Origin of the sequence: Rhizobium leguminosarum bv. viciae USDA 2370 (assembly GCF_002008365.1) — a bacterium.
In the GTDB taxonomy this organism is placed as follows: Bacteria; Pseudomonadota; Alphaproteobacteria; order Rhizobiales; family Rhizobiaceae; genus Rhizobium; species Rhizobium leguminosarum.
This window is the reverse complement of sequence record NZ_MRDL01000046.1, coordinates 1-115,343: the sequence shown is the minus strand read 5'-3', so window position 1 is coordinate 115,343 and position 115,343 is coordinate 1. Positions and strand designations below refer to the sequence as shown.

General features: G+C 59.8%; 99 protein-coding genes and 9 pseudogenes (1 of these 108 running past the window's edge). 51 read left to right on the top strand and 57 right to left on the bottom strand.

Annotated features, from left to right (window positions below; translation table 11 throughout):
• Together BS629_RS22550 and BS629_RS22545 are read left to right on the top strand one after the other, a co-directional pair.
• On the top strand, positions 1-2,080 hold the 3' portion of the coding sequence (locus BS629_RS22550; RefSeq protein ID WP_018246313.1) for an ATP-binding protein. 1,448 nt of this gene lie to the left of the window's left edge; only the last 2,080 of its 3,528 coding nucleotides appear in the window; its start codon lies off the left edge, out of view; the stop codon is at positions 2,078-2,080.
• Between the two features lie 41 nt (positions 2,081-2,121).
• Positions 2,122-2,382, top strand: a complete 261-nt coding sequence (locus BS629_RS22545) for a DUF4242 domain-containing protein (RefSeq protein ID WP_018246314.1) — start codon at positions 2,122-2,124, stop codon at positions 2,380-2,382.
• Positions 2,383-2,594: 212 nt separating this feature from the next.
• Here BS629_RS22545 and BS629_RS22540 read toward each other — a convergent pair whose 3' ends face one another.
• The 3 genes from BS629_RS22540 to BS629_RS22520 all read right to left on the bottom strand — a co-directional run bounded on the left by BS629_RS22540 (position 2,595) and on the right by BS629_RS22520 (position 6,633).
• Positions 2,595-2,900 (bottom strand): DUF982 domain-containing protein, encoded by a 306-nt coding sequence (locus tag BS629_RS22540; protein ID WP_018246315.1) that lies wholly within the window; start codon positions 2,898-2,900, stop codon positions 2,595-2,597.
• A 1,603-nt stretch (positions 2,901-4,503) separates the two neighbouring features.
• Positions 4,504-6,099, bottom strand: a complete 1,596-nt coding sequence (locus tag BS629_RS22525; RefSeq protein WP_018246318.1) for an EAL domain-containing protein — start codon at positions 6,097-6,099, stop codon at positions 4,504-4,506.
• A gap of 87 nt (positions 6,100-6,186) precedes the next feature.
• On the bottom strand, positions 6,187-6,633 hold the full coding sequence (locus BS629_RS22520) for a DUF2721 domain-containing protein (protein WP_018246319.1): 447 nt from the start codon (positions 6,631-6,633) through the stop codon (positions 6,187-6,189).
• Positions 6,634-6,990: 357 nt separating this feature from the next.
• Here BS629_RS22520 and BS629_RS22515 point away from each other — a divergent pair, with 357 nt between their 5' ends.
• The 3 genes and pseudogenes from BS629_RS22515 to BS629_RS22505 form a co-directional block, all read left to right on the top strand.
• A complete protein-coding gene (locus BS629_RS22515) occupies positions 6,991-7,935 on the top strand; it encodes a membrane protein (RefSeq protein ID WP_018246320.1) in 945 nt (314 codons plus the stop codon).
• Positions 7,936-8,182: 247 nt separating this feature from the next.
• Positions 8,183-8,851, top strand: a complete 669-nt coding sequence (locus BS629_RS22510; protein WP_018517805.1) for a helix-turn-helix domain-containing protein — start codon at positions 8,183-8,185, stop codon at positions 8,849-8,851.
• Positions 8,852-8,887: 36 nt separating this feature from the next.
• A pseudogene (locus BS629_RS22505) lies at positions 8,888-9,148 on the top strand (hypothetical protein); the annotation flags it as partial.
• 25 nt (positions 9,149-9,173) lie between these two features.
• Here the strand turns inward: BS629_RS22505 and BS629_RS39945 are convergent.
• Positions 9,174-9,410, bottom strand: a complete 237-nt coding sequence (locus tag BS629_RS39945) for an RT0821/Lpp0805 family surface protein (RefSeq protein WP_222312501.1) — start codon at positions 9,408-9,410, stop codon at positions 9,174-9,176.
• A gap of 658 nt (positions 9,411-10,068) precedes the next feature.
• On the opposite strand from BS629_RS39945, the gene BS629_RS22495 reads away from it, so the two are divergent.
• From BS629_RS22495 to BS629_RS22465, 6 genes are all read left to right on the top strand, one after another.
• Complete coding sequence (locus BS629_RS22495) at positions 10,069-10,728, top strand: ABC transporter ATP-binding protein (RefSeq protein ID WP_018246323.1); 660 nt, start codon at positions 10,069-10,071, stop codon at positions 10,726-10,728.
• Complete coding sequence (locus BS629_RS22490; protein WP_018246324.1) at positions 10,725-13,133, top strand: ABC transporter permease; 2,409 nt, start codon at positions 10,725-10,727, stop codon at positions 13,131-13,133. Before BS629_RS22495 ends, BS629_RS22490 begins: the two co-directional genes overlap by 4 nt.
• Positions 13,123-14,190, top strand: a complete 1,068-nt coding sequence (locus tag BS629_RS22485) for a lipocalin-like domain-containing protein (protein ID WP_018246325.1) — start codon at positions 13,123-13,125, stop codon at positions 14,188-14,190. The genes BS629_RS22490 and BS629_RS22485 overlap by 11 nt, the downstream gene beginning before the upstream one ends.
• A gap of 107 nt (positions 14,191-14,297) precedes the next feature.
• Complete coding sequence (locus tag BS629_RS22480) at positions 14,298-15,047, top strand: sulfite exporter TauE/SafE family protein (protein ID WP_018246326.1); 750 nt, start codon at positions 14,298-14,300, stop codon at positions 15,045-15,047.
• Between the two features lie 483 nt (positions 15,048-15,530).
• The gene (locus tag BS629_RS22470; RefSeq protein WP_026188748.1) at positions 15,531-15,815 is read left to right on the top strand and encodes a type II toxin-antitoxin system TacA family antitoxin; all 285 of its coding nucleotides are present in this window, start codon (positions 15,531-15,533) and stop codon (positions 15,813-15,815) included.
• Positions 15,815-16,303 carry a GNAT family N-acetyltransferase gene (locus BS629_RS22465; protein ID WP_018246328.1) on the top strand — a complete coding sequence of 163 codons (489 nt, stop codon included), beginning with the start codon at positions 15,815-15,817 and terminating at the stop codon, positions 16,301-16,303. Before BS629_RS22470 ends, BS629_RS22465 begins: the two co-directional genes overlap by 1 nt.
• A 295-nt stretch (positions 16,304-16,598) precedes the next feature.
• Here the strand turns inward: BS629_RS22465 and BS629_RS39940 are convergent, their stop codons facing one another.
• Positions 16,599-16,811 carry a hypothetical protein gene (locus BS629_RS39940; RefSeq protein ID WP_245268285.1) on the bottom strand — a complete coding sequence of 71 codons (213 nt, stop codon included), beginning with the start codon at positions 16,809-16,811 and terminating at the stop codon, positions 16,599-16,601.
• Between the two features lie 66 nt (positions 16,812-16,877).
• On the opposite strand from BS629_RS39940, the gene BS629_RS39935 reads away from it, so the two are divergent.
• Positions 16,878-17,117 carry a hypothetical protein gene (locus BS629_RS39935; protein WP_245268286.1) on the top strand — a complete coding sequence of 80 codons (240 nt, stop codon included), beginning with the start codon at positions 16,878-16,880 and terminating at the stop codon, positions 17,115-17,117.
• Between the two features lie 30 nt (positions 17,118-17,147).
• Here BS629_RS39935 and BS629_RS22455 read toward each other — a convergent pair whose 3' ends face one another.
• Positions 17,148-17,408, bottom strand: coding sequence for a DUF982 domain-containing protein (locus BS629_RS22455; RefSeq protein ID WP_018246330.1), 261 nt, complete (start codon positions 17,406-17,408; stop codon positions 17,148-17,150).
• A 653-nt stretch (positions 17,409-18,061) separates the two neighbouring features.
• Between BS629_RS22455 and BS629_RS22450 the strand changes: the two genes are divergently transcribed.
• From BS629_RS22450 to BS629_RS22430, 4 genes are all read left to right on the top strand, one after another.
• Positions 18,062-18,325 carry a DUF982 domain-containing protein gene (locus BS629_RS22450; protein WP_018246331.1) on the top strand — a complete coding sequence of 88 codons (264 nt, stop codon included), beginning with the start codon at positions 18,062-18,064 and terminating at the stop codon, positions 18,323-18,325.
• 293 nt (positions 18,326-18,618) lie between these two features.
• A complete protein-coding gene (locus BS629_RS38975; RefSeq protein ID WP_155256937.1) occupies positions 18,619-18,945 on the top strand; it encodes a hypothetical protein in 327 nt (108 codons plus the stop codon).
• Positions 18,946-19,618: 673 nt separating this feature from the next.
• The gene (locus tag BS629_RS38520) at positions 19,619-19,837 is read left to right on the top strand and encodes a hypothetical protein (protein ID WP_128409058.1); all 219 of its coding nucleotides are present in this window, start codon (positions 19,619-19,621) and stop codon (positions 19,835-19,837) included.
• Positions 19,830-20,531 (top strand): DUF899 family protein, encoded by a 702-nt coding sequence (locus tag BS629_RS22430; protein WP_018246336.1) that lies wholly within the window; start codon positions 19,830-19,832, stop codon positions 20,529-20,531. The genes BS629_RS38520 and BS629_RS22430 overlap by 8 nt, the downstream gene beginning before the upstream one ends.
• A 19-nt stretch (positions 20,532-20,550) precedes the next feature.
• Here BS629_RS22430 and BS629_RS22425 read toward each other — a convergent pair whose 3' ends face one another.
• The 6 genes from BS629_RS22425 to hutI form a co-directional block, all read right to left on the bottom strand.
• Positions 20,551-21,180 (bottom strand): J domain-containing protein, encoded by a 630-nt coding sequence (locus BS629_RS22425; RefSeq protein ID WP_026188749.1) that lies wholly within the window; start codon positions 21,178-21,180, stop codon positions 20,551-20,553.
• A gap of 175 nt (positions 21,181-21,355) precedes the next feature.
• On the bottom strand, positions 21,356-21,931 hold the full coding sequence (locus tag BS629_RS22420; protein WP_018246338.1) for a HutD/Ves family protein: 576 nt from the start codon (positions 21,929-21,931) through the stop codon (positions 21,356-21,358).
• Positions 21,932-21,936: 5 nt separating this feature from the next.
• Positions 21,937-23,610, bottom strand: a complete 1,674-nt coding sequence (hutU, locus tag BS629_RS22415) for a urocanate hydratase (protein ID WP_018246339.1) — start codon at positions 23,608-23,610, stop codon at positions 21,937-21,939.
• A gap of 24 nt (positions 23,611-23,634) precedes the next feature.
• Complete coding sequence (gene hutG, locus BS629_RS22410) at positions 23,635-24,456, bottom strand: N-formylglutamate deformylase (protein WP_018246340.1); 822 nt, start codon at positions 24,454-24,456, stop codon at positions 23,635-23,637.
• 1 nt (position 24,457) lies between these two features.
• Positions 24,458-25,993, bottom strand: a complete 1,536-nt coding sequence (gene hutH, locus BS629_RS22405; protein ID WP_018246341.1) for a histidine ammonia-lyase — start codon at positions 25,991-25,993, stop codon at positions 24,458-24,460.
• Entirely contained in the window at positions 25,990-27,252 is a 1,263-nt protein-coding gene (gene hutI, locus BS629_RS22400; protein ID WP_018246342.1) for an imidazolonepropionase, read from the bottom strand. Before hutI ends, hutH begins: the two co-directional genes overlap by 4 nt.
• A 122-nt stretch (positions 27,253-27,374) precedes the next feature.
• On the opposite strand from hutI, the gene BS629_RS22395 reads away from it, so the two are divergent.
• Positions 27,375-28,721 carry a formimidoylglutamate deiminase gene (locus BS629_RS22395; protein ID WP_018246343.1) on the top strand — a complete coding sequence of 449 codons (1,347 nt, stop codon included), beginning with the start codon at positions 27,375-27,377 and terminating at the stop codon, positions 28,719-28,721.
• Between the two features lie 119 nt (positions 28,722-28,840).
• The gene (gene hutC, locus BS629_RS22390; protein ID WP_077988509.1) at positions 28,841-29,560 is read left to right on the top strand and encodes a histidine utilization transcriptional repressor HutC; all 720 of its coding nucleotides are present in this window, start codon (positions 28,841-28,843) and stop codon (positions 29,558-29,560) included.
• A 132-nt stretch (positions 29,561-29,692) separates the two neighbouring features.
• Here hutC (BS629_RS22390) and BS629_RS22385 read toward each other — a convergent pair.
• Positions 29,693-30,059: pseudogene (locus tag BS629_RS22385) on the bottom strand (Tn3 family transposase); the annotation flags it as partial.
• A 137-nt stretch (positions 30,060-30,196) separates the two neighbouring features.
• On the opposite strand from BS629_RS22385, the gene BS629_RS22380 reads away from it, so the two are divergent.
• Together BS629_RS22380 and BS629_RS22375 are read left to right on the top strand one after the other, a co-directional pair.
• Entirely contained in the window at positions 30,197-30,499 is a 303-nt protein-coding gene (locus tag BS629_RS22380) for a UBP-type zinc finger domain-containing protein (RefSeq protein ID WP_018246345.1), read from the top strand.
• Positions 30,500-30,509: 10 nt separating this feature from the next.
• Positions 30,510-32,207, top strand: coding sequence for an FAD-dependent oxidoreductase (locus BS629_RS22375; RefSeq protein WP_018246346.1), 1,698 nt, complete (start codon positions 30,510-30,512; stop codon positions 32,205-32,207).
• Positions 32,208-32,323: 116 nt separating this feature from the next.
• Here BS629_RS22375 and BS629_RS22370 read toward each other — a convergent pair.
• The 3 genes and pseudogenes from BS629_RS22370 to hutC (BS629_RS22360) all read right to left on the bottom strand — a co-directional run.
• Positions 32,324-32,669, bottom strand: a pseudogene (locus tag BS629_RS22370) (NmrA family transcriptional regulator); the annotation flags it as partial.
• Between the two features lie 295 nt (positions 32,670-32,964).
• The gene (locus BS629_RS22365; protein WP_018246347.1) at positions 32,965-34,032 is read right to left on the bottom strand and encodes a cyclic nucleotide-binding domain-containing protein; all 1,068 of its coding nucleotides are present in this window, start codon (positions 34,030-34,032) and stop codon (positions 32,965-32,967) included.
• 450 nt (positions 34,033-34,482) lie between these two features.
• A complete protein-coding gene (gene hutC, locus BS629_RS22360) occupies positions 34,483-35,238 on the bottom strand; it encodes a histidine utilization transcriptional repressor HutC (RefSeq protein WP_018246348.1) in 756 nt (251 codons plus the stop codon).
• Positions 35,239-35,434: 196 nt separating this feature from the next.
• Between hutC (BS629_RS22360) and BS629_RS22355 the strand changes: the two genes are divergently transcribed.
• From BS629_RS22355 to BS629_RS22335, 5 genes are all read left to right on the top strand, one after another.
• Positions 35,435-36,274, top strand: coding sequence for a transporter substrate-binding domain-containing protein (locus tag BS629_RS22355; protein ID WP_018246349.1), 840 nt, complete (start codon positions 35,435-35,437; stop codon positions 36,272-36,274).
• A gap of 105 nt (positions 36,275-36,379) precedes the next feature.
• On the top strand, positions 36,380-37,105 hold the full coding sequence (locus tag BS629_RS22350) for an ABC transporter permease (protein ID WP_018246350.1): 726 nt from the start codon (positions 36,380-36,382) through the stop codon (positions 37,103-37,105).
• A gap of 10 nt (positions 37,106-37,115) precedes the next feature.
• The gene (locus BS629_RS22345; protein ID WP_018246351.1) at positions 37,116-37,820 is read left to right on the top strand and encodes an ABC transporter permease; all 705 of its coding nucleotides are present in this window, start codon (positions 37,116-37,118) and stop codon (positions 37,818-37,820) included.
• A gap of 139 nt (positions 37,821-37,959) precedes the next feature.
• The gene (locus BS629_RS22340; protein ID WP_018246352.1) at positions 37,960-38,736 is read left to right on the top strand and encodes an ABC transporter ATP-binding protein; all 777 of its coding nucleotides are present in this window, start codon (positions 37,960-37,962) and stop codon (positions 38,734-38,736) included.
• Complete coding sequence (locus tag BS629_RS22335; protein ID WP_018246353.1) at positions 38,733-40,220, top strand: HAL/PAL/TAL family ammonia-lyase; 1,488 nt, start codon at positions 38,733-38,735, stop codon at positions 40,218-40,220. The genes BS629_RS22340 and BS629_RS22335 overlap by 4 nt, the downstream gene beginning before the upstream one ends.
• A gap of 7 nt (positions 40,221-40,227) precedes the next feature.
• Here the strand turns inward: BS629_RS22335 and BS629_RS22330 are convergent, their stop codons facing one another.
• The 6 genes from BS629_RS22330 to BS629_RS22305 form a co-directional block, all read right to left on the bottom strand.
• A complete protein-coding gene (locus tag BS629_RS22330; RefSeq protein WP_018448842.1) occupies positions 40,228-40,773 on the bottom strand; it encodes a hypothetical protein in 546 nt (181 codons plus the stop codon).
• A gap of 96 nt (positions 40,774-40,869) precedes the next feature.
• Positions 40,870-41,673 carry a transporter gene (locus BS629_RS22325; RefSeq protein ID WP_370091298.1) on the bottom strand — a complete coding sequence of 268 codons (804 nt, stop codon included), beginning with the start codon at positions 41,671-41,673 and terminating at the stop codon, positions 40,870-40,872.
• 189 nt (positions 41,674-41,862) lie between these two features.
• Entirely contained in the window at positions 41,863-42,651 is a 789-nt protein-coding gene (locus BS629_RS22320) for a hypothetical protein (protein ID WP_018246356.1), read from the bottom strand.
• Positions 42,652-42,739: 88 nt separating this feature from the next.
• A complete protein-coding gene (locus tag BS629_RS22315; protein ID WP_050566359.1) occupies positions 42,740-45,013 on the bottom strand; it encodes a tetratricopeptide repeat protein in 2,274 nt (757 codons plus the stop codon).
• Between the two features lie 73 nt (positions 45,014-45,086).
• Positions 45,087-46,097 (bottom strand): HAD family hydrolase, encoded by a 1,011-nt coding sequence (locus BS629_RS22310; protein ID WP_018246358.1) that lies wholly within the window; start codon positions 46,095-46,097, stop codon positions 45,087-45,089.
• 85 nt (positions 46,098-46,182) lie between these two features.
• Entirely contained in the window at positions 46,183-47,853 is a 1,671-nt protein-coding gene (locus BS629_RS22305; protein WP_026242472.1) for an arylsulfatase, read from the bottom strand.
• A gap of 295 nt (positions 47,854-48,148) precedes the next feature.
• Between BS629_RS22305 and BS629_RS22300 the strand changes: the two genes are divergently transcribed.
• The 6 genes from BS629_RS22300 to BS629_RS22275 all read left to right on the top strand — a co-directional run bounded on the left by BS629_RS22300 (position 48,149) and on the right by BS629_RS22275 (position 53,162).
• Positions 48,149-50,044 (top strand): sensor histidine kinase, encoded by a 1,896-nt coding sequence (locus BS629_RS22300; RefSeq protein WP_018246359.1) that lies wholly within the window; start codon positions 48,149-48,151, stop codon positions 50,042-50,044.
• Positions 50,041-50,673, top strand: a complete 633-nt coding sequence (locus BS629_RS22295; protein ID WP_018246360.1) for a response regulator transcription factor — start codon at positions 50,041-50,043, stop codon at positions 50,671-50,673. The genes BS629_RS22300 and BS629_RS22295 overlap by 4 nt, the downstream gene beginning before the upstream one ends.
• A 79-nt stretch (positions 50,674-50,752) precedes the next feature.
• Positions 50,753-51,124 (top strand): response regulator transcription factor, encoded by a 372-nt coding sequence (locus BS629_RS22290; protein ID WP_026188755.1) that lies wholly within the window; start codon positions 50,753-50,755, stop codon positions 51,122-51,124.
• A gap of 278 nt (positions 51,125-51,402) precedes the next feature.
• Positions 51,403-52,131: a phosphatase PAP2 family protein gene (locus BS629_RS22285; RefSeq protein WP_018246362.1), complete on the top strand. Its 729-nt coding sequence runs from the start codon at positions 51,403-51,405 to the stop codon at positions 52,129-52,131.
• Positions 52,132-52,188: 57 nt separating this feature from the next.
• Positions 52,189-52,941 carry a COG4280 domain-containing protein gene (locus BS629_RS22280; RefSeq protein WP_018246363.1) on the top strand — a complete coding sequence of 251 codons (753 nt, stop codon included), beginning with the start codon at positions 52,189-52,191 and terminating at the stop codon, positions 52,939-52,941.
• Positions 52,938-53,162, top strand: a complete 225-nt coding sequence (locus BS629_RS22275; protein ID WP_018246364.1) for a hypothetical protein — start codon at positions 52,938-52,940, stop codon at positions 53,160-53,162. Before BS629_RS22280 ends, BS629_RS22275 begins: the two co-directional genes overlap by 4 nt.
• Before the next feature lie 364 nt (positions 53,163-53,526).
• Here the strand turns inward: BS629_RS22275 and BS629_RS22265 are convergent, their stop codons facing one another.
• The 6 genes from BS629_RS22265 to BS629_RS22240 all read right to left on the bottom strand — a co-directional run bounded on the left by BS629_RS22265 (position 53,527) and on the right by BS629_RS22240 (position 59,196).
• On the bottom strand, positions 53,527-55,047 hold the full coding sequence (locus tag BS629_RS22265; RefSeq protein WP_018246365.1) for a mechanosensitive ion channel family protein: 1,521 nt from the start codon (positions 55,045-55,047) through the stop codon (positions 53,527-53,529).
• Between the two features lie 382 nt (positions 55,048-55,429).
• Complete coding sequence (locus BS629_RS22260) at positions 55,430-57,991, bottom strand: GcvT family protein (protein ID WP_018246366.1); 2,562 nt, start codon at positions 57,989-57,991, stop codon at positions 55,430-55,432.
• 103 nt (positions 57,992-58,094) lie between these two features.
• Positions 58,095-58,262, bottom strand: a complete 168-nt coding sequence (locus BS629_RS38510) for a hypothetical protein (protein ID WP_342593564.1) — start codon at positions 58,260-58,262, stop codon at positions 58,095-58,097.
• Between the two features lie 100 nt (positions 58,263-58,362).
• Complete coding sequence (locus BS629_RS22250) at positions 58,363-58,602, bottom strand: hypothetical protein (protein ID WP_018246367.1); 240 nt, start codon at positions 58,600-58,602, stop codon at positions 58,363-58,365.
• A gap of 9 nt (positions 58,603-58,611) precedes the next feature.
• Positions 58,612-58,872, bottom strand: a complete 261-nt coding sequence (locus BS629_RS22245; protein WP_025397793.1) for a hypothetical protein — start codon at positions 58,870-58,872, stop codon at positions 58,612-58,614.
• 3 nt (positions 58,873-58,875) lie between these two features.
• Positions 58,876-59,196 (bottom strand): helix-turn-helix domain-containing protein, encoded by a 321-nt coding sequence (locus BS629_RS22240; protein ID WP_018246368.1) that lies wholly within the window; start codon positions 59,194-59,196, stop codon positions 58,876-58,878.
• 281 nt (positions 59,197-59,477) lie between these two features.
• Here BS629_RS22240 and BS629_RS22235 point away from each other — a divergent pair, with 281 nt between their 5' ends.
• On the top strand, positions 59,478-60,539 hold the full coding sequence (locus BS629_RS22235) for a class I SAM-dependent methyltransferase (protein ID WP_018246369.1): 1,062 nt from the start codon (positions 59,478-59,480) through the stop codon (positions 60,537-60,539).
• Between the two features lie 25 nt (positions 60,540-60,564).
• On the opposite strand, the gene BS629_RS22230 is transcribed toward BS629_RS22235, so the two are convergent.
• Complete coding sequence (locus BS629_RS22230) at positions 60,565-61,590, bottom strand: AraC family transcriptional regulator (RefSeq protein WP_018246370.1); 1,026 nt, start codon at positions 61,588-61,590, stop codon at positions 60,565-60,567.
• Between the two features lie 60 nt (positions 61,591-61,650).
• Here BS629_RS22230 and melA (BS629_RS22225) point away from each other — a divergent pair, with 60 nt between their 5' ends.
• The 6 genes from melA (BS629_RS22225) (at position 61,651) to melA (BS629_RS22200) (ending at position 70,717) form a co-directional block, all read left to right on the top strand.
• Complete coding sequence (melA, locus tag BS629_RS22225; RefSeq protein ID WP_026188756.1) at positions 61,651-63,117, top strand: alpha-glucosidase/alpha-galactosidase; 1,467 nt, start codon at positions 61,651-61,653, stop codon at positions 63,115-63,117.
• Between the two features lie 122 nt (positions 63,118-63,239).
• Positions 63,240-65,327, top strand: coding sequence for an ABC transporter substrate-binding protein (locus BS629_RS22220; protein ID WP_018246372.1), 2,088 nt, complete (start codon positions 63,240-63,242; stop codon positions 65,325-65,327).
• Between the two features lie 173 nt (positions 65,328-65,500).
• Entirely contained in the window at positions 65,501-66,508 is a 1,008-nt protein-coding gene (locus tag BS629_RS22215) for an ABC transporter permease (protein WP_026188757.1), read from the top strand.
• 1 nt (position 66,509) lies between these two features.
• Positions 66,510-67,646, top strand: a complete 1,137-nt coding sequence (locus tag BS629_RS22210; RefSeq protein ID WP_018246374.1) for an ABC transporter permease — start codon at positions 66,510-66,512, stop codon at positions 67,644-67,646.
• Positions 67,647-67,656: 10 nt separating this feature from the next.
• The gene (locus BS629_RS22205) at positions 67,657-69,324 is read left to right on the top strand and encodes an ABC transporter ATP-binding protein (RefSeq protein ID WP_018246375.1); all 1,668 of its coding nucleotides are present in this window, start codon (positions 67,657-67,659) and stop codon (positions 69,322-69,324) included.
• A gap of 22 nt (positions 69,325-69,346) precedes the next feature.
• Entirely contained in the window at positions 69,347-70,717 is a 1,371-nt protein-coding gene (melA, locus tag BS629_RS22200) for an alpha-glucosidase/alpha-galactosidase (protein WP_018246376.1), read from the top strand.
• Positions 70,718-70,856: 139 nt separating this feature from the next.
• On the opposite strand, the pseudogene BS629_RS40565 reads toward melA (BS629_RS22200), so the two are convergent.
• The 5 genes and pseudogenes from BS629_RS40565 to BS629_RS22175 all read right to left on the bottom strand — a co-directional run.
• Positions 70,857-71,377, bottom strand: a pseudogene (locus BS629_RS40565) (transposase family protein); the annotation flags it as partial.
• 124 nt (positions 71,378-71,501) lie between these two features.
• Complete coding sequence (locus tag BS629_RS22190; RefSeq protein WP_018246377.1) at positions 71,502-71,843, bottom strand: NIPSNAP family protein; 342 nt, start codon at positions 71,841-71,843, stop codon at positions 71,502-71,504.
• Between the two features lie 138 nt (positions 71,844-71,981).
• Positions 71,982-72,470, bottom strand: a complete 489-nt coding sequence (locus BS629_RS22185) for a cupin (RefSeq protein WP_026242473.1) — start codon at positions 72,468-72,470, stop codon at positions 71,982-71,984.
• Positions 72,471-73,606: 1,136 nt separating this feature from the next.
• Positions 73,607-74,218, bottom strand: coding sequence for a L,D-transpeptidase (locus BS629_RS22180; protein WP_018246381.1), 612 nt, complete (start codon positions 74,216-74,218; stop codon positions 73,607-73,609).
• A 338-nt stretch (positions 74,219-74,556) separates the two neighbouring features.
• Positions 74,557-74,835, bottom strand: coding sequence for a thioredoxin domain-containing protein (locus BS629_RS22175; protein ID WP_026188759.1), 279 nt, complete (start codon positions 74,833-74,835; stop codon positions 74,557-74,559).
• Positions 74,836-75,114: 279 nt separating this feature from the next.
• On the opposite strand from BS629_RS22175, the gene BS629_RS38970 reads away from it, so the two are divergent.
• Positions 75,115-75,282 carry a hypothetical protein gene (locus BS629_RS38970; RefSeq protein ID WP_157626510.1) on the top strand — a complete coding sequence of 56 codons (168 nt, stop codon included), beginning with the start codon at positions 75,115-75,117 and terminating at the stop codon, positions 75,280-75,282.
• 98 nt (positions 75,283-75,380) lie between these two features.
• On the opposite strand, the pseudogene BS629_RS39930 reads toward BS629_RS38970, so the two are convergent.
• Positions 75,381-75,562, bottom strand: a pseudogene (locus BS629_RS39930) (regulator); the annotation flags it as partial.
• 275 nt (positions 75,563-75,837) lie between these two features.
• Here BS629_RS39930 and BS629_RS22160 point away from each other — a divergent pair.
• The 3 genes and pseudogenes from BS629_RS22160 to BS629_RS22150 all read left to right on the top strand — a co-directional run.
• On the top strand, positions 75,838-76,836 hold the full coding sequence (locus tag BS629_RS22160) for an ABC transporter substrate-binding protein (protein ID WP_018246383.1): 999 nt from the start codon (positions 75,838-75,840) through the stop codon (positions 76,834-76,836).
• Entirely contained in the window at positions 76,820-78,631 is a 1,812-nt protein-coding gene (locus BS629_RS22155; protein ID WP_204339521.1) for an adenylate/guanylate cyclase domain-containing protein, read from the top strand. The genes BS629_RS22160 and BS629_RS22155 overlap by 17 nt, the downstream gene beginning before the upstream one ends.
• Before the next feature lie 128 nt (positions 78,632-78,759).
• Positions 78,760-78,906 (top strand): annotated as a pseudogene (locus BS629_RS22150) (alpha/beta hydrolase); the annotation flags it as partial.
• A gap of 57 nt (positions 78,907-78,963) precedes the next feature.
• On the opposite strand, the gene BS629_RS22145 reads toward BS629_RS22150, so the two are convergent.
• From BS629_RS22145 to BS629_RS22125, 5 genes and pseudogenes are all read right to left on the bottom strand, one after another.
• Entirely contained in the window at positions 78,964-79,758 is a 795-nt protein-coding gene (locus tag BS629_RS22145; RefSeq protein WP_018246385.1) for a potassium channel family protein, read from the bottom strand.
• A gap of 245 nt (positions 79,759-80,003) precedes the next feature.
• Positions 80,004-80,608, bottom strand: a pseudogene (locus tag BS629_RS22140) (hypothetical protein).
• A gap of 73 nt (positions 80,609-80,681) precedes the next feature.
• Positions 80,682-80,978, bottom strand: coding sequence for a PRC-barrel domain-containing protein (locus tag BS629_RS22135; protein ID WP_018246386.1), 297 nt, complete (start codon positions 80,976-80,978; stop codon positions 80,682-80,684).
• An 84-nt stretch (positions 80,979-81,062) separates the two neighbouring features.
• Positions 81,063-81,245, bottom strand: a complete 183-nt coding sequence (locus tag BS629_RS22130; RefSeq protein ID WP_018246387.1) for a hypothetical protein — start codon at positions 81,243-81,245, stop codon at positions 81,063-81,065.
• Between the two features lie 214 nt (positions 81,246-81,459).
• Entirely contained in the window at positions 81,460-83,487 is a 2,028-nt protein-coding gene (locus BS629_RS22125) for an AI-2E family transporter (RefSeq protein WP_184328251.1), read from the bottom strand.
• 300 nt (positions 83,488-83,787) lie between these two features.
• On the opposite strand from BS629_RS22125, the gene BS629_RS22120 reads away from it, so the two are divergent.
• Both BS629_RS22120 and BS629_RS22115 read left to right on the top strand, forming a co-directional pair.
• Positions 83,788-84,675, top strand: a complete 888-nt coding sequence (locus tag BS629_RS22120; RefSeq protein ID WP_018246389.1) for an alpha/beta fold hydrolase — start codon at positions 83,788-83,790, stop codon at positions 84,673-84,675.
• 457 nt (positions 84,676-85,132) lie between these two features.
• Complete coding sequence (locus tag BS629_RS22115) at positions 85,133-85,327, top strand: hypothetical protein (protein WP_018246390.1); 195 nt, start codon at positions 85,133-85,135, stop codon at positions 85,325-85,327.
• Positions 85,328-85,817: 490 nt separating this feature from the next.
• Here the strand turns inward: BS629_RS22115 and BS629_RS39925 are convergent, their stop codons facing one another.
• The 4 genes from BS629_RS39925 to BS629_RS22090 all read right to left on the bottom strand — a co-directional run bounded on the left by BS629_RS39925 (position 85,818) and on the right by BS629_RS22090 (position 94,294).
• Positions 85,818-86,075 carry a hypothetical protein gene (locus BS629_RS39925; protein WP_018246391.1) on the bottom strand — a complete coding sequence of 86 codons (258 nt, stop codon included), beginning with the start codon at positions 86,073-86,075 and terminating at the stop codon, positions 85,818-85,820.
• A gap of 171 nt (positions 86,076-86,246) precedes the next feature.
• On the bottom strand, positions 86,247-86,471 hold the full coding sequence (locus BS629_RS22105) for a hypothetical protein (protein ID WP_245268287.1): 225 nt from the start codon (positions 86,469-86,471) through the stop codon (positions 86,247-86,249).
• Positions 86,472-87,393: 922 nt separating this feature from the next.
• On the bottom strand, positions 87,394-92,925 hold the full coding sequence (locus BS629_RS22095; RefSeq protein WP_027690553.1) for an AAA family ATPase: 5,532 nt from the start codon (positions 92,923-92,925) through the stop codon (positions 87,394-87,396).
• 730 nt (positions 92,926-93,655) lie between these two features.
• Positions 93,656-94,294 carry a response regulator transcription factor gene (locus BS629_RS22090; protein ID WP_018246394.1) on the bottom strand — a complete coding sequence of 213 codons (639 nt, stop codon included), beginning with the start codon at positions 94,292-94,294 and terminating at the stop codon, positions 93,656-93,658.
• 582 nt (positions 94,295-94,876) lie between these two features.
• On the opposite strand from BS629_RS22090, the gene BS629_RS22085 reads away from it, so the two are divergent.
• Together BS629_RS22085 and BS629_RS22075 are read left to right on the top strand one after the other, a co-directional pair.
• Positions 94,877-95,272, top strand: coding sequence for a response regulator transcription factor (locus BS629_RS22085; protein WP_018246395.1), 396 nt, complete (start codon positions 94,877-94,879; stop codon positions 95,270-95,272).
• A 792-nt stretch (positions 95,273-96,064) separates the two neighbouring features.
• A complete protein-coding gene (locus BS629_RS22075; protein WP_018517540.1) occupies positions 96,065-96,544 on the top strand; it encodes a hypothetical protein in 480 nt (159 codons plus the stop codon).
• A 415-nt stretch (positions 96,545-96,959) separates the two neighbouring features.
• Here the strand turns inward: BS629_RS22075 and BS629_RS39920 are convergent, their stop codons facing one another.
• Positions 96,960-97,190, bottom strand: a complete 231-nt coding sequence (locus tag BS629_RS39920; RefSeq protein WP_168334643.1) for a hypothetical protein — start codon at positions 97,188-97,190, stop codon at positions 96,960-96,962.
• Positions 97,191-97,317: 127 nt separating this feature from the next.
• Between BS629_RS39920 and BS629_RS22070 the strand changes: the two genes are divergently transcribed.
• Positions 97,318-99,198, top strand: a complete 1,881-nt coding sequence (locus tag BS629_RS22070) for a PBP1A family penicillin-binding protein (protein ID WP_245315109.1) — start codon at positions 97,318-97,320, stop codon at positions 99,196-99,198.
• Between the two features lie 372 nt (positions 99,199-99,570).
• The gene (locus BS629_RS22065) at positions 99,571-99,792 is read left to right on the top strand and encodes a hypothetical protein (protein WP_018246399.1); all 222 of its coding nucleotides are present in this window, start codon (positions 99,571-99,573) and stop codon (positions 99,790-99,792) included.
• Positions 99,793-100,003: 211 nt separating this feature from the next.
• Here the strand turns inward: BS629_RS22065 and BS629_RS39915 are convergent.
• Positions 100,004-100,243 (bottom strand): annotated as a pseudogene (locus tag BS629_RS39915) (amino acid ABC transporter ATP-binding protein); the annotation flags it as partial.
• 613 nt (positions 100,244-100,856) lie between these two features.
• Positions 100,857-101,291, bottom strand: a complete 435-nt coding sequence (locus tag BS629_RS22055) for a hypothetical protein (RefSeq protein WP_018246401.1) — start codon at positions 101,289-101,291, stop codon at positions 100,857-100,859.
• Between the two features lie 205 nt (positions 101,292-101,496).
• Between BS629_RS22055 and BS629_RS22050 the strand changes: the two genes are divergently transcribed.
• Complete coding sequence (locus BS629_RS22050) at positions 101,497-102,393, top strand: GGDEF domain-containing protein (protein ID WP_018246402.1); 897 nt, start codon at positions 101,497-101,499, stop codon at positions 102,391-102,393.
• A gap of 134 nt (positions 102,394-102,527) precedes the next feature.
• Here the strand turns inward: BS629_RS22050 and BS629_RS22045 are convergent, their stop codons facing one another.
• The 9 genes and pseudogenes from BS629_RS22045 to BS629_RS38505 form a co-directional block, all read right to left on the bottom strand.
• Positions 102,528-102,833, bottom strand: coding sequence for a hypothetical protein (locus tag BS629_RS22045; protein WP_018246403.1), 306 nt, complete (start codon positions 102,831-102,833; stop codon positions 102,528-102,530).
• Between the two features lie 204 nt (positions 102,834-103,037).
• Entirely contained in the window at positions 103,038-103,343 is a 306-nt protein-coding gene (locus BS629_RS22040; RefSeq protein ID WP_018246404.1) for a DUF982 domain-containing protein, read from the bottom strand.
• 85 nt (positions 103,344-103,428) lie between these two features.
• Positions 103,429-103,632, bottom strand: a complete 204-nt coding sequence (locus tag BS629_RS22035) for a hypothetical protein (protein ID WP_370091309.1) — start codon at positions 103,630-103,632, stop codon at positions 103,429-103,431.
• Positions 103,623-104,582, bottom strand: coding sequence for a ThiF family adenylyltransferase (locus BS629_RS22030; RefSeq protein ID WP_018246406.1), 960 nt, complete (start codon positions 104,580-104,582; stop codon positions 103,623-103,625). The genes BS629_RS22035 and BS629_RS22030 overlap by 10 nt, the downstream gene beginning before the upstream one ends.
• Entirely contained in the window at positions 104,582-106,165 is a 1,584-nt protein-coding gene (locus BS629_RS22025) for an aKG-HExxH-type peptide beta-hydroxylase (protein WP_018246407.1), read from the bottom strand. Before BS629_RS22025 ends, BS629_RS22030 begins: the two co-directional genes overlap by 1 nt.
• A 103-nt stretch (positions 106,166-106,268) precedes the next feature.
• Positions 106,269-107,963 (bottom strand): S8/S53 family peptidase, encoded by a 1,695-nt coding sequence (locus BS629_RS22020; protein ID WP_026188760.1) that lies wholly within the window; start codon positions 107,961-107,963, stop codon positions 106,269-106,271.
• A gap of 31 nt (positions 107,964-107,994) precedes the next feature.
• Entirely contained in the window at positions 107,995-109,023 is a 1,029-nt protein-coding gene (locus BS629_RS22015) for a phosphatase PAP2 family protein (RefSeq protein ID WP_077988504.1), read from the bottom strand.
• Between the two features lie 41 nt (positions 109,024-109,064).
• Positions 109,065-111,020 (bottom strand): SARP family transcriptional regulator, encoded by a 1,956-nt coding sequence (locus BS629_RS22010; protein WP_018246410.1) that lies wholly within the window; start codon positions 111,018-111,020, stop codon positions 109,065-109,067.
• A gap of 164 nt (positions 111,021-111,184) precedes the next feature.
• A pseudogene (locus tag BS629_RS38505) lies at positions 111,185-111,310 on the bottom strand (ABC transporter ATP-binding protein); the annotation flags it as partial.
• A 210-nt stretch (positions 111,311-111,520) separates the two neighbouring features.
• Here BS629_RS38505 and BS629_RS22000 point away from each other — a divergent pair.
• Both BS629_RS22000 and BS629_RS21995 read left to right on the top strand, forming a co-directional pair.
• Positions 111,521-113,296 carry an adenylate/guanylate cyclase domain-containing protein gene (locus BS629_RS22000; RefSeq protein ID WP_018246411.1) on the top strand — a complete coding sequence of 592 codons (1,776 nt, stop codon included), beginning with the start codon at positions 111,521-111,523 and terminating at the stop codon, positions 113,294-113,296.
• A gap of 493 nt (positions 113,297-113,789) precedes the next feature.
• Positions 113,790-114,812: a class I SAM-dependent methyltransferase gene (locus BS629_RS21995; protein ID WP_018246412.1), complete on the top strand. Its 1,023-nt coding sequence runs from the start codon at positions 113,790-113,792 to the stop codon at positions 114,810-114,812.
• Between the two features lie 313 nt (positions 114,813-115,125).
• On the opposite strand, the gene BS629_RS39500 is transcribed toward BS629_RS21995, so the two are convergent.
• The coding region (locus tag BS629_RS39500; RefSeq protein ID WP_210190990.1) for a hypothetical protein at positions 115,126-115,343 on the bottom strand (218 nt) is incomplete at its 5' end.

The window sequence follows — 115,343 nt, the reverse complement described above, 5'->3', positions numbered from 1 at the left end:
GCAGGCGACGACGCTCTCCATCGGGCGCCTGACCAGGCAGCAAATGCACGAACTCATCGAATCAATGGTATCCGACATTCCCGAACAGCTTGCCGAAAGGATCGCGGAGCGAACCGACGGCGTGCCGCTGTTCATCGAGGAGCTCACACGCTCTGTCGTGGAGAGCGGAAAGGCGTCGTCGCTCAACGCTGAGATCCCGGACAGTCTGCAGGGCTCGCTGATGACACGTCTCGACCGTTTAGCGAAGACGACCAAGGAGATTGCGCAAATTGCCGCCGTGATAGGCAGGGAATTTGATCGGGGCCTTCTCTCAAAGGTCGCAGGCGTCGACGATCGAACGCTCGAGAAGGCGCTGAATCAGCTTGAGTCCAGCCAGATCGTCGTTGAAGACGGCGTCTTGCAGGATGCTCTGGTTTTTCGCCACGCGCTCATTCAGGATGCAGCCTATCAATCACTTCTAAACCGCCGCCGTCGACATTTCCACGAGGAGATCGCACGGGTTCTCGTCGACCAGTATGACGACGTCACTGCCACCCAACCCGAGCTCATCGCCCAGCACTACGAGAAAGCGCAGCGGACTGAGCTCGCGTTTCCCTTCTGGATGAGGGCTGGAGAACGTGCCCTTGCAAGGTCAGCCAACTATGAGGCGGTCGACCATTTCCAGAATGCCCTGGCGATCGCAGAGCGAATACCCAAGGGACCTGTCCGGCGAACGAATCTCCTCGCCGCGATCCTCAGGCTCGGGGACGCCCTTTTTGCTGCTGGCCGGATGACGGATTCGCTGGCGCAATACAGGCTGGCTGCGCAATTGGCACGCGAAGGGGCCGACACGCAGGCCTTTGTTCGCGCAGTCATCGGTCTCGACGGCTCCAAATTCCTCTCCTCGAACTCGCTTGCCGAAACCGTGCCGCTTCTCAAGGAAGCCCTGACGATGGTTCAACCAGCAGATGAGAGTTCCCGGTGCCAGCTTCTCAGCCGCCTTGCGCGGGGATACACCTACCTGAGCGACAGCAATAACGCCGCAAAATACGTTGTAGAGGGAATCGAACTAGCCCGACGGGTCGGAGATAAAACTGCGTTAGTGGAGCTCTCCGCTCTGCCATTCCTAACACCGGCACCGGTTAAGTCCGTCAGGGAGAGAAACGACCGGCTCGCTCGCGTAGATGAAATAAGACGCCTCGCGGATGAGATAGACGACGACGATGTGAAAAGCCGTGCGCTTTCAGTTGAGGCGTACGTCTCTACCGAGCTCGGCGATCGCGCCCGAGCCGATCGGGCGGTTGACGCACTAGACGAACTTGGGACCAAGCGGCAGCATCTCAACATCCAGTTCTACGCTCGTATCGCAAGAGCGATGATGGCTATCCTCGATGGACGATTCACCGCCGCAGAGGCGCTTGCTGACGAAGCTCTGATGCTGGGCATGCGTACTCTTGGCGAGGCGGCCGAGGGCGTCTATGGAATGCAGATGTTCGCGATCCGGCGGGAGCAGAGCCGCCTGTCGGAGGTCGCACCGATCATGAAATTGTTGATCGAGGAGAATCCGGAGGAAGTCACGTGGTTACCAGGCTTTGCGTTGGTCGCCTTTGATCTGGGCTATCGGGAAGCGGCCCAGCGGAGGCTGAGCGAGCTCGCCCGCACCCGCTTCGCTCTTCCGATTGACGGTAAACGAAGCGCGTCTCTCTCGTTCCTGACGGAAGTCGCCGCCGGTCTCGGCGACGCGGATGCTGCTCAGACCCTCTATGAGCTTATGCTCGACTACAAGGAGATGACCGTCACAATAGGTATGGCAACCGTCTGCTTCGGCGCGGCAAGCCGCTATTTGGGAGTGTTGGCCGCCGCGCTGGGTGAATTCGACAGAGCGCCGAAGCACTTTGAGCACGCGCTCGAGATGAACTCGGCCATCGGCTCGCGGCCGTGGCTCGCGCACACACAGGCAGATTATGCGGACTTCCTAATGAAAATTGGTAGCCGGGCCGCAATAAAGAGAGCAATGTCTCTATTCGAGCATGCCCGGTCAACCGCGGCCGAACTGGGAATGGTCCGGCTGCAACAGCGACTGAAGCCAACGATTCATTAGGACCAGCAGTTCGCTGCTTTTAGTGGGAAGAAGGTCTCGTCATGCCACGCTACATCATTGAAAGAAACTTCGCAGAGCAACTCGATTTATCGAAAGAAGGGGTCGAGCAAATCAACCTGATCAACGACCAGGAAGGAGTGAAGTGGATTTTTTCCTTTCTCAGCGCGGACCGGAAAAAGACTTACTGCCTTTACGAGGCGCCCAACACTGAAGCCATTCTCGCCGCCGCCGGGAGGAACCATGTTCCCGCAGATGTGATCATCGAGGTTAGCGGGGAGATCGGCCCCAACATGTTTGCATAGCTCTCCTCGGCCAAGCACAGCTCGGGGTGAGGCGGCTGGGATCGTCCGGGCTGCCTTCGGCCGGAGTGTGACTTTTTTATTCGCGAGGACTTTGAAGGGCCCTGCAAAGCTATGATTGCCAAAGCTCGTTTGCCTGGGGCAGGCCCGCGGCACGATTTCGCAAGGGCAACGATACGCTGACAGACGAGTATTAGTTTGAAATGAGGACCTGCCTAGGAACGCGCCGACGCGACTGGTCTCCGCACGGGCACTGGCTGCTGGACGACGGTTAGAGCTGTGATACCCGCCTCATCGGCCGCACGCAGGAATGCGACCCGAAATTGCTCTGGAGCGATCTTACCGCTGATCGCGTCGACGCAAGCCTTCACCGCAGTGACGTATTCTTCGCCGTCATCGGTGGGCCAGTCCTTGAGCAGCATATATGCCGCGTCGCCGAGGGTGCGGACTATCCTGTGAACTGACTGGCCGCGCAGAGCCAGCCCGACGGGTGCGAATGCAGAGGTTGCGTCCCAGTCCATGTTCTCGACCGCCCCAGGCAGGGATCGCAATCCCCAAAGAGCACCATACGCGTATATTCGGAATCCGTAATTGACGATTGGTTACCTGACGTGACCAGGCGTGAAGGTATACCGTAGGAAAGGAGCGGGCGCTCTACGATTTGACATCGGAGCGCCCTAAGCTGCATCGGCCTTTGTTGCGATGATGGCCGATGGCTGGATGCCCTAATGATGAGATTCTGATGAGATTTCAACCTCCAGTGCGGCAGTTTCTGGTTGGATCGGAACAGGGACTCGGCGAAACATTCACTTTCACCGCCCATTTACCAGCTTTCATGCTGAACGCAGGTTCGTCTTGGAGGCGTTGGTTGTTTTGTTTAGAATGAAAACACTAACAAGGGTTGTGCTCGGTGCTATTCATTTCGATTGGACTTCTCATAGCCCACGTTGCCATTGTCGCAGCGATTTTCGCTCTTGTCGGCCAGCATCGATGGATGATTGCGCTTTTGCTAAGCTGGTATGGCATCGTCATGATAGGGGTCATCGCGGCCATTTGGGTTCACTATAAGAGATCGACCCGACGCGCGGAGCCGTCTCACTAAAATGCGGGGCACCTCAAACTCGAAGCCGGGTGGCGCGGTACTCGTTCTGTTCGAGACGGAACATCTCAAAGGCAGCATTCGAACTGCGCTCGCCCAGGCAACACTCACTCCGTGGCAACGGAACTTCCTGTCGGACGTGCTCGCCAGGTTGGAGAGGTGTGGCAGCAAGACGCGCTTGAGCGACAGGCAGTTGTCCAAGTTACACCAAATTCTCGGCGGTGAAGGTGCGGGTATTCGAGGAGCGCCGCAGAAACAGCGAACGACCCTGGACAGCAGGCGCTTCCAACGTCACGCACGGTCGTTCCTGTCACGAGAGGCCGCATGGTGGCGCAGGAGAATTCTCCGCGACACGATGATCGTGGCTGTCGTTGCGTCAGCTGGGCTCCTCTATTCATTATTCGAGATGGGCGAATTCGCATTCGAAGGCGCGTCCCGGCCGTCACCCATTGCGTCGGTCTTGGCCAAGCAGGCATTCACGATCACTGATGGCGATACAGTCCACGTTTCGGGAGAGCGGGTAGGGACGCGCCTGGTTGGCTTCAACACACCGGAGAAGTTCTCGCCCCAATGCGAATACGAGCACCAACTGGGGGAGCGGGCATCGGCACGGCTTCGGGAGCTTGTCGCCCATGGCAGTGCTCGGCTTACCAAAGTCGCATGCGCCTGTGCGCCGGGCACCGAGGGTACGAAGATATGCAACCATGGGCGCTACTGCGGGACCTTGCTTGTCGATGGGAGGGACGTCGGGAGCATTCTGATCAGCGAGGGCCTTGCCGTGCCGTTCATTTGCGGAGAGACCAGCTGCCCGCCAACGCCTCGGCCGTGGTGCAAGGCGTAGCCCAGTTTGAAAACCGGGATTTAGAATGCCTTTATTCCATGGACATCGGGGTATACGATACAGCCGCGTCCCCTGGAAGTGGTAGCGGTACCTGCGATCGTCCGGTGGCGAGATTACCATCATCTGCCAACCTTGTTGCGGGCGTTCAGCCTCGGCTACCGAAGGCCGTGAAAGGGCATCGTCTCTACCATTTGTCGGCCCGTATGATCTCCGGAGCCTTTCCAAATTGGGCAACTGAGGCATCCCGAAATTCGATAAGGTCCTTCGCGGCGAGCGGCTTGGAAAAAAGCCAGCCTTGTCCGAACGAAACGCCGTGTTCGCGAAGATAGGCGGCTTGCGCTTCGGTCTCGACACCTTCCGCCACGGAGAACAGCCCAAGCTCTTTTGCCATCTCGATGATGTGCAAAGTTACCGAACTCGTCGCCGCGCCTCGTCCGATCGTATCGATAAACGATTTGTCGATCTTGAGCGCATCTACAGGCAAACCTTGAAGATACTGAAGACTTGAATACCCTGTGCCAAAGTCGTCAATGGCGATCGAATGGCCAGCCCTTCGCGCTCTGTCCAAATTCGCGCGGGCGGCATCGACGTCGATGAAGCCCCTTTCGGTCGCCTCCAACCAGATTTGCTCATTGCGAATGCCCGTGTGCTGAAGTTTTTCGGCTATCATATCGATGAAGCGGCCCGACTTGATGTCTGCCGCGGAGAGATTGATGGCAATGTGCAGCCCTCTGTCGCCAACCAGCACAGTCTTCAGTTCTCGAACGACCTCGTCGAGTACCTGGTCGGTGATCGCCACGATCAGTCCCGTTTCCTCCGCCAGAGGAATGAAGAGATCAGGCCTGACGAGGCTGCCATCTCGCCGCCTCCATCGCACCAACGCTTCGGCACCCACGCAGATGCCGGTCGCTAGTTCGACGATCGGCTGGTAGTGCACGATGAATTGCCGCTTTTGGATCGCAAACTCAAGCTCGGCACGTGGCGACAGCCTGCCTCTAGAAAACACCACGACCATCACCACGATGAAGGCGGCAATGAACAGGCCTACAGGAAGAAACAACGCCAACTCGCGACGGAGCTGACCGTAGACCATCTTTGACTGCTCTGATGCCACGGCGACAACGCCGTCTCCCACTACCGACGCGAACATCCTTTCGCCGTCAATCCCGCCGTCATCATTGTGCAGGTGATGGCGCGCAAACGAAACATCGGGATCATTAACCCCGTCGATCAGCAACCCTGTATTACTAAAGAGGACGAGTGATATCCCCGGACGCAGCTCGACATCGACAAACCTCGAAGGTACGACCAAGGCATTGTAACTGCCGAGGGAAAGCTCCGTCATGGATTTCCCACGGCTGATAAGCGGAAGAATTCGCAGATGCACCTGTACGCCGTTGGAAGTGGTATAATCTCCACCTTCCTTGCGGATGTCGGCTTCCGTTATACCCCATGAGGTGCATTTTAACTTGCCGTCCTCGAAGTAGCCGATCTCTTCGACAGATACGGTATTCATCGTCATCTTGCGCATCAGCGCGATGTGCTCTTGCGAGCATGGAGCAACGTTTGCCGCATTCATATCGACGAGCGCTTGGCGCGCGTCGGAAAACGTGAACTTTGCGCGCTCGGTGACGCTGACGGCATGTTCGCGAAGGATAGACAATTCCTTGGCTATTGCGATCTGCCAAGAGGCATAAGCCATGGCGGCGAGCGGCGCGACAGCCCCAACGACTGCAAGAACAATGCCTAGCGAGATAACGCGATACCGTCTTGCTTGCATGAGCCACCCGTAACTCAACCAAAACACCATAGATGGCAATCGTTAAAGAATAGGGATTGCTCGCAGGCGAACGGTGCAGTCTCGGACTTATCTGCCCCGATCGCGATCCATCTTGACCTGCAGAAGCATGCTGGAGCCGGCGACGATAAGTTCAAGCAGGAACGAAACCAGCGACAACATCAATGATACGATCGCGCCGCCGAAGAACCAGACGAGGTTTTCTGGTTGCAAACGTATCGCCAGGGCACCCGACAGAAGATTGAGGATTGCGCAACTCGTGCAGATGCCAGCCACCGCACCAAATATCACGGCTACTTCCAAGATCAGCGTACGACGTCGCAGATACATCAGTTGCCTTTGACGGTTCTGCCTTGGAAGAGGGGTGTCGGTGACCTCATTCAGTCTGTCTGACACCCTTCCGAGACGAGTGACGTAAATGCCGACAAAACCGCCGGTGCCTGCCAGGAGGAATACCGGGGCTAACGAGGTTTGGATTACTTGGGCGTAGTCCACTATGATTGCGGGGGTATCCATTCACGCTCCAAGGCGTTCAATGTCACTGCAAATGAAGCCAAGAGAAACGACGGAGTAGCCAGACTACATGCAAAACGTGGTGAATGACAGTCGTCCGGTCCATATCTCATCGCCGTGAAATTCCTATATTAGAAGAATATTGTAAACCGACGCGGATCATGCCGCCGTGGACCTCCGCCGATCGCGGGGCGATGGCCACCACCTCTGGTTGTCATTTACGGTCCTATTACCATTACGCGCTTCACAGCTGGTCAGGATCGTGTCATCTCTGTTATTAAGCATATGCTAAAGAACGAACCGTCTCCGGACTGCGCGTGAGAGTTTGCGATTCACTGCATTTCTTAATGGGGAGCGGCAATGACAGGTGCAAACGCGGATACCATGCGCTCCCTTAAACCTTCTCCAGATCAGGTCATGGAGCAACTCGATCGCATATTGAGCAGTCGTGACTTTGACCTACCGCAGCGGGCAAGAAGATTTCTGCAGTTTATCATCGAGGAAACCCTCGATGGGAGAGGAGGATACCTCAAGGCCTTCACAATCGCCCAAGTGGTATTTGGTCGGGATGCTTCCTTCGACGCCCAGAGCGACCCCTGTGTCCGAGTAGAGGCCAGCCGCATCCGGCGAGAGTTGGAGCGGTATTATCTGCTCGAAGGGTCGCAAGATGACGTTGTCATAACCATCCCCAAAGGGACATATGTGCCAAGCTTCCGGATGCGGGAGGTGTCGGACGGCCAGGCGACGGCTCCAGCCCAGAAGCCCCCGCCCATGCCTATGGACGCGACTTTTACGCGCAATGCCGCCGTCGCGCTTCCGGAGTCGTGGCAATGGCTGGTGACCGCAGCGACCATAGGGGCTTTCGTCCTGGCTCAGGCATGGGTTTGGCTGGACGCACCGAACCCGGCTACCACGACGACAATACCATCGATCCTCGTCGAACCATTTGAGCCGATATCCCAAGCCCCGGCAGCGTCGGCCATGTCTCAAGGTCTTTCCTACGACCTGGTGAACAAGCTGTTTTCGCTCAAGAACATAGTCGTAAAGGCCGACGGCGCGTCGAGTGCGAGAGATAGTCTCTATGTTCTCCAGGGCGCGGTGCTAATGGACGGAGAGACACTACGATCGTCGGCCCGGCTGGTGAGGCGGTCGGATGGCGCTGTCGTCTGGGCTGAAAACTACTACGACGATATAGGCAAAGAGACAGTGTTTAAAATCCAATCGGACGTTGCGGGGAGCATTGCCACGTCCGTGGCGCCACTTGCTGTCATCGGCGAGCGACAAAGCGCGTCACCTATATATTAGGCAATCCTATATAACTCACCCCGTCTACCGAACAATCCGCACAAAGCTAGCCATTTCGGCGAGGGCGTATGGGAACGCTGATCGGCACGAGTGCCAGCGGACTAGGGAGAGGCAGAGGGAGGGAGAACGCTGTGCGGCTCAAGGAGATATCACTGATATCAGGTAACACCTCGTAATAGTGCTTAGAGGACGTCCCCAATTCTCATCCGTTTGCTGACCGCTTAGTGCTCAGTGAGAGGGGCTAAATATGTCGATCGCGAACTTCAATCCCGAGCCGAGAATTGAAACCCGTTCAATGTACCAGTTCACAGCGGGTAGGCCTGAATGTCGTCCGGCTGACGAACTGATCTATCGGGAGGACGACCCTTCGTCGAGCCTCTACTACATCGAGGTAGGAGCGGTCAGGATATACCGCCTGCTGGCGGATGGACGTCGCTACATCCTATCTTTTCACTGCGCAGGCGAATGGTTCGGACTCGAGGGCGGTGAGCGGCGGGCTGCATTTACCGAGGCGATCTGCGATTTGCACCTAATCAGTTATTCCCTTTCCAATATGCGCACCGTGCCGATCGATCTAATGGACTTGGCAGTGAAGGAAGTTTCTGCCGCCAGGGATCGCCAACTCGCCATGGTATGCCAGAGTGCGATTGGCCGTGTGGCGGCCTTCATCATCGAGATGGCCGCGCGAACTGGAGCGCAGAATTTCGAACTGTTCATGTCACGTCGGGATATCGCGGACTACCTCGGATTGACTACCGAGTCGGTGGCGCGGTCCTTCACAGGACTGACGGCGAGACGTGCCATACGTATGGACGGCCTAACTCATCGTATCATTCACGTTCTTTCGCCTGAACGACTCAATGCCGTCACCACGGCCGCCCGCGGAAGTAAAACGCTAACCGGAAGACACTCCTGAACAAGCCGTCAATAATGGCCAGTGCAATATCTACTCGTTGGCGCGAGCTATGCGGCAGTCCGGGACATCCCAGAATTCAATCCGATGGATGAAGGCGAATTCGCGTTTCACGTTCCGGATCCCATCCTTTCGCCGCCGAAGGACGCCAGGCCCGGGTTCGATGGCTTCTTTGAGAAGCGCCAGGAAGGTTATGCGGGTCTTGCAGCCGAGGCCATGGACCTGATCGAGCGCATGCTCGAAAAGTTCGGCCTGACGCTGCCTACCAAGCCTGACTACTATCGCCAGCGTGAGGGAATCGCTGAACCCGATCCAACTTGGGTTCCTAGTGCAAGCCCGAGCCGTTTAGCTTCCAAGATCCATCTGCTGGACAAGCGACACCATTGAACCGACTCACGCCCTCAAGACTCTGCTTGCTTGTGACGAAGTCGCGGCATCCGTCTGGATTGTTTGTGCCTGGCCGGACTTGCTCGATAACCCCAGCGCTGCCAGTGGACGGGTTAGCCCACGCTAGCGGATCAGAACCGACCGTGGCCCGTCCCACGGTTTCGGCAATCACCATTTGGTCGGTGATCGGAACTGCCGTCGAAGCGACCGGAGCAATTGTGGACGTCTGAAGCGGCTCGGGGTGTGAGCAAGCGGTAACCACCAGCACAAGCGACACAAGGGTAGTCACGATCAGTTTTGAAAGCATAGAGTGACAAACCAGCCATTCGGATCTGCCTATTGACATCGCATTGTGACCAGATGCGGGCGCCATCCCTTATCTGTTGTGGATGATGACGCTTTGCGGTGCGGTACTCTCGGCAGGTTGTGCTGGTTTCGCAGCATATCTAATCTCGATGCTTCGAGGTGCTCACTCTGCACGAACTCCAGCGATGTGGCATGGATATTAACCGTGCGAGCTGGGTCATCATGCCCATCTTGCCGCGGCTCGCTTGGTCCAGCGGCCGAACGACTGTTCTCCGTCGCTCTTCAAGCTTGGAATTCTACTGTACCGCAAGTTGACATGGCGATTAGGTATCGACTCCTTGGTTCGTCGTGGGGCCACGCTGACTACGAGCTGAAGCGATCCCAGTTAGCGGTAGGTCGCGGCGAACGTGGTAGGCTTGGCCCTTCAAAGGTGAACGTTTCGGACCAAGGTCTTGTGATCCTCCGAATAAATTCTTAGGTCACCCATAGGTCGTTGCATTCTGCGAATCCCTGACTAAGAGACCGACATGATCCTTACCCTCTCAGGCGTCAGAAAATCCTACACCACGGCCGAGGGGCTAATCGAAATACTAAAGGGGGTCGACCTTCAGGTGGCCTCTGGCGAAAGCGTGGCCCTGACGGGAGAGTCCGGCAGTGGCAAGAGTACGCTGCTGCACCTGGCTGGCTGCCTGGATCGCGCGGATAGTGGATCCATCGTCATGAACGGACGGGACATCCGGCAGCTTAATGAGAATGAATGCGCTCATTACCGTAGAACCCAGGTGGGCTTGGTTTTTCAACAGTTTAATCTCATCCCTTCGCTGACAGTCGCCGCCAATATCTCATTCCACGCAAAGCTCGCCGATCGATTTGATCCTGCTTGGGAGATGGAGCTGATTGGCAAATTGGGGCTGCGTGATTACATCAGCCGCTACCCCGAGCAACTATCTGGAGGTCAGCAACAGCGCGTTGCGATTGGGCGGACCTTGGCCGCGCGGCCGCCACTCATTCTCGCGGATGAGCCAACGGGCAACCTGGATGAGCAGACCGGAGACAGGGTCCTAGATCTTATGGTCAGTCTGTCACGGACCGCGAGGTCCGCTCTTCTGCTTGTGACTCACTCCGCAAGGCTTGCAGGCGGTCTGGATCGAATAGTGGTTCTTCGCGGCGGGAAGATTGTCGAATGAACCTCGTCGCCTTCGCAGCGCTGCTGTCGCACTGGCGCCGAAAGCCGCTTCAGCTGCTCACCTTGGTCATGGGAATAACGCTCGCAACGGCGCTTTGGTCCGGCGTCCAAGCAATCAATGCAGAGGCTAGGGCAAGTTACGCACGGGCATCATCGGTTCTCGAGCAAGGAAGCCTTCGGCAGATCGTTGCCAAGGAGGATGATGGTATTGCGACCGCGGTATATGGACGCCTTCGCCGAGCAGGCCTGAACATTTCGCCTGTCATCGAGGGCAACTATCGCTTTGGGCCGGTGCGGATAAGAATGGTCGGCATCGAGCCGCTGACCATGCCCAGGGGTAGTTCGGGCGTGACCATCGCAAACGGTGCGGAGCTCTCCGGCTTCTTTTCCACCACTGGGCTTCTTTTGGTATCCGCCGCGACTGCCGAGCGGCTGCGTGGCAACACGGAAATGGCCGTCAAAGTCCACGGCAACGTCCCAGACGGCGCTGCCTTCGTGGACATCTCCGTAGCGGACAAATTGCTTGAAAAACATGGGAAGATCGACCGTCTGGTCATAGCTCCCGAGCAGCGGGTTACAGTTCAAGCTCTCGAACAAATAGCGCCGGGGCTGACCATTCGCGAACCGGCCGACCAGCCGGATGTCTCTCGCCTCACGGACAGCTTCCACCTTAACCTGACCGCTTTCGGGTTTCTGTCGTTCGTCGTCGGTCTGTTCATCGTTTACTCCACAACAGGCCTGACCTTCGAACAGCGTCGCGGTACCCTTCGAACACTGCGATCTCTTGGTGTTTCCCTTCGGACTCTGGCCGTCATGATCGTGGTTGAACTGTCGATACTGGCCCTGGTTTCCGGCGTTCTCGGGGTTATTCTCGGCTACATCATCGCCTGGCTCTTGATGCCGGGTGTCGCTGCCACCTTGCGGAACTTGTATGGGGCGAATGTGTCGGGCTCGCTGTCAATTCGGCCCGAATGGTGGCTAGCGGGACTGGCGATCGCTCTTGGAGGGACCGGCGTTTCCTCGGCACAGAGCCTTTGGCGCGTCTGGACACTGCCGATCCTCGCAGCGGCTCAACCAAGGGCGTGGGCGAGAGCATCAGCGCGCTCGCTGGTTTATCAGGCTGGAGCTGGCGGATCGTTGCTAATATTGGCAGCCCTCCTTGCAATAGCCGGGTCCGGCCTTGTCGCGGGCTTTGCAGTACTCGCTTGCCTGCTTCTCGGAGCGGCACTGATACTGCCAGGGCTTATTGCCGTTACCCTGATCACGGCTCAACAGTTCGCAAGAAGCGCTCTTATGGAATGGTTCTGGGCAGATACCCGTATACAGCTGCCGGGGCTGTCGCTGGCCCTAATGGCCCTTCTTCTAGCATTGTCGGCAAACATTGGTGTCGGCACGATGGTTTCCAGTTTCCGATTGACGTTTATCGGATGGCTTGATCAACGCTTGGCCGCAGAGCTATACGTGACCGCCAAGGATGACGACCAGTCCGAGCGACTGCGGACTTGGCTTCAGCGGCACGCCACAGCAGTCCTTCCGATCTGGAGCGTCGACGGTGAGGTCTCAGGTGAGCAGGTCCAGATTTTTGGCGTCGCAGATGATCCGACCTATCGGGAGCACTGGCCACTGATCGCTTCCGATAAGGACGTGTGGGGAACGGTTGCTAACGGGCAGGGCGCTCTCGTCAACGAGCAGATGTGGCGTCGTGGTCAAGCTAAGATCGGCCAGCCTTTGGTTATGCCGGGTGGGTGGACTGCTACCGTAGTTGGCGTTTATTCAGACTACGGAAACCCCATCGGGCAGGTAATTGTTGGGATCGATACCTTGGTTGATCATTACCCGAATGTGCCGAAGCTCCGATACGGCGTCCGCGTGCCTCCCGAGCAAGCCCAGGACCTGAAACTTCAGCTAGTCGCGGAATTGGGTCTGCCTGAGACAGCGATTGTCGACCAGGCTTCACTCAAACGACAGTCGCGAGCCATCTTCGACCAGACATTTAAGGTGACAGGTGCACTGAACGTCCTCACGCTGGCGGTGGCGGGATTTGCCATGTTCTCAAGCCTCTTGACCCTCTCTGGAATTCGGCTTCCGCAGCTTGCACCAGTCTGGGCGATCGGTGTGCGGCGTCGAGATCTGGCTCTATACGAAATTGCCCGGACACTGGCGCTGTGGCTCGTGACATTTCTGGCGGCGATTCCGGTCGGTCTTACTCTGGCATGGGTGCTGCTTTCGATTGTGAACGTGGAGGCTTTCGGGTGGCGCTTGCCGATGATGGTCTTTCCGATCGACTGGCTCTGGCTGGGAGCGATTGCGCTGCTGGCGGCGTTCTTGTCGGTGCTGGTGCCGGTCAGGCGCCTGGCCACGATCAATCCTGCAGACCTGCTTAGGATTTTCGCGAATGAACGTTAGAAAAGTTTCATCCGCCTTTGTCGCAGTGGCTATGGTCTCTCTGGCTGAACAGGCGTCGGGGCAGGGGTTCGCCGGACTGGGATCGGATGCACAGGGCTTTTCGATCCCGGAGCGTGGACGCGATCTCTCGTTTCCTGCCGATCATGGCGCTCATCCGGATTATCGGATTGAGTGGTGGTATGTCACCGCCAACCTCAAGGGTGAGGATGGCAAGCGGTATGGGGCGCAGTGGACATTGTTTCGATCCGCTCTGGCTCCGGAAGAAAGGCCAGGCTTCGCAGATCCCCAGCTATGGATCGGGCATGCGGCGATTACCACCCAGTCTCACCAGTTCGTCGCCGAGCGCTTGGGCCGGGGCGGCGTTGGACAGGCAGGCGTCGAGGCCACGCCGTTTCGAGCATGGATCGACGACTGGCAGATGACTGGTTCCACTGAGAGCGCCTTTGACCTTGGGGATCTTTCGGTGACTGCGAGCGGGACGGATTTCAGTTTTGGCTTGAACCTTGGCGCCGATGGCCCGCTCGTGCTGCAGGGTGATAACGGGTTTTCTGTGAAGTCATCAGGCGGGCAGGCGAGCTACTACTACTCGCAACCGTTCTACAAGGTCTCCGGCGCAATCACGATCTCCGGATCCCCGGTGAAGGTCACCGGGAGAGCGTGGCTGGATCGGGAGTGGTCGTCTCAGCCGCTCGCCTCAAACCAGACGGGCTGGGACTGGTTCTCATTACATTTCGACTCTGGCGAGAAGCTTATGGCCTTTCGCCTTCGCGATGATAAGGACGGGTTCATCTCCGCGAACTGGATATCCTCGGACGGGCGAACGACACCCTTGTCGAAAGAAGAGGTTCAACTGGAGCCTTTGCGGAAGGCAACAGTCAAGGGGCGAGAGATACCGGTGGAATGGCGAATACGTGTTCCAGGTAAGTCGCTCGATATAAGAACCAAACCGTTGAATGACCAGTCCTGGATGGCGATATCGACGCCATACTGGGAGGGGCCGATAGATCTCAGGGGTTCAATGTCAGGCGTCGGATATCTCGAAATGACAGGATACTAGTCGTGGGGCGGACTCTTATGGACGCACAACGTCGTACGGCAATGTGACCGCGGTATTGGACAAAAGGCTCGGCCGAAATCAGGCTTGGGTGCTAAGGCGACCTGAACATGTACGATATAATGCTTCTTTTCCTTGCTGGCTTGTTAGCTGGCAGCATGAATGCGTTGGCGGGCGGCGGTTCGTTCGTATCCCTGCCTGCGCTGATATCGGTCGGAGTGCCGTCGGTAGCCGCAAACGCGACAAGCACCTTAGCCTTGTTTCCCGGCGGTATGGCGAGCTCGTGGGTCTACCGTGATGGGGTTAGGAGTGTGTGCGGCGTCAATGTCGTGCCCATTGCTGTCGTGACGGTGATGGGTGGTGTGGCCGGAAGCATTCTATTGCTGCTAACCCCTTCGAGGATTTTCGATGGTATCCTGCCATGGCTTTTGCTGGTGGCGACATTGATGCTCGCTGCAGGTCCGAGGCTCAGCGCCCAGTTGCAGACGCAGGCACGTCCGAGTGTTCTGGCGTTCGCAACGGTTCAGTTCTTTCTCGGTCTTTATGGCGGCTATTTTGGCGGCGCGGTGGGTCTCATGATGCTTGCGGCGTGGAGCGCGCTCGGGGGCGGGGACATCAAGAGCCTGAATCCGACAAGAATGGTGATGGTAACCGCCGCCAACGCGGTCGCCGTCGTCGTCTTCGTACTTGCCGGGGCAATCGTATGGCAGGAGTGCATTCCCATGACGATTGGAGCCGTTATCGGCGGGTGGATCGGAGCGCATATCGGACGAAGGCTGCCATCATCGGTCGTTCGGCTGCTAACCCTCGTGGTCGCCTTTTTAACGACCGCGGTGTTCTTTTCGCGAGCTTACCTTTGAGCGGAGGTCCCGTGCCCCTCAGGCTCTCAGTCAATAACTTGCAATTGAAGGAGCCGAAGTCCTGCAAAATGCTCAAGGGGCACGACGAGTGGATCGCGGGAAAGCGTCGATCCAGCGGATTTGATTGAGAACGCACGAACGATCGTCATTGCCGCCGAATATTGGCGGCACGCAGATGAGCTTGTGCCCAGTGTTCGCCTTTCCAAATGCGCGGATTTGCTGGTTCGTGGGCGAGAGGCGCGATCCCGGGCTGCTGGATCACTCAACTAGCGCCCGCAATGCGGCGGGCGCGTTCTCGAAGGCGTAGGGATTGAGGAACTGGCGTCGCCAGTTTCTTGTCTAACGGTGAAAGCCGGGCTTCCGATCGAATGCGATCAGCGCCCATGTCCAGAAGGAACCGAAGGGGTATCAACCCGCAACATCGCAGGAAATAGATACACATTGTGTATGCGTTTGTGGTATAAGGCCTTGAAGGAAAAGGCCATGACCAGCAAAAATGCCACTGATACCCATACCCGCGCCGTTAACTTGAGGGTTCGTGAGGACGTTCGCGTCCTGATCGACCGCGCCGCCAAGGCCCACGGGAAAACCCGTTCGGATTTCATGATCGACGCATCGCGCCGTGCTGCAGAAGACGCGCTTCTCGATCAGACATTGGTGCGGGTCGATCCTGACAGCTACAAACACTATCTCGCCGTCCTCGACCAGCCGCCAAATAGCGAAGGCTTCGAACGGTTGATGAATGCTCCCAAACCCTGGCAGCCGTAATGTTGTCTGCACCGACGCTTCTCGGCGAAGCGCACGATCTCCAGCTATTCGACAGCGGGCACGACAGCCTTGATGAATGGCTGCGCCGCAGGGCGCGGGCCAATCAGGTCAGCGGCGCATCGCGAACCTATGTGGTCTGCGAGGGCGAGCGCGTTGTCGGTTATTACTGCCTCTCATCGGGAGCGCTGGCGGTCTCGGACGCTCCGGGAGCGATCCGGCGCAACATGCCCGACCCGGTTCCCATGGCAGTCCTTGGCCGTCTGGCCATCGATCGCAACTGGCAGGGAAAAGGAATCGGAGCCGCGCTGTTGCAAGACGCCGTGCTGCGTACCGGACAGGCAGCCCATATCATGGGTATTCGCGGCCTTCTGGTTCACGCGATCTCCGATGAGGCCAAGGCCTTCTATGAGCATTTTGGATTTGCAGCGTCGCCCGCGAATCCTATGGCCTTGGTGTTATCATTGAAAGCTCAAGTAGGCCTGAAGTGATCGGTGAAAACAGTCGCTCGTCTGACAACCCAACGACGGTCGGAGAATTTGACGGAGAGCTTTGAAAAGTTTGTCTAAAATCGGAATCCATGTCCTAATTGCCACATGATTTCGAATATTTGGAGCTTGCCGGCAGTAGAAGATGAAAGCCGGTTACAAGACGAGCCGAGGCTGAGAACAACGAACCTTCATCTGGGTGTGGTTACCGGAAAGCACAGAGCCAGTCGACGTCTTGGGCGTTCTCCAAATCGTCCTTGGGCGAGCTCACTCCCATCAGAAAGAACGTCGCATGATCTCAGTCAGCAGCATGCACCTGAACGCCGCGGCAGAGCAGTCCCCAAGTCGGGCTTCGTTGGGCCTCCTGGGCGTGAGCTTGCGTCATCGGATCGTCGCCGTCGTCTGGCTCCGGGCCATCAGGCGGCGGAGTCTCCCCAGGATCTCGCTCAGGTTCGGGATTGCCGATCGGCGGCGCTGCCGGCGGAACGATAGGCTCGTTGGGTACGGACATGATTTCCTCCTTGCTAACCGGAAAAACTCGCGTGTCCTTCCGTTTATTCAAGAGGTCTGCGGATCTTTGACCGTCGTCGACGGCGACACGGTAGATGAAGCGGGCAGAACATGCGGTTGCTGGGAAGGTGTTCCCTTCGTTTCTGGCATCGACACGCCGGAGACGCACGCGAAGTACGTGAAGGAACGGAAGTTGGCACTTGTCGCCGAAGAGAGGCCAAAAGAGCTGCTGGCCGCGCGCAGCCTGAAAGTGATGTTCAGCGGAGTGGACCTGCGCATGCAGCGCAACGAGAGACCCGTGTCATGAGGCGCCCATAACTCATTAGTCGGCGGACACTCAGTGAACGGTGATCACCGGAATGCCAGCTTCGTCGGCGGCACGGATAAGCGCTGCTCGGGCATCCTGAGCCGGAATTTCCCCATGAATTGCATTCCGGCACGCCCTAATCGCTATAAGATATTCTTCTCCATCGTCGACCGGCCAGCTAGCCGTCAGCATTTCGGCAGCCTGGAAAAGGGTCGCGACGAGCTTGTATTTTTCCGACCCGCTTACAACGAGCATCAGAGGGGTAAACTGTGCGGATGTGTGCCATTTCATGACTTTAGGTCTCCCACGGTAAATATATTAGTAACCGTGCAAGAACTGTTCCGTGATCTTCTGCCAAAGCTCGTTTCGCAGGCCGCATCATGAAAGGAGACCATGTCTTAAAGGCGCTTCAGTCGCCTCAGCATCGCCAGGCACATGTTGGCGGGGAAACGCGCCAGCCTCGTTACCCGTGCTGAAGCCACCATGGCCGCCGACATGTTCGCGAGGAAGTCGAACGCCCCGAATTATTCCGCAACGCAGACATCATCGATACCGCTTAATCCGAGGATGTCCGCAATTGCCCTGCCGGACCGGCTCCAGCGCTGCCACGTCGCCATGTTTCACCATCCAAAGCCGGCATGGATATCTCGATCGGCGAGCCAGGCATGGAGCGGCCGATGCCGTACTGATTGCACCACCGTCGGATCGCCTTGTCCGTCTTCTCCGCGAGGGCGCAGGCTTTTTTGACGTTTGCACCCTTGCCCTTCCTTATCAAAGAGTGGGCCATGGCCCGAGACCGCCGGCGGCGGTCGGTTCGCTGCTCGAGAAAAGCATCTCATCACGGCACCGCCCCGTTCCAATGCCATGCATGCTTATAACCTGCGCGTGCATTGGCACGCCTCTTGCACCGTTAACATTACATTATCCCATCTGGAGTTTGTGTAATGGAATGGGACAAATCGATCGAATTCGCCCCCGTGCTCCTTATGTTTAAAGACCCCGACAGAGTAATTTCGGTCACGACGGCTATGGGGGCCGCCAATGCGCTCATAAGGGAATTTCCCAGTGATGATGGAGAGGAGTTCCTTCTGGCGATCAAATTGTGCCTGGACGTCGTGAAGGGCAACGCCGAGCCGGAGGAACTTAGAGCGGCGATCATTCGCGCGGCAAACGAGGCCGGCGTCACGGCAATCGCGGTTCTGCACTGACGGCACTGCTCCTCAGCAGGTCCGAGGGTTATGCGCGCCTCTCTCCAATCTCGACGGCCGCGTTCGAAGCGTTGTGTATGGCAGCCATTTCGATCAAGGCCGCCGCCATGATGAAAGCGCTGGGTCCAGACAAAGCAAATACGGTCGCTGCAAGAGCGATTTTAGTGGGGATATGCAACGGAAGGTCAACGGTCGGCTGGAATCTGTCCGAGTAGGATGCGGGTGCCGGGGTGACATGGAGCATTTGGAAACACGCCTGGTTGGCAAAATTTGCCGTTCCATTCAGATAGAGGATGCGCGCCCTCTATCTGTTCTGCCTTGAGGCTGCCCAGCCGCACGCCGCGCCAACAGCTATTCCGATCGTAGTCCCAACAGCAACGCCAATCGAGGTAACACCCAATACAGTCGCGCCGAGAACTGCTCCCAAACCGACGCCTATTCCGATACCTGAAGCCATCTCGTTGCGGTTACTGGTCGCCCTCGATTCCGGTTGGCGATTTCGGACCTGGCTCGACTTGCCCAGGGGTGAAGAAAGCCAGGTACGCCACCGCGATAATCATAGCGATGGTGAAGATAGCCAGTACGAACGTGATCATGCCTTTGCTGGCTTTCTGTTCTGAGTCGCTCATAGTGTGTGTAACAAGCCAAGCTGCCCATTAGTTCCGCTCAGGATGCTCGCCGATGAGGAGCTTGACGGCTTGCGCAAGCGACTCCCTGATAGGATAGTAACTCGGGGAGCCATCTTTCCCCAGCACACTGACATAAATGTGGGTGCTGCTGGTGAAAGCCCTGACCGCGACCACATGCTCTGGGTTGATGTAGATTATCGGGTCGTTAGTGCCCGCGTAGTGGAATGGCACCAGCCTCATCTCATCCTCCCAAGGTTAGCTATCCCCCGTGAACTAGAAAAGTCGCCGTCGGTTGCAAGATACCTGAAGGTGGGTGTGCGTCCGCCTCTCAAAAGGAAAACTCGAATGGACCCTCTATTGCTCCGGCCTCTCGCGCGTCAATCGGCCCTTCAATTGCGGGACGTAGTCCCGGCCTGTTTTGATCGAGGTCATGTGACAGCGCAGGCCCGTGGCTCAGCTTTGCAGCTGCCGCCTGTATCTCGAGATGCTTTCCTCGAAAAATGCAGGCTCAATCCGGGCCGGGGCTTCGGCTGCCTGCCGATGTTGAATGCCGATATTCGCTGCCCAACAGCTCGCCATGAAGCGCAGCGCCCAACGAAGCTTCTGGAGATCCGCTCGAGAGATATCTGCGATCGGGTCGGCGGCGTCCTCTAGGAAGGGCGCGATGCTGATCACAAGCTGGTTCGATGATCCGCGTTTCGAAACGCGCGATCTTGATGTGCTGGGTTATTGCGATCTGGGCGCCGAGCCGGTCAAAGCGGGGGGCAAATATTTTCCGTCGGCTCTGTCGATTTTCGCATCAGCCGATCGTCCTTGTAATGATGTGCTGCGACCCCGTCGTGGTACGTGCTCAGGCAACAGAAGGAGGAATCGTCATGGATAATCAGCATCTGGTACCCGCCGCCGTGCTTGCGGCCAAGAACGGCGTCCGGTTTCCCAACGAGAGCGAGGCGTATCGCAGCGCCCGCGACGCGCTGCTGGCCGAAGAGATCGAGTTGCGCCGGCACATCGAGCGTGTGGCAAGACAGCGCAGGGCGCTGCCGCCGGGCGGCGAGGTGACGAAAGACTACCGCTTCGAGGGCAGCGATGGGCCAATATCCTTCAGCGAGCTCTTCGCCGACAAGGAGACGCTGATCGTCTACAGCTACATGTTCGGCCCGCAACGCGAGCGTCCATGCCCGATGTGCACCTCGCTTCTGTCGGCCTGGGATGGCGAAGTGCCTGACATCCAGCAGCGCGCAGCGCTTGCCGTCGTCGCCCGCTCGCCGATCGAAAAGCTGCTCGCCTTCAAGAAAGAACGCGGCTGGCATCACCTGCCGCTCTATTCCGATATGACGGACGACTATAGCCGCGACTATCACGCGATCGGCACGGATGGTGGCGATGGTGCCGCCTTCAACGTCTTCACGCGACGCGATGGCACCATCCGCCATTTCTGGAGCCAGGAGATGGGCGAGGTGACGGCTGATCCGGGCGAGGATCCGCGCGGCGCGCCGGACCTGATGCCGCTTTGGACCATTATCGATTCGACGCCCGAAGGCCGGCCGGCGGACTGGTATCCGAAGCTGTCCTATTAATAGCCGGCGTCGTCCGCCGTCAGCCGGTGGAGCGGTTTCTTGAGGCCTCGACCCATTCGATGTTGGTGACCGCGGCATCCGGCAGCGGCGACGGATCGATGTCGTAGACATAGCCGCTGAGCATGTCGGCGGCGCGTTCCGTCGCCTTTATCTTCGCCTCGGTTTCCGCGACCGCCTTGGAGATTGCTTCGATGCGGGCGCGGAACATGTGGGCGAGCACATCGCGGCCTGACTGCTTTTCGAGCCGTTCGAGATGCAGTCCGACGCGCGAGGCGTGGCGCTCCAGCTCGCTCTTGCTGAAACGCGCCTTGCGCAGTTCTTCGGAAAGGCTGTCCTGCATGACGGCGACAGGATCGAAACTTCCCGGTGCGCGCTCGTCGAGCACTGCATCGGTGACGAGTTTCTCGATCATCACGAGCGCCTGCAATTCGGCCGCATCGGCGAATTCAACGTCGTAGCCGGTATCGTCGTAGACCTTGCGCCGGACCGGATCGAGAAGCAGCCCATAGGCTTTCTGCAGATTGGCAAAGGCTTCCGAATCACCACCCGAATCGGGGTGGGCAACCTTCGCCAGGCGCCGATAGGCGGCCTTCAGCTGCGCCTCGTCCGCATCGCGTTCAACGCCGAGAATATCGTATGGATCCGTCACGCCTGCTCCCTTGCTCCCCGGCACGTTGCGGGCAGTCTAGGTCTTCTTCTGCATCAGAAGGGCGAAGTTTAGACCGAAACGAGGAATGACGTCCATGGCCCGAGATGGCGATGGTTTATGCACATGCCTCGCCAAATCCTCGATTGTTTAATGTTTTCAATTCGTTGTTCGGCAATCAGCTTGTGGTGATCGAAGCGAGATAACATTTGGCTTCGCCGTCGATTTCCAGCACGGTTGCGGTCGCGTCCTCGATCAGCAGCGCATCGCCGGCCGCAAGCGCGCCGGTCTCGCCGTCCTTTCGGAATGACAATGCGCCCTGATGACAGAGAAACAGGTATGTCGAGGGCGGTAGCGGCACGGTCTTGCCGCCATCGACGTCGATGCGGATCAACCTGTGGGCGAGCCCGACACGGCGTGTCATGACGTTGAGATCGGTGATTGATCCATCCTGGAGCCTGGCCGTGACGGGGACATCCGCGGGGAAGGCTAACGGATCGCTTGCCGTTGTCAGCAGCACCGGCGCGCTGCCTTCCACTTCGAGCACCATGCCGTTACCATCAAGGATCGCCAGCGTGCGGTCGATGCCTGGAAAGATCGAAAACGGGCCGTCCTCTGCGACCGTCGCCATGCTGATGCGCCAGTCGAAGTCGTCGATCGAAGCGTCAGCTGGAAAGACGGCGATCTCCACCGTCTCTCCCTTGCCGTTTTTCCAGGGCATGCGTTTATGATCGCCGGCGCGCAGGATCCTCACCGGGTTCAGTTCCCGAGAATGCCCGGCAGGCGCAGGCCCTTTTCCTTGGCGCAGTCGATGGCGATCTCGTAGCCGGCATCGGCGTGGCGCATGACGCCGGTCGCCGGATCGTTCCAGAGCACACGCTCGAGACGTCTTGCGGCATCGTCCGTGCCGTCCGCGCAAATGACCATGCCGGAGTGCTGCGAGAAGCCCATGCCGACGCCGCCGCCGTGATGCAGCGACACCCAGGTCGCACCCGATGCCGTGTTGAGCAGGGCATTGAGCAGCGGCCAGTCGGAAACGGCGTCAGAACCGTCCTTCATCGCTTCGGTCTCGCGGTTCGGCGAGGCGACGGAGCCGGAGTCCAGATGGTCGCGGCCAATGACGATCGGGGCGGAGAGTTCGCCTGTCCTCACCATCTCGTTGAAGGCGAGGCCGAGCTTGTGGCGGTCGCCTAGACCTACCCAGCAGATGCGGGCCGGCAGGCCCTGGAAGGCAATGCGCTCCCTGGCCATGTCGAGCCAGTTGTGCAGGTGCTTGTTGTCAGGCAGCAGCTCCTTCACCTTGGCATCGGTCTTGTAGATATCCTCCGGATCGCCGGAAAGGGCCGCCCAGCGGAAGGGGCCGATGCCGCGGCAAAACAGCGGACGGATATAGGCCGGCACGAAGCCCGGGAAGGCGAAGGCGTTTTCGAGGCCTTCGTCCTTGGCGACCTGGCGGATATTGTTGCCATAATCGAGTGTCGGCACGCCGGCATTCCAGAAGGCGATCATTGCTTCGACGTGCTCGCGCATCGAGGCGCGCGCTGCTTTTTCCACTGCCTTCGGATCGCTTTCGCGCTTTGCCTTCCACTCACCCATCGTCCAGCCCTTCGGCAGGTAGCCGTTGATCGGGTCGTGGGCCGAGGTCTGGTCGGTGACGATATCGGGGCGGATGCCGCGGCGGACCATCTCCGGCAGGATTTCAGCAGCATTGCCGAGCAGGCCGACGGATTTGGCCTCGCCGGCCTTGGTCCAGCGGTCGATCATCTCAAGCGCTTCATCGAGCGTCTCGGCCTTGGCGTCGACATAGCGGGTGCGCAGGCGGAAATCGATCGAATCGGGATTGCATTCGACGGCAAGGCAGCAGGCGCCGGCCATGACGGCGGCGAGCGGCTGGGCGCCACCCATGCCGCCGAGGCCGCCGGTCAGGATCCATTTTCCCTTGAGATTGCCGCCGTAGTGCTGTCGCCCGGCCTCGACGAAGGTCTCGTAGGTGCCCTGCACGATGCCCTGCGTGCCGATATAGATCCACGAGCCGGCCGTCATCTGGCCGTACATCGCAAGGCCCTTCTTATCCAGCTCGTTGAAATGATCCCAGGTCGCCCAATGCGGCACGAGGTTGGAATTGGCGATCAGCACACGTGGCGCATCCTTGTGGGTGCGGAAAACGGCCACCGGCTTGCCGGATTGGACGATCAGAGTTTCTTCTTCCGTCAGCGTCTTTAGCGTCGCGACGATGCGGTCGAAATCCTCCCAGGTGCGGGCGGCGCGGCCGATGCCGCCATAAACGACGAGCTCGTTCGGATTTTCGGCGACATCAGGGTCGAGATTGTTCATCAGCATGCGCAGCGGCGCTTCGGTCATCCAGCTCTTGGCATTGAGATCGTTGCCGCGGGGCGCGCGGATTTCGCGGATATTGTGGCGTGGATTGTTCATGGCGGTTCCCCTGTCGAGTGATCGTTATCGTTTCAGGTCTGGCGCAATCTGTTCGATGCGCACCAGAATGCTTTTGAGATGGACGCGAAGTCTGTCTGCCTTGGCGGCATCGTAGGCGAAGGGCGTTGCCTCGGTTTGGAGATGCGTCGATTGCGCGAGCTCCATCTGGATCGCGTGCACACCAGTTTCGGGCCGACCATAGTGGCGTGTCGTCCAGCCGCCCTTGAAGCGACCATTAAGCACACTGTCGTAACCTTCGGCTGCTTCGACGACGGTGAGCGTCGCCTGCTCGATCGCGCTGTCGCACGTCTTGCCCATGTCGGTGCCGATATTGAAATCCGGCAACTTGCCTTCGAAGAGGAAGGGGATGTGGGAGCGGATCGAGTGGCAGTCGTAGAGAATTGCGACGCCATGGATGGCTCTCACGCGCTCGATCTCGGCGGCGAGTGCGGCATGATAGGGAGCATGGAAGTCCCGCAGCCGCGCCACGATGTCGGCTTCGTCAGGCGCCTGCCCATCCTTCCAGATCGCCTTGCCGTCGAAATCCGTCTGCGGAATGAGGCCGGTGGTGTTCTGGCCGGGATAGAGGCTGACGCCCGCCGGATCGCGGTTGGCGTCGATCACATAGCGGTGGAAGGTGGCGCGCACCACCGTGACGTTGTCCAGCAGGCCGTCATAGAGCCTGTGGATATGCCAGTCGGTGTCGGCCAGCATCCTGCCATTGTCGTTGAGCCGGTCAGCAATCTCAGCCGGCACGTCGGTGCCGGTATGGGGGAAGCCGAGGATGACGGGGGAGGTGCCTTGGCGAATTTCGCATGGGGAGGAGACTTTTTCCGTCACCATCATCTCAGCCCTCCAATGCCGGCAATATGCCAGCTGAAACCGAGGCGTTCAGCGCGCCCGTTGCCACCAGCTCGGCGGCGGCGGCGAGGTCGTTTGCCATGTAGCGATCGGCGTCGAGGCTCGGAGCTTTGCTGCGAATAGCGGCGATCGCCTTGGCAAGCTCCGGGCTCGTCGATAGGGGCGCGCGCAGTTCAACGCCTTGGGCGGCGGTCAGCGCCTCGATGCCGATGATGCCGAACAGGTTCTCGGTCATGGCAAGCAGGCGGCGGGCGCCATGGCAGGCCATCGAGACATGGTCTTCCTGGTTGGCCGACGTCGGTGTCGAATCGACCGAGGCTGGGTGCGACATCTGCTTGTTTTCCGACATCAGCGCCGCCGACGTAACCTCCGCGATCATCAGGCCGGAATTCAAGCCCGGCTTCTTGGCGAGGAAGGCCGGCAGGCCGTAGGAGAGTGTCGGATCGACCAGCAGCGCGATGCGGCGCTGCGAAATCGCGCCGATCTCGCAGACGGCGAGCGCGATCTGGTCGGCGGCGAAGGCGACGGGTTCGGCGTGGAAATTACCGCCGGAGACGACGGAATTGTCCGAGAGAACCAGCGGATTGTCGGTGACCGCATTGGCCTCGATTTCAAGGGTGCGGGCAACCGAGCGCAACAGATCGAGGCAGGCGCCGTCAACCTGCGGCTGGCAGCGGATGCAATAGGGATCCTGCACGCGCTCGTCGCCCTCGATATGGCTCTGGCGAATGATGGAATTTTCCAGCAGCGCGCGAAGCGCGGCTGCCGTGTCGATCTGGCCCTTATGGCCACGCAATGTGTGAATATCCGGATGGAAGGGCGCCGAAGAGCCCATGGCGGCATCGGTGGACATGGCGCCGGTGATAAGGGCTGCCTGTGCGGCACGATGGGCGCGAAACAGGCCGGCCAGCGCCAGCGCCGTCGAGGTCTGGGTGCCGTTGATCAGCGCCAGGCCCTCCTTTGCGGCGAGCACCACTGGTCTGAGGCCAGCCCTTTCGAGGGCTTGCGCACCTGAGAGGCGTTCGCCGGCGAAGAAGGCTTCGGCCTCGCCCATCATCACCGCCGCCATATGGGCGAGCGGGGCGAGATCGCCGGAGGCGCCGACCGAGCCCTTTTCCGGGATCAGCGGGATGACGCCTTTTTCCAGCATGCCTTCTATCAGCCGCACCAGCTCCAGCCGCACGCCGGAGGCGCCGCGCCCCAGCGAGACCAGCTTCAGCGCCATGATCAGCCGCACGATATTCTCAGGCAGCGGCGCGCCGACGCCGCAGCAATGCGACAGGATGAGATTGCGTTGCAAGGTGGTCACATCGGCGCTGTCGATCTTGATCGAGGCGAGTTTGCCGAAGCCGGTATTGATGCCGTAGACCGGCGCATTGCCGGCGGCGATCTCGGCGATACGGGCAGCGGCCTTGGCGATCCCCGCATCGAAGGCGGGATCGAGCCTTGCCGGTGCGCCCGTCCAATAGATAATTTCCAAATCCTTGAGCGAGACGGAGCCCGGGTGGAGCGTGATGGTCATCGACCGTTCCTTTCGCCCTTGAAGACGCGTGTGTGAAGCGGATTGAAGCCGATGCGGTAGACGAGCTCGGCAAGGCTTTCGATATTCCAGATGGCGAGATCGGCGGATTTGCCGGGTTCGAGCGTTCCTGTCTTGTCGAGCAGACCGAGCGCGCGCGCGCCTTCGCGGGTGGCGCCGGCGATGCATTCCTCGACGGTCAGGCCGAAAAGTGTGGCCGACATGTTCATGGTGAGGAGCATCGAAGTGAGCGGCGAGGTGCCGGGATTGCAATCAGTGGCGATCGCGATCGGCACGCGTGCCCGCCGCAACGCTTCAACCGGCGGCTTCTGCTTTTCATGGATCGCGTAGAAGGCGCCGGGCAGCAGCACGGCGACGGTGCCGGCTGCGGCCATCGCCGCAACGCCATCTTCGTCGAGATATTCGAGGTGATCAGCTGACAGTGCGCCGTATGACGCGGCGAGCTTGGCGCCGCCAAGATTGGAGAGCTGCTCGGCATGCAGCTTGACCGGCAGGCCGAGCGCCTTGGCCTTGTCGAAGACGCGGGCGATCTCGGTCGTGGAAAAGGCGATTCCCTCGCAAAAGCCGTCGACGGCATCGGCGAGACCGAGATTATGCATGTCGTCGAGACCTGGCAGGACGACATCATCGAGATAATCGCCGTTGCGCCCCTTATATTCCACAGGCGTCGCATGGGCGCCGAGATAGCTGGTGGCGACGCGGACCGGTCTGATATGGCCGAGCAGGCGGGCGCTCTGCAGCATCTTCACTTCACCGGTTCGGTTCAGCCCGTAACCGGACTTGACCTCGATCGTCGTGACACCTTCGGCAAGGAGCGTGTCGAGCCGCGGCAGAGCCGCGGCGACGAGTTCCTCGACCGACAGCGCATTGGTCGCCTTCACCGAGGAGACGATGCCGCCACCGGCACGCGCGACCTCCTCATAGGTGGCGCCTGCAAGGCGCATTTCAAACTCGCGGGCGCGGTTGCCGCCATGAACGATATGGGTGTGGCAGTCGACGAGGCCGGGCGTTACCCAGCGGCCTTCCAGATCGACGATTTCGGAGTGTTCGATGGCCGATGCCGGCAGGTCGCTTTCGGCGCCGGCAAAGGCGATGCGGCCGTTTTCGATCAGCACGGCGCCCTTTTCGACGATGCCGAGCCCTTCTTTATCGGGCGCAAGCGTGGCCAACCGCGCATTGCGCCAAAGCGCCGGACGGGCGTCGGCGGACGAGGCTTCCTCTGAAAAATTGTTCCCGGTCATCAGCTTTGCGCCTTTCCTTATGCCAAAACATGTATATACATAATCGACAGGTGACAAGAGAAATTTTGTGCGCTTTTCTGGAAAAGAAAGATCGGCGGCACGGCAAAAGGAGAGGGAAGGCCATGGCCACACTTCACGCAGACACGGCGCTGACCCCGCAAGGCTGGCAGAAGGATGTGCGGCTGACGCTCGAAGCCGGGCGCATCGCACGGGTCGAAATCGGCACGTTTCCCGGGCCTGGCGACGAACGCCACGCTCTGCTTGTTCCCGCCATGGCGAACCTGCACAGCCATGCCTTCCAGCGGGCGATGGCCGGCCTTGCCGAAGTGCGCGGCCCGGCCAATGACAGCTTCTGGAGCTGGCGCACTGTCATGTACAAATTTGCCCTGGCGATGACGCCGGCGCATGTCGAGGCGGTGGCGGCCAAACTTTATGCGGAAATGCTTGAGGCCGGTTTTTCCCGCGTCGGCGAATTCCACTATCTCCACCATGATAGAGATGGCAGCGCCTATGCCAATATCGCCGAGCTTGCCGAGCGCATCGGGGCGGCAAGCGAAGAGGCCGGTATTGGCCTGACGCTGCTGCCGGTCTTTTATGCCCATTCCGGTTTCGGCGGTGCTGCCCCCATCGATGGCCAGCGGCGTTTCATCAATTCGCTCGAAAGCTTCGAAAGGCTCATGGAGGGGTGCCGCGCGGTGACCAATCGGCTCGACGGCGGCGAGCTCGGGCTGGCGCCGCACAGCCTGCGTGCCGCGACACCGGAGGAGCTCACAAGGCTCGTGCCGATGGCGGGCGAGGGTCCCATCCATATCCATGTCGCCGAGCAGGTGAAGGAGGTCGAGGACTGCATCGCCTGGTCCGGCGCGCGGCCTGTGGAATGGCTGCTCGATCATGCGCCTGTGGATCAGCGCTGGTGCCTGATCCATGCGACGCACATGACCGAGGACGAAACACGGCGGATGGCGAAAAGCGGCGCGATCGCCGGCCTCTGCCCGATCACCGAAGCCAATCTCGGCGACGGCGCCTTTGCCGCGCCGCTCTTCCTCGAAGAGGGCGGACGTTACGGCATCGGCTCGGATTCCAACGTACTGATCTCCGTGCCCGAGGAACTGCGCCAGCTCGAATATTCGCAGCGCCTGGCGCTTCGCGCCCGCAACGTCGTCGCGGCACCCGGCGGTTCGACGGCACTTTCGCTGTTTACACATGCGCTTGCCGGTGGCGGCGCCGCACTGAAGGCGCCGGCCGGGCTCGTTGAGGGCCATCACGCCGATATCGTTTCGCTCGATACGACGGCCATTCCCTATCTCACAGGCGACCAGATCTTCGACCATTGGCTGTTTGCCGGCGGCGTTTCCGTCGATTGCGTCTGGGCGCATGGGCGCAAGCAGGTGGAGGGCGGCCGCCATCTCAGGCGCGACGCCATCGACCGACGTTTCCTCGCTGTCATGGGCGAATTGCTGGCCGCCTGAAAAAGAGCTTTGCCTGTCCAAACATTCGAATTAGAGCAGTTCCAGCAAGTGTGTAGTGGTTTTGCGTTCGGGATTGCGGAAAAACAAAGAGATAGCGGGAGACCAATCGGAACGTGGCGATGAACCAAAGCAGGGATCCCACCTTGCATCAGCGCATCCTCAGCGACATCGAGGGTCGTATCGTCTCGGGCGATTGGCCGCCGGGGCACCGCATTCCCTTCGAGGTCGATCTTGCCACGCAGTATGACTGCTCGCGCATGACGGTGAACAAGGTGCTGACCCAGCTCGCCAAGGCCGGCCTCATCGAGCGGCGGAAGAAGTCCGGCAGCTTCGTCACCCAGCCGCAGGCGCAATCGGCTGTTCTCGAAATCCACGATATCAAGGCCGAGGTGCAGTCGCTGAACCTCCCCTATTCCTATGCGGTATCGAAGAAAACGAGCCGCAAGGCCAAGGCAGAAGACAGTCGAAGGCTGGAACTGCCTGTGGCGTCCTCGGTCGTCGAGGTCGTCTGCATCCACAATGCCGACATGCGGCCCTTTTGCCTGGAGGAGCGGCTGATCAGCCTTGCGACGGTGCCGGAGGCTGCCAATGCCGACTTCCAGACGATGGCGCCGGGTCCCTGGCTGCTCAACCAGGTGCCGTGGAGCACGGCCGAACACCGGATCCACGCCGTCTCGGCCAATGCCGAAGTGGCCGCCGTCTTAGACATAGCACGCAACACCGCTTGCCTCGTGGTCGAACGCCGGACGTGGAGCGGCGCCGGCCCGGTGACGCATGTGCGCTTCACCTATCCGGGCGATCGTCATGCATTGGTGGCGCGTTTCACGCCGGCATCCTAATTAACCCGATCTAACCGGCCGTTGCCGCTGCATCCGTCGAAACCCAGCCCATGCCGCGGGAACCGCCGGGCATGGTGGCCAGCATCATCACCGTCCGCCTTCCCCGGCGATCCGGTAGTGTTGGCCATCACGGAGTATCAGCTCCTCGGCGCTGTCGTCCGGAACGTCCGCCGTCAGCCGGTCGATCCGCAAGGTTCCATCCTCGATGCTGCCATGCGGGATCGTGCCGTTGCGCGCCGCTTGCGCCAGCCGCTTCAGTCCATCGGCGAGGCGCGTCTTGCGGTCAGACATGCTTCGGATCGAGCGGCACGGCCAGTTTTGCATTAGCCTGTGCCGTAATCATCGGCACCAACACCTGCTTCAGGTTACCGTAGCGGCGAGAGTGGTCGAGCCAGACGTCGCCGGAGCGGAAAGCATCGCGCAAGTGGAACAGAACCGCCACCTCCCAGAGGCGGTTGTCATCTTGGCCCTGGGCTTGCAAATGAAGGTGCCACTTCGAAGCTGAAGAACGTTGTGGGAACACGGCGGCAGTGGATGCGGAAGTGCATTTCTATCCTTGCGTATCGATGGAGAAAATCGCCTCGTGATCTATGTTCTTCCGGCAGGGGCAGCCTTCAATCACCACCGGAGAAGCAGATGTCGGGATGTAAGCATGTCGCAGGTGTGCGATCCGTGACGCCAAGGACGCTTGGTTGCGAAGAATGCCTGGAGATTGGCCAGGAATGGGTGCATCTTCGCCTGTGCCGGGAATGCGGCCATGTCGGATGCTGCGATCAATCCATAGGCAAGCATGCGACGGCGCATTTTCACGCCACGGGACATCCGATTATCGAGGGCTATGACCCGCCCGAAGGCTGGGGCTGGTGCTATCTCGACCAGATCATGGTGGAGCTTCCCGATCAGACGCCGCAGCGCGGCCCGATCCCAAGCTTTTATTGAGGGCTTCGACATGACCGCCGATAATCTGGAATCCCGCCGCTATCAGATGTTTCCGGTGCTGAGCGCCGCGCAGGTTCAGATGGCGAGGCGCTTTGCCAGCGGCGGGCCGCATACATTTGCTCCCGGTGAGGTTGTCTACCAGATCGGTGGCCGGAATGCGCCGGCATGGCTGGTCCTTTCCGGCCGCCTGGATGCTTTCCGGCATGACGGACTGTCGACGCCGGAAGTCTTGATCACCAGCCATGGCGAGGGGCAGTTTTCAGGAGAGGTCAGCCAGCTCTCCGGAAGGCCGCTGCTTGCCGGCGGGCGTGCGGGGCCGGAAGGATGTGTGGCGCTGGCCTTCGATGCTGCCCATCTGAAGGCGCTGATCATTGGTTCGGCCGAGATCGGCGAGATCATTATGCGCGCTTATATCCTTCGGCGCGTGGAACTGATTCAGTTCGGCGGCGCCGGCTCGATCCTGATCGGCCATCCCGGCGAGCGCGATCTCACGCGGCTGCAGGGCTTTCTGTCCCGGAGCGGCTATCCGCATGTCGTGCTCGATGCCGCCTCCGACCATGAGGGCCGGGCATTAGTAGAGAGGCTCGGCATCCTGCCTGTCGATCTGCCGCTGATGGTCTGCCCGAATGGCACCGTCCTCAAACACCCAACCGATGCGGAAGCCGCCTGCTGCCTCGGCATCATGCCGGAGCTCGATCCGGCCATCCTCTATGATGTGGCGATCGTAGGCGCCGGACCTTCGGGACTGGCGGCTGCCGTCTATGCCGCGTCCGAAGGGCTGCGCGTCATCGTCATCGATGCACGGGCGATCGGCGGGCAGGCCGGCAGTTCCTCGCGCATCGAAAACTATCTTGGCTTTCCAACCGGAATTTCGGGCCAAGCGCTCGCCGGCCGCGCCTTCAACCAGGCGCTCAAGTTCGGCGCGGAGATCGCCCTGCCGCTCGATGTCAGCGAGCTGGCCCCGGCGGCGGCAGGCCGGCGGGCAATCGACCCGATGATGTTGCGCCTCGATGGAGACAGGACGGTGAAGGCGCGAACCGTCGTCATCGCCTCGGGTGCCCGATACCGCAGGCCTACCATTCCCGACATCGCCCGTTTCGAAGGAGCGGGAATTTCCTATTGGGCCTCGGCAATCGAGGCAAAGCTCTGTGAAAACGACGATATTGCGCTTGTCGGCGGCGGCAATTCGGCCGGCCAGGCTGTCGCCTTTCTGGCGCCGCGGGTCCGGCGCCTGCATCTCCTGATCCGCCGAAGCCTGGTGGAGACCATGTCCACCTATCTGATCGAACGCATAGCTGCGCTGCCGAATGTGGAGATGCATGTGGGATGCGAACTGACGGCGCTCTCCGAAGAGCAGAATGGCCGCCTGACGGCCACCGTCACGAATTTTCAGCAGCGGAGCGAGACAAATTACGACCTTCGCAAGGTCTTCATGTTCATCGGCGCAGATCCCAATACCGACTGGATCAAGTGCCGCATCAAGACCGATGACAAGGGCTTCATCAGGACCGGCACGGGATTTACTCCCGATGTCGAGATGGAGCTTGGGCGGCCCTCGCTCGCGCTTGAAACCAGTCTGCCGAACGTCTTTGCGATCGGCGACGTGCGCGCCGGGTCGACGAAGCGGGTTGCGGCGGCGGTGGGCGAGGGTGCTGCCGTCGTCAGCGATATTCATGCCGCGCTGAGACAGTCCGCGCTCATGAAATAGGCTGTATTCCTTTAAGCGGGTGGGGCGACTTTTCATTGGTGCAGCGGCGCCAGCTTTTATGAGATCGTGCGCATGGGCGGGCTACGCCAATTCGCATATCTGGTTTCCGTCTTGCCTTATGCGCTCACCTGGCGGGCAAGCCAGTCTTCGTAGCTGACGGAGCCGAGGCGTGCGGATTTACCTGTCGTCAGTGACTGGTCGTTGAGGGCGATGCCGAAATAGCGAGCGTGGACGTCAGGAACGATCTTGCGCGGGTCCTTGGTGATGCGCACGAAGCGGCGGATTCAGTTCGTCGAGCGGCAGGGCTTCCGGACCGCCGACTTCGACAATGCCGTTGACGGGTGCCGCGACTGCCGCGTCAGCGACGGCTGCGGAGACATCGCCGGACCATATGGGCTGGATCAGGGCGGGAGAAACGCGGATTTCCTCGCCTTTCGTCGCCTCCTGCGCGATGCCGCCGACAGGGTTTTGCTGATCTATCGAATACCGCGCGTAGGTTACCATCATAGAAACCCAGCTTGATCTGGGGGCTTCGTATATCGCATCGCGTGGTTGGAAACTTTGCGGGACATTTGTCGGTAAGCGGCGCTAGTTTTGAAACACGGCCCCGGCCCCAGTCCACAGGAGAGCCGCCGATCAAAAAGCAAAGTTAAAAGTTCAGGGTTGAAATCAACGCCTCGGACGCTCTGCTTTTCGACCGTCTGGGAGCATGAGCCGGTCAAGGCGTAACCCCCAGGCCGCTGCCATCAGGCTTGGATTATTCCTTCGGCGGCCCGCCCCGCCGCTCCAGCGCCGTCTTGCGGATGGTCTCCGCGATCTCCGGACTGCTGCTCGACAACAGCTGGAAATCCACGGCGTAGAGCGACAGCAGCGATACCTCGGTTGCTGCGCTGACCGTCGCTGAGCGAGGTTCGCCACTGATTAGCGCCATCTCGCCAAAGAAGTTTCCGGCACCGAGTTCCACCGGATGGTCGGGTGTCGCCACGGTGACCCGCCCCTCGACAATGAAGAACATCTGATCGCCAACATCGCCCTTGCGGCAGATCACGGCACCCGAGGGGACAATGCGCGTTCGCAGCGCCCGAACGATCTCTATCAGTGCAGCGGAACCAAGCTTCTGGAACAGGGGTACGGCAGCGACCAACTGCCAATTGCGAACGAAGTCTTGGCGGCGAACCTCTTCGTAGAAGCCGGTGGCGAGGATGCCGGCCCAAAGTGCAAAAATACCGATCCCGCTCATCATCACCAATCCGGCCAGAACGCGACCTGCGAGGGTCTGCGGGATCTCGTCGCCGTAGCCGGTCGTCGACAGCGTCACGACCGCCCACCACATCGCCTGCGGAATGCTGCCGAACCTATCGGGCTGGACGTCTCGCTCGATGATATAACCGGCCAACGCAGCACCAAAAAGAACGATGCCGAACACCGATGTCACGCCAAGCAGATTGCGCGATTCATTCGCAACCACCTTTGCCAGCAGCCTGAAGAAGGTCGAGTCGCGCAACGGCTTGAGAAGCCAAATGGCGCAATAGAGGTTTCGATCACGGGACCCGACGAACAAGAATGCAGCAGCCGGAACTAGAACCGCGAGAAAATCGATCACGAGGGCCGGCATCCCGCCCGACAAGCGGTCTCGCCGTGAAAGCAATGTGCCGCTCAATTGGAGGACATAGGCCAGCCAAATTGCCGCAAGTAGCAGCTCAAAGACAAGCCTCTCCTGTCCAGTAAGGCCCTGCGTCGTCAGTGCGGCAACGACCAGGAGACCGATTGCAGCGAACAGCGCGTTGAGCGGCGTCGAAATCTTTGAGAACGGCACTGCCGACATTACCTACTCCCAACCACCCGGCATTCGTCGACAATAGATACCTTCCGGCCACACGCAAGGGAACCGGGGACTGATGCAGGTGCCGCCCGAGATCCCGCGACTCACGAGGGCAAGGGCGCCAGCCCTAGTCCGATCTCGAGCAAGACTATCCGTCGGGCTTCAACTAGGCATGCCCGGGGCCCGACGCAACAAGGAGAAGAAGATCCGACCTCCGTCGAAACGGACAATCATTGGCGTGCGGCGGTTGTCTCGGCACTGACTCGGCCCACGCCTTGTCCATGCGTTATTGCCTAGCTTGTAAAAAGTCTCCTCCGCTTATTTTCACACGCCGTGATAAGTCTCCGCCAAGGACGCTGTTTCCTCGGTCAAGCAGTGCGGCCGCTGCCGTTTACACCCGCTCCTGGCGACGGCGCGGCCTACACGGTCCCATATACAACATCACGGGTGTTTTCATTCCTCGAACATCTTGCCACTACGGGCTTCCAAGCGATAGCGGTGGCCTGGATAGACGAGACGTGCGGTCGAGACCACCTGCTTTGCCGACCATGTGCGGCGGCGGATTGTCAGGCACGGTTCGGTCTTCATGATGGTCAGCAGCTTGCATTCCCATGCCTGCGGCATCGCCGCCTCGACGACGTGTTCGGAGCCGCTGAGCGGGGCCGCAGCCGTCAGATAAGCGTTCGGCGTCAGCGTCGAAAAATCCTGGTCGAGATATTCAGGCGCGGCCTCCGGATGGACGAAGCGGTCCTCGATCTGCACGGGAACACCGTTTTCGCTGTGGACGATCAGCGAATGGAAAACCGCAGCACCAATCGGCAGTTCCAGCGCGTCGGCAACCTCTGGAGAGGCGGTTTCCTGGGCGAGAACAACGACCGAGGCCTCGTGGACATGACCGCGTTCGGCGATTTCCTCGGCAATGTTGCGGACCTCGAACAGTGCCGAATAACCCTTGCGCTCGGCAACGAAGGAGCCGACGCCCTGGATGCGGACGAGTTCGCCTTCGTTGGCAAGTTCGCGCAGCGCCCGATTGGCGGTCATCTTGCTGACGCCGAGCTCGACGACCAGCTCGTTTTCCGAGGGCACGCGATATTTCGGCGGCCATTCGCCGCTCTGGATGCGGTCGAGGATCACCTGCTTGACGCCGGCATAGAGCGGGGTGCTATCATTTTCCGCCAGTTCGCGCTTCATCTCGCCGGGACGCTTCATTGCCTATTCCTTTTGCACGAATGGAATTCGCCACATAATTCGACTTTCCTCTTGCATATCACAAAATATCTCATATGGTACCATATACAACCTCCCAATCGGTCCTTGAAACAGAAATAGGACAGGAAAGGGCAAGCCGGCGAAGATCGGCCGTGGTGCCGCAAGGTCTGTTTCAACTCCAGAGGAGAATTCACACATGAAATTCAGCGCAATCCTGCTTTGTGGCGTGGCGGCTTTTTCCGCCTTCGCCGCACCTGCCTTTTCCAAAGACTGGACGAAGGCGACCATTACCCTCGAAGGCGCCTATGCGCCCTGGAACCTCACCAATGCCGACGGCACGCTCGGGGGCTTCGAACCGGAACTCGCCAAAGTGCTGTGCGAGCGCGCCAAGATCGAATGCACGCTGGTCGCCTCCGACTGGGACGGCATGATCCCGGCGCTCAACGCCGGCAAGTTCGACGTTATCATGGATGCACTGTCGATCACCGATGAGCGCAAGCAGGTCATCGACTTTACGGTTCCCTATGCCGCCACGCCTGCCGCCTTTGCTACCGCCAAGGACAGCCCGCTGGCAAAGGCCGCCGGCACCGGCACCACGATCAAGATGACGCCCGGCCAGACCGGCGTGAAAGAGATCGACGCGCTGAAGGCCGTCTTCAAGGGCAAGACGATCGGCATCCAGGCGGCGACCGTCTACGCCAAGTTCGTCTATGACAATTTCGGCGATATTGCCGAGATCCGCGAATACAAGACCGGTGCCGACCGCGACCTCGACCTGCAGAACGGCCGCATCGACCTCGGCTTCGACGATGCCGTCTATTTCAACAATGCCTTTGCGTCCGCCAACGGCGCGCTCGACTTCACCGGCCCCGAGATCGCCGGTTCGATCTGGGGCGAGGGCGAAGGCCTTGGTGTCCGCAAGGCCGATACGGATCTGCGCGACAAGTTCAGCGAAGCGATCAAGTCCGCACTTGCCGACGGCACCATCAAGAACCTCTCGATGAAGTGGTTCAAGGTCGACGTCAGCCCGCAATAAGCGTTTCGGCCTTTCGGCCGCAAACACCGGTCTCCGGCTTTATCGCCGGAGACCGCATGCTATTGTCAATCCGCAAAACACTGCCACGGACGGGGAACGGACGATATGGCAAGCTTGGAACTTCTCGGCTTCGGCTCGACGGGATGGGGCGCGTTGCTTATTGCCGCCGCCTTGATGACGCTGGCTGTCACGGCGACGGCGCTGGCGATCGGCGCAGTGCTTGGCGCGATTGTCGCAGCCGCGAAACTCTCCGGCAATCTTATCCTCGTCACGCTCGGCAACGTCTATACGACCGTGTTTCGCGGCGTGCCGGAACTGCTGATCATCTATCTCATCTATTTCGGCGGCTCGTCGGCCGTCACCTCTATCGGCCAGGCAATGGGTTACGAGGGGTTCCTCGGCTTGCCCTCCTTTGTCGCCGGCGCTCTTGCCGTCGGCATCATCTCCGGCGCCTACCAGGCGGAGGTCTTCCGCGGCTCATTTCTCGCCATCTCCAAGGGCGAGCTTGAGGCCGCCTCGGCGATCGGCATGCATCGCGGCATGCGCCTTCGCCGCATCATCATGCCGCAGGTGTTTCGCCTCGCCATTCCCGGCCTCGGTAACGTCTGGCAGCTCAGTCTCAAGGATTCGGCGCTGGTCTCCGTCACCGGTCTTGCAGAACTGATGCGCACCAGCCAGGTGGCGGCGGGCTCGACCCGGCAATATTTCCTGTTCTTCATTGCCGGCGGCTGCCTCTATCTGCTCCTGACCAGCCTTTCGGACCGCATCTTCAACGGGGCGGAGCGCCGCGCCAATCGCAGCATGCCGGCATCCGCCATGGGCCAGGCGTAAGGAGGCGACAATGGATTTCACCTTCATCGCCTCGACCATGGTCACCCTGCTCAAGGCCGTACCGACGACGCTCATCCTGTTTTCCCTGTCGATCGTCTCCGGCGGCCTGCTGGCGCTTGTCATCGTCTGGATGCGGACCAGCGGCAACCCGGTGCTTTCGGGTTTCGCCAAAGGCTATATCTTCATCTTCCGCGGCTCGCCGCTTTTGATCCAGATGTTCCTGGTATTCTATGGCCTCGGCCAGTTCGGCGTCATCCGCTATTCCTTCCTCTGGCCGTTCCTGCGCGAGCCGATGGTCTGCGCCGTGCTGTCGCTGGCGCTCTGCACCGCCGGCTACACGGCGGAGATTTTCCGTGGCGGCATTCGCGCCGTCTCGCCGAAGGAGATCGAAGCGGCACGCTCGATCGGCATGTCCGGCTTCCTGCTGGTGCGCCGTATCCTGGCTCCGATTGCCTTCCGTCACGCGCTGCCGGCCTATTCCACCGAGATCGTGCTAATGATGAAGTCGACGGCGCTCGCAAGCCTTGTCACCGTCTGGGAAGTAACCGGGGTGGCGCAGCGGCTGATCTCGCAGACCTACCGCACGATGGAAGTCTTTCTCTGTGCGGCGATCATCTATCTCGTCCTCAACTTCATCATCCTGCAGGGCATGGCTCTGCTCGAATATTCGCTGTCCCGACATCGCCGCGCCATTCCGCAGGCGGTGAAGGCGTAAGCGGCCTAGAACAGGATGATTTTAGGCCGGGTCGGCCTAAAATCTGAATCCTGTTCTAAACTAAATAGTTAGAGCATGATGTTGTCCGAAAACCGCTCACACTTTTCGGCATCATGCTCGTGACCCGATTGGAGCACTCATGCCAGGCGTAACCCGACTATCGGTCCGCAATATCCGCAAGAGCTTCGGTACGCACGAAGTATTGCGCGGCATTTCCCTCGATGCGGAAGACGGCGATGTGATCTCGCTGCTCGGCGCCTCCGGCTCCGGCAAATCGACCTTTCTGCGCTGCATCAACATGCTCGAAACCGCCAGCGACGGCGAGATCTGGGTCGACGGTGAGGAGATCCGCATGGTGCATAAGGGCGGGCGAAGCAAGCCGGCCAGCCAGAAGCAGGTGGACCATATCCGCTCCGAACTCGGCATGGTGTTCCAGTCCTTCAATCTCTGGTCCCATATGACGATCCTGCAAAACGTTATCGAAGGACCGATCCATGTGCTGAAGCGACCGCGCGCCGACTGCATCGCCGAGGCCGAAGCGCTGCTCGAAAAGGTCGGCATCGCCGATAAGCGCCATGCCTATCCGGCCCATCTCTCCGGTGGCCAGCAGCAGCGCGCCGCAATCGCCCGTGCGCTGGCGATGAAACCGAAGGTGATGCTGTTCGATGAGCCGACTTCGGCGCTCGATCCGGAGCTTGTCGGCGAAGTGTTGCGCGTCATGCGCGCGCTTGCCGAGGAAGGCATGACCATGCTCGTCGTCACCCATGAGATGAGCTTTGCCCGTAACGTCTCGAACCGCGTCGTCTTCATGCGCGAAGGCCTGATCGAAAGCAGCGGCAAGCCGGACGACATGTTTACCGGCGGCGCCACACCCGCCTTCCGCCAGTTCATCGGCCATTTCGGAAGCGGTCAATGACAATCACGATCGAGTCCGTGCTGACCTGGCGCGATGTCGCGCGCGTCGGGACCGGAGAAGCGCTCGCACTGTCGCCCGCCGCCCTGGCGCGCATCGAGCAAGCAAGCCGCATCGTCGCGCGCATCGTCGAGACGGGCGTGCGTGCCTATGGCGTCAATACCGGCGTCGGGGCACTCGCCGATACGGTGGTCGATCGTGCCTCGCAGAGCCTGTTGTCGCGCAGCATCGTGCTCAGCCATGCCTGCGGCGTCGGTCCGTTGCTGGCCGCCCGCGAGGTGCGCGCCATCATCGCGGCTGAGATCGCCAATTTCGCCCATGGTCATTCCGGCGTGCGGCGCGAGATCGTCCAGCATCTTGCGGCCCTGCTGGAACATGATTGCATTCCCGACGTGCCGTCCAAGGGTTCTGCCGGTTACCTCGTCCATAACGCCCATATTGCGCTTGTTCTGATCGGCGAAGGCAGCGCTCACCGGGACGGCCGGCGCATGAGCGGTCGCGAGGCGCTTGCTGCGATCGGCCTCGAACCGCTGGTGCTCGGCGCCAAGGAAGGCTTGAGCCTGGTCAACGGCACGGCCTGCGCCACCGGTCTGACCGCCGTGGCGCTTGCGCGCGCCGAGCGGCTGCTCGACTGGGCCGATGCGATCGCCGCGCTGACGCTGGAAGCGGCAGGCTGCCAGATCGCCGCCTTCGACGGGGCGGTGCTGGCGCTGCGCCCATCGGCGGGAATAGAGAAAGTCGGAGCGAGCCTGCGCGCGCGGCTTCAGGGCAGCGGTCTTGTCGCCGCCGCCTTCGGCCGGCGCACGCAGGATGCGCTCAGCCTTCGTTCGGTGCCGCATGCCCATGGCGCTGCCCGCGATGTCTTCGACAATTCCGCCCGCGTCGTCGATCAGGAACTTGCTTCGGTGACGGACAATCCGGCTGTCTCAGGCACGCCGGAACACCCGATCGTCTCCTCCGAGGCCCATGCGGTTGCCCCGGCGCTCGGGCAGGCGGCCGATAGCCTGGCCATTGCGCTGGCGCAGATCGGCGCAATCAGCGAACGGCGCATGGATCGGCTCGTCAATCCGCTGGTGAGCGGCCTGCCGCCTTTCCTCGCCAGCGATGCCGGCAGCCATTCCGGCTTCATGATTGCCCAATATACTGCCGCGGCACTCAGCAACGAGAACCGCCGCCTTGCCGCACCCGCGGCCTTGGATGGCGGGCTGACCTCAGGCCTGCAGGAGGATTTCCTCGCGCATCCGACGGCTGCCGCCGGCAAGCTGCTCGCCGTCATCGACAACGCCGAATATATATTGGCGATCGAGCTGATGGCCGCTGCCCAGGCGCATGATTTCCTGGCGGCGACAGCGCCGCGGGCCGCAGGAACGGACCTGGTCTACAAGGCCGTGCGGGAGCATGTTTCCCACTATAGTGACGAACGGCCGCTCAACGGCGATATCGAAGCCGTCCGCAGCCTGATCCGCGATACTTCGCCGCCGCTATAATCGACTGTCAGAACGGTTTGCTTGTTTCGGAATTCTGCTTCGGCCTTTCGCCAGCCTCGAGCCGTTTGAGGCACTGGCGATAAGTCGGGTAGAGCTGATCCACCCGCGAGAGCGGAAGCGTCCAGTCGCCTTCGTCGCCGGCAAAGGTAAGCTGCACGTCAGGCGTTCCGGCAAAGGAATTCTTGATGATCTTCTTCAGTCCGCCGCTCCCCTTGCTGGCCGGACCCCAGAGGCGAAGCGTGTTCTTGTCGAAGAATTCGGCGGCGACCACTTTCGTCGTCGTACGGTTGGTCAGCGTCACCTCGGTCTTGGTATCGGCCGGGATGTCCCATGTGTTCTTTGATACCAGCCAGAACGTCTCGGTTGCGCTCTGGCGGAATTCCATGGTCTTGCCGATCTCGCTGTCCCACAGCAGGCGGCAATAGGGATGCGGGCTCTCATTCGCAAAGCCGACCGACCATTGTCTCGCGCCGCCCATCCAATCGGTCTCGCCGAAGGCTGAGACCGGCTGCAGGGCGGCTGCAATCAGAACCATCACTGTCGGAATTTTCATCGCCGAAATCTTCTCCAACGCAATCGGCTCCAGCAATAGCAAAAGAAGGTTGAGCTTTTGCTACTACAGCCGCCGCGCGCGTCGTCGACTGCGGATTCACTTCGGGAAGAGGAACGTGACCGCGACGCGGAAGCCCAGTCCTTCCGGGCCATTGTCTGGAGCCGCCGCCCAATATCGTATGCCCGCCGTCAGGCTGATTGGCTGCTTGTCGATGGTGATCAGCTTGGCGACTGCGAAGTTGATCGGCACCGACCAGTCGTTCGTTTCCCAGTTATATGTCGACTCCGTATTCAGCGAGAACGTCCAGGCGTCCTTGGTCGTGTAGGAGAGGAACGGCTGGAGGAACGTCGAACTCACATCCTCCCGGTCGCTTTGACCAGCGAACGACCAGATGTGGTTCCCGAGAAAGCCGTAAGTCCAGGGGCCGTCCTGCTTAAGGACGACCGCTGTCGGACCCGCACCCCACTTGCCGCTTCCGAGGAGCTCGTCCGTCGCCGTCGGCAGCAGGAACACCGGGCCGACGCCCCAGACGATGCCGCTCTCGGTCGGCTTGGACGGCGAGAAGAAGAAGCTTTGCGTGATGTCGCCCAGACCGAACTGCGTTCCCGACGGTCCGGCAATGTCGTTCTGCCATGTGACTGGCAGGATGGTGCGCGAGATGACGTTCCAGTCCTCGTTTATCTTGAAGGGAATGACCGGCTGAATGTTCAGCGTCGCCTTGTCGCCGTCGTCTGGACCATAGCCGTGATCGTAGTTGAACTGGAACGGGACGCTGATGAGCGAGGCTATCGGATTGGAAAGCTTCTTCGCCAGGTCTTCACTCGACTGGGCGGCTGCCGTCCCTGTCCAGACACCGAGCGGCGCGACAACCAGTACTACCCAAGAAGCGACTTTCTTCATCAATGCCTCCATGATCCGATTGAACCCAGCCCGCAGGGCAGCTTCCTCCGAAATGAAACGATATCCCCCGGATCGATCCTGTTGGATACCGAACTGTGAGCCGCTGTCACGGCGGCTCTCTGCTGCTGGGGGACGTCGTTTTTCCGGCTCCCGGAATCGCTAACAGTACGAAGTTCGCCAGTCCGGCCTTTAGAACCGAATGGCCACCCCGAAGATCGGCCCCTGCTGAACGACGTCGAAGACGAACCCGTCATTATCGTAATTGACGCCGAGTGCACGATATCCGGCGACCGCTGAGATGGTGTCGTTGAACTTGTAGCCGAGGCCCAACGCCACATCCCAGTCGATATCGGCGCCGCCGGCGCCCAGCAGGCCCCACCCCGTGACATAGATTTCCGGCGTGAAGAAGTAGTTCCCTCGGACGCCGGCGACGGCATCGACCCATGTGGCGCTGTCTTCGACATCCACTCCGGCCAGAATGCCGCCATTAAAGGAGATCTCGGTTTTGGCCGACCAGACCCTCATGCCGCCGACCACATCGAGATGGCCATTTTGGTCTTCGAGCACGGCGTAACCGGCGCCAAGAAATCCCGCGAAGGTCTTCGATGTCACATCGACGCTGTCGGCAAGGATGCCGGCAGGTGTGTCGGCGTCGGCACCGAGCTTGGTGTAGATCACGTCACCGACGATGCTGAAGCGATCGTATCTTGCTTCGCCTGCCGCCATGAAAGCGAAGTCGAGGTTATTGAGGATATCGCCGAAATCCGCGTCGATATGAACTTCCGGAAGTCCAAACTGCCCAATATCGCCGGATATGCCGGCAGCCCAGAAATATGGCGCGAAGGTGAATTCCCAGCCGCTCTGGCTCTCGACTGTTTTTGCTTCCGGCGTGAGCGGCGTGATATCGGCAGCGTTGCCGGCCGACGCCGCGCAAATGCCCGTCACCAATAGAATGGCACGCAAGTATATGGCTTTCATGAGAATCCCCCGATCTCGTTTCGCCTCGGCACTGCTGTCCCGAGTCGGCACTGTGCGGCGAGAGGTAGATTTCGACAAGCTCAAATACCTATTTTTCGTTGATCGCCTGCGTCAACTGCCCGATGAGGCCTGAAATCTGCTGGTCCTCAGGTCTCAGTCGCGCCAGATCCTCGGCGTATTTCAGCGCCTCCGGCAAGCGTCGAAGCTTGAGACTGTATCGGAGCGCCAGGCCGATGATATCAGCGTCTTCGCCCGCCGCCCAACCATCGAGCTTGTCCAGTGCTTCATCCGTCCGGCCAGCGGAATCGAGAGCGACGGCAAAGGTCGTCTTGTAGCGGGAGTTTTGTGGATCCAGCCGCACGGCTTCTTGGAGTTCTGTGATAGCCTCGGTCAATGCCTGTTTGCGTACCAGCGACAACGCGTGTCCGTACCGCAGATCCGCGCTTTCAGGCGCCATGCCGATCGCTTCGGCATAGGTCTGTTCCGATTGGTCGTTCCGGCCGGTGGCGCGGTAGAATTCCGCGAGATTGATGCGCATTGCCTCCAGTGTCGGGTCGAGCGAAATCGCTCGCCGGAAGGCGGCTTCGGCCTCGGCCGTACGCTGTCGGGCGAACAGGAAGAAGCCATAATTGCTTTGTGCTTCCGCGACGTCGCCATTGGTTTCGACATAGGCGCGCAGGTCCGCGACGGCGGCTTCGAAATTGCCTTGCTGATCGCCGAAGAGGTGGGGAGGAGTGCCGGCGAGTGCGTTGGCGGCAGCAACGCGCACCGCGCGCGTTGCATCGCCCAGCAGGTTGCCGATCGCCTCCAGCCTCTGTTCCGGCGGAATGTTGCCTGCCGCTTCCGCAGCACCGAGCCTGACGAGCGGATCTGCATCGGCTGCGGCCGTTTGAATGTCGGCGGTGATCTGCACGCCGCCAGTTCGGCTCATTGCTGCGATGGCGCTACCCCTGACAATTCCTGCCTGGTCATGGTCACTGACAAGCGCGCGCAGAGCCTCCACCGCGGCTTGATCGCCGTTTGCAGCTCCGGCGAAGGCATGGGCGATCGACGGGCGTTTGCGCCACTGCGTCCCGTACCATTTGTCCATTGTTTCGGCTGCCCAATCATTCGTTCTGCCGACATGACAGGTCGTGCACGCATTCGGCGTTCCGAGGGTTGCCGACAGGTCGGGTCGGGGGATGACGAAGGAGTGGTCGCGGCGCGGGTCGACCTTCATGTAGGTGCGTTCCGGCATGTGGCAGTTGGCGCATTGTGCTCCGGTGGAGCCGGCCTGGTGACGGGTGTGCTCGGGAGTGTCGAACAGCCCGCTCGGATCCTGGTTGACGAAGCGCTCCGGCTTCGTCTCTGTGTGGCATTGCGTGCACAGTGCATTGCCCTCGGCTTTGAGGCCGGCATCGTGCGGCCGATGGCAGTCGAGACAGGTCACGCCCGCCCTTGCCATCTTGCTTTGCTGAAACGAGCCATGTTCGAAGACCTCGTCAAGGATCTGCCCGTCGGGGAAATAGAGATCCTCCCGGAGCAGGGCAGGGGAGAAATAGTCGAGAAAGGGCTTTCCCGGCTGGTAGCCGTCCAGCAGCCTGGTGCGCCTGGCATGGCAGGCGAAGCAGGTGTTCGCCTCGACCTTCGGCAAGCCTGTATCCGTCATGGGAGATGAGACATCGGCCGATTGCGCGGAAGCGACGTGCTTGGCGCCCGGACCATGACAGGACTGACAGCCGATGCTGGTGGCGACGTAGGTCGACTCGTATTCGTTCGTCTGCGGTTGAAACTTCGCCTGGGGATCGGTCGAATGACAATCGATGCAGGTGCGGTTCCAGCGATAGAAGGGGCCCGTCCAATGATAGGTCGAGCCCGGTTTGGCCGGAGTGCCGTCGCCGAGCCAGAACCATTGCCGTCTAACCGTGTCCCAGGCGACATCGAGAGCCTGCAGCCGTCCGCCTCCGATCTCGACGAGATATTGCTGCAGCGGTTCGTAGGCGAAGGTATATTTGACTTCGAACTCGCCCTCGCTGCCGTCCGCACCCTCGGTGTTCACGAAGAAGCGGCCATCGCGGCGGTTGAAGGTCGTGACCACGCCGTCATGCTCGAACCTGCTATTGTCGAAATCGCCGCGCACCGTTTCGTCGTCGGCCAAGGCCATGGCCTTCGCATGGTGGGACTTCGAAAAAGCAGCCGCCTGATCTGCGTGGCAGGATGCACAAGTCTTTTGGTCCACGAAACCTTCATGGATCGATATTTGCGGGTCGGTAGCGGGTGTCGAGAGGGCGTCGCTTGCAAGGCTGCGCCCGGCAAAGGTGAGCAACAGGAAAAGCAGGAGGGTCACTCCTCTCACCGCTGCTGATCGAACACACGCTGCCACTCAATCGCTCCCTGTCGACGTTCCAGAAGGTCACGGCGCCGTCGCGCAACGCTCCGGCGCTCGGCGCATTCCCCTAGTCCTTGAACACCTGCTTCCAGTCGGACTTCATGTCGACGACGGTCCAGCCGGCGATGGAGGCGGCATCCAGCGCCTTGTCGAGGCGACCGAATTCGGTATCGCGGTCGTAGGCGTATTCACGGTCCGAATCGGTGTGATGGATCAGCACGCCGAGCCTGGCAGGTGCGCCCGCCATGGTCGTCCATTGCAGCATTTGGAGATCTCCGTCGGAATTGCCGAAGGCTGCAATTGGCCGCCGGCCGATCTGCTGGTTGATCCCGACGGGTTTGCCGGCCTTGTCGTCGATGAAATTGACTTCGGGGAGCCGAAACAGGGTCGGTGTGTCGTCCTGCATCCTGAACTCGGTCTTGATCGACGAGCCGATAACCTGCTCGGGCGGGACGCCATAGACTTTTTCCGCCCATGGCCGCATGAACTCGATGCCTCCGCCTGAAACGATGAAGGTCTTGAAACCGTTGGCGCGGAGATAGGCGAGAAGCTCGACCATCGGCTGATAGACGAGTTCTGTGTAAGGCCGCTTGAATTTCGGGTCACGGGCCGACGCGAGCCAATCGGTGACGATCTTCTGGAAATCGCTGCTGGTCATTCCGGCATGCGTGGTCATGATGAGCTCGACGAGGCCCTTTTCCCCCGACGCCGCGAGCGCCTTCAAGTCGCCTTCGAGCACGGCCTTAAACGGCTGCGTTTCCTTCCATTCCGGATGCTGCGGGGCAAGCGCCTTCACCCGGTCCAGGGCGAACGCGAGCTGCGTATATATCGGATGTTCGACCCACAGGGTTCCATCATTGTCGAATACGGCGATACGCTCCGCTTCCGGAACGAAGTCGGCTGAACCCGGTTTTGTCACCTTCTCAACGAAGGAGATGATCGCTTGCTTCGGTGCCGTGTCGTTCCACGAAGGCAGTGCGTCCGTTTGAGCGACTGCAGCCGCTGCGATAAAAAGGCATGCTGCGGCGGCGAGCGCGACGCCGCGGGAAAAATACAGGAAACTACGTGCCGAATTCATCGCAATGCCTCCATCGATTAACTTGCAGCAATCTTGAACTTGGAGATATGCGGCAGCCCCGGATCGCTCCGGGGCCGCCAAGGACCTAGTTTCCGGTCGGAGCCGTGATATTGACCCCCTCCTTGCCGAGTTGTTCACGCACGGACTCTAACATCTGATACTTGGAGAGTTCGATCGGGCCGTCGTAACCCATGCTCTGCAGCTTGCGCGGGGGGTACTCGACGTAGGTTTTCATGAGGTCCTTGATCGCTCCCGAGATGGAGACCAACGTCCAGGTATGTTCGGTGTAGTTGTTCATGAAGATGTCGTAGCGTTCTTGCGGATCCTGCAACAGATCGAACACCTGTGGCACGATGGCGACGTAGGACTGAGCACCCTTCCAACCCAGGTTGGTATCAACAGCCAGACCGCCCGTGGCCTGCCCATTGTCGCCGCGCAGGTTGAACACGGCCTTGTAATTGCCGACACGGGCAGCACCCGGCGTCAGTTCGTTTTCGGTGAAGTAGAACCAGTTCTTGCGGGCAGATTTTCCCGTACCCAGCAGAATCGGGGTCATATCGTAGCTATCGAAGATAATCGGTTTATCTTCGCGGTCTTTGGTGGGCAGCGGCACGCCGCCGGCTGCGGCAAAGGTCGCCATCAGATCTAGACCGCCGACGATGTCGTGACTTTTCACGTCCTGCTTGATCTTGCCGGGCCAGACAGCGATCGCGGGAACACGGTTGCCGCCTTCGCGCACGGTGCCTTTTGTACCGCGGAATGGTGTGTAGCCCGCGTCCGGATAGACGTCTTGCCAAGCGCCGTTATCGGTCGTGTAAAAAACCAGCGTATTTCTGTCCATGCCAGTCTCACGCAGCTTGTCCATAATCCTTCCGATGCGTGTATCCAGCTCCACAACGGAGTCCGCATACTTACTCTTCGAGATCGATTTGCCCTGGAAGTCCGGGGCCGGCATGTTCGGCTGGTGCACTTTCATGAAATTGACGTTGATGAAGAAAGGCTGATCCGGCGTCTTTGCAGCTTCATCAAGAAAGCCCAGTGCCGCTTTCTCTACGTAGCCGTCGAAGAACGGAATGCCGACAACGCCTTCCTTGCCGTCGATCACGGGCGTATCGACATATTGACCGTTGATCTTGAAGTCTTCCTTTACCTCACCTCCGGCCTTGCCGGACAGCGAGCCCGTTGTCACTTTCTGGAACAGAGCGCGGGTTTCCGCATCCATATCAGGGAACCAGGTCGGGTCGGCATAGGTGTAGGCATTGAGGTGATAGAGGCCGACATACTTCATTTCGTCGTAACCCTGCGCGATCGGAAGCGCATAGTCCGCCTCCCCGAGGTGCCATTTGCCGGTGAAATAGGTGTGATAGCCACCGCGCTTCAGAACGGAGGCGAGCGTCCATTCCGCTGCGGGCAATCCGCCGCCTTGGCCTTGAAATGCGACCGTCGTCATGCCGCTCCGGTTCGGAATGCGTCCCGTCTGCATGGCGGCGCGGCCGGGCGTGCAGCTCGGTTGGGCGTAGAAGGAAAAGAAGGTCATGCCTTCGTCGGCCAGCTTGTCGATGCTCGGGGTCGGCATCCCGCGGCCCTCACCTCCGCCGTAAGGCCCGAGATCGCCGTAGCCGGTATCATCCGAAACGATGAACAGGATGTTGGGTTTTCGTTGGGAGTCTTGCGCTTGCACGGGCGAGGCTGCGCACCAGAGAACGGTGGATGTAGCCAGTGCTCCGATGCAGCGGATAAGGATTCTGCTGTTCATTTCAAATCCCTCCGTTGACGTTCTTGAATGACGGAGCCACTCGCGGACAAGGCTGCGATTGCATGCGTCGATTCAACTGGACTGCTTAAAATGAAGATCCTGCCGGAGCTGCCTCCGGCAGGGATGCGAAGGCCGGCCGCATCTCTGCTCCGGCCCGCTGAATTTTAGCGAATGCTGCCTTCGCCCGATATTGTACTTTGGGGAATCTCTTCATGCAGTGGCAATCGATAATAGTGATGCGCAGATGACGCCGTAGCGGGAAGCTGTTATTCTCGGCCGGTTTGGGGGGAAGCTGATGGGCTTGGGCGAATGGTCAGGTCGATTATGCTGCGCTGCCTTTTTGTTGGCGGTGTTCGCCCCGAGTGTGTCCAGTCGTCAGGCCGCAGCCTCCGACACCTCGATTGCCGTCATCGACCGGGTTCCCCGCGTCCTCGTTCTCTACCCCTATGACGAGAGGATCGCGGCAACGACCGCTGCCGGAGAGGCGTTGCGGAGCCGTTTGCTGGAGGCGACCAACGGCAAGATCGATCTGTTTTCCGAGTTCCTGGATCTCTCGCGGTTTCCGGAAGGCGACCATGTCGCGCGCATGGCCCGATATCTGGGCGACAAATACGCAGTGCGCCGCCCCGACGTGGTCGTGGCCGTCGGCTGGGAATCGGCCAGCTTCATAGTCGCGAACCACGGCACGATCGCGCCCGGCGCAAAGATCGTCGCCGCTGGTTTCGGCACCGTCACCGCCGAGAAGATCGATTTGCCGGATGACGTGATCGGAGCCTTCACGACATTCGACATTCTGAAGACAGCCGAGATGGCCCGCAGCCTTCAGCCCGATGCCCGCCACCTCTACATTGTCGGAGGCTCGTCCGACTTCGACCGAGGATGGCTGGCGACGGCCCGCACGGATTTGAAACAGTTCTCGAAATCCTATGATACGACGACCTATCTGGAAGATCTGACGATCGATGAATTTGTCGAGCGCGTATCCCGCGTGCCGCCCGACAGCATCATCCTGGCATTGACGATCTTCAAGGATCGGACAGGGCGCAACTTCATTCCGCGCGACGCGATCAGACAGATTGCGGCGACCGCCAGCGCGCCTGTCTACGGGCCCTATCAGACCTACATCGATCATGGCGTCGTCGGCGGCAATACCGTCACATTCGAAGCACTGGGCCGGACCGTCGGCAACCTTGTCATCGATGCGATCGCTGGCAAGCCTGTGTCGGATCTCGAAGCGCCCCAGACATATATCGCCGATGCCCGGCAACTCCAGCGCTGGGGGCTCGCCGAAAAGGATCTGCCGCCGGGCACAATCCAGATGCACAAGAAGAGGAGCCTCTGGGAGGAACACTGGGCAATTCTGGTGGCGGGGAGCGGCCTCGTGCTGGCGCAGGCCAGCATCATCTCGGTGCTCTTGTTCGAGCGGAGGCGCCGCCGCGATGCCGAGAGCCGGTCGCGCCTTCACTTGCTCGAAGCCGTCCACCTTAACCAGTCGGCGACAGCCGGAGCATTGTCCTCGTCCATTGCTCACGAACTGAACCAGCCCCTTTCGGCCATCCGAAACAATGCCGAGGCAGCCGCGGTGCTGCTCCGAAGTGTAAACCCGGATCACCAACTGATTCAGCAGATTCTCCTCGACATCCAGGAGGACGATCAGCGCGCAGGCGATATCATCAGCCGGATGAGAGGGTTGCTCAAGAAGAGAAGCGAGATCGATTGGCAGGAGTTCGATCTGAACGATGTCACGTCGAGCGCAATCCATATCATTCACGGCGAGGCAGAGCGGCGCGGAATTACGCTGACCTCAACACAGCCGCCCGGCGAGTTGCCGGTACGTGCCGACAAAGTTCATGTGCAGCAGGTTATCCTCAATCTGGCAACCAATGCTATGGACGCCATGCTGGACGCCGTCCCGGCCGGGAGAACGCTTACGTTTACAACAGGACTGGCGAACGAGAAGGCGGAGCTGCTGGTCTCCGACACCGGAGACGGCATTCCCGAGGAGAGGCTGATCCGCATCTTCGAACCGTTCTATACCACCAAGCAGGCGGGCACGGGGCTGGGTCTGTCCATAGCCCGCGCCATTCTCGAGACCTATGGCGGCACCATCTGCGCCGACAACCGCCCCGAAGGAGGCGCGGTCTTTCGCGTGGCCCTGCCTCTCGCCCACAGGGAGGAGCGATCGAGATGAAACCGGTTGTCCATATCGTCGATGACGACAAATCCTACCGGACAGCGACCGCAAGGCTGCTTTCCGCACATGGTCTCAGGGTCGAAACCTATGAGTCCGGGGACCAATTTCTTGCCCTCCTTTCCACTTGCGAACCGGGATGCGTTCTCCTCGACCTCCAGATGCCCGGCCAGTCCGGGTTGCAAATCCAACGCCGATTGTGCGAGCAGGCACCGCTATTGCCGGTCGTGTTCCTCACGGGGGAGGGAGACATAAAGGCAAGCGTCGAGGCGATGAAGGCGGGTGCCAAGGATTTTCTGGAGAAGAATTCGACCGCGGCGGCATTGATGGAGGCGATCAATCGCGCCCTCATCCAATGCGAACGACAGCAGGCCCGTCACGATCGTCTTCAAGCCCAGCGGGCATTAGTCGCGAGTCTCAGCCCGCGCGAAGCGGAAGTGTTCCGGCTCGTTATACGTGGCCATCTCAACAAGCAGATCGCTTATGCGCTCGGCATCTCGGAGCGGACGGTGAAGGTGCATCGCCATCAGGTCATGGAAAAGCTCGACGTACGCTCGCTGGCCGAGGTGGTGTCGATCGCTGCATATATTGGTCTCATCGACCAGGATACAGCGGCGCCTTCCCCTTAGGACAATATCAATCGACGTCCCGCCGGCCTAATTTGATCGGGAACCATTATCTCTCATATCGTCAAAAGAGGTGTATGAGGTGGAGAACCCTCGCCGCACGGTCGCGGTCGTCGATGATGACGCAAGCCTAAGGCGCAGTCTCGGGCGGCTGCTTAATGCTTACGGTTTTCAGGCCAACGAGTATGCATCGGCCGAGGCCTTTCTCAGTCGCGATCCCAAAACGACGATCGACTGCCTCGTCCTTGATATCGACCTCGGTGGCATGTCCGGCATCGATTTGCAACGCAGGCTGAAAGCCGAGGGAACAACCCTTCCCGTGATTTTCATCACGGCACTGGAAACCGGCTCCGCCAAAGCGCAGGCGGAAAAGGCGGGATGTGTTGCTTATCTGCAGAAGCAATTTTCCGGAGCTACATTGATTGCGGCCATCAACAAGGCGTTGGGATTGTGAACCGATAAGGGCGGAGGCATGTGCTCTCGAAGCGCGCGACGCGCATTCGAGACCGCCCGGGGAGCATGGATTCGTCGTCATCACATTCCATCGTGGTACTGCGACCAGATCAAAGCGGTTCACTCACTGGTGCCGTTGATGAACACCTAGAAGGCGACCTCAGCGGCCATAAAACCTCTGTCGGGAACGCCCTTGAATGCCGCAAGGTCTTGAATCCTGGATCTGGATTGCCAATCTGGCGGGGACCGACATGATGTGAAGGGAGTTCGACGGCAGGCATGAGCGAGGTTCAACGACGGGGACTCTTGGCGAGGCTCAATGCATATGAGCCGCTGACATTGATCATGGTGGCATCGATCGCCGGTGGATTGTTCCTGCTCCAGCGACTGACGAGCGAAGTCCTGGAGGGTGAGACATTCCGCTTTGACGAGGCAATCCTGCTGGCGTTGCGACGGCCGGGAGAACTTGCCGTGCCGATCGGTCCCGGCTGGCTGACGCATGCCGTCGACGATATCACTGCCCTCGGCGGCATCACCGTTCTCTCGCTGATGACGGTTCTCGTCACCGTCCATCTTCTGCTCGACCGGCGCTGGCCGATCGCAATCTTCGTCTTTTCCTCTGTGCTGAGCGGCTGGCTGGCGAGCACGCTCTTGAAGATCCTCGTCGCGCGGCCGCGCCCCGACATCGTGCCGCATCTGGTCGAAGTGAGCGATCTCAGCTTTCCCTCCGGACACGCGATGGTCTCGGCGGTGACCTATCTGACGCTTGGGGCGCTGCTGGCCCGGACACAGCGTTACCGGTCAACGCGGATCTTCGTCATGGGCACCGGCGTCTTCCTCGCCGTCCTCATCGGCTTGAGCCGAATCTATCTCGGCGTCCATTATCCCACGGACGTCTTCGCCGGATGGTGCGCCGGTGCGCTCTGGGCGCTTGGCTGCTGGCTGATCTCGAAGCGGTTTATTCCGAGCCGCGCGCCAGATGATGTTGCGGATGCCGCAAAACGGTAAGAAAAGATAGCAGTTCAGCCCAGTACATGATCTCCGCCGGCATAACGGACAAGAACCATGACAACTCTGACAACGATCACCTCGACGGTCACGGCCGCATTTCTCGGCTCCTTCGTCGAGGTCGTTGAAGCCTTCACCATCATTCTCGCCGTCGGCGTTACGCAGAGCTGGCGTCCGGCCTTCATCGGCACCGGTCTTGCGCTCGGCCTTCTCGCTCTTCTCGTGCTGGCGCTTGGTCCACTGCTCGGGCTCATTCCGATCGAGCTGATGCAGTTCGTGATCGGAACACTGCTCGTTCTCTTCGGCCTGCGCTGGCTGCGCAAGGCGATCCTGCGGGCCTCGGGTTTCATCGCGCTGCACGACGAGGAGAAGGCTTTTGCGGCCGAGACCGACAGCCTGCGGCGTCAATCCGCCGAGCGCCGTGCCAATTTCCTGGCGGGCACCGCCGCCTTCAAGGCGGTGCTGCTCGAGGGGATCGAAGTGGTGTTCATCGTCATCGCTACCGGCGCCGGACACGGCATGATCGGCTATGCCAGCCTTGGAGCGGCCGCGGCCTGCCTGCTGGTGCTGATCATCGGCATCTTCGTGCACAAACCGCTCTCGGCGGTTCCGGAGAACAGCCTCAAATTCGTCGTCGGGCTGCTGCTCAGCGCCTTCGGCATATTCTGGGTTGGCGAGGGCGTCGGCGCCGACTGGCCGGGCGCCGATCTTTCGCTTCTGGCGATCCTTGCCGTGCTCGCCGTCTTTTCCTTCGCAGCAGTCCGGATGCTGCGTCAGTATTTCAACACCCATGCCGAGGTGGCCGCGTGATGAATATTCTTAAGGTCGCCTTGAAGGAATTCTTCGGCATGTTCATCGACGACGGCGCGCTGGCGCTGGCGGCACTGCTGCTGATTGCCATCGTCGGCGTTCTGGTGAAATTCGCCCATGTCGACGCGCTGCTCGCCGCTACTCTGCTTCTCCTCGGCTGTCTGCTGATTCTCGCCGAGAGCGTGGCGCGCGCGGCGCGGCAGAAGTTTCAGCGGAAATAGAGCCTTTCCTGGTCAGATTGAAGCATTCTCTTGGCTCAAACGGAGTCGGATGGTCGACCGGCCGGCGCGCGTCGTAGCCAAGCTCTACGGCCAAGCCGGCCGGTCGATCAGCCGGCCCGTTTCAGCCAACCCTCCCGCAGATTTGCCGGGCAAATCTGCAAGACTTTAGAATCGCCGGACGCAGCTATTGCTTCGCATGGCGAAGCAGTGCGGCCGGTGGGCCGGGCATCTTTCCGCCAGGATCAGAGGCGATCGGCTCGCACGTACCATGAGGTATGCCCTTCGCCCATCGCCTCTGCCCTGACGAAAACCTGCTCCGGCAGAATGATTCAAGCTGACCAGGAAAGGCTCCAGCCTCAGACCGCTATTGCGGCACCTTGAACAAGTGGCGGATGCGCGTCACCAGCGAGGTCATCGAGCCACCGTTCAGCGTGGCGCCTTCGGTCGCGAAGGAATGCTGGCCGGTCTCGATGCGGCGCGACAAAGTGGCGGCAAGCTCTTCGGCGATACCGGGCCGGTCGTGCAGCAGCGGCGTCAGGCTCGCCTGGGCAATCTCGTAGACGACGACGAAGGTCAGCGCGCGCAGGCTGGCGGCCTCGCCAACGCCGATCAGCAGCCCGCTTTCGCCGAAATAATCGCCGGGCGCCAGCCGGCCGAGTTCGATTTCCTTATGGCCTTCCTGGCGCGTGGCGACGAGGGCGCCGCTGCGCACGATCATCAGCGATGCGACCGTATCGCCCTGCTCGATGAGGATGGAATCCTTTTTGTAGGTTCGACGTGTCATCGAGGCTGCGAGCGTTTCCTTCTCGTCCTCGGTCAGCGAGGAAAACAGCGGGATGGCGTCGAGAAGCTTGAGCGGCGTCGGCCGGTGCGGCTTCACCATCTCCTCCGATTGCAACTGGTCGGGCGGTGGGCCGGCGGCGTCGAGCGGCCGCGCCAAGGTGAGCCCGGCGGCCTTGATATGGCGGTAGATGAGATCGAATATCTCGTTCTTCGCCGGCCCCGTCTGGCCGATATCCCTGACGCGGAAGGAGAGCTCCAGCTCCACTGCATCTGATGTCAGCGATTTGATCTGCACGCCTGGGTTCGGCTCGGTCAGGATCGAGCCGCTGCTCAAGAGCACGGCGCGCATGACCTCGATGATCGCCGACGGCCCGATCGTCGGCACGACCCGGACCGTCAGTGAGGCGCCGTGACTGCGGTCGGGGCTGCTGAGATTGGTCAGCCCGACCTTGGCCAGAAAGCTGTTGGGCAGGACGACGAGGTCGTTCGAGCCGTTCAGCAGATGGGTGGAGCGCCAGTTGGTTTCGACGACACGACCCTCGATGCCGTCATTCAGCACGATCCAGTCGCCGATCGCATAGGGTCTGCCGAGGTTGAGCGCGATGCCGGAAAAGACGTCACTCAAGGTGCTTTGCATCGCAAGGCCGAGGATGATGGCAAAGACACCCGAGGTGGCGATCAGCGTGCCGACGGGGAAGCTGAAGACATAGGCGACCACCGAGAGGATCGCGCCGAGATAGATCAGGCCGATGACCAGATCCTGAACGAGGCGACCTTCGCGCGGTTGGCGCTCGAAGATCAGGAAGACGCGGACGAAGGCGATCAGCGCCCAGGCGGCATTGATCCACCAGACCACTTTGGCAAGGGCGATGAAGACGCGTTCGAAGGTCGAAGTAGTCGCCGGCCCGACTTCGTAGGGCACGATGTCATGATAGAGCAGCAGGACGGTGAGCGCCGCGAAGAAAAACACCTGGCCCGCAAGCTTCCAGCTCGGGAAGGGCCGAAGCGCTATGCGCGTTATGATCGCGCCGACCACGGCCAACGTCCCGGCCTGGACGACAGGATCGGCGAGCACTCCGGACCATGTGGGATTATCAAGCATCGACTGTCCACTCGCCAGAGCATGATGCTGAAAAGTGTGAGCGGTTTTCGGACGACATCATGCCTCACTCTCGAATTCTAATGATCGCTTCGCCGCATCCTGACTTCCAATCCGACTGCGAGGCAACCGCAAAATAGCGCCAGCATCCAGAGCGTCAGAAGCGGACAGGTGACGGATCCGGGTCACCAGCGACCATCCGAGCCGCCGTTCCGCGTGGCGCTGACGATCAATCTCATGTTTGTGGCGCGCCATCCTTGCGGCGTCACAAGTTCTGGAGCGCTTACAGCGCCGCGCGTCTTCTAAGACACGCGGCGCTGCAACACTTTCAATCCTCGCACGTGCTTTCCGAAAATCGATTCCGATTTGCGGGGCGCCGCTGCGCTTAGGTGCGCGGCTTCAGATTTTCGGGGTCGTAGATCGGCTTGTACCCGACGCTGACTACCTCCACCGGATAACTTTCGGCGAAATACTCAACATTCAACCTGCGTCCAACCTGGCAATACGACCAGGGAAGGTAGGCCAGGGCGATGTTCTTTCCGACCGTCGGTCCGTAGGCCACCGAGGTCGTGTATGACCGACGGCCAAGCTCGTCGACCAGAACCTCTCCCGTCGCCGGATCGACAACCGGCAGGTTGCCGAGGGGATAACGCTTCACGCCCGATTTGTCGGTATTCTCCGTCATCACAAGTGTGCAAAGCATGGCCGGCTGGTGCTCGCGTGCCTTGTATTCCAGATGTTTCGCCTTGCCGCGGAAATCGGCCTCCTTGACCTTCGGACGGGCGAGATCGGCTTCGATCAGGTTGTACTGGGTCAGGAGGTCGGCGTTCTGCAGGCGGAGGCTCTTTTCCATGCGGCGCGAGTTTGCATAGGTCTCCACGCCGAAGGCCATCACACCGGTCGAGCGTAGCGCATCCCAGACGGCGAGGCCGTCTTCGTACTTCATGTGCAGTTCCCAGCCCTGCTCGCCGACATAGGAGATGCGGAAGGCGGTGACAGGCTTACCTGCAATTTCGATCGGTTTGATTGCCGCAAAAGCGAAGTTTTCCTGATCGAGCCCGGCCGGATCGGCGACACTCTTCTTCAGCGTCTCGCGCGCGTTCGGACCCCAGATGCCGATCGTCACGAATTTTTCCGAGACGTCTGTGATGATCACGTCAAGGCCGCGGTCTTCGGCGACGCGCTTCATATAGTGCAGGTCGCGCGGGCCGGCATCGGCGCCGTTGACGAGACGGCACCGGTCGGCCATGCGGAAGACGGTGAAGTCGGCGCGCACCATGCCTTCGTCGTCGAGGAAGTGGGTATAAATGCCCTTGCCGATGTTGGCATCGCCGCCGACCTTGGCGGCGCACAGCCATTCCATCAGTTCGACATGGTCGGGACCCTCGATGTCGACCATGTGGAAGTGGCTGAGATTGACGATGCCGCAATCCTCGCTCATCGCCAGATGCTCGGCATTCGACACGCGCCAGAAATGGCGGCTGTCCCATTCGTTCTCGCGAACCGGGACGCGGTCGGCGTATTTCTCCAGAAGGTGCTCGTTGGCGGCGTAGCCGTGCGCACGCTCCCAGCCGCCAAGTTCCATGAAGTAGCCGCCAAGCTCCTTTTCGCGCTCGTAGAAGGGCGAGCGCTTGGCGTTGCGGCCGGATGCATAGGGTTCGCGGGTGTGAACAGCCGGGAAATAAATCTTCTGGGCGGCTTCGTAGCAGCGGCCCTCGATGAACTCTTCCGTCAACTGATGCGGATAGAAGCGGGCGTAGTCGATGCTGTTGTGATCGATTTCAGTACGTCCGTCGGTCATCCAGTCGGCGATCAGCTTGCCATAGCCTGGGCCGTCCTTGACCCAGATGGCAACGCAATACCAGAGACCGCGCACTTTCTGGCTCTCGCCGCAGGAAGCGCCGCCGGCGGCGGAAACCTGCAGCAGGCCATTGAAGGAGTGACCTTCGTTGTAGCCGAGTTCGCCGAGGATCGGCGTCAATTCCATGGCGCGCTCGAGCGGCTCGATGATCTGTTCCATCTCGAGGTCGCGCTGCGAGGGCGACAGGCGCGCTTCGTGTTTTTCGAGAAGATCGCGCGGATGGCACATGCGTGGATTGGTGGCTTCGTAATAGCCCCACTCGATCTGGCCGCCCTCCGTCGTCGCCGGGTCGCCGGTATCGCGCATATAGGCGGAGTTGCCCTGGTCGCGCAGCAGCGGGAAGCCAATTTCCTTGCCGGTGCCTTCAAACTCGTTATACGGACCGAAGAAGGTGAGCGGATGGTCGACCGGCATGACCGGCAGGTCTTCGCCGACCATCTCCGCGATCAGGCGCCCCCAGAGGCCGGCACAAACGATGACGTGGTCGGCCATGATGGTGCCGCGATGGGTGACGACGCCCTTGATGCGGCCGCCTTCGACGATCAGCGACTTCGCCGGCGTGTTGCCGAACACCTGCAGCTTGCCTGCCTTTTCGGCGGCATCGACCAGCTTGCCGGCAACGGTCTGCGAGCGCGGAATGACCAGGCCGGCATCCGGATCGTAAAGGCCGCCCATCACCTGATCTTCCTCGATCAGCGGGAACTTCTCCTTGATCTCGGGAGGGCTGACATAATGAGCGCGCGTGCCGAAAGCGCGTGCCGAGGAAAGCTTGCGCTTGATTTCCTCCATCCAGGTATCGTCGCCGGTGCGCGCCACTTCGAGGCCGCCGATGCGGGCGTAATGGCCCATCTTCTCGTAGAAATCGATCGAATATTGCGTGGTCCAGACCGACAGATAGTCATGGCTCGTGGTGTAACAGAAGTCCGAGGCATGGGCTGTCGAACCGATATCGGTCGGTATGCCCGACTTATCGATGCCGACGATATCGTCCCATCCCCGCTCGACGAGATGATGCGCGATGGAGGCGCCGACGATGCCGCCGAGCCCGATGATGACGACCTTTGCCTTTTCCGGAAATGCTGCCACGTGCTGTTCCTTCTACTTATCGCACGAATAAAAATTACCTAGCCGCGCTTGACGTACGCTTCGCGCGCGCGATGCAGGAGCCATGTCAACAGCGTAAGGAGTGTCACATTTGCCGAAGCTGCGGAACCCCCAGACCGCTCCGCATGGAAGCTGCGATGGGGGTATTATGCATAAGGCTCCTGATCGTCATTGGTCCTACGCCGCCTAGTACCGGCGTAATTGCGCCAGTCCGGATCGAGGCGGCGAGGCAACCGCAAAACAGCGCCGGCACTGCTGCGATCCATCCCGCATCGAACGGTCAGGCAATGCGTGGCTTAGATCGGATATGGGCGAGCCCTTGCAGCCGGCCTGTCCGCTCGCACGCCCGGGGATCACGGCGCTGAAATCGCCGCAAGCCGATCGATGTCCACCAGCACGATGTCTTCGGAAACAGGCTCGCGATTGTGCAAGCGGAACCATTCTGCCGCTTCCCGCACGCGGTCACCATGGGGTGGCGGATAGGCGCCGAGCCCGAGGACCCATTCCCGCACGGTTTCGCGCTCCATCCGCCCGGCCCGGTATCGATCGCAGACGGTTTTCGCAGACGCGACTAGATCATTGATGCTTTTCACAAATATCCCTCAATGCACGGATGGCTCTTCATCTTCGAGAAACGATCGAATGCCGTCGCGGGCAACGACGGCCAGGAATTCGTCGAAGGCATCGCGGTCCGTCGCAAATGGCTCGTCCCAGCGGATCAGATCCTCCGCCTGCGTGACCACCTCCATCGTCCAGTCTTCATTGCTGCCGGATGTGCGGAAGATATCGACGAGCACGGTGATCCCGTCGTCGGTGAATTCTCCCGCCAGTTCGGAGTGTTCGAGCTTCTCTTTCTTTGCCATCATTCAGCCACCTGCACCGGGCGGTGCGTCGTTTTTGAGATATTCTTCATATTGAACCGTCTCGGTTTCATTCGTGTCGATCGACGCATCCGCGCGTTTTGCCAGGCGAACACCCGCACCTCCACCATTTTCAGGGATGAACACAACCCCGCCGCCTTCCAGGGCGTGCTTCACATCCTGAAGGGTTCGTTCGTAGGGAGAGCGCTTTCCGGCCTCGAAATTCGCAATCGTCGCTTTGGCAACTTTTGAAGCTGACGAGAGATCGTCCTGAGACCACGCCAAAAGGGCGCGAGCAGCACGGCATTGAGCGGAAGATAGGCACAAAACAATAACCTTGCATCAAAAGTGTGATTCTGCCTCGGATAGGTTATATAAAAAATGTAATCTCGAGACAAGAGATGACGAGAAAGCGCATGACGGAATAGGGCGTTTTGAACCATTTTACATTCGCCTTTCCGAGAATTCCGATCTCCCTGGAATAATCTGCCTATTCCATTCTTAGACCACTAATACTCGACGCTCATCTGGCGAAGCGGAAGATTGATTGACTGAATATTATTACAGTCTAATTTAGATCTTCCTTATCACGCACCCGGGAGGTAACAATGCGTGAGCCAGATATGCAAAAACTCGATGCACTCGTCGGTCGTCTTGTTGGTGACGTCGGCGCTGCCATGTCAGGTGCCTTGGTCGTGCTTGGCGACCAGGTCGGAATCTTTAAGGCGATGGCCGACGGAACGCCGATGAGCGTCCAGAATCTAGCCACGAAAACCGGAATAAAGGAGCGCTATCTCAGGGAATGGCTGAGCGCCCAGGCGGCCGCCGACTATGTCGCTTACGATGAAAAGACGGATCGTTTCAGCCTGACACCGGAGCAGGCGATGGTATTCGCCGAGGAAAACAGCCCCGCCTTTTTCGTCGGCGCCTTCGAGGTCGTCCAATCCATGTGGATGGACGAACCCAAGATCGCCGATGCCTTCCGCACCGGCAAGGGTCTCGGCTGGCATGAGCACAGCACCTGCCTCTTTCGGGGCACCGAGCGGTTCTTTCGCCCGGGCTATAACAGCCATCTCGTCAACGAATGGATACCGGCTCTTGCCGGGGTCGAGGCAAAGCTCAAGGCCGGCGCCAGTGTCGCCGACGTTGGCTGCGGTCATGGGGCCTCGACCATTCTGATGGCGCAGGCCTATCCCGCTTCCCATTTTACCGGCTTCGACTATCACGGCCCGTCGATCGAAAGAGCAAAGGCTGCTGCCCAAGATGCCGGCGTCGCCGACCGCGTGACCTTCCAGCAGGGGTCGGCTGCGGAATTTCCGGGGCGCGGCTATGACATGGTTGCCATGTTCGACTGCCTCCACGACATGGGCGATCCGGTCGGCGCCGGCCGGCATGTCAAGGAAACGCTTGGGCCGAACGGGACGTGGCTGATCGTCGAGCCCTTTGCCAATGACCATCTCAAGGACAATCTCAACCCGGTCGGCCGCGTCTATTATGGAGCATCGACGATGATCTGCACGCCGGCATCGCTCTCCCAGGAGGTGGGGCTCGGGCTCGGCGCGCAGGCGGGAGAAATGAAACTTCGAAAGGTCGCGCTCGACGCCGGATTCACGCATTTCCGTCGCGCCACGGAAACCCCGTTCAACATGGTGTTCGAGGTGCGGGCCTGACGCAACTGGGTTACCAGGCGGCAAGCTATCTCAGCTTGCCGATGCTGGCATACATGCCCGTCGTGCGGAATTCGGTGGGATTGGTGCCATAGACGCGGCGGAAGACCTTGGAGAAATAGTTGGGGTCCTCGAAGCCGCACATGATGGCGACTTCCTTGACCGGCAGGAAGTCTGCCTTGGTCAGAAGCTTGACGGCGCGCTGCAGACGTTGCTGCAGGACGAATTCGGCCGGCGGCATGCCCTCGCTCTCGGCAAAGCTGCGCGAGAAATGCGCGCGGCTGAGGCCGACGATACCGGCGAGTTCGCTCACCGGCAGCGATTTTTCGAGATTGGCATTGATATGGTCGATCACCGGCTGCATGACACTGAGCTCGGCGGCAAAGGCCGGCGAGCCGAAGACGTCGTCGTATAGCGCCATCGCCGCTTCATAGGCAATCGCCGAGGCAGCACCCGGCGATGTTGCGCCCTTGACGAGGCGCAGGCTGCAATCGGCGAGATGATCGATGGTCGAGGGCTGCAGCTTCAGCACCGGGCCGGCGGTCGAAAGCACCATCTGGTGGATGCGCAGCGTTTCCTCGCCATTCATCGAAATCCAGAAATATTCCCAGCGGTCGCCTTTCTCCAGCCAGTAGCGATGATTGTGCGGCACCAGAACGAGCAGCGTGTCGCCGCCCTGAAGGCGATAGTTGCGGTTTTGATAGCGCAGCTTGCCGCTGCCACTGATCGTGTGCTGCAGCACGGTGAAGGGGGTCTGGCCGCGCCGGCGGCCGTCCCAGTCATAGGTCTCGTTCTCGCGCACTTCGTATCCGGCGCTGGTCGGCATGGCGTGCAGCCGCTGGCGGCCCCGGGGCAGCGAAACCGTCCTCATCGACTGTCCGTTGGCGATCAAATCCTGCAGCACAAAATTACCCCTGAAAGCATAATCCTTCTCTGGTCGCCCTGCCGATTTCGGGCATAATCCCGCTCGACAAGAGGAAGAGACCACGGCCGACAGAGCGGCCGGGAGGAAAAAGGCAGATTTTACGGCGTTTTCAGCCACATGCGTCAGCATGCGGCCCGATCCTCCATGGCCTTCTTTTCCTTAGCATTCGATTGGGTCGAGGTGAAGATCATGAGTTTCAAAATCGCTATCATCGGTGCGGGCAGCGTCGGGTTCACCAAGAAGCTGTTCACCGATATATTGTGCGTTCCGGAGTTTCGCGACATCGAATTCGCGCTGACGGATCTCAGCGAACATAATCTCGAGATGATCAAGGCGATCCTCGACCGCGTCGTCGAGGCGAACGGGCTGCCGACGAAAGTGACGGCGACGACCGACCGGCGCAAGGCACTGGAAGGCGCGCGCTACATCATCAGCTGTGTCCGGGTCGGCGGTCTCGAGGCCTATGCCGATGATATCCGTATTCCGCTGAAATACGGCATCGACCAGTGCGTCGGCGATACGATCTGCGCCGGCGGCATCCTCTATGGCCAGCGCAACATCCCGGTCATCCTCGACTTCTGCAAGGATATCCGCGAGGTCGCCGAGCCCGGTGCGAAATTCCTGAACTATGCCAACCCGATGGCGATGAACACCTGGGCGGCGATCGAATACGGCAAGGTCGATACCGTCGGCCTCTGCCACGGTGTCCAGCATGGCGCCGAACAGATCGCCGAAGTGCTCGGCGCGAAGTCAGTGAGCGAGCTCGACTACATCTGCTCCGGCATCAATCACCAGACCTGGTTCATCGACCTGCGCCTCAACGGCCGCAGGATCGGCAAGGACGAGCTGATCGCCGCCTTCGAGGCGCATCCAGTCTTTTCGCAGCAGGAGAAACTGCGCATCGACGTGCTGAAGCGTTTCGGCGTCTACTCCACCGAAAGCAACGGCCATCTCTCGGAATACCTGCCCTGGTATCGCAAGCGGCCGGATGAGATCACCCGCTGGATCGACATGTCCGACTGGATCCACGGCGAGACCGGCGGCTACCTTCGTCATTCGACGGAAACGCGCAACTGGTTCGAGACCGAATATCCGCAGTTCCTCGAATCCGCCTCGCAACCGATCGATCCTGCCAAGCGCTCGAACGAGCATGCCAGCCATATCCTGGAGGCGCTGGAGACGAACCGGGTCTATCGCGGCCATTTCAACGTCAAGAATAACGGCGTCATTACCAATCTGCCGTCCGACGCGATCATCGAATCGCCAGGCTTCGTCGAACGTTTCGGCATCAACATGGTCTCGGGCGTTACCCTGCCGGAAGCCTGCGCTGCCACCTGCATTTCCTCGATCAACGTCCAGCGTATGTCGGTACATGCGGCCATATCGGGCGACATCGACCTTCTGAAGCTTGCCGTGTTGCACGATCCGCTGGTCGGCGCCGTCTCGACGCCGGAAGAGGTCTGGCAGATGGTCGACGAGATGGTCGTTGCCCAGGCCTCCTGGCTGCCGCAATATGCCCATGCCGTGCCGGCCGCCAAGGAGCGGCTGTCGAAATCGAAGGTGCAGACCCGCGACTGGGCGGGGGCCGCACGCCGCAACGTTCGCTCGATCGAGGAGCTGCGCGCGGAAAAGGCGGCGCTGAAAAAGGCCGTCTGATTTTCGTGAAGCTTGGGTTGCCGGGGGTTTCCGGGAGGGAAATCCGCGGCGTCCGGCCCGGTTTCACGTGTTCGAGGAGAAGGGAGCCGCGTGATCGCGCTCCGGAACAAGAGGGAGAAACGATGATGAATTTTCGTAACGCAGGCATTCTGGCCGGACTGGCGCTCAGCGTCTCAGCCGCGGCGCTGAATGCATATGCCTCCGAGCCAACCGTTCCACCGGCGCCGGCGGACTTTCCGGCCGAAGGCAAGATCAACTATGTCGCGCGCGACTCCATCCTGGAGTTCAAGGCGCTGCCCGAATATCATGAGCCCGACTGGGTCACGAAGAATTTCGTCGCCACCGGCAAGCTGCCGCCGGTCAAGGATCGGCTGCCGAAGGAGCCGCTGGTCTTCAAGACAGGCAATATGCCCGACGGCATCGGCGTCTACGGCGATACGATGCGCCACGTCATCGGCGGCCGGCCGGAAGGCTGGAACTACGGCGCCGGCCAGACGCAGGGCTGGGGCGGCATCGATATCGGCCTCTCCGAATGCCTGACGCGCACCGCGCCGCTGTTCCAGGTGCAGGCCTCAGACACCGAGCCGCTGCCGAACCTCGCCAAGAGCTGGGACTGGTCCGAAGATGGCCATAAGCTGACCATGCACCTGATCGAAGGCGCCAAATGGTCAGACGGCGCGCCGTTCAATGCCGACGACATCATGTTCTACTGGGACGACGAAGTCATCGACCCGAACGTCTCGCCGCTCGGCGGCGGCGCATCGCCGGAAGCCTTCGGTGCCGGGACGACGCTGAAGAAGGTCGACGATTACACCGTCGAATGGACCTTCAAGGAGGCCTTCCCGAAGCAATATCTCTACACGATGTCCTACCCGAATTTCTGCCCGGGTCCCTCGCACATCCTGAAGTCGAAGCATCCGAAATATTCGAAGAACACCTACGACCAGTTCAAGAACGCCTTCCCGCCCGAGTTCATGAACATGCCGGTCATGGGCGCCTGGGTACCGGTTGAATATCGCCCGGACGACATCATCGTCATGCGCCGCAACCCCTATTACTGGAAGGTCGACGAGAAGGGCGATCAGCTGCCTTATCTGAATGAGCTGCACTACAAGCTCTCGACCTGGGCCGACCGTGACGTCCAGGCCGTGGCAGGATCCGCCGACTTCTCGAACCTCGAGCAGCCGGAGAACTTCGTCGCCTCGCTGAAGCGTGCCGCAGAGAAGACGGCGCCCGCCCGCCTTGCCTTCGGCCCGCGCCTGATCGGCTACAATCTCCGCATGAACTTCTCCGCCAACGGCTGGGGCAACCCGGACGAGCGCGGTGAGGCGATCCGCGAGCTGAACCGTAACGAGGACTTCCGCAAGGCCGTCACCATGGCGCTCGACCGCAAGGCAATCGGCGACTCGCTGGTCAAGGGACCGTTCACCGCGATCTATCCCGGTGGGCTCTCCTCCGGCACCAGCTTCTACGACCGCAACTCGACCGTTTACTACCCCTATGATCTTGAGGGCGCCAAGGCGGAGCTCGCCAAAGCCGGTCTCAAGGACACCGACGGCAACGGCATCGTGAACTTTCCGGCCGGGACGCTCGGTGGCAAGGATGTCGAAATCGTCATGCTGATCAACAATCAGTACACGACCGACAAGAGCCTTGCCGAAGGTGTCGTCGGCCAGATGGAGAAACTCGGGCTGAAGATCGTCATCAACGCGCTCGATGGGGCCAAGCGTGACGACGCCCATTATGCCGGCCGCTTCGACTGGCTGATTCAGCGTAACACGACGGAACTGTCGTCGGTGGTGCAGAACACCGAACAGCTTGCCCCGGTCGGCCCGCGCACTAGCTGGCACCATCGCGCCGGCAAGGATGACCAGCTCGATCTGATGCCCTTCGAAAAGGAGCTTGTCGACGTCGTCAACAAGTTCAGGACGAGCCAGAACAACGACGAGCGCGTCGATCTGATGAAGCAGTATCAGAAGATCTCGACGGAGCACGTCAACACCGTCGGCCTGACGGAATATCCCGGCGCGCTGATCGTCAACAAGCGGTTCTCCAACGTGCCCCAGGGTACGCCGATCATGATGTTCAACTGGGCTGAAGATTCGGTGATCCGCGAACGCCTGTGGGTGGCTGCGGACAAGCAGGGCAAATACGAGCTGTTCCCCGAACAGCTGCCCGGCAAGCCCGGCGAAAAGGGCCCGATTAACTGATGCCTGTCATCAGGACACAAAGAGCTAAAGCGCGTCGCATGTGATGCGACGCTGGAGAGTTCCCTCCCAGCTGAAGTGAGATTCAGGCCGCGCGTGGCGCGCGGCCTGATATGACCAACAAGCCGGCCGCGCTGACAAGGAGCGACTGGCGGCAAGGAGAAGCGAACCGTTCGATGTTACGATTCCTGCTCGTGCGCATAGCCTCTGCGATCCCCATTCTCTTCATCCTGAGTGTGGTGACCTTCGCGATCATCCAGGCACCACCCGGCGACTACGCCGATTATATAAGATCCCAGTTGATCAACCAGGGCGGCGCATCCTATGCCCAGGCCGAAGCGCAGGCGCAGCTCTACCGGGTCGAACACGGCCTCGATAAGCCGCTGGTCGTCCAATACGTCAACTGGATCGGCGGGATCGTGACGCGCGGCGACTTCGGTTACAGCATGTTTTACAACAAGCCGGTCGCCGATGTCGTCGGTGAACGCCTGCCGCGGACATTGCTTCTGGCGCTCGTCTGCCACCTCTTCGCCTCGGTTCTCGGCATCGGCTTCGGCATCTGGGCGGCGACGCGCCAATACAGCTGGATCGACAGCCTGCTTTCGGGGATTTCCTTCCTCGGCATGACGGTGCCGCGCTTCCTGATGGCGCTCATCATCGTCTATCTCCTGGTTTTCCAGCTGAACGTCTCCGAAATCGGCAGCTTCTTCTCGCCGCAATATGGCGGGGCGCCCTGGTCGTGGGCGAAATTTGTCGATTTGGTTCACCATGTCTGGCCGGTCGTGGCGATCGCCACCTTCGGTGGGCTCGCCTACAATATGCGCGTCATGCGCGGCAATCTGCTCGATACGCTGAATGCCCAATATGTCGAGACGGCCAAGGCCAAGGGGCTTTCCGGCGCAGCCGTGGTGATGCGCCATGCGGTGCCGAACGCGCTGCACCCGCTGGTGATGTATCAGGGCGTCGTGTTGCCCTACATGCTGACCGGCGAGATCGAAACCGCGATCATCTTCGCTTTGCCGACCGTCGGCCCGGCGATCGTCGGCTCGATGGCGGTCGGCGACGTCTATGTCACCGCCACCTTCATGATGGTGCTGTCGGCGACGCTGATCGTCGGCAACATCATCGCCGACATGCTGCTCGCCCTGCTCGATCCCCGTGTCCGCCAATATGGAGGAGCCTGAGATGCTGGCTTTCGACTCCGCGCCGCCTCCGCCGACGACAGAACTTTCCATCAACAAGCCATCACGTGGCCATGAAAGCTATATCGCCCTTGTCTGGCGCCGGCTGAGGCGCTCCTGGACCGGCATGGCAGGGCTCGTGCTCGTTGTGCTCCTGATCGTCATGGCGATCTTTGCCGATTTCTTTGCGCCGATGGACCCGAAGGCGACCGATGTCGGCTTCGCGCCGCCGCAGGTAATGAGCTTCCACGACAAGGACGGCAATTTCGTCTTCCAGCCGCGTGTCTATGCGCTCTCCGATTCCGAAGAGCTCGACCCCGTCACCTTCCAGCCGATCGTTGGCATCGACTACGACAATCCGCGGCTGCTCGGCTTCTTCGTCAAGGGCGCTGAATACCGGCTTTTCGGCCTGATCCCGGCCAGCCGGCACTTCTTCGGCTCGACCGATGGCCAGCCGGTGCATTTCCTCGGCACCGACAAGTTCGGCCGCGATGTGCTGTCACGTGCCATCATCGGCTCGCGCATTTCGCTGACGATTGCCCTGACGGTGGTCTTCATCGTCACCATCATCGGCACGACCGTCGGAATGGTGTCCGGTTATTTCGGCGGCACATTCGATATCTGGTTGCAGCGTTTCGTCGAACTGGTGCTCGCCTTCCCACAACTGCCGCTCTATCTGGCGCTGACCTCGCTGATCCCGGTGACGGCGCCGACCAACGTCTTCCTTGCCTTTGTCATCGCCGTGATGTCGGCGCTCGGCTGGGCGCAGATGTCGCGCGAGGTGCGCGGCAAGACCTTAGCGCTCGCCCGCATCGATTATGTCCGGGCGGCAATGGCTGTCGGCGCCACCGACACGCGCATCATCATGCAGCACATCTTCCCGAACGTGATGAGCCACGTCATCGTCGCGGTGACGCTGCATATACCGAGCGTCGTGCTGCTGGAATCCTTCCTCGGTTTTCTCGGCTTTGCGGTCAAGCCGCCGCTGATCTCCTGGGGGCTGATGCTGCAGGACACGGCGACCTATTCGGTGATCGGCTCCTATCCCTGGATTCTCTCCCCCGTCGGCTTCGTGCTCGTCACCGTCTTCGCATTCAATGCGCTCGGCGACGGATTGCGCGACGCGGTCGATCCTTATTGAGGTGATTGATATGGCTTTTGCACTGGTCAATTCCTTCGCCCCGCCCGTCCGCCACGACCATGATGGCCGTTCGGACACGCCCATTATCGACGCCCGCAATGTGGCGGTAAATTTCAAGGTCGAAGACGGCATGGTCGAAGCCGTCAAGGACGTCTCGTTTCAGCTCTATCGCGGCGAGACGATCGCGATCGTCGGCGAATCCGGTTCGGGCAAATCGGTAACGGCGCGAACGGTCATGGGGCTTTTGTCGAAGCGCGCCGTCGTCTCCGAGAAATCAACGGTCGCCTATGACGGCAGCAATATCCTGAAATTCTCCGAGCGGGCGCGCCGCAAGCTGCGCGGCGACCGCATCTCGATGATCTTCCAGGAGCCGATGAGCTCGCTGAACCCGATCTATACGATCGGCAGCCAGATCGTCGAAGCGATCCGCGTGCATCGCCGGATCAGCAAGAGGGATGCGCAAAAGCGCGCGCTCGAACTGCTCGAACATGTGCAGATCCCCGATCCCGCCGCGCGGCTCATGCAATATCCGCACCAGCTTTCCGGCGGCCAGCGCCAGCGCGTGATGATCGCAATGGCGCTTGCCAACGATCCTGATGTGCTGATTGCGGACGAGCCGACGACGGCGCTCGACGTGACCGTGCAGGCGCAGATCCTGAACCTGATCCGCAACCTGCAGAAGGAACTGGGGATGGCCGTCATCCTCATCACCCACGACCTGACCGTGGTGCGGCAGTTCTCGGATTACGTCTATGTGATGCAGTACGGTGAAGTGCGCGAGCACAACACCACCGAAGCGCTGTTTGCCAATCCGCAGGACACCTATACCAAGCATCTGCTTGCCTCCGAGCCGCGTGGCCAGGCCAATCCGCTGCCGGAGGGATCGGATGTCATCCTCGATGCCAAGGGCGTGCGTGTCTCCTTCATGATGCGTCACGGAACCTTTCTCAAGCCGGCGATGCGTGAGCTTGTCGCCGTCGACAGCCTCGATCTGACGCTGCGCCGTCACGAGACGCTCGGCCTCGTCGGCGAATCCGGCTCCGGCAAGACGACATTCGGCCAAGCGATCCTACGCCTGAACACGCCCGATAGCGGCGAGATCCATTTCGACCATCAGCCGATCCACGGCCTCTCCCGGGCCGAGATGCGGCCACTGCGCGCCCGCATGCAGGTGGTGTTCCAGGACCCGTTCTCATCGCTCAACCCGCGGATGACGATCGGCCAGATCATCGAGGAAGGGCTCGTCGTCAACAGGCTGGGCGCGACCAAGGCTGAACGGCAGGACCGGGTGCGCGAAGCGCTTGTCGCCGCCGGCATGCCGGGCAATATCCTGTCGCGCTTCCCGCATGAATTTTCCGGCGGCCAGCGCCAGCGCATCGCGATCGCCCGCGCCATCGCGCTGGAGCCGGAATTCATTCTGCTCGACGAGCCGACATCGGCCCTCGACCTTTCCGTCCAGGCGCAGATCATCGAACTCCTGCGCAAGCTGCAGGACGAGCGCGGCCTGAGTTACCTGTTCATTTCCCACGATCTCAAGGTCGTCAGGGCGCTTTGCCATCGTGTCATCGTCATGCAGCATGGCAAGATCGTCGAAGAAGGCCCTGTCAACGAAGTTCTATCCCATCCCAAGACCGCCTACACCGAACGGCTCGTCAAAGCCGCTTTCGAGGTAGCATGATTGCCGAATGCCGGAGGTTATAATGGCAAGAAATCCCAAAATCACTTTCATCGGAGCTGGCTCCACCGTCTTCATGAAGAACATCGTTGGCGATGTGCTGCAGCGTCCGGCTCTGTCGGGCGCGACGATCGCCTTGATGGATCTCAATCCGCAGCGGCTGGAGGAAAGCGCCGTCGTCGTCAACAAGCTGATCTCGACGCTCGGCGTGAAGGCGAAGGCCGAGACCTATTCCGACCAGCGCAAGGCGCTTGCCGGCGCCGATTTCGTCGTCGTCGCTTTCCAGATCGGCGGTTACGAACCCTGCACGGTCACCGATTTCGAAGTGCCGAAGAAATACGGGCTGCGCCAGACGATCGCCGATACGCTCGGCGTCGGCGGCATCATGCGCGGCTTGCGCACCGTGCCGCATCTCTGGAAGGTCTGCGAAGATATGCTCGCCGTCTGCCCCGAGGCGATCATGCTGCAGTATGTCAACCCGATGGCGATCAACACCTGGGCGATATCAGAGAAATATCCGACCATTCGCCAGGTCGGCCTCTGCCACTCGGTGCAGGGCACGGCGATGGAACTGGCCCATGACCTCGACATTCCCTACGAGGAAATCCGCTACCGCGCGGCCGGCATCAACCACATGGCCTTCTATCTCAAGTTCGAGCATCGCCAGCCGGACGGCTCCTACCGCAATCTCTATCCCGACCTGCTGCGCGCCTATCGCGAGGGCAGGGCGCCGAAGCCCGGCTGGAACCCGCGCTGCCCGAACAAGGTGCGCTACGAGATGCTGACGCGGCTCGGCTATTTCGTTACCGAAAGCTCGGAGCATTTCGCCGAATACACGCCCTATTTCATCAAGGAGGGCCGCGACGACCTGATCGAGAAATTCGGCATTCCGCTCGATGAATATCCGAAGCGTTGCATCGAGCAGATCGAGCGCTGGAAGGGGCAGGCGGAGGCCTATCGTTCAGCCGACAAGATTGAGGTCGCGCCGTCGAAGGAATATGCCTCCTCGATCATCAATTCGGTCTGGACGGGCGAGCCCTCGGTGATCTACGGCAATGTCCGCAACAATGGCTGCATCACATCGCTGCCGACCAATTGCGCCGCCGAGGTGCCCTGCCTCGTCGATGCCTCCGGCATCCAGCCGACCTTCATCGGCGACCTGCCGCCGCAGCTGACGGCGCTGATCCGCACCAATATCAACGTGCAGGAACTGACGGTGCAGGCACTGATGACGGAAAATCGCGAGCACATCTATCATGCCGCAATGATGGACCCGCATACGGCAGCCGAACTAGACCTCGACCAGATCTGGTCGCTGGTCGACGATCTGCTCGCCACCCACGGCGACTGGCTGCCCGAATGGGCACGCACGACCCGCAAAGTACAGGCCGCCTGACACCCCCTCTCCCGGGTGAGGCGTCAAGAAGCCCCGCGGTCGCAACAACCGCGGGGCTTTTTTGCGACAGGAACGACGGCTCTTGCAATCGGCATAGTGACCCGGACGGTCGCGGCGACAGCTTATCGCCATTTCATTAAACGCAACTGCCATAGCGATGATTGCGCCGCGAGGCCCAGTCGTCGATGCCAATCACCGAGGGCGGAATCGACAGCGGCAATCCTTGCCTGCGTATGACGCGGAGCAAGGTGTCGTTGCTGACCAGAAGGATGGGCCGCTGAGCAAAAACGCGCCGCCGGGCGTCCTCCAAGCGCGAGGGCCAGATGGTGGACGAGATGCTCGAGACGCCCGGTTCGTCTGGCGTAGGGAGGTAGCACATCGCCGAACCGCCCGGCGAATATCTGCCTGCCGCCGAGCACCGCATCACAGGTGAACCTCCGCGTGCGCACGAGAAGCCTGACCGCGCCTTCCCGACAGGGAGAGGTCCGCGACCTGGCGGCAATAGCAGCTTCGAACCGTTCGCGACATTTGTCCGCATGCCGAACATGACGCGGTAGCGCCGGAGGAAAGCAAGATGCAGGTCTCGTCGTCAATGTGGGTAATGCGTTCGGCGATGAATCCAGCCGGTACCAAATCAGAAAGGCGAAACTTAGTGCTCATCAGGCTGACTCCTTGGTGGAAACCAGCAAAGCGGCATCGTTACAACTGCATCAAAACCCCAATATTCGGCGCTGAAACACGCCAAAAAGACTTCCCAATCAATTGCGTGCTGCGTTTCCGCCCGTTATTCCGACGGCTCGGGGAAGCCGCGGTAAAAGCTCGTCGGCTGCAGCAGCGAACTGGCGATGTTGGCGATGATCGGCCCATCCGCCTCGCTCTTTGCCCTCGCTTCCTGCCACTCGCGATCGGCCACGAACTCGGCCCACTTCTGCTCGCGCTCCGCCAGCGACCGCCATTCAAGGAGGTAGGTCAGATCGTTGCTGGAAGAACCGATCATCGTCGTCCAGAAGCCGAGTGAGCGGATGCCGAGTCGCTCCCAGATCGCCAGCGTCGCGGTCTCGAAACGCTGCTGCAGTGCCGGCAGCCTCCCCGGCAGACATGTATAGATGCGCAATTCGTGGATCATCGGATGCTCCTCATGTTGGTCAGGCTAGATCGTGGATATCGTTCAGCGCTGGAAAAAGCGAGGGGCCGCTTCTCCGCTTGTCGGACGCTTGTCCTTAATCCTGCGGCAGACTGCGAAATCGGTCACTGTGCCCGATGACTACCGCCATTTCTCCGTGAGAAATCCTGACGATCCTTGGACGGGGTCGGTGTGGGGCAGGGGGACTGACGAGATTTTCGCCAGCATTTGGCTTGAGGGAGCGGACGTCTGAATGTCGGCATGCTGTCCCTTAGGATAAGCGCCTACCACCTGGAAGTCCGACGTGCAGCCGAGATTTCGGTGCCCTGTTCCGGCTGGAAGTACCAGGCAGTCTCCCGCTACCACATCAAGCTCTTGACCGTCGGGACCGCCGATCAACAGCTTGGCGCTGCCAAGTGCAATTCCCAGGACTTCATGGGCACCGGAATGGTAGTGCTGATAATCGAAGACACCGTTTATCCAGACGCCTGTCCAACCGTTTGCAGCGAAACGACGGTCGAAATCAGTAGGTTCAGCATCAGCAAAGAGCCCTCTGTAAAGCAATACAGGAAGATGCGGATTGTTCGGGACCCAGTCGCTCGGCTTGAAAAATATCGTCTCGATGTTCATGTTGAAAATTCCCAAGCGAGTTGTCAATTGCCGCGAGCCGACGGCCATCGAGCCGTCGACGTTTTCCCCCAACTCTTACGCAGCGTTTTCAATTGAACTCATCTGCGATGATGTTCTCAAAAGCTAAACTTTGGCAATCACCAGCGGTTCCTTGGCATGCCGCAGGTTCGAAGAGGGCGCATTCCGACTGATGCGCAAGGGGCCCCCTATGCCGGGCCCTCATTGGTCTCTGATTGTCAATCTGATAAGTCACAACAAGATGCATTTGTCATGGGGCGGGAACGTGATCTGGTGAAATGCCTTCGTCTTGGTGTTAGCGCCGTCTATTGCACTTTCACCATACAGCCATGCTGCGGCAGGCAGTTTAGACATGCAGCTTCGACCACCAAGTCGTCATCACCAAAGGGAGCGATGGCCAGGATAGACTGAAAATCGACGACCGAGAGGTCCTGAAGAATTACTATGTCGACATCGATGAGACGCATGTTGTCAATGGGGTCGGGGTAGCTGTCGGAACCTCGTCGGTAGCTGATATGCGTGTGAGGGATCGCCGTTAGTGGTTTCCTTCTCTAAAGGACAAAATCCACGAATCGATGGTCCGCTCGATATTGCTTTATCGTGACGGTCAGCCCTTTCGGACGACAAGCTCATACCTTGCACTCCGGCAACACCAAACCAAGTGGGACAGAAATGGGAGTGGACAGCCAGCGCCGGATTCAAAGGAATCCAGGGCGAAGCCTTCGTTGCTGACACCCTAAAGGCTGGGACCAACTGCGGGAGCGTTCGGTGACCCACCCTGCAGGATTGCTGGATTGTGCGGAGGTGGCAGCAGAGATCAACCGTTTGGTCGAGCAGATAAAGCGCTTCTCAACGACATCCTGCTTGGCGTGAGTTCTGGCGAATTTAAGGGTGACCTTTTTGTCGGCACATCCTGCTCGCGACACATGTGCACGGATCAAGAAGCCGTTGTCGTTGCAAACCTTGCTTCGCGAACTGTCTTTCTCGCTTGGAAGCCGTCCGGGCAGAAGATCAAGGTTAATCCCGACGTGAAAGCATGGCCTGAAAAGGCGAAGGCGGACTTCGTCAGTGGTCAGCGAAGTGGAAATGACGGGACAGTTCGGTCAAGCGATATTCGATCACTGCTGGACGATCACCCGGGTCCCCGGCTGAACCATATCGTAAAGCTCCTCGACGTCCTCGCGGTACATCCGAAAGCATCCGCTCGATGCATTGGTGCCGATGGAGGAGGGGTCGTTGGTGCCGTGGATGCGCAGCAGTCCGTCGGCAAGGTAGATCGCGCGAGTTCCGAGCGGGTTTGCCGGGCCGGGTTTCACGACGGCCGGAAGCCGTGGGTTCTTCTGCCGCATGCTGGCCGTGGGTCGCCATTCGGGATGCAATCGCTTCGACACCACCCGCGTTGTTCCGTACCATTGCTTGCCTTCGCGGCCGACTGCGATGGGGTAGGCGAACTGCTCGCCCTGTGCGGTCGTGTAAATCAGAGTGTGCTCACGCGTGGCGATGACGACGGTTCCCCTTCTAATTCGCGTCGATGGCTCCCCACGTTCTTGCAAAGGTTCCCGATAGCCAGGTTCTGGCTCGTAGTAGGGAGGAGGGGGATACGGGCTGTAGGGATCATCATAGTCGTAGCCCCCATAATCGTCGTATCCATCATGCGGGTCATAAACTTGGGCCTGGGCATGAATGGGCGTCAGCAAAAGGGCCGCAACAAGGAGAGCCATCAATCTCATTTTACGCAATCCGTCTGTTATACAGCCTGATTGGGCGGAATTGTGTGGCGGTACTATGGCGGGTTCAGTCTGGATTCCACGGTGATCTCTCGTCGCTCCCATCAACCGCTGAGTTCCTGTCTGCTTCAAGAAAGCGGAATGATGACGAAGCGATCTAGGGGAGGCGATTCGCGGGCTAGACCGGGAGGTAGACCTTTACCAAATTTCAAAATGCATCGCGGCCTAAGTTCACCGGTGGAACCCAATGGTCACATGCAGCGCGTCGTCAGCCTCCTCCCGATGGCGCGCTACCATTCGTCCTCTGATCAAAACCGGACTTCCATTACCAACGACTGTCATTAGAAAGATGACGACGGAACCACACCGATAGTTGGGACAGGTGGTTCCTGTTGCCGCATTTTGTTTTCTTGCTCGTCACCGGGGCTAAGTGCGTCGCGCACTTCATCGTCTTCCCAACCCGCCTCGATGGCGGATGCCACAAGCGTCTCGATTTTCTCGGTTTCCGACGCATGCGAAGTCTCAGCCAGGCGGCGTCTGGCGGTCTCGAGGCACTGACGGAGGTTCGAAGCGCGACTGGGGTCGTTACGGTCGTAGCTTGGTGATGCGATGTAGGTCATAGGAAGCTCCCTGCTGATCGAGAGGAACACCTGAACAGAACTCCGGTTCCACACTACGCATCTGCGGTAAGCGCCGCCGTTTGCCGCCGGCGCTTACGTCACGCATTGGCGCTGATCCGCCTGCATCCCCTTCGCCTTAGGCGTTCATCAAGCGTCATCCTGGCGAATGGCCGGTGGCTGTGCTGCAGATGGACCATATGCTCTGACCACGGCAGTCTGGCTGTCTCGGAACTTTCGATCTCGCAAGTCTGTTCGTACTGTTGAATGGAGGAACTGGCCATGTCCAAAAAGAATAATGACAAAGGGGGCAATCCTAAAGACCAGCCGGTCAATCACCCTGACCGTAAAGAACTGCCACCGGAGCCTGACGATCAGAAACACCCGGCTCGAGATACAAGGGAGGCACCGGTGCCCAACCCAAACGGCGAGCCTGTCGACAAACCTTAGCAACTGCCAGACCGTCGTGAACCGACTNAACGTCTCGCGATGACATCATCGATGTCTTTGATTTCTCGAGCGCCGGCCATCCTAGCGTCGCAATCAAACTATTCCTCGGCGTCGGAACAGTTCTTATATTGCAGCTTCTGAAGTGGCGCATCCAGCCTCAGGATGAGCCCGGTCGGGGCGCAATCAAGAGAGACCTCCCCGAAAGCGGACAGGCTGGAGCTGACGAGCCGAGTGCCGAACCTTTCTTGCTCGGAGTTTCCACGGCGGGACCTCCAACCTCTTACCAAGGAGCACGTCGCCGCATGATCAGCGCCGCCGGCGCTCTGTCCGACGGGTAGGGGGGCGCCTTGTTCTGGCTTCGCAGCAACTGCCAACTAGGTTGCCCGCGCTACCAATGGGCGCCAATATCGACTATACTTTCGTCCACTGAATATCTTGGCTTGTTCGTCGGTCGCTCCTTCAGGAGAAGGGGCGCGTCGAAATGTGAGTTTGCAGCAATTAGCCGGATCTCATCATCCCACCGTTATGTGCCGTGGGTCAGCGAGGGGTGTTCGGATGAAACCGAAACGACGTCCCTTCCTCAAACTTGCAGTCGCGCTGGCGATGAGCCTTCCTGCCATCGCCGCTGCGCAGCAGACGTCGGCCAAGACGCCACGAATCGGCCTTCTCGCCTGGTGGCCTTGCGGTATGCCCTATGCGAGCGAAACCAGCGAGTTCGGAATGTTCATGCAAGGGCTTCACGACCTGGGCTACACGCTGCACGAACTCAGCTTCGAGTGCCGGAGCGCGAGTAAGCAAGACAGTCGCCTTGCAGCCGCAGCGGGGGACCTGGCGCAGCTCCCCGTGGATGTGATCGTGACTTCGTCTCAGCCGGCTGCGCATGCTGCCCAAGCAGCGACCGATGCGATTCCAATCGTGACCATCATCAGCGGTGACCCAGTTGCGGCAGGCTTAGCGAGCAGCCTCGCAAAACCTGGGGGCAATCTCACGGGTGTCACTTATTACGCCACTGAACTAGCCGCCAAACGGCTGCAGCTTTTGATGGAGGCCATACCGGGGCTTGCCACTGTCGGCGTGCTGGCAAACCCGGTGGTGTCATATCTCCCCTTCGAAACGGACACCAAGCAAGCTGCCCGCCACCTCGGAGTGGCTTTGAGCCTCCAGCAAGTCAGCGAGCCGGGCGAACTCGATGTTGCGTTCTCGCGCATGAAGGCCGACGGCGCTCAAGCCGCCTTGGTGCTTCCCGACCTCATGCTGGCCGACCAGTCGTCGCGAATCGCCGCCTTGGCGATCGAGCATCACCTGCCGGTCATGGCTTGGGGCTCGTGGTACGTCGCAGACGGCTGCCTGATGGCCTATTCGGCGGACTATGGTGTAATGCAACATCGGCTCGCCTATTATGTCGATCGCATTTTGAAAGGAACCAAGCCTGGGGAGTTGCCGATCGAGCAGCCGACGAAGTTCGACTTGTCGGTCAATCTGAAGACGGCAAAGGCACTCGGGATCGTGCTGCCGCAGACCGTTTTGCTGATGGCTGATGAAGTCATCGAGTGAGGATGGTGTGCGGCGTTCGATCCAGCTTCAAGCCGCCCCGATGCGCCGACCGTTGTTCCGGAAGTACTTCCTCGCCTTCTTCGCTGCGGTCATTGTTCCGCTGGCTATTAGCGGCATCGGCGACGCTTGGTTCGGCTATCGCGACCAGCGTGCAATGCTCAGCGCTCTATTGCGGGTGGAGGCCACATCGGCGGCCGGCAAAATTCAGAGCTTTCTCGACGGCATCAAGGATCAACTGGGTTGGACGGTCCAGCAAGCCTGGACCGCTGATGCCGAGGCATACCATCGGCTCGATGCACTGCGGGTGATGCGCCTAGCCCCGGCGATCGCCAGCATCACCCTTGTTGACGATGTCGGCGTCGAACGGCTGCATGTCTCCCGTATCGACTTGAACAGGATGGAAGGCGGATCGGATCGCTCTGGCGATCCTGCTGTCTTGGGAGTTCGTTCGAACGGCACATGGTTTGGGCCGGTCACTTTTCGCGACGGTTCCGAACCGTTCATGACCATGGCCATGGCCGGAAACCGTAAGGCAGGTGGCATCGTCGTCGCCGAAATCAACCTGAAGCTTGTCTGGACGGTTGTTTCGGAAATTCGCGTCGGGAATCGTGGCCGGGCGTTTGTTCTCGATCGGACCGGCCGGCTCATCGCCCACCCCGACATTAGCAAGGTGTTGCAGGGCACGGACGAGAAGACAGCGGCGGCCCTCACCAGATTGCGGGACGAGATCGCCGCCGCAGGGGGAGAGGCGACCACGGCCCGCAACGCCGAGAACGAACCGGTTGTGACCGCCATGGCGGCGATCCCCAATCTCGGTTGGACCGTGTTCGTGGAGCAGGCGCAGGCCGAGGCTTTCGCACCGCTGTATGCGTCATTGTGGCGGACGGGTGGCCTGCTGCTCGCCGCCGCCATCTTCGCATCGGCGCTTGCCTACTGGCTTGCCAGGCGGATGACCGGACCAATCCGCCTGCTGCAGGAAGGCACCGAAAAAATCGGTGCTGGACAGTTCGAGCACCGTATCGACATCGCCACAGGAGACGAATTCGAACGACTGGCGGACCGGTTCAATGAAATGGCGCAAGAACTCGCCGTATCGCGGGATCGTTCAGAGCGAATTGCACGGCTGAAGCGTTTTCTCGCGCCGCAGGTCGCGGAACTCGTCGAAAAGTCCGGCGACGAGAGCGTGCTCGCCGGACAGCGCGCAGAAGTCGTCGCTGTATTCTGCGACTTACGTGGCTTCACCGCTTTTTCGGCGCACGCCGAACCCGAGGAGATCATGCAGGTCTTGCGCGAGTACTATGAGGCGCTCGGCACGATCATCACACGCTACGAGGCCACGCTGACCAACTTCGCGGCAGACGGTTTGATGGTGCTCGTCAACGCGCCGGTACCGTGCGCAGACCCGGCACTTCGTGCTGTTGAGATGGCGATCGACATGCAGGACGCCATCCAGCGCCTGATCGCCGAATGGCGTCTGCTCGGTCATGCGATTGGCTTCGGCATCGGACTGGCGATGGGATGGGCGACAGTCGGCCGAATTGGTTACGAAGCCCGTGTTGACTACACTGCGATCGGACATGTCGTGAACCTGGCATCGCGACTCTGTTCGTCCGCCGCCGATCAGCAAATCCTCGTCGATCACGCTGTAGCGCAATCCGTGCGTGGAGAAATTTTATTGGTCGCTCTCGGCCCGCGACAGCTCAAAGGTTTCGACGAGCAAATACCTGCTTGGAAGGTCGGAACGAGAAGCGGAAGATCAAATGGCGTGCAAGAACCGAAGGGGTTGAACGGGTAGGTGGACCTCACACAGTTGAGAAGAGATCAGCCTCCTGAAATCTTGCTCGGTTCGCCAACTGCACCTGTCGGGGAACCAGTCTTCATCGACCAGCGCGTGAATTTCGCTCTTCCGGCGCAGTCACGCATATCGACATCGACGTGTTCCGCCGCCAGTTCACTGAGATGGGGCCGAAGCGGCCGCACTTTGTGATCCTGACATCAACACGCGACAATGCGCTGGAGATGTCGAGCTGGCTATCGGGTGGCGTCAACCGCGTCACGTTCTTGAGGCCCCCCCTTAGACAACGGCTGCGTGCAAATCCTACCGTATCGTCTAGCCAGGATCGACGGTCACGATCCCTCGTCCGGGATGTTCAAGACGTCTCCGCACGCCTTGCAATGAACGGCGTCGGCGTCATGGCGCTGAAGGCCGCATCGGTGACAGGGATAGGTCACTTTGTGAGGGCGGACGACTGCCTGAGCAAGCCTGACGAATAACGAGATGCCGACGATCATCGTCACAACGGAAGTGAGCTTGCCCAGCGTTCCGGGAAGCGTGATGTCCCCGAATCCCGTCGTCGTTACCGTCGCGACCGTGAAGTATAGCGCATCGACGAATCCTTCGCCTCCCTCCCTGTTGTAGAAGAAGGACGTATAGACGAACCCGGTTGCCATGAAGAGGAACACAAGGAGATTGATCACCGCCCGGACGACGTCGAGAAGGTATAAGTAGCCGGCCTTGCGCAGCAAGTCCTTGAGCAGCGGACTCGTGCCGATCGCCCAGAACCGCATGATCCGTAGGAAAGCGAAATTGAAGAGCAGGTCCGGCAGCAACAGCGTGGCCAGCACCACGAAGTCGATCCAGGTCATCGGCCGCCGAATCCACTCACGCACAGAGAATGCGGCGACCGCCCGGCCGACCATCTCGGCGGCGATCCACACTGCTATCGCATAGTCGATAATTAGATAGGACGGACCGGATCGCAGGTACGGGCCGAGCAGGAAGAAGGCGAGAATGGCAACGTCAATGGCAGCAAATACCAGCCGAAAGGCGATCGCCTGTCTGCCGTCGGCCCTGTCGAGGCTTCGCAGCACCTCACGAAGCGAATTCCGCTGAGACCCGTCGCCGGATTCGAAGATTTTCATCCGGGGAATGTAGATCCCTCGTCGGCGTCCGCAAGTCGCCGAAGACACGGAACTCCCTCGGTGACAGTCTTAACTGTCACGTCCTCCTCGCGAAGGAGATATTCCGCAAGGCTGTATTGCAGCATGCCGATGGAGGGGTGGAGGCCTCCATGTCTGTAATGCCGACCCGATCTTCAAGTTCGCCGAAATGCCTTCGGCGACTATTGGGAAGGGATCGAAAACTGCGTTGCAGAGGTTCCGCCGCCTTAGCGGAGCAACCCATCGCGACTGAACTCTTCGCAGCCGAGAGGTTTCGAACGTGACGCATCGTCGGGGTCGGCATCAGGTTTCGAAGCGGTCTTGGCCTTGGTCTTCAGCGAACGCGTCGTTTCTCGACCGTAGCTTCAGCATCCTATTCGCGCCAGACTGTCACCAGGTCTCGGTCGAGGATGTCCTCCACCACGCGCGGGTCGAATACGTGGAAGGTTATTTTCCTCGCCCGCCCACGTAGCTTCACCGTGCGGGTTCCAGCGCTGCGCAAGCGTCCGTCGCTGAGCCAGCGATGTCTCTCGGTAGTAGAGCTCGTCAGGATATCCTGGATTCAGGAGGGATCACAGCAAGGTTTCGATGTCTTCGAGCACGTCGGAAACAACTGAGAAGCAGCACGGAACGCACTCTTAGCCGTTTCAGCCATCGCCAATGTCAGAGCACCCGCCTCGATTTCGAGCGACTTTCTCACCGCCAAAGGCAGACGTGCGCGAATTTCCATCAGAATCCGCTTCGCGCGAACGGATGATCCGAGCGTGGCTGCGGTCGATAGGGGCCACTCCTTGATCAGCTCCGCATCGTCGGTGGTCTTGGGTTTTGCCATGTGCGAATAGATGGGCCTTCCGCCCGGCAGCGTCAACGACTATCCCAGGACGGAAGGCATCATGTGATTACGCTCAGTTGCGGTGCGCGGGCATCTGCTTGAGCTCGTCCTTGGTCCAGCTCGTAACGGCGTGAACGTCGCCGTCTTCATCGCGCATGAACTCAAGATCCGAGATCGGAACTGCAACAGGCTTCGCGCCGATACCCAGAAAGCCTCCGACGTCGATGACCGCGGAGCCGCCGGCGCCCGCCCCGTGGATATGATCGACCTTGCCGACCTTGTGATCGTCGGCTCCATAGATGGTGGCACCTTCGAGGACGGCAGGGGTAAGTTCCGAAGTCGTGAGGCGGACGTGGTTGGTGTGGTCCATGATTGCTTCCTCCTATGTGGAGGTAGATTAATCGAGTTAAAGGCCGAATGTTCCGGCCGGTGAGAACCCTCGTCGGCCCAAAGATCAGGTCATGCGCTTCAACAATTCAATGAGGGCGTTCATCTCCTCGTTCGCCGACATCGAGAGCATATGATTGTCCGCGAGATCGATAACCGCAACGAAGACCTCGCGCTCCGACCGTCCCGCTGCGGTAGCTCTTTCGAGCAGATCACGGAACGCGGCGTCGATTGCATCCTGGCAACGCATGTGGCGATCAGGTTGATCCTGCCCGATGGAAGGTCTCGCTATCTCCATGGAAGGGAAAAGTGAGCTGATTTGCGAAGTTTAGCAACCGGTGGGCTTGTCGCACGGTCGTAGGCTTTACTGCTTCGGGAACTGCCCACGATTTGCTCACTATTGTTAGCTTGGTCTTGCCGACTGACTGGGCGCATCTTATGGCGCCTGACCGCCCCTTGGACACCTAAATCCCGGAGTGCGCGGCGGCTATGCCTGTCTTATTCGAGGACCGCCTGGTACGGATCTTGCGCGCGGGCGTCACCAATGATGGTGGTGCATCGGCGAGTGCCTCGCGGGCAGCCGAGGTCAAGGTTGTGGCAACGAAATCCGCCTCCCCAAGCGCGGGCGGCTGCCTTTCCTCCTGGTTTTCCACCCAAAGGACCGCGCCGACGCGAATGGTTGGGTATATGCGCTTGAACCGACGAACAAGTATGGTGGCATGCCTTGCCGAGTCCTCGTTGAGGAAGCAAACTACGATGGCGTTCGATTGTTTCGGAACGAGGCTCATGGCACGGCGATTGGGGATGTCAGAATGCCTCGCTGCGACCACCTCGGCGCCCTGTACCTGAAGAATCTGGGCAAGCATCGCAGCCGACGCGTCGTCGAGGGGGCCTCTGCCTCCGACGCAAAAGACTGTCTTGCCCCGTCCGTCAGGTAGTTCGCTTTCATCCCGAATCCCTTCCTTGGGAGGGGTGCTGGGCCGACCTGCCGCTTCCTTCTCCTTCTCCTTCTCCTTCTCCTTCTCCTTCTCCTTCTGTTCCTCTTCTTCTTCCTCTTCCTGCTCTTCTTCCTCCGCGATTTCCGCAAGGTTCGAGACCAGTGTGATGGCGGTCCCAAACACCTGTTCCATCTGCTCCGGGGTCAAGACGCCTCGACGCCTATCCTTCTCCGCGAGTAGAAGGGCGGGAATGGCGACCTTGCCATAGTAGTCCTCCAGATAATCCTCCTCGAGGAATTCCTCGGCGTAGTCGGTCGCCTCATCGGGATCGCCAGCAAGGAGCCGCTGGTACAGCCGCTCCTTGGGATCGAGCACCGGGTCACTACCAAAAACGACCTCAAGGAACTCGAATTGCGGGACATACCGGCCCAACACTGCAAGACACACGGTCAGCGGCGTGGACAGCACAAGACCGACTGGTCCCCACAGCCATGCCCAAAAAATCGCCGCGACGATGATTGCCAGCGGAGAGAGGCCGGTACGAGAACCATAGAGCCAGGGCTCGATGACGTTGTTGCTGGTCAATTCCAGCACGAGGAAGATGGCCCCAACCCAGAGAACAAGGCTCCAGCCAGGGTCAACTGCAAAAGCCAGGAACAGCGGCAGAACCGTCGCGATTACAGGCCCGATATAAGGGACAAATCGAAGGACGATGGCTAGCATCCCCCAGAGCGCTGGATTTGGAATGCCAACCGCCCATAGTCCGAGCGCCAATGGGACGCCGTAGGCGCAGTTCACCACCAGCTGCATAAGAAGATACCGCGCGACGCGGCTACCTGCCTCCTGGATGGCTTCTGTTGTGCGATGCAGATCGCCATAGCCAACGAGCCGGATAAAGCGGTCGCGAAGCTCTTCCCGCTCTAAAAGCATGAATATTACGACGACGATGATCAAGCCCAATGAGGCGATGGGGCCGAGCAGCGGACCAATCAGGCTAGTAAGCGTTTCAATTGGTCTACTCGGCGCGAATATCTCAACGAGCACAGGCTCCCTTACTCTTGATGCGGTACCGGGAGCAACTGGGCGCTCCTCGGCGTTGCTGAGCTCACGACCGACGCTCTCAACGACTGATGTCAGGCGCCGTACAATACCGCTATCCGTTCCACTTTCCTGGAGAGACCGAATTTTTGCTATGATGTTGCCTTGGTAGGCCGGAAGGTTCTGGGCGACTTCGGCTACGTGTCCCGCTACGACAAGCCCGAACAGGACGAGGACAAGAAAAGCGATCACGACAGTGACTATGACTGCCGCAATACGCGGCATGCCAAGCTTTCGAAGACGAGAGGAGATGGGAGCCAACGCGAACGTCAACAGCACTGCGATTGCTAGAGGAAGAAGCACTTCCTTGCCGAAATACAGAATGGCAATAACAGCGAGTACACTCGCGAAGGCAGGCATGCGTGAAGGGGAGGATGGCGAGGTCGAATAGACGCGGCGGGGGCCGAGGTCATTTTCCAATTCCGCCTCCGTGATCTTGGCGTCGCTCGAAGACATCGAGGTGTCGGTCGTTCTCACCAAGTCTTTTGAAATTAGGGCGCAGATTGGCCTCGGCAATGGTTGTGACGTACCTCCCTCGACGGGCTTTAGGGCATACGGTCCGAAAAACAGCGGCGCCGAGCCGGGGCGGGTCACGGTAGTTCGGGATCGCACAGGAGAATGCAAAACGGAGGAGATTTCCCCTTTGCAGAGCTACTCGTGCGATCGTGCCTTCCTAAATCCGGTCAACCGCAAAAAAGGCGTGGATCCCACCGCCTACCAGTCGGAACAATCGACTGAAAAGTACGTTCGGCGCGTATGAAGCATCCTTGTGCAAACGTCCCCCGCGTCGGCGAACTTCTGCAAGTCCACGATCATAAAATCCATATGTTGAGAAGAAGTCGGGCGAACCGCCCAGAGGTCGTTTTCTTACACGGCTGCGGAAGCCTTGCCGAGGAGGTCGTCACTCCTTTCGAAGTCCACGAGAACATCGGGATCATTGCACCTGATCGCCCAGGCTACGGCTTCAGTTCTCCACTACCTTCCGGAAGTCAGGGACCTCTCGGGCAGTCCTTCTGGCTCGAAACCTTCCTTGAGCATATAGGGGGCGGGCCGCGCGTGCTGGTCGGCCATTCTATCGGTTGCGCACCGCCACTTCTTCTCGCGCAGCGCAGGCCGGACCTCGTTAGGGCTATGTTGCTGATCGCACCTTGCTGCAGGCCAGTTCCTTTCAAGCCTTTCGTGCTGTTGCGTACGGCGATGATGCCGCTGATCGGATCCGCCGTCCGCCGCCAGATGACCACTCGCTGGCCGGAGGTGATTTTCCGCTCCGCGCTGCGAACCTCGGCCGCCCCAAATCCCGTACCGGAATACTTGGCAGCCTTGCCCGCGCGCCACATCGTGTCGTCGCCCACAATCGAGACCATGGCCGCGGAACTGTCCGCCTTCAACGCCGACATGGCCGCATTCGGGCGCCTCTCGTCCGACCTGCCTATAACCGTTGTCTTCGGCGACCGGGACGGGGTCATCGACTGTCGGTGGCACTCGGCGTGGATCCAACGGAACCACGACCAGGCGGTCTTCAAAACGCTCAGGGGCGTGGGCCATTTGCCGCATCATGTCCGGACTGAGGTGTGTGTGGAACTGCTGGAGCTGCTCGTCGACACCGTGTCCATCGTGGAGAATAAGAGGACACTGGTGGCATGAGGATGATCTTCTTCAAGCTGCTTTCTCCAAGTCCCACAGGCGCATCGATCTATCTGCGCCGCATCGATCATCTGACAGATGGAAAGCCGCTTCGATGTGGTCATCCAGACCTACGAGCGGAACTATGTGCCCCCCGCGACATCAGGTGCTGCTCGTTGTCAATGGTGGATGATGCGAGCTTTTGGAAGGCTATACGAACAGATAGCATGCCTGATTCCAACGCATCTCTTCATTAGCGCGTACAAAAATGCTCTACTGTGAGCGCCTTCTTAAAGGCAACGAGCGGCCTGACTCTCTGTGGTGCAAGAGTTCCCTTACCACCCGCTGAATGCGAGCCCTCTGCCGAGCTGCCGCCTGACGTCACGAGCCTCGCGGATGTCCAAGAGCCGCCAGGCAGTCATGTCTGATAGATCGCTCACAATTGACCAAAGTCGTTACCATATGGAGGCCGTTCACGATGGCATCGCAAAGATATAGCCGTTGCAAGAACCTCAATATTTACTGGACGGTGTTCGATAAAGTCAGCGGACAGGCGGCCATCATCGATGGGTTTGTCATGGACATGCTCACCGCCGAGGAGGCCGACAACTTGGTCAATCTACTAAATCGTGGCAACCAAGTGAGCCTCTGGTGTTTTGTCGAACAGCTTTAAAAGCAACCGGCCATCCGCGCAGGCTCGCGGCTGTTTCGAGGCTATTGGCTCTGGGCCGTTTCGGAATAAGCTCTTGTCTTACACGCCCCTGGGAACGCGAACAGGTGGTCGTCGTCGGGAAACGGATTGGATTGCCAGATTGACCAGACTGAGGCTTGTTGTACCACTTCCTTGAGGTCAAATTGGACGTGCTGGCGGGCCTGCGTTGTTTCGATCACCCTGTGACCGAGCCGCCGCGGAAGCTAGAAGCTCCGCTTGAACGCCTGTGTCGCACAGCCCGTTGAATTCCACGAATTCCTTGATCTCAGGAACTAGACATCGTCTCGGCGATCGTCAGAGAGCGCGCCGGGCAGCGTTGGGCAGCCATGGCGACATCTTCTTCCAAAATTCAATTGCTTGAGGGCGTTTCCATTGACGCAGACTTCGTTGATCGTGCTGCTGGATATCCCCGTTGGATCAATTCCCTTGGAACTTCGCGTAGACTGCCATTTCATTCAGCCGTTTGGCCGTGCATCGATATGCTTGGACTTGAATTCGCTCGGCAAAGAATATTGAGCGCGTCTTGCAATCTAAGGGCAGCCAGCGCCCTCATTGCTTCCTCGGCTGGCCATCCGGCGGCCATTGCCGCCGAAAGCAAGGTGGATTCGGTGTGAAGCTCCAGTCTTTCGTAGAGGGGCTCAAGCGCCTCGCGGGCTGTCACAACGTGCTCGTCTGGGGGCGTGATCGGAGTCGGAGATACCGTCGGCATTCTGCGTCCTTCCCTAACGGTTTTGGAACCTGAAAACTCCCCATGGCTCCAACGTACAGTGAATGGCCAGCGAAGCCGGTGCGAGGATGAGCAGCTTGGCGAAGCCGGCACTTATGAGCAAACGTTAAAACAAAGTGTACAGGTCCACCATCATACTTGTGTATGCGGAAATTATACGACCGCAGCAAACAGGCGGGCGCTAGGGAGCCATGCCAGGCTCGGCCACTCGTTTTCAAGCATGAAGCCCTCGGAAAACGAGCGCGATATCGGCGTCATGGTCGTCCATTCCAGCCGAGGGCACCTCATCGCGACGCGGGTGATGGTCGACTTTCCACCGGAGACATCACGCGGCTTGCCGACTTCGATCAAGGACTCGTAAACCTCCGTATAAGTCATCCCCTCCTGTTCGCTACCCCGATCCTTCCTCCAGATCAATGGCGGGTCGGGCAGCGTCCTGCTACGGTCAGGGTACATTTCTTCCGCGCGGCTATGTGATCAGACTCACACGGGAGTTCATCACGCAGCGGGGGTAGTACCTGCATCAAGATCAGTCGGGACGACGGTTTCACCACACAAGGTGGCCGGGGAGCCTACGGGTCGCACCGTTTGCCTCTTCGTTCTTTCGCGTTCCTTCCAAGGATTGACGCCATGACACATGAACTCAACCGAATCGAAATCGATCTGGTCCCGTTGACCTTGTTTCCCAGCGCATATGGGAAAGCTTGGCCCTGGGCTCCGGGCTCTCCGCTCCACATGCCGCCAGATGGTTCATCATGGCCGAATACGGCCTTTGGGGCTCATTTGATGATGTTTTCCGTCATGCCACGCGAAACAATCACGCCTCCCTGGGGACAAGCTTTGCGCGCCGGGAGATCTGCTTTTACCCTGTTTGTGACCGGGACGCGGTTCGGTCTCTTGTGCTACTCCTTCGGGCTTTTCCGTCTTGTGGAGGACTTCGAGGATCTTTGCCCTTCAGTGAGTTCCGTGACTATGCATTAAGCCAAACGATCTGTGTCTTCGATAGGGTTTCTTGGTCCGCACCTGGATCATCGAACTTGGGGCGAAGCACCGTTTAGCTGGTGCGGACATGGTAGTGCTGCTCATCGCGTCCAGCTTCCCGTGGCACGATTTCGCCCCTTGCGATGCGCTTGTTGCTTTCTCCACTGCTGCCTCCATTCGCCCGCTGACCGCGTCATGAAGGTGAATTCAGTTTCAGCGGCACCTCGGTCGTCTCGCGATGGAGAAGAGAGGCCCGCCGACGCCTTCACACTTCGCCGAGAGCAGCACTGGCTGCGAAAGCTTCAGCCAGTTGTTGGTCCTATTTTCCCGGCATTGTGATTTGGTCGGCATGCGTTGTGTGGATTTCGTCTCGTTCTAGAGGCAGGGTGAACAGAAACACTGCCCCACGAGGGTCATTAGCGGTGGCCCACATCTGGCCCCCGTGAGCCTCGATGATCGAACGGGAGATCGCCAGGCCCATACCCATGCCGCTGGATTTGGTCGTGTAGAAAGCCTCGAAAATGCGGTCCATGCTTTGCGGGTCCAGGCCTGGACCCGAGTCGCGCACCCTGACGACCACGCCTCCCGAGCCTGTCCCGGTGCTGATCAGCAACTCGCGCTCTTCCTCATTAACGCCGTTCATCGCCTCGATGGCGTTCATGATGAGGTTTAGGATCACCTGTTGCAACTGGACACGATCCCCTTCCACCGACGGGAGGCTCCTCGCGAATTGGGTCCGCAGCGTGACGCCTTGCCGGAGCACTTCACCGCTGGTCAAGGCAATCACGTGACGAATGGCCTCGTCGAGGTCGAATTGCCCCTTGTGAGGGGGTTCCTTCTTGATCAAGGCACGGATCCGGCCAATGACATCGCCGGCTCGATTGGCGTTCTCGACAATCCGGCCGAGCGCCTGAGTCACCTCCTCGAGATTCGGCGGACGGTTACCGAGCCAGCGCAAGGCCGCCTGGGCGTTGGTGAGCGACGCGGCGAGCGGCTGATTGACTTCATGGGCGATGGAGGCTGTGAGCTGCCCCATCGTGGCGACGCGGTTTGCGTGGGCAAGTTGCCCCAGCGCTTCGCGCAAGGCCTCCTCGCTCTCCCGTAACGCCTCTTCGGCCTGACGGCGCTCCGTCAAATCGAGGACAAAAGAAACACCTTCGTTCCTGCTTTCTTCTAGGAGAGCACCGCCCATCAGCACCGGCAGACGGCTGCCATCTTTCCGAAAGTACTCCTTCTCGAAGGGTTGGACTGACCCGATCATCTTCAACTCCGCGACGGTCCGTTCATCGCGGTCGCGCCATTCGGCCGGTGTTAGGTCCGTCCAGCAAAGCCGACCCGAGGCAAGATCCTCTCGGTCGTATCCCACCATGCGGAGGAACGCGTCGTTGGCCTCCAGAATGCGACCTTCGATATTCCAGATGACGATCCCGATGATGTTGGCCTTGACGAGGCGACGGATCTTGGCTTCGCGTTCAGCGAGATCGCGGTACAATCGGGTATTCTCCAGTGAGATCGCTGCCTGAGACGCGAGCAGCTTCAGCACCACGATCCGGGCCGGCGCGAAGACCCTGTGGGCGAGGTTGTTCTCAAGATAGAGTACCCCGGCAGGTTGGCCCTGATTGAGCAACGGAACACAGAGAATGGAACGCGCCCGGTGCCGACAAATGTAGGGGTCCATGGAAAATGGATTCTGAGCCATGGCGTCGTCGAGAACAACGCTTTCGTTTGTGCGCAAGACATAATGAAGGAGCGATTGCGGCAGGGTTGTCCCTGTCACGATCTCGTCACGCATCCGCACCACGACCGTTTCGCCGCCCGTCGTGGCCTCCGCCGTGATCCGTGACTCACCCCCACGCGGCAGGATCAACAGGCCGCGCTCGGCGCCCGCCTGCTCAACGGCGGTCCGCAAGACCGTGTCGATCAGCTTTTGAAGAACAATCTCTCCCGACACGGCTTGCGAGATTTTGATAACGGTAGCGAGATCGAGTTGTTCGACCGGTGCGCCAATGGTGCTCGTTGGAGCGGGAGCACGTTCTTCCCCTCTCAGGTCGGGATAGAGTTGGTCGAGTTGTCGCACCTTGCCGTCGGCACCCCAGCGCAGATAGCAGCCACGCGCGTTGCGGAGATAAAGACGAGCGAAGTCCTCGAAACCTCCCCGCGCATAAAAGCGGGCGGCGAGTTCATATGCGAGGGCTTCATGATGAACGAAGCCGTTTGCGCGCGCCGAGCGGATCGCTTGTTCGTAAAGGCGCGCCGCGTCGATTTCGCGGCCTTCAAGGCGCGCTATCTCGGCGCCGACGAGCGCTGCTCGGTTCTCGAAGTTCTCCGGGCAATTCTTCGCATAGATTTCAAGCTGTCGGTGGTGGGCGACCAGAGCCTCCGTATGCCGCGCACGCTGGTCGGCCGCGGCGGAGTCGCAGCATGCGGCGCGGGCCAAGGCGCCGTAGAAATGATGCTCCGGCGTTTCCTCAAAATGCGCCACCGATGTCCACGGCAGTCTCTGCGCCCGCAATGACGCATCCACGGCCGCCTCGTGGTCGCCCGCAAAGAACCGCGCCTGCAGTTTTCTGACAAAGTAGCAGATTTCCGCGAGATTCGGATTTTCGGAAAACCGGCGCTCGATCTCAACTTCGTCAAATCCGTCGTCATCAAAGGAGCCGAATTTCCGGGTCAACCCCCGCAGTGTCCGGACGAGTCCGAGCTGCGCGCTGGCGAGGTCCACAACGAACTGGAACCGCACCTCCCGCGCGAACGCGAGGCCAACCTCCGCTTGGCGTTGCACTTCGATAAGCGGATCGCCAGCCGCCAGCAGATTCGAGTTCAAGCTGACATGGCTGTATCCGGCAAACGTGAGGTCGCCGCTCTGGTTGGCGATGTCAAGCGCTCGCAGCAAGATGTCGCGGCCGATTCGGACATGTCTCGTCCACGGTATGACGTGGGCCCCGAAGTCTTTGTAAGTCCTGGCCTGAAAGCGATTCAGGTCGTGCGTTTCGACCAGATGGCAGCCTAGCTGTCCAAACCGGAATCCGGCCTCATAGTCGCCGAAGCGCGGCCCGGCAATATAGCCAAGCGACACATAATGGTAGCAGGAGCCGTCACTGTTGCCTCGCTCGAGGCTCACGTTCACAGCTAGGCAGATTGCCATGCATGCCAGATTCGCATCCGTGTGCCATACCGCCCCAACGAGCCGCGTGAGAATATCCAGTGTCGCGGAGGACGCTGGGTCGCTCATCAGCGGCAGGTCAATGAGCTCCTCGATCGCGTGGCTCCCGAGCCCCGACCATATCCGGTCGTATTCTCGTTGCACCTCCTCGTCGGCCGGATGCGGCGACCAGTCAACGCCGAGATGCTGCCTCAGGTAGTCGAGACCGACCGCGGCGGAACGACTGGTCTGACCGAGCGCGGCATAGAGATCGATGCGCAGGCAGGCGACAGCAGCCTGGTCGTCGGAGCAGACAGCACGATTGGAAAGCCGAGCCAACCGCTCCTCCGCGTCCGGCAGCGCGCCCAGGTGGAACTCGCATTCGGCTCGGTTCAGCTCAAGCGCGAAGGTCAGCTGGCGCTGGCGCTCCCACGCGTCTTCCGGCAGCAGCGCCGTACCGGCGACAAAGTAGTTGAGCGCCGAGGCGTATGCCGTCGACGCCTCGGCGCGCTTGCCAGCCAGCAGATTGAACTCGGCCAGTTGCTCGCGCTCCTCGGTCGACGTGATCAGCGCGGCTCCCCGATTGAGCTGGCTGACAATCTCGAAGACATAATCGTCAATCAACTCCGGCGCGGTGTTCGCCGCAAGCAGTCTCCCTATGCGAAGGTGCAACTCGCCGCGTCGCTCCTCCGGGATCAGCGAATAGGCCGCTTCCTGAACGCGATCGTGGACGAACCGGTAGGCGTCTGGCAGCCGCTCGAGCAGCTCATGAGCGACGGCGGGCCATAAGGCCCCGGCGACTTGCTCCTCCGGGATCCCGAGGATGAGTGAAAGCATCGTGGTATCAGCGATGTTTCCAAGACAGGCGAACTGCTGCAACGCTTCCCGCGTTTCGAGCGGCTGGCGCGCGAGCTTGCCGACCATGAGGTGCACGACGTTGTCGGTGTATCCCTTGGCGTGAATGCGACCGAGATCCCAGGACCAGCATGCCGCGTCATGATCGAAGGTGAGCATTCCCTCCTCGGCGAGCGAAAATAGAAACTGACGGACGAAGAACGGATTGCCGCCAGTCTTGTCGTGCATCATTTGTGCGAGCGGGGCCGCACGATCGGGCTGACAGTGGAGCGCATCCGCGATCAACTGCCGGAGATGGCCTTTTGTAGGCGGCGCAAGCGTGATCTCCGCGACATTGCCGCCGGCGCTTTGGATCGCGCGAAGTGTCCGCATCAGCGGATGGGTGGCGCTTACTTCGTTGTCGCGATAGGCACCAACCAGCATCAGGTGTCGCAGATCCGACCGCGTCAGGAGGTCTTCCAGCAGATCGAGTGTCGCCGTGTCAAGCCACTGCAGGTCATCCAGGAACAGTGCCAGCGGATGCTCGGGCTGGGCGAAGACACCAATGAAACGGCGGAATACCAGCTCGAACCGCCGTTGCGCGTCCGGTGCCGGAAGTTCAGCCACCGGCGGCTGGTCGCCGATGATGAGCTTCAGTTCGGGGACGAGATCGACCATCAGCCGTCCGTTCGGCCCCAGCGTCTCTCTCAGGGTCTCGCGCCAGAGTGCCAAATCAGCGTCGCTCTTCGCGAGAAGCCCCCGGATAAGACTCTGAAAAGCCTGTGCCAGGGTCGCATACGGAATGTCGCGCTTGTACTGATCGAACTTGCCGGACGCAAACAGGCCGCGCGGCGGCACCAGAACTTTGTGGAGTTCATTGACCACCGCCGACTTGCCGATGCCGGAATAGCCAGAGATCAAGACCAACTCCGGCGCCCCGCTCAACACCACGCGGTCGAAGGCAGTGAGCAAGGTCTCGACCTCGTGGTCCCGCCCGTACAGCTTCTCGGGAATCCGCAGGCGGTCCGGGATATCGCGTTCGCCGAGCGGGAATGCGTCGGTCGGGCACCGCATTTCCCATTGGCTGAGACAGCGCCTCAGATCGTGCTCGACGCCGGCTGCCGTCTGGTATCGTTCCTCGGCCGTCTTGGCGAGCAGCTTCATGACGATGGCCGATACCGCCGGTGAAACATCCACCGCCCGCTCGTTGGGCGGCGTCGGTTGCCGTGCGATGTGGCAATGCACCCATTCCATTGGGTCGGAGGCGGAAAAGGGCAGGCTCCCGGTAAGCATTTCGTAAAGGGTCACGCCGAGCGCATAAAGGTCGCTGCGGGAATCGATCGAGCGGTTCATGCGCCCGGTCTGTTCGGGGGCCATGTAGGCAAGCGTTCCGGCGACCACTTCGGGCGGCTCGAGGGCCTGGCGCTCGCGGGAGAGGCGCGAGGCGATCCCGAAGCCGGTTAGCCGCACCTCGGCGCCCGTGCCCATTACCAGGATATTGGCCGGTTTGATGTCCTTGTGGACGAGACCGCGCTGGTGGACCTTGCCCAGCGCGGCGGCGATGCCGATCGCGAGGCGCAAGAAAAGCTCCGGTTCCATCGCCGTTCCGAGCCGCCGGGCGAGCGGCTCGCCGCCCGGATCTTCAAGCACCAGCATCGTCTGGCCGCCTTCGCGCACCAACTCAAGCGGTCGCACCGCCCATGCAGAATCAAGCTCGTCCTTCAAGCCATATTCATGGTCGAGGCGGCCGAGGCTCGAAGGTGTCGGGTACTCGAGGGCCGAAAGCACGACCAGTACCGGGTTCCACTTGCCGTCGGCACCTAGGCGCCGTTCCCGCCGGAACACGCGATCACCGTCCTCCCAACGAACCTCCAAACTCATCTCCACCAACGCCGAAGCAAGAGGATGTGCCTGCTTGCCGACTTCGGCATCTCGCCTGTCGGATCCGGCACTGCCATTTTCGTTTCGGAGATCCGTCCCGTCAAATTGGCCAAAGCGAGCACATATGACGACCGCGACCACTTCGCCATCTTCTTACCACATCTCGCCTGTTCGTCCCAACAACGAGCGGCCACCCGCCCGTTCGATGCGTGGTCCGCCTCTACGAAAGACCGCCCAGCGGCTGCTGGGCGGTCGGGCGGGTCATGGACCCGCAGAGCTTCGGATGAAGGAGCGCCGAAGCTTGGTGGGTAGCAACGGGGGGATTCGCTACCTGTCTCCGGAGGCAACGGATAGAGTCTAGCGACGGAAGGGACGACGGGAAATTATACTGTGGTTTCGCCTTCGCGATACTTTGGAATACCGGCACCGATACCCATCAGCGAACTTCTGCTCAGCGAGTCATGTCGGCGAAGTCGTCCTGGGCCTCAGTCGTGCCGTCGGTTGCGATTCGGTGGAGTCGAAAGTGTCTTGCCGGGCTGAGGCCAAAAAGAAGCCTCCCGCGGGGGTGGGAGGCCAAGGCGGGCCGATCGGTGGCGATCCGGCCTGGGAGGATGGGAGGAAAGGAACGCGCACCATAGAGCAGGGCTCCCGCCTGGGCTATTGGCCATCAGGAAGGATCGATAACCAATGAGGTGGGGGTGACCTATACGCGCGGCCAGGACCTTTATGAGTGCGTTTGCGGCTTTCCCGGAGCGAGCATCAGCTTATCAGCCATACGCGCGAGTTCGGGCAGGGATCTGGTGCCCATCTTCTGCATGACCTGGCTGCGGTGAACCTTCACTGTAATCTCGCTCACGCCTAGATCGCCGGCAATCTGCTTGTTTGGCCTTCCGGTCACGACCAAAGCCATCACCTCGCGCTCCCGCGGGGTCAGGCTATCGAAACGCGCGCGCACCGTCGCCAATGCCTTTTCATTTTCAAGCCACACGCGGTCGCGCGCCAAGCCGACGTTAACGGCGTCGAGCAAGTCCTGGTCTCGGAACGGTTTCGTCAGGAACTCGACCGCGCCCCCTTTCATCGCCTGGACGGACATGGGAATGTCGCCGTGCCCGGTGATGAAGACGATCGGCAGCTGAATATTTTCTCGCGACAGCTCGAGCTGAAAATCAAGACCGCTTTGCCCCGGAAGCCGGACATCGAGCACGAGACAGGTCGGTCCGTCGGGTCGCTCAGACCTGAGGAAGTCGCCCACCGAAGCAAGGAGATTGACGGCAAAGCCGACGGAACGCAGCAGACTGCCAAGCGCCTCGCGGATTTCCGGGTCATCATCGATGACAATGATGGTTGCTGGCGCCTCGGTCAATCGTCAGGGCCCTCAAAGTGAATCGACGTCTTGGGATTTATTCTGTCCACCCCCACCGCAGCAGCATCGGGCAAAGCCCAACCAGCGCAGCGCCAGTCACGCGATGAGAACACTCCTCCTCTCTCCTTCGCTAGTGCCGAAGCGGCTTTTCTTCGCACACCAGAATGCGCGATAATTACCTCGGCCACAAGGCTAGATGCGGGCGGTCTCCAAAAGCGCTTGCACGTCCTGGAGTCTGCCATGGCGTGCCGATGCCACAAGGTCGGCGCCTACCGTCACAAGGGACGCGTGCCGCAAGTATCGGGCGGCACGAGGCAAGAAAACCTCAAGCACTTTCGATGCTGTGTCGAGTGATCGAGCATGCATTGCGTAAAATCGAAAAGAAATCCTTCGCCGGAATATTCCAATCGGAGCACGGGCGCTTTTTGGGCAGATACCCAGCTCGCTCCACAAGTCTTAGATAATATATACGATCGTATAGCTTGCGCTGCCTTTGTCGCCGTTCAATACTAAAATCTTCCAGTCGAGCGCGCCACAACGCTAATTCGGCATGATGCTGATCGGCGAAGTTGGGAGGCGGCAGTGCCAACCAAGAGACCTCTGATTGCGATCGTCGACGACGACGAGTCGATGCGGGAGGCTATCAAGGGGCTCTTGAGGTCGATGGGATTTGATGCCGAAGCCTTTTCATCCGCGGATGATTTCTTGAGATTCCCTCATATCCGCCGCACGGCCTGCCTCGTGACGGACATCAATATGCCCGGAATGAGCGGGCTCGATCTGCATCGCCGGCTCGTCGCGCTGGGCAAGAGCATTCCGACTGTTCTGATCACCGCCTTTCCGGAAAAGAACGTACGCGCGTCTGCGTTGGGCGCGGGCATCGTCGGCTGCCTGACAAAACCGTTTGGCGAACAGGTTTTGCTTGATTGCATCAGTTCCGCGCTGGCTCTCAATAGCGGGGAGGAAAGCGGTTCATGAGGTCGCACACCGGGTCCTGGACAGCCTCACATGCGTCGTGCCGTGATGTATAAGGGGCTCGCGGCCGGTCCGTCAAAGCCTCAATGCCGCCCTCAACGGATTGTCGCAATTGACGGCTTCGACGATACCACGACCTCTGGGCTTCGATCCGCCGCAGCAGTTGAAGGGAACTCAGGTGAGGGGACGGTACCCACTAGGCGGGCGCGGGCACGCTAGGGGTCGGGGCGCATCGAATCTAGAGCCACTCTCCTGAAAATCGGACGCGACGTAATCCCATCACCAGGGGCTTGCGTCGACGCATGATATTCCAGGGCAAACCGGTCCGATAGTTTTCGATCATCAGCATCGATGACCTGTTGTCTTGTGCGGCCTTCCGCGTGCATGTTTACCGCCCGCGTGACAAGGCCAGCATATCATCTGTAGTAACTGGCGCTCACCTTTAGAACGTCGATGCGCATTACTTTCGGGATGCCCGACCCTAGACGACTTCGAGCAGGACCAACAGTTGAACGGGAATGCCGTCGCCGGGAACGACCATGTCACCCTTGAGCACGATCGTCGTAACGCCAGTCTTCCGGATGACCTGGCCTTTCGGCCTTTTGCCAAAAAGTTGCCACTTGGCGCCAGCAATCGGACGGAAGCAGCAATCAGATGGCGCCATGGGAGGTAGCGCTGAAACTCCCGTTGCTCATCCACGCATTGTCGATCACAGGTCACGGCGACGAGAACAACGTGGGAGCGGGATACGGTTACGATGCATCCATGGAAAACGCGGTGAGATCGGAGAAAGCGATGTGGAACTGTTTGGGCCTGCTGGCGGCAGGAGCCTTTCTCCTCCAGCCATGCTCCTTCGCCAACGCCCAGTCGCCGAATGCCTTGGAGAGGGCCATCGGAGACGCGCAGCCATGCAGGTCTTTGAAGGCCAAGGTGTCAAAATTCGGCATCAGTGTGGAGGTCGGCATCGACAAGCTCGATGCAGTGAAGATCGAGAACCTTGAATTGTCGGTGAATGGCGACACCGCGGAGGCGAGCGCCCGGGGCACTCTTGCTTGCAAGACCTCGGCCGAAGCGCTGGTCGAAGGAGGGTTTTCAGCGACCGCCGCAGTTCGTCTGAAGGTCGATCTGGCGACCTGCAAAATGACTGATACCTCCATCGAGATCGTGAAGACCGGTGGCCGGTTCGGCGACATCGTCAAAGGACTGGAGACTGAAATCTCTGGCGCCCTGCGGCGAGGTTTGGAGAAGAACTTGGCCAAACTTTGCGAGAAGTGATCAGCGGATCGGCGAAAATCGTCCCAGTTGTCTCACAAGTGTTCGATCTCGCACAGACGGCGACAGAACGGGAACTGGAGCGCAAGAGGCAGGTTCGTTTAGCACTCGTATGTTGGATCGGGCGGGGTTGATGGTCGTCCTTGGCGCTGCCGAGGAAATCAAACACATTCAGACAGGCCGGACTTCTCAGTGACCACAGTCTTCACCGGAGCACGCGTTACGTCGGCAGTGGCGATGATCGCGCGAATGAGAGCCGGCTTGGTTTCATACAGAAGCCTATGGGACCTTTTACGGTAGAACACTCGGCATCGCCCGGCTATAAAGTTCATGCCACGTTGGCCTTTTAGCGGTAACCGATGCCTAATCCTCCCGAATCCTCAGGCGAAAGCGTTGGCAACTCGAGCACGGGTCGCAATCAGCCAGCAGATTCAGCGACGCAAGCGGCCGCCTCGGATTCGCCAGGAATCACCCAAGGCGACAACCCGCAACTCCCCCACGGAACCTTCGTGCAAACTCGAAAGGCTGCGAGCAATCTATTACGTGCGCTGCGCCACGATTTGAAGGCAAGTTCTGCTTTGGCGAAGACCAAGACGATGGCTTCGTTTTTGAGAACGAAGCTAAGGAGGTCGATGCGGCTGGTAACCATATCAGCTCCCGCCAAATGGATGACGACTGCTCTGGCCAAAGCCGGGCGCGGCATTCGTGATCGGGGTTCCAAGCCGCGCGAAAGTCGCCGACGCCGATGGCTTCCGGCGAACTGGTGGAAATTCGCTATGGGGTCGGCCTTGCTAGTCTGCCTCCTCGTATGCAGCGTGCTGGTGTGGGCACTAAAGGACGTACCCTGGAGCGAGATCCGTGACGGGACGTTAAAGCCTATCGTTGTGCTGGAAACCGCCGACGGTGCGCCGCTCGTAAGGCAGGGACCGTATCAAGGGCCATATGCGCAATACCACCAATTCCCACCGCGTCTAATCGATGCCGTCCTTTCAATTGAGGACCGCCGGTTCATGGATCATTTCGGCGTCGATCCAAGAGGGATCGGGAGGGCGTTTCTCCGGAATTTGGAGGCTGGCTCGGTGGTGGAGGGCGGCAGCACGATCACCCAGCAACTCATCAAGCTCCAATACCTCGACAGCGATCGAACGATAAAGCGAAAGATACAGGAGGTTGTGATCGCAGTCTGGCTGGAGTGGAAGCTCGGCAAGCGGGAAATCCTGACGCGCTATCTTAACAGCGTCTATCTTGGCGCGGGCGCTACCGGCATGCCTGCCGCCGCGCGGATTTATTTCAACAAGGATATCGACGCCCTTAACCTGCCCGAGTCGGCGATGCTGGCGGGATTGCTGCGGGCGCCAAGTCAATGGAATCCCATCGACAATTTCGAAGGTGCCCGGCAGCGCACCATGGTCGTTCTCGACGCGATGGCGACGAACGACAAGATCACCATGCCAGAGGCAGCGGAGGCGAAGGCGAGCTTTGCCAAGCTGCATCCAACGACGCCGACGCCGCGCTCGGGAAGCTGGTTTGCCGACTGGATTTCGCCGCAAGCGAGCGAAGTCGCCGGCTCCTCGCCGGGTTCGACGACGGTGCGAACCACGCTGGTGCCGCAGTTGCAGCAAATCGCCGAAAGGGTCGTGAAAAGAGCCTTGGACGGTGAAGGAACAACTGTCGGAGCATCGCAGGCCGCGTTGGTTGCTATGACACCGGACGGCGCGGTCGTCGCCATGGTTGGCGGGCGCGACTACAAGGCGAGCCAGTTCAATCGCGCTGTCACTGCGATGCGCCAGCCGGGTTCCACCTTCAAGCTATTCGTCTATTACGCAGCATTGAAAGCTGGACTGACTTTGTCCGACCAGGTTCTGGACGCGCCAATTGACATAGACGGTTGGTCGCCAGAAAACTCCGGTGGCAACTATCGCGGTTGGGTTACGCTTGCCGAGGCGTTCGCGCGATCACTCAATGCCGCTTCGGTGGCGCTTGCCGAAGAGGTTGGCTTGGACAATGTGATTGCCGCAGCGCGTGAACTCGGCATCGATGCACCCCTCGCCAGCACGCCGTCGTTGGCGCTCGGGACGTCCGAAGTAAATCTGCTTAACCTCACCAGCGCCTATGCGTCTGTCCAACTCGGCAGGGCACCTGTTAAACCCTGGGGCATCATCGAGTTTCAAGCGGCAAGGCAGCCCAACCTGTTTCGAGTTGGCTCACAATCAAAGCCGAATGTCGATCTTTCGCCTTACCAGTCCGATCTCGTCGGGCTCCTGCAGTTGGTTGTCGAGCGCGGCACTGGGCGTGGAGCAGACCCCGGCTCGTTTGCAGCCGGCAAGACCGGCACCAGCCAGAACAATCGCGATGCCTGGTTCGTCGGCTTCACGGAATCGCTGGTCGTCGGTGTCTGGGTTGGCAATGATGACGACACGCCGATGAAGGGGGTGACGGGCGGCGCGCTGCCAGCGCATATTTGGCGGGACTTCATGCGCCAAGCGACGGCCGAACCTACGCCGAATGGAGTGCTATCGACAGGAGCGGCAAGCGATGGTCAAGGCGCAACACAGTCCTGCAATATCACCGCCTGCTCGCGCAGTTACCGCTCCTTCCGGCCGTCCGATTGTACCTATCAGCCATATTCCGGCGGCCGACGGCTCTGCGAAAAGTGACGTGGCGCGGTCGGGTTCGGCACGATTCCGGGCGCCGAGGCGCCGTTCAGCGGATGAAGGTCAAATCCCCGCTCGTGGCCACGAGCGTAGTTGGTCGGCACCAGCACGGATTGCCGTGAGCGCCTTCGGATTCGTGACCGGATACCCCTGTATGAACGCTTCCCCATGCCGCTCACCTATCGGTGGTCCTCGTTCTTCATTTTTCCGGATGCCGAGGAAGCCCGACAGAAACTGGAACGCACCCGAATCTCGCATTGCTGGCGTACTTGGTGATGGTGCCGATATTTTTCGCCCGTCGGGTTCGCAAAATTATAGTACTTGAAAGTACCCAAAATGTCCTTATAGTTGAGTCCATTGGAGAAAAATCGGCCAATGGACTTCGCACTCCTTTTCAACCTGTTCCGGAAGCCCAAGCAGGCCAACGTCACTGACGTCACACTCTGGCACAAGCACGAGACACTCTTTCCGATGCCACTCGTCGACGGCGCCGCCCGAAACCCATCGGGACAAATCTGGCGCCGGCTGAACGGTGTGCAATGGGAATATAAGCAGGACCCCGAAACGATTGAAGAATTCGATGCTCGACAATATTGAGGCTTAAAGCCCTACTGTCGCACGGAACCTACGCCTCTCGACTTATCCCATTATCTTTAGTGGAGAATTCCATGTCTAGGATGGTGGTTATAGGCGTGAAGGCGAAAAAGGCCTGGAGCACTTCGAGACTAAAGACGAGGCCTTCTCCGGTCACGTCTGGAGGATCCGGCAATTGATCTCGAAGTTGGCTTCGACCCAAGGAAGCAGCCTGTCAGCGATAGTCGATGCCGCAGGAGCAACGACCCGACCGGTCCGTTTTCGGGTGGGCGAAGAATTCATCCGGCGCGCCGCTCTCGACGATGGCGCCGGCATCCATGAACACCACGCGTTGCGCGCCCTCGCGGGCAAAGCCCATTTCGTGGGTCACCACCATCACCGTCATGCGTTCTTCCGCGGACAGCGACCATGTCATCGGATCGAGCACCGAGGTTGGTTCGTCGTAAACAGCCAGGCTGTGTTTCTCAAGCGGTCGAAACACCTTGGATGGGCTAGTAACCGCCCATTTCCCCGCGAACCGGGCCTATCCCCTGCGGCTGTGCGTAGGTTGTGTTGTACGATCCACTAGTTGCGCATCCTGAGAGTGTCATGAAGACGATTGCTGCTGCGGCCAAAATGTTTTTCAGAGGCACGGCGTTCTCCGATCATGGCAGGCTGCCCAGGCCTCAAGGGCCACGCCGAGGATTTTCCGTTAAATCACCTACAATGGCAAGCGCGTGGTTAGCTGGCGGTAAGGAGCGATACGGCCTCTTCAAGCGTCTACCTGACTGGATAGTCGCGCGGCGAGGCATCTTTCCCCAGCACGCTGACATAGTGGGTGCTGCTGGTGAACGCCTTGAACCAAATCCCTCGGGGGCGTGGTGGTCGGCCAGCGCAAAAGACCTGGACCCGCCAGTTGACCAGCAGGAACCAACTGCTTCAGAAATCTGCCCCTCAAAATGTCCGCGGCAGTCGACGCCGCAGGAGCAACGACCCGACCGATCTGGCCTGGGGCGTCGCGCGTGCCACCTGCGACGGGGATCGATGCGTCCCCGACCAGCACGTCAGATGGTGACCTTTCGCCTCAATCAGGCAAACAACGCACGAAGCTGAGCGAAAAACCCACTTGGTTTGGAGCCTGACATCTTCCGCAAACGGCGAGCGACGACTGCTGCGCTGACGCGTTCACCGAAATGGCAGAAGCACACAAGATCATGCAATTGCTCATCGCCGAGGTCGAAGAACCGTTTTGCTTCTCCATAGCTGTCATTTTCCATTCCTGCCGCGCGCAGAATGGGATCAGCGAATGCAACGGAGATCGGCGTGCCGTCATCCCTGAGAGCAAGCCGATCGGCCATCGGCTGATATTCGGTTTCGTGAAGCGTCTTAAGAAACGGTCTGGGGCTGCATTCGAGACTTTCGGCCCACCGTTCAAGCCGTTCGCGCCGCGTCATTTCGAGGCGCTTGCAGGTCGTGCTGACCTTTGCAATGGTTTTCAACTGATCGAGTGCGTACTGTTCCATCTCGGCCTCCTATCTCCGGAAAAATAGATGGTCCGCCTCCCAAAAATAGCGTCGCTCAGGTCTCAGCAGATGTCCAATCACGATTGAAAACGGCATCTCGTTGACGCTTCCGTAATCACTAGAGGCGCCTTCTGCTTGCTGACGGGCTCTTTTCTCATAGGGTTTCTGCGCCATCTCATACCAAGGCAACCAGACAGGGTTCGGTATGGACGAGATATTCGAACAGCTTCTGCACCTTTCCGCACGCACCGAAACGCTGATTGCCGTCTACGATGGTCATGACCGGCTGCGATACGCCAACAGCGCCTTTCGTTCGGTTTATTTCATCGAGCCGGATGAAACTCCACTCTGGCCGGATCTCATGCGGCGCAATTTTGAGCTGCGGCGAGGCACGGTCATTCAAACGAGCAATTTCGACGAATGGCTGCGGTCGACACAGTCGCGCCGTGGCAAGATCGGCTATCGAGCTTTCGAGACGGACCTGTGTGATGGCCGATGGTTTTGGATGACCGAGGCGGTCCAGAAGAACGGTTGGATGTTGTGCATTGCGAGCGACATCACCAGTTTGCGAGCGCATGGCAGAACTGTCAGGCAAGATCGCGATCAGGCGATCAAGGCGTCTTACACTGACGAACTCACCGGTGTCGCCAACCGCCGCTTTGTGATGGCCCGCGTCGACGACATGCTGGCAACCGCCCAGCACGGAGACAACGGATGTCTTGCCGTCTTCGACATCGACAATTTCAAACACATCAATGATCGGCTTGGTCACCACGCCGGGGATGTCGTCCTGCGCGATTTTGCTCATCGCATTCATCAGAATGTTCGCCGCAACGATTGTTTTGGGCGGGTCGGCGGAGAAGAGTTCCTTCTCGTGATGCCGGCAACCGGGCCGGAAGATGCCATTGCCATGGTCGAGTGCATGCTGACGGTGATCCGCTTCTCCCGGCCTCTGCCTGAATCACCCGACTTCAGCTACACCTGTTCTGCTGGCATCGCCACTTGTGTCCCGTCTGAGAGCGCGTCGGACCTTTATCGACGCGCTGATCAAGCACTCTATGCTGCCAAGTTAAGCGGCCGGGACAGGGTGCGCGCAGCGTAGGCGCCTTGGCTAAGGTTGAACCTCAATTTGGCGTGCCGTTCCAGAGCAGGGGCTTCGTGGCGCGCCGCAGTCGTGGCGGACGGCAATCTGGACCTCTCGCGGCGGCAGGAACCATTTTTATTCGGCCGGGTTTCTTAAATCCCTGACCCGTAGAGCTCCTGGTCATCGTCGCCTTCCCAAGGGGAGGGCATCGAGGTGCGATTGAGGTTGGCCGAGGGCATCGGCATCCAACACTTCAATTCCGGCTCGGCATATTCGATGATGTGCCCGGGCGAGGAATCAGAGGCGCGCCAGCCTTCTGCACCGAACTGATCGCCATTCGACCAATAGGCGAGGTCAACTTCTGCCGGTCCCTGTTCGGACTGGCGAATCGTGACGAGGATCCGGCTGCCGTCTCTCGGTGCACTTGCCATGTCGCGCCAGCGGTCTAGGTCGTCCATCGTTTCTCCTCCTGCCTCGCTGCAGGCTGCGAGTGTCGCCTCGCCATCGGAAACGGTCAATTGAAACTTTACTGAACCGATCGCCTGTCGGATCCAAAGAGCTTCTTCGGCTCGCTCCGCAGTAAGAGCTTCGTAGAGCCGACGGCGATAGCCGCAGCGGCTCGATGGGAGCGGGATTGGGCTGAGCGCGTGAACGGCTGTCAACTATCTGACCTGGCTGACTGGATAGATCCTGAGAATACCAAGGCTGTTATCAGTCGTGATCGCAGCAACACCCGCTTCATATGCGGCGCGGACGATCGCCTCATGCAATTTCTCGGGGTCGGTATCTCCGGTAAGGACCTCCAAACAGGTTCTCACCGCCGTGAAGAATTCTTCACCATCGTCAATGGGCCATTCCTTCAGCAACAGCTGGGCAGCCTCGCGAGCGGTGCCGATCACCTTGCGATCTTTCCCTTCGTCAAAAACAAGAATTATCGTTGGGAAGTTTCTCGACATATCGAACCTCATTGTGCCTGAAAACTCCTCCTGGCGACCAGTACCAATGCCGGGCGATGGTATCGCACCGAGATTGGCCACACGTGCTCGTCAACCATCAGCTAGCCAGATTGGCTTTTAGCGCACGGGCCGCCGCCTCAAGGAGTCGCTTGAATTCTTCGATGGTCACGCCATCGGCGCGCATCACCATGGCGATCAGTGGATCGCAAAGAGCTTCGGATATCGTCAGCTCATCGTTCTTTCCGGTAGTTGCGCCAACGGAGCAACAATATCCCGACGAAAATAGCGTGTTCATGGACATACCTTGCATTCGGGGTGTTCGCAGAGAGAACGCAGCTCGGCCTGATTGCCTTTGAGGTCCAATATCCATCGGCGTCCCCGTGCGGCCGAGTGTCTCGAAAGGCATTTTTGGGCAATCCGCGACACGGCAAGGCCGGCGATAAATGCGTTCTCGGCGGCGGCCGGTGGAGCGAGAAAGCCGTGGTCGGTTGCGACCTGGGCGGTGCAATGGGAGACGGGACATGCGTCCTCATGCACTGCGACCGAGGGACCTGCCATGCCATGAGCCTGGGAGCGGCCGACATGCAGATAGGGCGGCAGGCCGGCTTTCGATGCGTGGCAGGCCGTCAGGAACTCCTGGGCCGGATGAGAATCGTCGCCGGCAAGAACGACGAACGGATTGTGGGCGTAATCTGCGATTAGTCGGAGCGCTGCGGCCCCTTCCGCAAATTCCGGCAGCGCGAAGGCATTGGCCGAGAAACACGCGGCCAGACAGGTCGCCAGCTTGTCCGTCTTCAGCCGGCCGAGATCAGCTTCGCTCGCCCATGGCACATGGTTCAAGTTGTTCTCGTCGATACGATCCGCATCCGCGAGAAAGAAATGGCGCGCGCCGTGGGCCGCAAGCTGGATGGCAATCTGCGAGCCCAAGCCGCCGCATCCGATAATGACGAAGTCGATTTCGCGAAAACCTGCGAAGTCGCGTTGCCGATGGCAAAGAGGCGTCAGGAAGGCGTCGTCGTGATCCATTGCGGCGGAGACATATTCGTCCTCATCCGGCACATTGGAACGCTCCAACGAGACGCCGAACGCAGGCCTGGTAACATTGGGGCTCCGTTCCTCGGCAAGATCGACACTATTGCCGGTGAACAGAGCCCCTCTGCCGCCCCACCCCAGGCTGTGGGCGAAGAAGTTCGGGAAGTCGACGGGCGCACGGATTGCCGCTGACAATCGTCTAGACCGATAATTGACCATCAGATCGCCTCCATCTCGCTGGACGCAACTTGGCGGATCGTCGCGGCGTAGTGTCCGTAATCCTCGCCCATCGCATGGTCGGGGGTCTTCGCAATCACGTGGAATTTGCCGTCGTACCAGAGGCTGACATTGTCGCCGCTGTCATCGATCTCTCGCCGGCCCATCCGAGGATCGATCGGCTCCTTGCCGCGCAGCAGCATCTGTCCGATATCCCAGGCTTGGCGATCGAGAACTCGCTGGCACTCGGCCAGATGCGCCTGGCGGTGCGCAATGGGTTCTTCGGCAAGCAACTGGCTCACGAGGAACAAGATCCGACTGCTCCAGGAAGGAATGGCGGCGATGTCTGGGAGGTCGAGGAGGACATCGCCGCCGAGACGTTCGATACCTTTCCGAGCGATGTCGATGAGCGGGACTTGCCGCGCGGCATAGGCAATTATGAATGCCGTCTTCCAGGCGCGGCGCTCAGCATCCGTCTCGGTGGATAGGCATGCCATGCGCAAGGCGCATTCCCAGGGAATGGTGTAGGCCGTATGCAGGATGCTCTCGAGCGTCTGTAGGTCCTTCTTGTATGGGGAAACATATTGGAACTCGCCAGGCAGGGATGCCGCCGCCGAGGTCGTATAAAACCCGAGCAGGATATTCCCCGCCTCATGAAGCAATTGGGCCGCTGTCGCGGCATGATCGCCGGCGCGCAATCTCTCTCTGGAAAGGACGATGAGCGCGCTGCCCGGCAATTCGTTCGAACTCGAAAAGGAGCACTGCGGTTCGCGCCGGACACCAACGTAAAGCGTGTGCAGGCCGGCGATCAGACGCTGATGGCCGTACTCGTCCAAGTCCGCGATTAATGCGAAGGCCTTCTCCAGATGGTCGGCGATGCGATCCAGTTCCGCATCGTCCGTGATCGGGCAGCCGGGCCGGGGATAGTCCGGCATGCATTGGCGCAGGAGGGCTTGCATGATACGGCTTCGCGCCGGACTTTCGATGTGCACAAGGCCGATGCCGCAAGAGAGCCGGCACGCTGGCTGACGTTCGAGTTCAAGATCCGATGCGATCAGATCCGGCTGCAGATAGCGGCCGACGACCTGCACATCGGGGCGGGCTGCCTGCCATTCCAGACTGCGCGCGAGCGCACCCATCCAGGCTGCAAGTACGGATGAACGGTAAGGGTCGGCGCCGACCGGTCCGGCAACCGCTGGCGGAAGCTCCGGCAGGCGCGTGTATCCGCCATCTGCAAGGTCGGGGAAATAACCTGACAATGCCTCTACCCCAGCCGAACAACCGGCGAGCTTCGAAGCCGCCGCAAGCGTGCGGCCATATTGGAAGCGTCGCTTCAAAAGGTTGCGTGTTGCTACGCGCTGCAGGGAGACGGTACTTGCCATCAGGGGATTGCGCTTGAGCAGGAGGCGCGCCTCATCTGCCAATTGTTGTATGCGGGTCGCGGACATCGGCAGCCTCCGTGAGTTTGTCTTCGGGCGGATCAAGATTGCATCTCGGGCAAAAATGCCGGAGTTCGAGACGACGTCGTCCGTCATCGGAACGTTGTGCGTCGTCTGTTGAGAGGCACTATCCCCCGAGGGCGTCATTCGCCCGCCAGTTCCGCGTTAAAAATCCGTAAAAATGACGTAAACAAAGAAAAAGCCTCCTCGATCGAGGAGGCTTGGAATTCTGGATAACGCAGCCGCGGGGTCAGATCGCCAGAGCCGCCTGCACCGCTGCCCGCGCATTCGGCAGGCCCGACCCGAAGAAATAGGCCATCTCGACGGCATCCTCGCTCTCGGCGTTCATACAATCTGCCGTCAATTTCCTCGTGCCGGGCGCGACAATTGCGTCCAGGCGGGACGCAGCTTTCAGAATCGATTTCACTTGAGGCCCCGAGAGGCGTTCACCGGCATTGTGGCGGCTTTTGTAAGCCCGCTGTATCAGGGCGCATAACCCGCCCACCTGCGCCGACGCGCCTGATGTGCCCCCGAAGGGAGTGTAGTATCCGCCTCCGATGCCCGGATTGGTTCCGAACGGCACGATGGCCGACCACGGATCGGAGCCCTGATTATAGCCGAAAATCCCCGACAGGTCCGTCGTCAGCAGCGAGAAGTGCGAATAGTAGTATTCCCGTGTTCGAAAAGCGCTGTAGTCGTGCTGCGCGGCAAATGGAGAAAGCCGGTCGAGGCGCAACTGATGCCTGTTGAAGACCTCCCCGTCGTCGGAGGGGGAGACTAACGTCAATCCTTCGCCGTAATTGCTGTAGCCCGAACGGAAACCTTCGACGGTAACGGCCCCAACTGCAATGACGCCGTTGTTGTCGGCGGCAAGACTTGCCGGATAGATCAGCTGGCTCTCGCCACTGTTTCCTGCGGCGCAGACGATCGGGATGTGCCGGCTGATGGCGAGGATGAGTTGCCTGAGGACATGCCACGGACGATCCGGATTGGAGCCTTTCTGCGCAACCTTCGGCTCCAGTTCAGGTCCACCTTGATCAGCAAGGGCAATGCGCGCGAAGAGATTGGCGGCATCCTGGTTTTTCCATAATTCCAGGTCGGCCTTCAGCTCGTTCTTCGGATCGACGATGCTGCGTTTCGGGTCAGGCAGACCGCGCGGCAAGACGATCACATCTGCTTTCTGAAGATAGGCATAAAGGAAGGCCGCAATGAACTGCCTGACATCGTCTTCGAAGGACGTTCTGATCGAGATGAGCCTTGAGAAAGGATCAACGCCGAAATAGGGGATGACATTGCGATTGCCGCTCGTGCGCAGCTCGTCACTATCACCGTAGAAGGCTCCTTCCGGCGGAAGGCTTGGCGTACCTTCTTCCGCAACAACGGCGGGTTCGCCGACAATCAGCCCTGCACAGCAGGTACCATGCGACGCAAACAGCGATTCCGGATTATAGAGCCGCCGGAGAACACCCTCCGACGTGGCATATTCGGCAACCAGGTCACTGAGATAGTCCCGGTCGTCGTTCGAAAGGCCGATATTGCCAAGCGGAGCGATGTCGAGCCCGGCAAAGAAGGCATGTCTTTCCTCGCGGTCAAACGACGTGGTCGTATCGAGTATTTCGAGCACGCGCGCGCCGTAACGATGGGTCGTCAAATCGATTGACGCCTCCCGGTCAAGCCGGGTTGCCAGATTGGGATGATCCGGAGATACGCCGACATCGATCAGCGCGACCCGCGCGGGTCGCAACGGGCCGGCGGAAGCGATGGCATCCCAGACCGTGCCGGTGATGAGGGGATCGGGGAGCGCGCGTACAGCGCTCGCATCGAGCGCCGGTGGAGCGGGCGGAGCCGATCCGTATTCCGCGTCGACCACGCCAAGGGCAGTCAGGTGCCAGAGATAATAGTAGTTGATCGGTGCGGGCTCAGGCATTTGTGTTTGATCCGTCATGTTCATGATCCCTGTTGTGCAACTGGCGATTTCAGACCCATTCGTCGTGTACGGCCTGGAACAGAGGACCGAACGCGTCGTGGAGGTAGGGAGCGAAACGCCGGGCGAGATCTCGCCCTGCCTGCGTATCGCTCGGATAGTGCAGGCCGGCCCATTCGCGATTTTCGGCGACGTTCTGGGCGATGCGGGCAAGCTCGTCGGTGGCCGGATGTTCCGGCAGGATCGTCGAGAACGCGAAGGCGATCGAAAAGCACTGGAACGAATGGTTGCTGGGATAGGACTCGTGGACCGGCACGGCCAACAACGGCCGCAGCATCGGCTCGAACTGGTTTGGCCGCAGCCGGTTGAACTGGCTCTTGTAGATCAGTCCGACATATTCGCAGGCCGTCAGGATCGCCTGGAAAAGGCCTTCCGTCTGCTCGAAACCGCCGAGATCCTCGATATGCAATGCGCGGGTGAATTCCCCCACGGAGATCGTCGACTCGATTTGGATATCGGGCAGGCGTCGCACGCGTTCGCGGTCGCGGCGTTGCATAGAGAGCAGCACCGTCGTTTCGAGGCGGGTATAATCGGGGCCTGGCGGCGGAAGTATATCCAGCATTTCCCAGGTGAAGCGCCGAGCCGCGGTATAGGCGTTGCGTGATGGTTGCTGGTGCAGCCTGCGCAGCTCGAAGGAGGGAATAAGCTGCGACACGCCGAGGCTGCCGCCGTCCATCGTCGACTTGTTCTTGTTCTTATTCTTATTTTTGTTCTTGTTTTTGTTCAGCGACGCCTTGTTGAGCACCGACTTGTTTGCGACGCTCTTGTTGAGGATCGAGGCTACGGCCATCGTCGCCATCATGGGCCCGGGCAGGGGCGATCCATCGTCATCCGTGCCGAGGAAAAGCACAGCTTCGGGGGCTTCATCAGGTGCAGCCGGTGATGCACCGGCGAGAGGATCAGCACCGGCATCGTCCCTGGGTTCGCATGGAAGGACCGTATCCGGCTCAATCCTGAATTTATAACTGTTTAGAAATGAAACAATTTTCGATTGCGATTCCTCAGTAGTGTCCGCTTCCATTGGAGCCTCCTTGCGCGATGATGTGAAGATTTGTCCGGAGTTCAGCGCAGCTTGGCGCCGGCCTTGAGCAGACCGTCGATCAAGATCTGGCCGCCGCCTGTGTCGAGCAGCGGATAGCCGCTGCCGCGGAAGGCGTTGATGGAGAAGCCGCCCTCGACCGCCTCAAGACGCTGCAGGTAATGCCGCGCGCCGCCGAGATTGTTGGAATGGGCGTGACTGGAGGCAAGATAGCGCAGCAGACTGTTGAAGTTCGGCCGTGCCCGCAGGGCTTCTTCGCCTGCAGCTATGGCTGCGGCATGATCGCCCGCAAGCGCTGCCGCAATGCATTTGGTCGTATCGAAGTAATATTTATGCGGACTGTAGACGCCGAGCTCTTGTACCCAACGCGCCATGGCCACCGCCTTGTCGGGCTGGCCTGCATAGCAGTGCAGCATCGCGTAGAGGTCCCAACTGAGCGGCAGGGCCGGATTCAGGCGGATCGATTTTTCGAACAGGTTGGCCGCATAGTCGTATTCGCCGAACAGGAATGAATGGACGTGGCCGACGAGCGCGAGCGAAACGGAATTCTGCGGATCGAGTTCCAGCGCTTTGCGCGCATATGCCTGAGCTTCCTCGATCAGATGCGCGTCAAGCGCGTTGAAACGTTGGCCAACCTGGAAAGTCCGGATGAATGACAGCCAGGCAAAAGTCGATGACCGCGGCTGATACTGGATCTGTTCTTCCAGGCGCCGCTCCGCATTATCCAGATCGCTACGCGACAGCCGAAAGATCGCATTGACGGCGTCGATCAGGAGGCCGTCTTGCGACAGTCGACGGTCGTTTGCCTGGGTCTCCAGGAAATAGGCCAGTTGATCGACGGCCTGGCTGATCAGCGCAGCGGCGGTGCCGAACTCGCCCCGCTCGAACTGCGTGCGGTTGATTGCCTGACTGCTCAGCCAATGAATGCGGTTGTTGATCAGGTGCTTCATCACCAGTTCGATCATCACCATGTCACCGTCAAACGTGAGGCGAAGCTGTAGGCATATCGGAAGGCTGATCCGCTGTTCGCTCTCTTCAATATCCGGCAAAGCGAAGGAGAGGTCGCTGACGCCAATGGCCAGCCCATCGGTGATGGCTTTTGCAATGAGATTCTGGAACCGGGTCGCAGCAATTTGTCCGCCCTCTCCAACACCCACCACGATCGGGGGCTGAAGGACCATGACCCATTGCCAGTCACCGTCTGCCGGCCGCCGATATGGGTTGCTGCCGGCGATTTCCACGGGTTTGCCTTGTCTTGGCACATCCGGGGCACCCGTCAGAGGTAGCAGGGCGGAATGTTTGGCGATATCGCGGCTCGGCTGCTGTCGCGGCTCGAAGACGTCGTGGACCTGTCCGACATTGAGCCGGCTATACCAGTTTTGCCGTTCAAGCGTTAACCAGTCCTCGAATTCCGGATCGCGGATGTCTATACCTTCGAGCAACTCGTCGGTGATTTGATCCGCGGACCGGTTTGTCCGAACCACCAGTTCGGTATCAAGCACCAGTCGGTCCATATCCAGCCAAACGGTATTCTTATCCGCAATCAAGAGATCACGTGCAGGCCCGAGAGTCTTATGAATGTCCAAAAGGGCCTGGCGCAGACTGGCTGCCGCCTGGTCGTCGGAGCGATCACTCCACAACTTGTCCCGAAGCCAGATTCTCGAGCGCGAGCCCCGGGCGGACAGTGCAAGCATCGCCAGAAGAGCCTGGGCTTTTTTGGATTTCGGAGTAACCGACCGCCCTTCAGCATCCACAAGGGCAAAAGGCCCGAGCAGGAACATCCGAAACGGATCGTGCCCCTTGTTCATGCGATCCACCGGCCCCGCCCCCGTTGCCTCCGATGCGCTCGTTTGGCAGGTCGAAGACCTGGCATCCAGAGACCAGTCTGCCATACCTGCGGCGCCTGGCAAGCAACCGGGAAGGGAAATCGGGATTCCGAAAGGAAGATCGATGCTTTTGCGATAATCGAACTGAAGCATAACCGGCTGAAATCCCTCTGCGTAACTTCGCAAACCGGTCGTAGCGCCCTACCGTCAAAGCAGCGTCAAAGAAGTGTTGTTTTAGGCGCCATAATTTCGCAGGCAGCCGCTAAAGGCTGCGAATTACGCAACGCAAATACCAGTCTCGATTTAGGCGAAAAGACCGACCAAGTTAAATTGCGGGCCGTCTCGAAGAGATAACGATCGACACGTTTCAGCGGATTGAAGGCCTCGAAGGGGTTCTGTAGAACCGGCTGAACCTCTTTCATGAAAGCCTTGCGTTCGGATCTGAACACTTGACTTGCGCACGCGCACTACTCAAAGTCGAGTCAATCTCAACTAGTGATAAGCGACAGCCCGATGCGGCCGTCAAGCGTCTTCGTCAAGGCGGCGGCCGGAATTGTTGGCGCCATTCAGGTCTCGCGGTGGAATTTGACCTTTGTCAGATGTAAGGTTGAGGCAGTGCACTGAGTGCGGATAGACAGCCACCAGATGGAGCGGTGACCGCTGTGAATCGAAAGCTTGCAGCCATTCTCTCCACTGACGTCGTGGGCTTCAGCCGCCTTACGGCGCTTGATGAGGAGACCACCGTTCGTGAACTCACCCTTTGCCACGATCAGATAGCGGCACTGGTGCTCGAGCATGGCGGTCGTATCTTCGGCAGCGCGGGTGATGGCCTTGTCGCGGAGTTTCCAAGTGCGGTTCAGGCCGTCCGGTGCTCGGTCGAAATGCAGCGCAGCCTTCTCAGCCGCTCAAACGACTTTCCACAGGATCGCCGCCTGGAATTTCGCATCGGTATTAATCTTGGCGACGTGATCGTGTCTGGCGATGATCTTCTTGGCGACGGCGTGAACATCGCGGCGCGCCTGCAGGAGATTGCCGCTCCCTCAGGCATATGCATTTCCGGGTCGGTGCGCGAGCATCTCGACGGCAAGGTGCTGTTCACACTCACCAGCCTTGGAGAGCGCGTCCTGAAAAATATCCCCAAGCCAGTTTCTGTCTTTCGAGTGGATTGGCCCGAAGAGAACGGTGAAGGGAATGGGGCAGGGTCGGTGCGATCGTTTTCGGCCCGCTTTGGTAAGGACCAACCATCGATCGTGGTGATGCCCTTCGACAATCTCAGCGGCCAGAGCGATGAATATTTCGTGGACGGCGTCGTGGAGGAAATCACCGCCGCTCTCTCCCGAGTACGAAATTTCTTCGTGATCGCGCGCCAGTCAGCGTTCACGTACAAGGGTCGCTTCGTCGACGTGCGTAGTGTCGGCAGGGAACTTAGCGTGACCTACGTGGTCGAAGGTACCGTCCGACGGGGAGGGGACCGGTTGCGTATTTCGGTCCAACTTGTTGAAGCCGAGATGCGGACCCAGCTTTGGTCCGAGCGCTATGAGGGCGCGACCCAGGACATCTTCGAGTTCCAGGACAGGATCGCGGCGCAGGTCGCTGGCGCAGTCCATCCAGCCATTCGCAGCGCGGAAATCGAGCTCGCGATGCGCAAACCGCCCAGCAGTCTGCGCGCCTACGACCTCGTCATGCGGGCTTACCCGTACCTCTGGGGTCAGAATAAGGATGCTATCAAGCGGGCAATCCCGCTCCTTCAGGACGCAATCGAGATCGATCCTGCGTACGGCCGAGCCCATGCTTTCCTAGCCTGGTGCCACGCCCAGAACCTCGGCTACATCTGGACTGACGAACCAGAGAAGGACCTCGAATGCGCATTACGCGCCATCGAGGTTGCAGCGGCCTCGATTGACGATGATCCGACTGCCTTGACCGCTACCGGGGGAGCGTTGAGCCACTGCGGCGATCAGGAGGGGGCGTCGGCCTATCTCGAAAGAGCACTGGCGCTCGATCCAAACAATGCCTGGGGATGGGCGAGATATGGATGGGTCGCGAGCTACAGAGGCCAGCCTGATTGCGCGCGAGAGCGTTTCGAGCGGGCGATGACGCTTAGTCCGGCGGATCCACTCGCCTTCAATATGAGAATGGGCTTGGCCCTTTCCTTGGCCCTGGCAGGCAAACTTTCCGAGGCGATCTCCATTGCCCGGGAGGTAGTTAACAAACACCCGGAGGTGACGTGGCCATACCGGATGATGTCTGCCTGGTCGGCAATGAGTGGTGACGAGGACACAGCTCGATGGGCGGCGAAAAAGCTGCTGGCAGCCGAGCCGGGCTTTACGATCCAGCGCTATATGACACGGCCTGTGTTTCGAGCCTCACCGCAATGGGCAGATCAAATGGCCGAGGGCCTGCGGCAAGCGGGGTTGCCCGAACACTGACTGTGAGCGAGAGGGTTAGATTGACCCCTCATTGCTCGTCGATCTCGACCCCCGTATCCCTTCGATCGAACGAAGCTGTTGTCGCCGAGGGACTTGAACATCCCGGTGCACGGCCGCGCGCACATGAGCATCTTGCGGCGACTCAATCCAGCGATCGGCCTGACCTTGCTCGCGCCGCAGCGCGACGTTGCATCAAATCTGTTTTCTGGCTCCGCGACATCGTCTCGAGCATGCATCCGAGACGGACGGGTGCTGACAGCGATCGAGATGGGAAAAGCGTATCGTCCGGCAACTATGGGGAAACTGGTGCAGGCACGACAACGCAGCCATCTTGGTCGGCATGAACGGCGCGCCGGCCGCAGGACAGCTCGCCCATGAGGGCGTGGCACCCGATAAGGTTAGCGCGGTAAGTATTGTAGAATATGTGGATATACGCATAATTTCTGCGGCTGGCGCTGCCAGGCAAGATCGACCGAGGGCTCTGGGGGATCCCATGCAAACAATCGTCGAGGACGCCCGTGCTGGCGTCGTGTCGCCCGAACTCGTGATCGATGCGCTGTTTGCATGCCGCAAGACGGCGGCGATCAGGGCGGCCATCGAGCTTGATCTCTTTACTCATATCGGCGAGGGCAAAACGGCAGCATTGCTGGCGTCGATAACAGGCGCCTCGGAGCGTGGGATACGCATCCTGTGCGATTACCTTGTGGTCCACGGTTTCCTGACCAAGGAGAGCGGACAGTACCGAGTGACGCCCTCGACCAAAATGTTCCTCGATCGCAATTCGCCAGCCTATATGGGCTCTGCCGTCGAGTTCGTCGCTGCACCCGAAATACTCGATAATTTTCTGCGCGATCCGGCCGCGGTCGTGCGAAACGGCGGTTCGGTTGGGCTTGCAAACATTTCTGCGGACAACCCCGTCTGGTTGAAGTTTGCACGCGGCATGGGCTCCTTTACGGGGCTCAGCGCCAAAATACTGGCCGACGAAATCTGCGGCTGGGCCAGGCATCCCAAGAAAGTTTTGGACATTGCCGCAGGTCCAGGCTTTTTCGGGATCGAAATTGCGAAGGGCCTTCCATCGGCGGAGATCGTCGCCGTCGACTGGACCGCCGTGTTGGAGCTTTCGAGGCAGAATGCGGTAAATGCCGGCGTGTCTGACCGGTACCAGACAATTGCCGGCAGTGCTTTCGATGTTGAATGGGGCACGGGTTATGATCTTGTCCTTCTTCCGAATTTTCTGCACCATTTCGATCTGCCGACGTGCGCCCAACTGTTACGAAAGATCGTCGCGAGCCTTGCAAAGGATGGTCGGATCGTCGCGGTGGATTTCGTACCGAACGAAAATGGCGTGTCGCCGCCTTTTCCTGCGTCGTTCTCTTGGGAGATGCTCGCCAGCACGCCGGCGGGTCAGGCTTATACGCAAAGTGAGCTGACTGAGATGGCAGGACTGGCCGGTCTTGCCGGCGTCACGGTGGCGGCGATGCCGCCAACTCCGGCAAGCCTCATTCTCTTTGAATAGCCCCATCGACCGTCGCCTGCGTCGCTCTGGTTCAGGTGTCTTCGATTGGGATACCGCAACATCCTGATCTGATCCGCAAGCGCGAGGCACGCCCCAACCGTCCGATCGGACATCGATTCCACGCGTGTCGAGATGTCCTCGATTTACTCGCTCAGCCGATTGGTCCAATGGGGCCGCGTGCCATCGTCGGCATTCGGAGCCATTATGCAATTGGATTCTGCCGATTTGCCGCCGGTTATTTCCGAGATAGCCGTTGACGCCAAACTCCTCATGTGAGGAAGACCAAACCGCCTCGCGCGATGACATCGCCCGGTCATTGGCGCGGCCGGCCAGCAAGCGATCTGCGCTGCGGTTCATCGGCGATGTGAGCGACGTGATGCCGACTCGCTGATCTGCCACTTCCGCCTTCGTCAAAACCTCCTACTAAGATTGCAGTCATCGCGTCCTGCTCCGGCTCTGGTCCTGCCAGGCTCGCGCCGCCGGCAACGGCTTTGCCGTCCTCCACTGCGTTGCGGCCCTGCGGGTGCAGGC

What these genes read in the sequence shown, in the direction of transcription:
- BS629_RS22075 (WP_018517540.1), top strand. Translation starts at nt 96,065, where the DNA reads ATGTGGAACTGTTTGGGCCTGCTGGCGGCAGGAGCCTTTCTCCTCCAG.
- BS629_RS39925 (WP_018246391.1), bottom strand. Translation starts at nt 86,075, where the DNA reads ATGCCGACGGTATCTCCGACTCCGATCACGCCCCCAGACGAGCACGTT.
- hutG (WP_018246340.1), bottom strand. Translation starts at nt 24,456, where the DNA reads ATGATGGTGACGGAAAAAGTCTCCTCCCCATGCGAAATTCGCCAAGGC.
- BS629_RS22330 (WP_018448842.1), bottom strand. Translation starts at nt 40,773, where the DNA reads ATGAAAATTCCGACAGTGATGGTTCTGATTGCAGCCGCCCTGCAGCCG.
- BS629_RS22280 (WP_018246363.1), top strand. Translation starts at nt 52,189, where the DNA reads ATGACAACTCTGACAACGATCACCTCGACGGTCACGGCCGCATTTCTC.
- BS629_RS22265 (WP_018246365.1), bottom strand. Translation starts at nt 55,047, where the DNA reads ATGCTTGATAATCCCACATGGTCCGGAGTGCTCGCCGATCCTGTCGTC.
- BS629_RS22120 (WP_018246389.1), top strand. Translation starts at nt 83,788, where the DNA reads ATGAAGCATCCTTGTGCAAACGTCCCCCGCGTCGGCGAACTTCTGCAA.
- BS629_RS22470 (WP_026188748.1), top strand. Translation starts at nt 15,531, where the DNA reads ATGACCAGCAAAAATGCCACTGATACCCATACCCGCGCCGTTAACTTG.
- BS629_RS22020 (WP_026188760.1), bottom strand. Translation starts at nt 107,963, where the DNA reads ATGACGGATCAAACACAAATGCCTGAGCCCGCACCGATCAACTACTAT.
- BS629_RS22135 (WP_018246386.1), bottom strand. Translation starts at nt 80,978, where the DNA reads ATGGACCACACCAACCACGTCCGCCTCACGACTTCGGAACTTACCCCT.
- BS629_RS22320 (WP_018246356.1), bottom strand. Translation starts at nt 42,651, where the DNA reads ATGAAAGCCATATACTTGCGTGCCATTCTATTGGTGACGGGCATTTGC.
- BS629_RS22480 (WP_018246326.1), top strand. Translation starts at nt 14,298, where the DNA reads ATGTACGATATAATGCTTCTTTTCCTTGCTGGCTTGTTAGCTGGCAGC.
- BS629_RS22345 (WP_018246351.1), top strand. Translation starts at nt 37,116, where the DNA reads ATGGATTTCACCTTCATCGCCTCGACCATGGTCACCCTGCTCAAGGCC.
- BS629_RS22465 (WP_018246328.1), top strand. Translation starts at nt 15,815, where the DNA reads ATGTTGTCTGCACCGACGCTTCTCGGCGAAGCGCACGATCTCCAGCTA.
- BS629_RS39920 (WP_168334643.1), bottom strand. Translation starts at nt 97,190, where the DNA reads ATGGTTACCAGCCGCATCGACCTCCTTAGCTTCGTTCTCAAAAACGAA.
- BS629_RS22220 (WP_018246372.1), top strand. Translation starts at nt 63,240, where the DNA reads ATGATGAATTTTCGTAACGCAGGCATTCTGGCCGGACTGGCGCTCAGC.
- BS629_RS22030 (WP_018246406.1), bottom strand. Translation starts at nt 104,582, where the DNA reads ATGGTCAATTATCGGTCTAGACGATTGTCAGCGGCAATCCGTGCGCCC.
- BS629_RS38975 (WP_155256937.1), top strand. Translation starts at nt 18,619, where the DNA reads ATGCGCGCCCTCTATCTGTTCTGCCTTGAGGCTGCCCAGCCGCACGCC.
- hutC (WP_018246348.1), bottom strand. Translation starts at nt 35,238, where the DNA reads ATGAAGCGTCCCGGCGAGATGAAGCGCGAACTGGCGGAAAATGATAGC.
- BS629_RS22430 (WP_018246336.1), top strand. Translation starts at nt 19,830, where the DNA reads ATGGATAATCAGCATCTGGTACCCGCCGCCGTGCTTGCGGCCAAGAAC.
- BS629_RS22375 (WP_018246346.1), top strand. Translation starts at nt 30,510, where the DNA reads ATGACCGCCGATAATCTGGAATCCCGCCGCTATCAGATGTTTCCGGTG.
- BS629_RS22015 (WP_077988504.1), bottom strand. Translation starts at nt 109,023, where the DNA reads ATGGAAGCGGACACTACTGAGGAATCGCAATCGAAAATTGTTTCATTT.
- BS629_RS22230 (WP_018246370.1), bottom strand. Translation starts at nt 61,590, where the DNA reads ATGCTGACGCATGTGGCTGAAAACGCCGTAAAATCTGCCTTTTTCCTC.
- BS629_RS22235 (WP_018246369.1), top strand. Translation starts at nt 59,478, where the DNA reads ATGCGTGAGCCAGATATGCAAAAACTCGATGCACTCGTCGGTCGTCTT.
- BS629_RS22295 (WP_018246360.1), top strand. Translation starts at nt 50,041, where the DNA reads ATGAAACCGGTTGTCCATATCGTCGATGACGACAAATCCTACCGGACA.
- BS629_RS22125 (WP_184328251.1), bottom strand. Translation starts at nt 83,487, where the DNA reads ATGTCTTCGAGCGACGCCAAGATCACGGAGGCGGAATTGGAAAATGAC.
- BS629_RS22035 (WP_370091309.1), bottom strand. Translation starts at nt 103,632, where the DNA reads ATGTCCATGAACACGCTATTTTCGTCGGGATATTGTTGCTCCGTTGGC.
- BS629_RS22210 (WP_018246374.1), top strand. Translation starts at nt 66,510, where the DNA reads ATGCTGGCTTTCGACTCCGCGCCGCCTCCGCCGACGACAGAACTTTCC.
- BS629_RS22455 (WP_018246330.1), bottom strand. Translation starts at nt 17,408, where the DNA reads ATGAAATGGCACACATCCGCACAGTTTACCCCTCTGATGCTCGTTGTA.
- BS629_RS22105 (WP_245268287.1), bottom strand. Translation starts at nt 86,471, where the DNA reads ATGACTTATACGGAGGTTTACGAGTCCTTGATCGAAGTCGGCAAGCCG.
- BS629_RS22485 (WP_018246325.1), top strand. Translation starts at nt 13,123, where the DNA reads ATGAACGTTAGAAAAGTTTCATCCGCCTTTGTCGCAGTGGCTATGGTC.
- BS629_RS22540 (WP_018246315.1), bottom strand. Translation starts at nt 2,900, where the DNA reads ATGGACTGGGACGCAACCTCTGCATTCGCACCCGTCGGGCTGGCTCTG.
- BS629_RS22050 (WP_018246402.1), top strand. Translation starts at nt 101,497, where the DNA reads ATGGACGAGATATTCGAACAGCTTCTGCACCTTTCCGCACGCACCGAA.
- BS629_RS22515 (WP_018246320.1), top strand. Translation starts at nt 6,991, where the DNA reads ATGACAGGTGCAAACGCGGATACCATGCGCTCCCTTAAACCTTCTCCA.
- melA (WP_018246376.1), top strand. Translation starts at nt 69,347, where the DNA reads ATGGCAAGAAATCCCAAAATCACTTTCATCGGAGCTGGCTCCACCGTC.
- BS629_RS22305 (WP_026242472.1), bottom strand. Translation starts at nt 47,853, where the DNA reads ATGAACAGCAGAATCCTTATCCGCTGCATCGGAGCACTGGCTACATCC.
- BS629_RS22190 (WP_018246377.1), bottom strand. Translation starts at nt 71,843, where the DNA reads ATGATCCACGAATTGCGCATCTATACATGTCTGCCGGGGAGGCTGCCG.
- BS629_RS22065 (WP_018246399.1), top strand. Translation starts at nt 99,571, where the DNA reads ATGGACTTCGCACTCCTTTTCAACCTGTTCCGGAAGCCCAAGCAGGCC.
- BS629_RS22055 (WP_018246401.1), bottom strand. Translation starts at nt 101,291, where the DNA reads ATGGAACAGTACGCACTCGATCAGTTGAAAACCATTGCAAAGGTCAGC.
- BS629_RS22325 (WP_370091298.1), bottom strand. Translation starts at nt 41,673, where the DNA reads ATGAAGAAAGTCGCTTCTTGGGTAGTACTGGTTGTCGCGCCGCTCGGT.
- BS629_RS22520 (WP_018246319.1), bottom strand. Translation starts at nt 6,633, where the DNA reads ATGGATACCCCCGCAATCATAGTGGACTACGCCCAAGTAATCCAAACC.
- BS629_RS22215 (WP_026188757.1), top strand. Translation starts at nt 65,501, where the DNA reads ATGTTACGATTCCTGCTCGTGCGCATAGCCTCTGCGATCCCCATTCTC.
- hutH (WP_018246341.1), bottom strand. Translation starts at nt 25,993, where the DNA reads ATGACCATCACGCTCCACCCGGGCTCCGTCTCGCTCAAGGATTTGGAA.
- hutI (WP_018246342.1), bottom strand. Translation starts at nt 27,252, where the DNA reads ATGACCGGGAACAATTTTTCAGAGGAAGCCTCGTCCGCCGACGCCCGT.
- BS629_RS22510 (WP_018517805.1), top strand. Translation starts at nt 8,183, where the DNA reads ATGTCGATCGCGAACTTCAATCCCGAGCCGAGAATTGAAACCCGTTCA.
- BS629_RS22300 (WP_018246359.1), top strand. Translation starts at nt 48,149, where the DNA reads ATGGGCTTGGGCGAATGGTCAGGTCGATTATGCTGCGCTGCCTTTTTG.
- BS629_RS22395 (WP_018246343.1), top strand. Translation starts at nt 27,375, where the DNA reads ATGGCCACACTTCACGCAGACACGGCGCTGACCCCGCAAGGCTGGCAG.
- BS629_RS22040 (WP_018246404.1), bottom strand. Translation starts at nt 103,343, where the DNA reads ATGAGGTTCGATATGTCGAGAAACTTCCCAACGATAATTCTTGTTTTT.
- BS629_RS22450 (WP_018246331.1), top strand. Translation starts at nt 18,062, where the DNA reads ATGGAATGGGACAAATCGATCGAATTCGCCCCCGTGCTCCTTATGTTT.
- BS629_RS22205 (WP_018246375.1), top strand. Translation starts at nt 67,657, where the DNA reads ATGGCTTTTGCACTGGTCAATTCCTTCGCCCCGCCCGTCCGCCACGAC.
- BS629_RS22340 (WP_018246352.1), top strand. Translation starts at nt 37,960, where the DNA reads ATGCCAGGCGTAACCCGACTATCGGTCCGCAATATCCGCAAGAGCTTC.
- melA (WP_026188756.1), top strand. Translation starts at nt 61,651, where the DNA reads ATGAGTTTCAAAATCGCTATCATCGGTGCGGGCAGCGTCGGGTTCACC.
- BS629_RS39940 (WP_245268285.1), bottom strand. Translation starts at nt 16,811, where the DNA reads ATGTCCGTACCCAACGAGCCTATCGTTCCGCCGGCAGCGCCGCCGATC.
- BS629_RS22245 (WP_025397793.1), bottom strand. Translation starts at nt 58,872, where the DNA reads ATGGCAAAGAAAGAGAAGCTCGAACACTCCGAACTGGCGGGAGAATTC.
- BS629_RS21995 (WP_018246412.1), top strand. Translation starts at nt 113,790, where the DNA reads ATGCAAACAATCGTCGAGGACGCCCGTGCTGGCGTCGTGTCGCCCGAA.
- BS629_RS22525 (WP_018246318.1), bottom strand. Translation starts at nt 6,099, where the DNA reads ATGCAAGCAAGACGGTATCGCGTTATCTCGCTAGGCATTGTTCTTGCA.
- BS629_RS22115 (WP_018246390.1), top strand. Translation starts at nt 85,133, where the DNA reads ATGGCATCGCAAAGATATAGCCGTTGCAAGAACCTCAATATTTACTGG.
- BS629_RS22355 (WP_018246349.1), top strand. Translation starts at nt 35,435, where the DNA reads ATGAAATTCAGCGCAATCCTGCTTTGTGGCGTGGCGGCTTTTTCCGCC.
- BS629_RS39945 (WP_222312501.1), bottom strand. Translation starts at nt 9,410, where the DNA reads ATGGTGATTGCCGAAACCGTGGGACGGGCCACGGTCGGTTCTGATCCG.
- BS629_RS22025 (WP_018246407.1), bottom strand. Translation starts at nt 106,165, where the DNA reads ATGACGCCCTCGGGGGATAGTGCCTCTCAACAGACGACGCACAACGTT.
- BS629_RS22180 (WP_018246381.1), bottom strand. Translation starts at nt 74,218, where the DNA reads ATGAGATTGATGGCTCTCCTTGTTGCGGCCCTTTTGCTGACGCCCATT.
- BS629_RS22285 (WP_018246362.1), top strand. Translation starts at nt 51,403, where the DNA reads ATGAGCGAGGTTCAACGACGGGGACTCTTGGCGAGGCTCAATGCATAT.
- BS629_RS22490 (WP_018246324.1), top strand. Translation starts at nt 10,725, where the DNA reads ATGAACCTCGTCGCCTTCGCAGCGCTGCTGTCGCACTGGCGCCGAAAG.
- BS629_RS22130 (WP_018246387.1), bottom strand. Translation starts at nt 81,245, where the DNA reads ATGCGTTGCCAGGATGCAATCGACGCCGCGTTCCGTGATCTGCTCGAA.
- BS629_RS22495 (WP_018246323.1), top strand. Translation starts at nt 10,069, where the DNA reads ATGATCCTTACCCTCTCAGGCGTCAGAAAATCCTACACCACGGCCGAG.
- BS629_RS22185 (WP_026242473.1), bottom strand. Translation starts at nt 72,470, where the DNA reads ATGAACATCGAGACGATATTTTTCAAGCCGAGCGACTGGGTCCCGAAC.
- BS629_RS22310 (WP_018246358.1), bottom strand. Translation starts at nt 46,097, where the DNA reads ATGAATTCGGCACGTAGTTTCCTGTATTTTTCCCGCGGCGTCGCGCTC.
- BS629_RS22045 (WP_018246403.1), bottom strand. Translation starts at nt 102,833, where the DNA reads ATGGACGACCTAGACCGCTGGCGCGACATGGCAAGTGCACCGAGAGAC.
- BS629_RS22010 (WP_018246410.1), bottom strand. Translation starts at nt 111,020, where the DNA reads ATGCTTCAGTTCGATTATCGCAAAAGCATCGATCTTCCTTTCGGAATC.
- BS629_RS22160 (WP_018246383.1), top strand. Translation starts at nt 75,838, where the DNA reads ATGAAACCGAAACGACGTCCCTTCCTCAAACTTGCAGTCGCGCTGGCG.
- BS629_RS38520 (WP_128409058.1), top strand. Translation starts at nt 19,619, where the DNA reads ATGCTGATCACAAGCTGGTTCGATGATCCGCGTTTCGAAACGCGCGAT.
- BS629_RS22070 (WP_245315109.1), top strand. Translation starts at nt 97,318, where the DNA reads ATGGGGTCGGCCTTGCTAGTCTGCCTCCTCGTATGCAGCGTGCTGGTG.
- BS629_RS22350 (WP_018246350.1), top strand. Translation starts at nt 36,380, where the DNA reads ATGGCAAGCTTGGAACTTCTCGGCTTCGGCTCGACGGGATGGGGCGCG.
- hutC (WP_077988509.1), top strand. Translation starts at nt 28,841, where the DNA reads ATGAACCAAAGCAGGGATCCCACCTTGCATCAGCGCATCCTCAGCGAC.
- BS629_RS22335 (WP_018246353.1), top strand. Translation starts at nt 38,733, where the DNA reads ATGACAATCACGATCGAGTCCGTGCTGACCTGGCGCGATGTCGCGCGC.
- BS629_RS22175 (WP_026188759.1), bottom strand. Translation starts at nt 74,835, where the DNA reads ATGACCTACATCGCATCACCAAGCTACGACCGTAACGACCCCAGTCGC.
- BS629_RS22545 (WP_018246314.1), top strand. Translation starts at nt 2,122, where the DNA reads ATGCCACGCTACATCATTGAAAGAAACTTCGCAGAGCAACTCGATTTA.
- BS629_RS22380 (WP_018246345.1), top strand. Translation starts at nt 30,197, where the DNA reads ATGTCGGGATGTAAGCATGTCGCAGGTGTGCGATCCGTGACGCCAAGG.
- hutU (WP_018246339.1), bottom strand. Translation starts at nt 23,610, where the DNA reads ATGAACAATCCACGCCACAATATCCGCGAAATCCGCGCGCCCCGCGGC.
- BS629_RS22155 (WP_204339521.1), top strand. Translation starts at nt 76,820, where the DNA reads ATGAAGTCATCGAGTGAGGATGGTGTGCGGCGTTCGATCCAGCTTCAA.
- BS629_RS22145 (WP_018246385.1), bottom strand. Translation starts at nt 79,758, where the DNA reads ATGAAAATCTTCGAATCCGGCGACGGGTCTCAGCGGAATTCGCTTCGT.
- BS629_RS38970 (WP_157626510.1), top strand. Translation starts at nt 75,115, where the DNA reads ATGTCCAAAAAGAATAATGACAAAGGGGGCAATCCTAAAGACCAGCCG.
- BS629_RS22365 (WP_018246347.1), bottom strand. Translation starts at nt 34,032, where the DNA reads ATGTCGGCAGTGCCGTTCTCAAAGATTTCGACGCCGCTCAACGCGCTG.